At 67.6% G+C, this 91,621-nt stretch carries 90 protein-coding genes and 2 pseudogenes; 45 read left to right on the top strand and 47 right to left on the bottom strand.

All coding sequences use genetic code 11. The features are described 5' to 3' along the window. Positions 1–369: 369 nt before the first annotated feature. The gene (locus WS46_RS23160) at positions 370–579 is read right to left on the bottom strand and encodes a hypothetical protein (protein WP_059464641.1); all 210 of its coding nucleotides are present in this window, start codon (positions 577–579) and stop codon (positions 370–372) included. 532 nt (positions 580–1,111) lie between these two features. Here WS46_RS23160 and WS46_RS23155 point away from each other — a divergent pair. Together WS46_RS23155 and WS46_RS23150 are read left to right on the top strand one after the other, a co-directional pair. Continuing rightward, on the top strand, positions 1,112–1,966 hold the full coding sequence (locus WS46_RS23155) for a helix-turn-helix domain-containing protein (RefSeq protein ID WP_059464640.1): 855 nt from the start codon (positions 1,112–1,114) through the stop codon (positions 1,964–1,966). 120 nt (positions 1,967–2,086) lie between these two features. Continuing rightward, a complete protein-coding gene (locus WS46_RS23150) occupies positions 2,087–3,754 on the top strand; it encodes an ATP-dependent helicase (RefSeq protein WP_059691890.1) in 1,668 nt (555 codons plus the stop codon). Positions 3,755–3,804: 50 nt separating this feature from the next. On the opposite strand, the gene WS46_RS23145 is transcribed toward WS46_RS23150, so the two are convergent. Next, entirely contained in the window at positions 3,805–5,364 is a 1,560-nt protein-coding gene (locus tag WS46_RS23145) for a methyl-accepting chemotaxis protein (protein WP_059533983.1), read from the bottom strand. 228 nt (positions 5,365–5,592) lie between these two features. Here WS46_RS23145 and WS46_RS23140 point away from each other — a divergent pair, with 228 nt between their 5' ends. Further along, a complete protein-coding gene (locus WS46_RS23140; protein ID WP_059691889.1) occupies positions 5,593–7,107 on the top strand; it encodes an MDR family MFS transporter in 1,515 nt (504 codons plus the stop codon). Between the two features lie 75 nt (positions 7,108–7,182). Here WS46_RS23140 and WS46_RS23135 read toward each other — a convergent pair whose 3' ends face one another. Continuing rightward, positions 7,183–8,181: a quinone oxidoreductase gene (locus tag WS46_RS23135; RefSeq protein ID WP_059691894.1), complete on the bottom strand. Its 999-nt coding sequence runs from the start codon at positions 8,179–8,181 to the stop codon at positions 7,183–7,185. Positions 8,182–8,306: 125 nt separating this feature from the next. Here WS46_RS23135 and WS46_RS23130 point away from each other — a divergent pair, with 125 nt between their 5' ends. The 6 genes from WS46_RS23130 to WS46_RS23105 all read left to right on the top strand — a co-directional run bounded on the left by WS46_RS23130 (position 8,307) and on the right by WS46_RS23105 (position 12,889). Continuing rightward, positions 8,307–9,227 (top strand): LysR family transcriptional regulator, encoded by a 921-nt coding sequence (locus WS46_RS23130; protein WP_059691895.1) that lies wholly within the window; start codon positions 8,307–8,309, stop codon positions 9,225–9,227. Positions 9,228–9,322: 95 nt separating this feature from the next. Next, entirely contained in the window at positions 9,323–9,883 is a 561-nt protein-coding gene (locus WS46_RS23125; RefSeq protein WP_059691888.1) for a GNAT family N-acetyltransferase, read from the top strand. A 9-nt stretch (positions 9,884–9,892) separates the two neighbouring features. Continuing rightward, a complete protein-coding gene (locus WS46_RS23120) occupies positions 9,893–10,732 on the top strand; it encodes a MerR family transcriptional regulator (RefSeq protein WP_059533989.1) in 840 nt (279 codons plus the stop codon). 123 nt (positions 10,733–10,855) lie between these two features. Then, on the top strand, positions 10,856–11,836 hold the full coding sequence (locus WS46_RS23115) for a sulfonate ABC transporter substrate-binding protein (RefSeq protein ID WP_059691887.1): 981 nt from the start codon (positions 10,856–10,858) through the stop codon (positions 11,834–11,836). Between the two features lie 353 nt (positions 11,837–12,189). Beyond that, positions 12,190–12,393, top strand: coding sequence for a cold-shock protein (locus tag WS46_RS23110; protein WP_059691886.1), 204 nt, complete (start codon positions 12,190–12,192; stop codon positions 12,391–12,393). A 271-nt stretch (positions 12,394–12,664) separates the two neighbouring features. Beyond that, a complete protein-coding gene (locus tag WS46_RS23105) occupies positions 12,665–12,889 on the top strand; it encodes a hypothetical protein (RefSeq protein ID WP_059533995.1) in 225 nt (74 codons plus the stop codon). Between the two features lie 163 nt (positions 12,890–13,052). On the opposite strand, the gene speB is transcribed toward WS46_RS23105, so the two are convergent. Both speB and WS46_RS36565 read right to left on the bottom strand, forming a co-directional pair. Further along, a complete protein-coding gene (gene speB, locus WS46_RS23100; RefSeq protein WP_059691893.1) occupies positions 13,053–14,015 on the bottom strand; it encodes an agmatinase in 963 nt (320 codons plus the stop codon). 318 nt (positions 14,016–14,333) lie between these two features. Beyond that, positions 14,334–14,456, bottom strand: a complete 123-nt coding sequence (locus WS46_RS36565) for a hypothetical protein (protein ID WP_257130044.1) — start codon at positions 14,454–14,456, stop codon at positions 14,334–14,336. On the opposite strand from WS46_RS36565, the gene WS46_RS23095 reads away from it, so the two are divergent. The 5 genes from WS46_RS23095 to WS46_RS23075 all read left to right on the top strand — a co-directional run bounded on the left by WS46_RS23095 (position 14,446) and on the right by WS46_RS23075 (position 19,719). Beyond that, entirely contained in the window at positions 14,446–15,120 is a 675-nt protein-coding gene (locus tag WS46_RS23095; RefSeq protein ID WP_059691892.1) for a lysoplasmalogenase, read from the top strand. The two genes, WS46_RS36565 and WS46_RS23095, sit on opposite strands and share 11 nt — an antisense overlap. Positions 15,121–15,363: 243 nt before the next feature. Then, entirely contained in the window at positions 15,364–16,941 is a 1,578-nt protein-coding gene (locus tag WS46_RS23090; RefSeq protein WP_059691885.1) for an NAD(P)/FAD-dependent oxidoreductase, read from the top strand. Between the two features lie 21 nt (positions 16,942–16,962). Continuing rightward, on the top strand, positions 16,963–17,901 hold the full coding sequence (locus WS46_RS23085) for an SDR family oxidoreductase (RefSeq protein WP_059691884.1): 939 nt from the start codon (positions 16,963–16,965) through the stop codon (positions 17,899–17,901). Further along, positions 17,898–18,803, top strand: a complete 906-nt coding sequence (locus WS46_RS23080; protein ID WP_059534000.1) for a metal-dependent hydrolase — start codon at positions 17,898–17,900, stop codon at positions 18,801–18,803. Before WS46_RS23085 ends, WS46_RS23080 begins: the two co-directional genes overlap by 4 nt. Before the next feature lie 4 nt (positions 18,804–18,807). Continuing rightward, on the top strand, positions 18,808–19,719 hold the full coding sequence (locus tag WS46_RS23075) for an alpha/beta fold hydrolase (protein WP_059691891.1): 912 nt from the start codon (positions 18,808–18,810) through the stop codon (positions 19,717–19,719). On the opposite strand, the gene WS46_RS23070 is transcribed toward WS46_RS23075, so the two are convergent. Further along, a complete protein-coding gene (locus WS46_RS23070; protein ID WP_059691883.1) occupies positions 19,674–20,234 on the bottom strand; it encodes a putative glycolipid-binding domain-containing protein in 561 nt (186 codons plus the stop codon). The genes WS46_RS23075 and WS46_RS23070 overlap by 46 nt on opposite strands. 275 nt (positions 20,235–20,509) lie before the next feature. Here WS46_RS23070 and WS46_RS23065 point away from each other — a divergent pair, with 275 nt between their 5' ends. The 5 genes from WS46_RS23065 to WS46_RS23045 all read left to right on the top strand — a co-directional run bounded on the left by WS46_RS23065 (position 20,510) and on the right by WS46_RS23045 (position 27,736). Next, complete coding sequence (locus WS46_RS23065; protein WP_059691882.1) at positions 20,510–21,403, top strand: urea transporter; 894 nt, start codon at positions 20,510–20,512, stop codon at positions 21,401–21,403. Next, on the top strand, positions 21,378–22,154 hold the full coding sequence (locus WS46_RS23060; RefSeq protein ID WP_059691881.1) for a class II aldolase/adducin family protein: 777 nt from the start codon (positions 21,378–21,380) through the stop codon (positions 22,152–22,154). Before WS46_RS23065 ends, WS46_RS23060 begins: the two co-directional genes overlap by 26 nt. A gap of 59 nt (positions 22,155–22,213) precedes the next feature. After that, the gene (locus WS46_RS23055; RefSeq protein ID WP_014898956.1) at positions 22,214–22,402 is read left to right on the top strand and encodes a 4-oxalocrotonate tautomerase; all 189 of its coding nucleotides are present in this window, start codon (positions 22,214–22,216) and stop codon (positions 22,400–22,402) included. Positions 22,403–22,518: 116 nt separating this feature from the next. Beyond that, positions 22,519–22,851 (top strand): hypothetical protein, encoded by a 333-nt coding sequence (locus WS46_RS34385; protein ID WP_063892210.1) that lies wholly within the window; start codon positions 22,519–22,521, stop codon positions 22,849–22,851. A gap of 43 nt (positions 22,852–22,894) precedes the next feature. Further along, entirely contained in the window at positions 22,895–27,736 is a 4,842-nt protein-coding gene (locus tag WS46_RS23045; protein ID WP_059691880.1) for an NAD-glutamate dehydrogenase, read from the top strand. Positions 27,737–27,761: 25 nt separating this feature from the next. Here WS46_RS23045 and WS46_RS23040 read toward each other — a convergent pair whose 3' ends face one another. From WS46_RS23040 to WS46_RS23020, 5 genes are all read right to left on the bottom strand, one after another. Continuing rightward, positions 27,762–28,622, bottom strand: a complete 861-nt coding sequence (locus WS46_RS23040; protein WP_059691879.1) for a class I SAM-dependent methyltransferase — start codon at positions 28,620–28,622, stop codon at positions 27,762–27,764. A gap of 107 nt (positions 28,623–28,729) precedes the next feature. After that, positions 28,730–28,906, bottom strand: coding sequence for a ribbon-helix-helix protein, CopG family (locus WS46_RS23035; protein ID WP_059691878.1), 177 nt, complete (start codon positions 28,904–28,906; stop codon positions 28,730–28,732). A 98-nt stretch (positions 28,907–29,004) separates the two neighbouring features. Next, the gene (locus tag WS46_RS23030) at positions 29,005–29,826 is read right to left on the bottom strand and encodes an arylamine N-acetyltransferase (protein WP_059691877.1); all 822 of its coding nucleotides are present in this window, start codon (positions 29,824–29,826) and stop codon (positions 29,005–29,007) included. A 120-nt stretch (positions 29,827–29,946) separates the two neighbouring features. After that, positions 29,947–30,642: a hypothetical protein gene (locus WS46_RS23025; protein ID WP_059526404.1), complete on the bottom strand. Its 696-nt coding sequence runs from the start codon at positions 30,640–30,642 to the stop codon at positions 29,947–29,949. 246 nt (positions 30,643–30,888) lie between these two features. Continuing rightward, positions 30,889–32,373, bottom strand: coding sequence for an amidase (locus tag WS46_RS23020; protein WP_059691876.1), 1,485 nt, complete (start codon positions 32,371–32,373; stop codon positions 30,889–30,891). A gap of 414 nt (positions 32,374–32,787) precedes the next feature. Between WS46_RS23020 and WS46_RS23015 the strand changes: the two genes are divergently transcribed. The 3 genes from WS46_RS23015 to WS46_RS23005 all read left to right on the top strand — a co-directional run bounded on the left by WS46_RS23015 (position 32,788) and on the right by WS46_RS23005 (position 35,457). Continuing rightward, positions 32,788–33,222 carry a universal stress protein gene (locus WS46_RS23015; RefSeq protein WP_059526413.1) on the top strand — a complete coding sequence of 145 codons (435 nt, stop codon included), beginning with the start codon at positions 32,788–32,790 and terminating at the stop codon, positions 33,220–33,222. 469 nt (positions 33,223–33,691) lie between these two features. Further along, positions 33,692–33,940, top strand: coding sequence for a hypothetical protein (locus tag WS46_RS23010; RefSeq protein ID WP_059526416.1), 249 nt, complete (start codon positions 33,692–33,694; stop codon positions 33,938–33,940). Between the two features lie 230 nt (positions 33,941–34,170). Then, positions 34,171–35,457, top strand: coding sequence for an Nramp family divalent metal transporter (locus tag WS46_RS23005; protein ID WP_059691875.1), 1,287 nt, complete (start codon positions 34,171–34,173; stop codon positions 35,455–35,457). Positions 35,458–35,493: 36 nt separating this feature from the next. Here WS46_RS23005 and WS46_RS23000 read toward each other — a convergent pair whose 3' ends face one another. After that, positions 35,494–35,895, bottom strand: a complete 402-nt coding sequence (locus WS46_RS23000; RefSeq protein WP_059691874.1) for a PPC domain-containing DNA-binding protein — start codon at positions 35,893–35,895, stop codon at positions 35,494–35,496. Here WS46_RS23000 and WS46_RS35595 point away from each other — a divergent pair. Next, positions 35,894–36,100, top strand: a complete 207-nt coding sequence (locus WS46_RS35595) for a hypothetical protein (protein ID WP_156443174.1) — start codon at positions 35,894–35,896, stop codon at positions 36,098–36,100. The two genes, WS46_RS23000 and WS46_RS35595, sit on opposite strands and share 2 nt — an antisense overlap. Here WS46_RS35595 and WS46_RS36790 read toward each other — a convergent pair. The 15 genes and pseudogenes from WS46_RS36790 to WS46_RS22930 all read right to left on the bottom strand — a co-directional run. Beyond that, positions 36,016–36,249: pseudogene (locus WS46_RS36790) on the bottom strand (hypothetical protein); the annotation flags it as partial. The gene WS46_RS35595 and the pseudogene WS46_RS36790 sit on opposite strands and share 85 nt — an antisense overlap. A gap of 23 nt (positions 36,250–36,272) precedes the next feature. Continuing rightward, positions 36,273–37,673: an MFS transporter gene (locus WS46_RS22995; RefSeq protein WP_059526426.1), complete on the bottom strand. Its 1,401-nt coding sequence runs from the start codon at positions 37,671–37,673 to the stop codon at positions 36,273–36,275. Between the two features lie 28 nt (positions 37,674–37,701). Then, positions 37,702–38,946: an NAD(P)/FAD-dependent oxidoreductase gene (locus tag WS46_RS22990; RefSeq protein ID WP_059691873.1), complete on the bottom strand. Its 1,245-nt coding sequence runs from the start codon at positions 38,944–38,946 to the stop codon at positions 37,702–37,704. Further along, the gene (locus WS46_RS22985; RefSeq protein WP_059691872.1) at positions 38,943–39,905 is read right to left on the bottom strand and encodes a VOC family protein; all 963 of its coding nucleotides are present in this window, start codon (positions 39,903–39,905) and stop codon (positions 38,943–38,945) included. The genes WS46_RS22990 and WS46_RS22985 overlap by 4 nt, the downstream gene beginning before the upstream one ends. A gap of 18 nt (positions 39,906–39,923) precedes the next feature. Next, positions 39,924–41,414, bottom strand: a complete 1,491-nt coding sequence (locus WS46_RS22980) for an aldehyde dehydrogenase (protein WP_059526435.1) — start codon at positions 41,412–41,414, stop codon at positions 39,924–39,926. Between the two features lie 89 nt (positions 41,415–41,503). Next, positions 41,504–42,331, bottom strand: a complete 828-nt coding sequence (locus WS46_RS22975) for an aspartate dehydrogenase (RefSeq protein WP_059691871.1) — start codon at positions 42,329–42,331, stop codon at positions 41,504–41,506. Continuing rightward, positions 42,324–43,994: a thiamine pyrophosphate-binding protein gene (locus WS46_RS22970; protein WP_059691870.1), complete on the bottom strand. Its 1,671-nt coding sequence runs from the start codon at positions 43,992–43,994 to the stop codon at positions 42,324–42,326. The genes WS46_RS22975 and WS46_RS22970 overlap by 8 nt, the downstream gene beginning before the upstream one ends. Next, entirely contained in the window at positions 43,987–44,784 is a 798-nt protein-coding gene (locus WS46_RS22965; protein ID WP_059691869.1) for an SDR family oxidoreductase, read from the bottom strand. Before WS46_RS22965 ends, WS46_RS22970 begins: the two co-directional genes overlap by 8 nt. After that, positions 44,781–45,638 carry an IclR family transcriptional regulator gene (locus WS46_RS22960; RefSeq protein ID WP_059691868.1) on the bottom strand — a complete coding sequence of 286 codons (858 nt, stop codon included), beginning with the start codon at positions 45,636–45,638 and terminating at the stop codon, positions 44,781–44,783. Before WS46_RS22960 ends, WS46_RS22965 begins: the two co-directional genes overlap by 4 nt. Beyond that, positions 45,635–46,531: an alpha/beta fold hydrolase gene (locus tag WS46_RS22955; RefSeq protein WP_059691867.1), complete on the bottom strand. Its 897-nt coding sequence runs from the start codon at positions 46,529–46,531 to the stop codon at positions 45,635–45,637. Before WS46_RS22955 ends, WS46_RS22960 begins: the two co-directional genes overlap by 4 nt. Positions 46,532–46,549: 18 nt before the next feature. Further along, positions 46,550–47,077, bottom strand: coding sequence for a cupin domain-containing protein (locus tag WS46_RS22950; protein WP_059526452.1), 528 nt, complete (start codon positions 47,075–47,077; stop codon positions 46,550–46,552). A 34-nt stretch (positions 47,078–47,111) separates the two neighbouring features. Continuing rightward, the gene (locus tag WS46_RS22945) at positions 47,112–47,882 is read right to left on the bottom strand and encodes an SDR family oxidoreductase (RefSeq protein WP_059691866.1); all 771 of its coding nucleotides are present in this window, start codon (positions 47,880–47,882) and stop codon (positions 47,112–47,114) included. Beyond that, positions 47,875–48,945 (bottom strand): aromatic ring-hydroxylating dioxygenase subunit alpha, encoded by a 1,071-nt coding sequence (locus WS46_RS22940; protein ID WP_059691865.1) that lies wholly within the window; start codon positions 48,943–48,945, stop codon positions 47,875–47,877. Before WS46_RS22940 ends, WS46_RS22945 begins: the two co-directional genes overlap by 8 nt. Positions 48,946–48,999: 54 nt before the next feature. After that, complete coding sequence (locus tag WS46_RS22935; RefSeq protein ID WP_059526461.1) at positions 49,000–49,311, bottom strand: recombinase-like helix-turn-helix domain-containing protein; 312 nt, start codon at positions 49,309–49,311, stop codon at positions 49,000–49,002. A 1-nt stretch (position 49,312) separates the two neighbouring features. Continuing rightward, entirely contained in the window at positions 49,313–49,630 is a 318-nt protein-coding gene (locus tag WS46_RS22930) for a non-heme iron oxygenase ferredoxin subunit (RefSeq protein WP_006758060.1), read from the bottom strand. 449 nt (positions 49,631–50,079) lie between these two features. Here WS46_RS22930 and WS46_RS22925 point away from each other — a divergent pair, with 449 nt between their 5' ends. Continuing rightward, a complete protein-coding gene (locus WS46_RS22925; RefSeq protein ID WP_059691864.1) occupies positions 50,080–51,159 on the top strand; it encodes a porin in 1,080 nt (359 codons plus the stop codon). Positions 51,160–51,271: 112 nt separating this feature from the next. Here WS46_RS22925 and WS46_RS22920 read toward each other — a convergent pair whose 3' ends face one another. From WS46_RS22920 to WS46_RS22910, 3 genes are all read right to left on the bottom strand, one after another. Next, the gene (locus WS46_RS22920) at positions 51,272–52,216 is read right to left on the bottom strand and encodes an IclR family transcriptional regulator (protein WP_059691863.1); all 945 of its coding nucleotides are present in this window, start codon (positions 52,214–52,216) and stop codon (positions 51,272–51,274) included. A 395-nt stretch (positions 52,217–52,611) separates the two neighbouring features. After that, the gene (locus WS46_RS22915) at positions 52,612–52,818 is read right to left on the bottom strand and encodes a hypothetical protein (RefSeq protein WP_044843168.1); all 207 of its coding nucleotides are present in this window, start codon (positions 52,816–52,818) and stop codon (positions 52,612–52,614) included. A gap of 317 nt (positions 52,819–53,135) precedes the next feature. Further along, positions 53,136–53,741 carry an alpha-ketoglutarate-dependent dioxygenase AlkB gene (locus tag WS46_RS22910; RefSeq protein WP_059691862.1) on the bottom strand — a complete coding sequence of 202 codons (606 nt, stop codon included), beginning with the start codon at positions 53,739–53,741 and terminating at the stop codon, positions 53,136–53,138. 252 nt (positions 53,742–53,993) lie between these two features. Here WS46_RS22910 and WS46_RS22900 point away from each other — a divergent pair, with 252 nt between their 5' ends. Then, positions 53,994–54,578, top strand: coding sequence for a malonic semialdehyde reductase (locus tag WS46_RS22900; protein ID WP_059691861.1), 585 nt, complete (start codon positions 53,994–53,996; stop codon positions 54,576–54,578). 6 nt (positions 54,579–54,584) lie between these two features. On the opposite strand, the gene WS46_RS22895 is transcribed toward WS46_RS22900, so the two are convergent. Next, positions 54,585–55,733, bottom strand: coding sequence for a metallophosphoesterase (locus tag WS46_RS22895; RefSeq protein WP_059691860.1), 1,149 nt, complete (start codon positions 55,731–55,733; stop codon positions 54,585–54,587). A gap of 502 nt (positions 55,734–56,235) precedes the next feature. On the opposite strand from WS46_RS22895, the gene WS46_RS22890 reads away from it, so the two are divergent. The 5 genes from WS46_RS22890 to WS46_RS22870 all read left to right on the top strand — a co-directional run bounded on the left by WS46_RS22890 (position 56,236) and on the right by WS46_RS22870 (position 62,195). After that, positions 56,236–56,526 (top strand): hypothetical protein, encoded by a 291-nt coding sequence (locus WS46_RS22890; RefSeq protein ID WP_059526483.1) that lies wholly within the window; start codon positions 56,236–56,238, stop codon positions 56,524–56,526. After that, a complete protein-coding gene (gene mdtN / locus WS46_RS22885) occupies positions 56,523–57,572 on the top strand; it encodes a multidrug transporter subunit MdtN (RefSeq protein WP_059526486.1) in 1,050 nt (349 codons plus the stop codon). The genes WS46_RS22890 and mdtN overlap by 4 nt, the downstream gene beginning before the upstream one ends. Next, the gene (locus tag WS46_RS22880; RefSeq protein WP_059691859.1) at positions 57,553–59,622 is read left to right on the top strand and encodes an FUSC family protein; all 2,070 of its coding nucleotides are present in this window, start codon (positions 57,553–57,555) and stop codon (positions 59,620–59,622) included. Before mdtN ends, WS46_RS22880 begins: the two co-directional genes overlap by 20 nt. Beyond that, entirely contained in the window at positions 59,609–61,156 is a 1,548-nt protein-coding gene (locus WS46_RS22875) for a TolC family protein (RefSeq protein ID WP_059691858.1), read from the top strand. Before WS46_RS22880 ends, WS46_RS22875 begins: the two co-directional genes overlap by 14 nt. A 331-nt stretch (positions 61,157–61,487) precedes the next feature. After that, positions 61,488–62,195 (top strand): MgtC/SapB family protein, encoded by a 708-nt coding sequence (locus WS46_RS22870; protein ID WP_059526501.1) that lies wholly within the window; start codon positions 61,488–61,490, stop codon positions 62,193–62,195. A gap of 46 nt (positions 62,196–62,241) precedes the next feature. Here the strand turns inward: WS46_RS22870 and WS46_RS22865 are convergent, their stop codons facing one another. Further along, positions 62,242–62,961 carry an autoinducer binding domain-containing protein gene (locus WS46_RS22865; RefSeq protein WP_059526503.1) on the bottom strand — a complete coding sequence of 240 codons (720 nt, stop codon included), beginning with the start codon at positions 62,959–62,961 and terminating at the stop codon, positions 62,242–62,244. Between the two features lie 73 nt (positions 62,962–63,034). On the opposite strand from WS46_RS22865, the gene WS46_RS22860 reads away from it, so the two are divergent. From WS46_RS22860 to WS46_RS35590, 4 genes are all read left to right on the top strand, one after another. After that, a complete protein-coding gene (locus tag WS46_RS22860; protein WP_059691857.1) occupies positions 63,035–63,478 on the top strand; it encodes a DUF4902 domain-containing protein in 444 nt (147 codons plus the stop codon). Positions 63,479–63,687: 209 nt separating this feature from the next. Next, positions 63,688–64,296 carry an acyl-homoserine-lactone synthase gene (locus WS46_RS22855; protein ID WP_059526508.1) on the top strand — a complete coding sequence of 203 codons (609 nt, stop codon included), beginning with the start codon at positions 63,688–63,690 and terminating at the stop codon, positions 64,294–64,296. 52 nt (positions 64,297–64,348) lie between these two features. After that, positions 64,349–65,110: a hypothetical protein gene (locus WS46_RS22850; RefSeq protein WP_179949181.1), complete on the top strand. Its 762-nt coding sequence runs from the start codon at positions 64,349–64,351 to the stop codon at positions 65,108–65,110. Between the two features lie 367 nt (positions 65,111–65,477). After that, the gene (locus tag WS46_RS35590; RefSeq protein ID WP_156443173.1) at positions 65,478–65,690 is read left to right on the top strand and encodes a hypothetical protein; all 213 of its coding nucleotides are present in this window, start codon (positions 65,478–65,480) and stop codon (positions 65,688–65,690) included. A gap of 21 nt (positions 65,691–65,711) precedes the next feature. On the opposite strand, the gene WS46_RS22845 is transcribed toward WS46_RS35590, so the two are convergent. Next, positions 65,712–66,281 carry a GNAT family N-acetyltransferase gene (locus tag WS46_RS22845; RefSeq protein ID WP_257130043.1) on the bottom strand — a complete coding sequence of 190 codons (570 nt, stop codon included), beginning with the start codon at positions 66,279–66,281 and terminating at the stop codon, positions 65,712–65,714. A 263-nt stretch (positions 66,282–66,544) separates the two neighbouring features. Then, positions 66,545–67,195, bottom strand: a complete 651-nt coding sequence (gene ribA / locus WS46_RS22840; RefSeq protein ID WP_059468449.1) for a GTP cyclohydrolase II — start codon at positions 67,193–67,195, stop codon at positions 66,545–66,547. A 177-nt stretch (positions 67,196–67,372) separates the two neighbouring features. On the opposite strand from ribA, the gene WS46_RS22835 reads away from it, so the two are divergent. Continuing rightward, complete coding sequence (locus WS46_RS22835; protein WP_059468448.1) at positions 67,373–67,834, top strand: CBS domain-containing protein; 462 nt, start codon at positions 67,373–67,375, stop codon at positions 67,832–67,834. Between the two features lie 153 nt (positions 67,835–67,987). On the opposite strand, the gene WS46_RS22830 is transcribed toward WS46_RS22835, so the two are convergent. Continuing rightward, positions 67,988–68,317, bottom strand: coding sequence for a DUF4148 domain-containing protein (locus WS46_RS22830; RefSeq protein ID WP_059526514.1), 330 nt, complete (start codon positions 68,315–68,317; stop codon positions 67,988–67,990). A gap of 513 nt (positions 68,318–68,830) precedes the next feature. On the opposite strand from WS46_RS22830, the gene WS46_RS22825 reads away from it, so the two are divergent. Continuing rightward, entirely contained in the window at positions 68,831–69,229 is a 399-nt protein-coding gene (locus tag WS46_RS22825; RefSeq protein WP_059526516.1) for a GreA/GreB family elongation factor, read from the top strand. Between the two features lie 176 nt (positions 69,230–69,405). Here the strand turns inward: WS46_RS22825 and WS46_RS22820 are convergent, their stop codons facing one another. Further along, positions 69,406–70,488 (bottom strand): porin, encoded by a 1,083-nt coding sequence (locus tag WS46_RS22820; RefSeq protein ID WP_059691854.1) that lies wholly within the window; start codon positions 70,486–70,488, stop codon positions 69,406–69,408. 613 nt (positions 70,489–71,101) lie between these two features. Between WS46_RS22820 and WS46_RS34370 the strand changes: the two genes are divergently transcribed. Beyond that, positions 71,102–71,476, top strand: coding sequence for a YXWGXW repeat-containing protein (locus WS46_RS34370; RefSeq protein WP_082725381.1), 375 nt, complete (start codon positions 71,102–71,104; stop codon positions 71,474–71,476). Positions 71,477–71,756: 280 nt separating this feature from the next. Here the strand turns inward: WS46_RS34370 and WS46_RS22815 are convergent, their stop codons facing one another. Beyond that, a complete protein-coding gene (locus WS46_RS22815; protein ID WP_059691853.1) occupies positions 71,757–72,143 on the bottom strand; it encodes a helix-turn-helix domain-containing protein in 387 nt (128 codons plus the stop codon). 253 nt (positions 72,144–72,396) lie between these two features. Here WS46_RS22815 and WS46_RS22810 point away from each other — a divergent pair, with 253 nt between their 5' ends. Continuing rightward, positions 72,397–72,873, top strand: a complete 477-nt coding sequence (locus WS46_RS22810; protein ID WP_059691852.1) for a nuclear transport factor 2 family protein — start codon at positions 72,397–72,399, stop codon at positions 72,871–72,873. A 152-nt stretch (positions 72,874–73,025) separates the two neighbouring features. Here the strand turns inward: WS46_RS22810 and WS46_RS22805 are convergent, their stop codons facing one another. Next, entirely contained in the window at positions 73,026–73,637 is a 612-nt protein-coding gene (locus tag WS46_RS22805) for a cysteine hydrolase family protein (protein ID WP_059691851.1), read from the bottom strand. A 232-nt stretch (positions 73,638–73,869) separates the two neighbouring features. Continuing rightward, positions 73,870–74,031, bottom strand: coding sequence for a hypothetical protein (locus WS46_RS35585; RefSeq protein ID WP_156443172.1), 162 nt, complete (start codon positions 74,029–74,031; stop codon positions 73,870–73,872). A 153-nt stretch (positions 74,032–74,184) separates the two neighbouring features. On the opposite strand from WS46_RS35585, the gene WS46_RS22800 reads away from it, so the two are divergent. Continuing rightward, positions 74,185–74,718, top strand: coding sequence for a VOC family protein (locus WS46_RS22800; protein ID WP_059691850.1), 534 nt, complete (start codon positions 74,185–74,187; stop codon positions 74,716–74,718). A gap of 40 nt (positions 74,719–74,758) precedes the next feature. Next, positions 74,759–75,514: a glucose 1-dehydrogenase gene (locus WS46_RS22795; RefSeq protein ID WP_059691849.1), complete on the top strand. Its 756-nt coding sequence runs from the start codon at positions 74,759–74,761 to the stop codon at positions 75,512–75,514. A gap of 138 nt (positions 75,515–75,652) precedes the next feature. On the opposite strand, the gene WS46_RS22790 is transcribed toward WS46_RS22795, so the two are convergent. The 4 genes from WS46_RS22790 to WS46_RS22775 form a co-directional block, all read right to left on the bottom strand. Continuing rightward, on the bottom strand, positions 75,653–77,170 hold the full coding sequence (locus WS46_RS22790) for a cytosine permease (RefSeq protein ID WP_257130042.1): 1,518 nt from the start codon (positions 77,168–77,170) through the stop codon (positions 75,653–75,655). Positions 77,171–77,491: 321 nt separating this feature from the next. Further along, positions 77,492–78,988 carry an efflux transporter outer membrane subunit gene (locus WS46_RS22785; protein WP_059691847.1) on the bottom strand — a complete coding sequence of 499 codons (1,497 nt, stop codon included), beginning with the start codon at positions 78,986–78,988 and terminating at the stop codon, positions 77,492–77,494. Further along, on the bottom strand, positions 78,985–82,158 hold the full coding sequence (locus WS46_RS22780) for an efflux RND transporter permease subunit (protein ID WP_059691846.1): 3,174 nt from the start codon (positions 82,156–82,158) through the stop codon (positions 78,985–78,987). Before WS46_RS22780 ends, WS46_RS22785 begins: the two co-directional genes overlap by 4 nt. 13 nt (positions 82,159–82,171) lie before the next feature. Continuing rightward, positions 82,172–83,386, bottom strand: a complete 1,215-nt coding sequence (locus WS46_RS22775) for an efflux RND transporter periplasmic adaptor subunit (RefSeq protein WP_059691845.1) — start codon at positions 83,384–83,386, stop codon at positions 82,172–82,174. Between the two features lie 79 nt (positions 83,387–83,465). Between WS46_RS22775 and soxR the strand changes: the two genes are divergently transcribed. Together soxR and WS46_RS36560 are read left to right on the top strand one after the other, a co-directional pair. Then, positions 83,466–83,942 (top strand): redox-sensitive transcriptional activator SoxR, encoded by a 477-nt coding sequence (gene soxR / locus WS46_RS22770; protein ID WP_059526547.1) that lies wholly within the window; start codon positions 83,466–83,468, stop codon positions 83,940–83,942. Continuing rightward, a pseudogene (locus tag WS46_RS36560) lies at positions 83,938–84,066 on the top strand (LysR family transcriptional regulator); the annotation flags it as partial. The gene soxR and the pseudogene WS46_RS36560, both read left to right, overlap by 5 nt. Positions 84,067–84,088: 22 nt before the next feature. On the opposite strand, the gene WS46_RS22765 reads toward WS46_RS36560, so the two are convergent. Further along, positions 84,089–84,742, bottom strand: a complete 654-nt coding sequence (locus WS46_RS22765; protein ID WP_059527170.1) for a TetR/AcrR family transcriptional regulator — start codon at positions 84,740–84,742, stop codon at positions 84,089–84,091. A gap of 148 nt (positions 84,743–84,890) precedes the next feature. Here WS46_RS22765 and WS46_RS22760 point away from each other — a divergent pair, with 148 nt between their 5' ends. Both WS46_RS22760 and WS46_RS22755 read left to right on the top strand, forming a co-directional pair. Continuing rightward, positions 84,891–86,183 (top strand): NAD(P)/FAD-dependent oxidoreductase, encoded by a 1,293-nt coding sequence (locus WS46_RS22760; RefSeq protein WP_059691844.1) that lies wholly within the window; start codon positions 84,891–84,893, stop codon positions 86,181–86,183. A gap of 44 nt (positions 86,184–86,227) precedes the next feature. Continuing rightward, the gene (locus WS46_RS22755) at positions 86,228–86,617 is read left to right on the top strand and encodes a DUF3331 domain-containing protein (RefSeq protein WP_059526553.1); all 390 of its coding nucleotides are present in this window, start codon (positions 86,228–86,230) and stop codon (positions 86,615–86,617) included. On the opposite strand, the gene WS46_RS22750 is transcribed toward WS46_RS22755, so the two are convergent. After that, positions 86,614–87,942: a dicarboxylate/amino acid:cation symporter gene (locus tag WS46_RS22750; RefSeq protein WP_059526554.1), complete on the bottom strand. Its 1,329-nt coding sequence runs from the start codon at positions 87,940–87,942 to the stop codon at positions 86,614–86,616. The two genes, WS46_RS22755 and WS46_RS22750, sit on opposite strands and share 4 nt — an antisense overlap. Before the next feature lie 230 nt (positions 87,943–88,172). Continuing rightward, positions 88,173–89,924: a gamma-glutamyltransferase gene (ggt, locus tag WS46_RS22745; protein ID WP_059691843.1), complete on the bottom strand. Its 1,752-nt coding sequence runs from the start codon at positions 89,922–89,924 to the stop codon at positions 88,173–88,175. 344 nt (positions 89,925–90,268) lie between these two features. Between ggt and WS46_RS22740 the strand changes: the two genes are divergently transcribed. After that, positions 90,269–91,147, top strand: a complete 879-nt coding sequence (locus WS46_RS22740) for a MurR/RpiR family transcriptional regulator (protein ID WP_059691842.1) — start codon at positions 90,269–90,271, stop codon at positions 91,145–91,147. A 27-nt stretch (positions 91,148–91,174) separates the two neighbouring features. On the opposite strand, the gene WS46_RS22735 is transcribed toward WS46_RS22740, so the two are convergent. After that, the coding region (locus tag WS46_RS22735; protein ID WP_179949180.1) for an AAA-associated domain-containing protein at positions 91,175–91,621 on the bottom strand (447 nt) is incomplete at its 5' end.

Raw genomic sequence — 91,621 nt, 5'->3', positions numbered from 1 at the left:
CCATGGCAACGACCTCCCGGGGAAAGTTCTCAGCAGCCTACTCGCTGAGAGGTGGGGGTGACCATCCCATTACAGCTGTTCGCGCTCGATCAACTCAAGCGGCTGCTGTCGGTCGAGCGGGAGGATGGCGAACCGTTCACGTACATGCCGGCGTAGGTCGACTGCATTCGGCCGCCATCGATCGATGGTCGCGCCGGCGCGTGCGCGATCTATCGGTTCGCACTTCTCAACAGATGGAACATGGGGGAGCGCCGTGCAATCGACGATCCTGCGGTGCTTCGCCGATGCCATCCACGCCGGGCATTCGGAACGTCCGTCGTGTTTTTCGCCGTGAATGAGCGTGCCCGCCCTGCACGGGCGAACGACGCGCTACGCGTAGCGGCTCAGCCACTCCTCGGAGAACTTCTTCGCATAGGCGACGGCATCCGCTTCGGTATCGAATTCGCCCAGCTTGCGGAATGCCGCCTCGCGGCTGAAACCCAGCTTCGTGACCTCGACCTGGGCGGCGTACTTGCCGTCCTCCGTCACGCGCGGTTCGCAGTTCATCTCGTACCCGCGCATCACAAATTTCTTCTGCATCGCTTCAACACTATTTTGAGACGGCGAAATCGTAGCATGGGCCCGCGCCGCATTCACCCCCGCTCCCGAAACGGGGCAGCATCGGTTTCATTAGAGTAAACCGTCAAACGATCCGCGTATAAGATGCGCTGCGTCGAGCCCGACGCACGACGTCCTGTAAAAATTCGTCGCGCTCAGGATGGCCCGATGCCGCGATTCCAATCACGAACGTGCCCTGCTCTGGTGCATTTCGTTGGCAGCGCGATGCGATTCCGTACTGCCGGACGAAGAATCCTGTCCCGGCCCCTCGCGATCCGCGCCTGAAGGTTGCGAACGGGCCAGCAGCGCATGGCACACGCCGCCGGATCGCGCGTAACGTCGTGACACACCTTTCACAGAAACGCACCTTTTGCGCCATGGAATGGCAGTCGTTTTGCGGTAAAGTTATCTTTTCCGCGCGTGGCCGGTCGGCTCGCCCCCTGGACGTCGTCAAGACTGTCCGCCGAGACTGCCGCAAGGCGTCGTTCTGAACGTCACGATCCGTTCCCGTAGCATGACCACTGAAGCAATCACCACGGATTCCCTCGCGGTTGCCGAGCGCGTGCGCGAGCTGATGACTCGCAACGGCATCGGCAAGCGCCAGCAAACCACCGAGCTGTGCCGCATCCTCGACCTGAGCTTTTCGCAAGGTCACCGCAAACTGCGCGGCAGCAGCCCCTGGACGCTCGCGCAGATCAAGAAAGTCGCCGAAGCGTACGGCGAGCCCGCCGCTCAACTGTTCGGCGCGCAGACGCTCGACCCCGGCATGGTCGGCGCCTATTCGCAGGAAGCCGTCCTGTACGCCGGTGTCGCCGAAATTCCGTGCACCGCCTGGATCGGCGCGCCGCTCGAAGCCGGCGCGCGCCCCGAGTTCGTCGCGTACGAACAGAACGGCCGCTGGCGCGTGCTGCGCCACACGGGCGTGCTGTACCAGAACGCGTACGACGTGCACAAGATCGAGATCTATCCGCGCCGCGCGGAGAGCGACAAGCTCGTCGTCGCGGTGATCGATCCCGATCGCGTCAGCGCGACCGAGCTGTGCCGCTATCTCGAGCGGCAAGGTTTCGCGACGGCCGCATTCGACGGCCTCGCGCCGTTCGTCGACGCGCTGCAGGGCCAGGCGTTCGATGCGGTCGTCACCGAATGGCTGTTCGACGACAGCACGGCCGCCACCGCGATCAAGGCGGTGCGCACGTCCGACAATCCGGGCGCGCCCATCTTCGTGCTGACGGGCGACCTGCTCACGGGCCGCGCGAGCGAAGCGGACATCAGCGAAGTGATCCGCGCATTCGACGTCGTCTGCTACGAAAAACCCGCACGCATGGCGATCCTCAGCGCCGATCTCGCGAAGCGGCTCGCACGCGGGTAATTCCCGCACGCACGCCCCCTCTTTCGCATGGCCGGCGCCCGCGCGGCGCGGCGGCCGTGAACAGGTTCCTCAGTACAATAGCCGGACCCTGTTCACGACCGGCCTCAGCCGCCCGACCTCATGGCCCGCCTCATTCCCGACGACTGGAAAAGCCTCGCCGCCACCGGTGCGGCCGAACGCGAGCGCGAGACGCTTGCCGCCCTCGAACACGCGCTGCCGGACAGCTACACCGTCTATCACGGCGTGCACTGGACGCGTGCCGACCAGGGCTTCTCGGTGTTCGGCGAAGCGGCGTTCGTCGTCGTGAGCCCGTCCGGCCGCGTGCTGCTGATCGAGCAGAAGGCCGGCTTCCTGCGCGAAACGCCGAAGGGGCTCGTGAAGGTCTACCTGCAGAAGGAGCGCAACGTCCCGATCCAGCTTGCGCGCACGCAGGAGACGCTGCACAGGCGCCTGACCGCCGCGCTCGGCGCGGGCGTCTATGGCGTCGAGGCGCTGCTGTACTGCCCCGACTACTCGATCCGCGAGACGGCGATCGCCGGCGTCGCGGCCGACCGCATCGTCGACGCATCGCGCAAGGCGCAGCTCGCGCAGGCAATCCTGCAGATCCTGCCCGAGCACGACGAACCGTTGCCGAACGCCGCGAAGCTGCATCATTTCCTCGCGGACGAGCTGGCGCTCACGCCCGACACGAGCGCGCTCGTCGGGCAGGCCGGCACGCTCGTCACGCGGCTGTCGGGCGGGCTCGCCGCGTGGGCGCGCCAGCTCGAGTTCACGCCGTTCCGCTTGCGCGTGACGGGCACCGCGGGTTCGGGCAAGACGCAGCTCGCCGTGCAGGCGATGCGCGACGCGGTCGCGGCCGGCAAGCGCATGCTTTACGTATGCTTCAACCGGCCGCTCGCCGACTACATCGCGCGCATCGCGCCGCCCGGCGCGACGATCGCGAACTACCATCAGCTGTGCGACTGGGTGGCCCGCGACGGCGGCTATACGCCCGACTTCGACGCGCCCGGCGCGTTCGAGCGGCTCGAGGCGCGCTTCGCGGAAGCGCCGGTGCCGGAACGCTGGCGCTTCGATGTGCTGATCGTCGACGAGGGACAGGATTTCCACGCGCCGTGGGCGGCGGCGCTGGAGCGCCTGCTGGCGCCGAACGGCGCATGGTGGTGGCTGGAAGACCCGCTTCAGAACCTTTATCTGCGCGAGCCCGTCGCGCTGCCCGGCTGGGTCACGCTGAAGGCGCTGACGAATTACCGCAGCCCGCGCGACCTGCTCGAATTCGTGCGCGACGTGGTCGGCCGCGTCGAGCCGCTCGCGGCCGAACTGCGCTCGGGCAGCCCGTTCGACGGTTCCGATCCGTCGGTGTCGTCATACGGGGAAGACGGCGCGGCGGGCGACGCGCTCGCCGACGCGTGCATCGACGCGACCAAGCGCGCGATCACGCACGCGCTGTCGCTCGGCTTTCGCAAGCAGGACATCGCGGTGCTGTCGTATCGCGGCCGCGAAAGCTCGGTGCTCGCGCGGCTCGACCAGCTCGGCCCGCATCGGGTCAAGCGCTTCACGGGCAAGTACGACCTGTTCGGCAACCCTGAATATCGCGAAGGCGACGTGCTGCTCGATTCGATCTATCGCTTCAAGGGGCAGTCCGCGCCGTGCGTGATCCTCACCGAGATCGACTTCGACACGCTCGATGCGCGCGCGGCCCGCAAGTTGTTCGTCGGCGCGACGCGCGCGACGATGAAGCTGCTGCTCGTCGCGTCGGCGCGCTCGGCCGCGCAGCTCACAAGCAGCTGACACGGCGGGCGGCGGGGGCGCGTGGAACCGACGCCCCGCCCGCCAGCGCGTCACGCGACGCGGAACGCCCCCACCGCCCGGCGCAAGCCGTCGGCCTGCTCCTCGAGCGAAGCGGCGGCGGCCGCCGCCTGCTCGACCAGCGCCGCGTTCTGCTGCGACACCTGATCCATCTGCGACACCGCGCGATTCACCTGCTCGATCCCGTCGCGCTGCTCGTTCGACGCGGCCGCGATCTCGGTCATGATGCCCGTCACGCGGCCGATCGCCTGCTGGATGTCCTGCATCGTCGCGCCGGCCACGCCGACCAGCCGCGACCCCGTCGCGACACGCTCGACCGACTCGCCGATCAGCGTGCGGATCTCCTTCGCGGCCGACGCCGAGCGCTGCGCGAGCGTGCGCACCTCGCCCGCCACCACGGCGAAGCCGCGGCCCTGCTCGCCCGCGCGCGCGGCTTCGACCGCCGCATTCAGCGCAAGGATGTTGGTCTGGAACGCGATGCCCTCGATCGTGCCGATGATGTCGGCCACCTTCTGCGAGCTCTGGTCGATCTCGTTCATCGTGCCGATCACTTCGCCGACGACCGTCGCGCCGCGCGTCGCGATCTCGCTCGCGTTGTCCGCGCACGCCTGCGCCTCGACCGCGTGATCGGCGTTCTGCTTCACGGTCGCCGTCAGCTGTTCCATGCTCGCGGCCGTTTCCTGCAGCGCGGACGCCTGCTCCTCGGTGCGCTGCGACAGGTCGGTGTTGCCGGCCGCGATCTGGTGCGTCGCGGTCGAGATCGCTTCGGAGCCCTGGGTGACCTGACGCACCGTATCGGCGAGGCTGCGCTGCATGCCCGTCACGCCCTTGACCAGCTCGGCCATCTCGTCGCGCGACGACCAGCGCACTTCCGACGTCAGGTCGCCGTCCGACAGGCGGCGGAAATGCGACAGCAGACGGTTCACCGGTTGCGTGATCGCGAAATGCAGGCCGATCGCGCAGCCAAGGCACGCGGCCAGACCGAACGCAATGCCGGCGATCGCGCCCGCGCGCATCCAGCCGTAATAGGTCTGCGCGGTGTCGTAGACGTCCTTGCCGCGCGCGGCCTGGTACGCGTCGAGCGCATCGGTCGCCTGCGTGAGCGCGACCGACAGCGGCGGCGCGACCGTCATCAGCAGCCGGTCGGCATCGTCGCGATGGCCCGCGCGGATCGCGTCGATCATCGGCTTCAACGCCTGTCCGATCAGCGCCTGGCGCGCGGTGTCGAGCCGCGTCGCAAGCGGGCCTTCGTCGCCGTCGTGCGGCATCGTCGCGTAAGTGCGCCACGCGGCGTCGGCCTTCGCGAGATAGTTCTCGGCCTTGCTGACGAGATCGGGCACTTCGGGCGCCTCGGGATGCAGCAGCGCGCGGTCGAGCGTGGTGCGCACGATCGTGAGGTTCAGGTTCGCGGCGGACAGCGCGGTCTTCGCGGCCAGCTCGCGCGTATAGGCTTCATCGAGCGCGCGGTTCGAGCGCTGCATGCCGGTCAGGCCGATCAGGCCCGATACGACGAGCAGCGCGGCGACGAGGCCGAGCGTGGAAAAAATCCGCGTGCGGATCGAGAAGCGGGAAAACAGGGCGTTCAGGTTCATGACGGGACGTGAGCGGTAAAGAGTGCCGCAGCAATCGGTCCGCGGCACTCTGGATTACGGTTTGCCTGCAAAAAACTTGAGCCCTGCCTTTTGTCGGGCTGATCGCGATCAATTTTCCGGTCGGCAATCTTCTGTTACCGATGCAACAAATCAAGGCTCGGCAGAAATTGACCAGGCAATAACTTGCCTCTATATTCCGGTCAATTCCCTGCCACGGCAGATATCTCGATGAGAACCGATACCCTCCTTACCCCACCGGCCGCCGAAGCGGCCCGCCGCGACGCACCGACCGGGCTGATCGTGGCCGCGCTGCTGCTCGTCATGCTGCTGTCCGCGCTCGACCAGACGATCGTGTCGACCGCGCTGCCGACCATCGTTGGCGAGCTCGGCGGCCTCGACCAGTTGTCGTGGGTCGTCACCGCGTACCTGCTGTCGTCGACGGTCGTGCTGCCGCTATACGGCAAGCTCGGCGACCTGTATGGCCGCAAGATCGTGCTGCAGGCCGCAATCGTGTTGTTTCTCGCCGGTTCCGCGCTGTGCGGCATGGCGCAGGACATGACGCAACTGATCGTGCTGCGCGCGCTGCAAGGGCTCGGCGGCGGCGGGCTGATGGTCGTCACGATGGCCGCGATCGGCGACCTCGTGCCGCCCGACCGCCGGGCGCGCTATCAGGGGATGTTCGGCGGCGTGTACGGCCTCGCGACCATCATCGGGCCGCTGCTCGGCGGCTTCCTGGTCGAACATCTGTCGTGGCGCTGGATCTTCACGATCAACCTGCCGCTCGGTTTCGTCGCGCTCGCGGTGATCGGCATCGCGTTCCGGCCGCATACCGCGCACGTGAAGCACCGGATCGACTACATGGGTGCCGCGTTCCTCGCGACAGCCCTCACCTGCGTGATCCTGTTCACGAGCGAAGGCGGTTCGCTGCTGCCGTGGTCGTCGCCGCAGCTGTGGATGACGCTGGTGCTCGGCATCGTCGCGGTCGGCGGCTTCATCTACGAGGAACGGCTCGCGGCCGAGCCGATCATGCCGCTCGAACTGTTCCGCCAGCGCACCTTCGTGCTGATGAGCCTGATCGGCTTCGTCGTCGGCATCGCGCTGTTCGGTTCGGTCACGTTCATTCCGCTCTATCTGCAGGTCGTGAAGGGCTCGACGCCGTCGCAGGCCGGCATGCAGTTGCTGCCGATGATGGGCGGGATGCTCGCGATGTCGGTCGCGAGCGGCCGGCTGATCTCGCGGCTCGGCACGTATCGGCCATTCCCGATCGCAGGGACGCTGATCGGCGGCATCGCGATGGCGCTGTTGTCGACGCTGTCGCTCGACACGTCGCTGCACACGATGTACGCGTACATGGCGCTGCTCGGGATCGGGCTCGGCATGGTGATGCCGGTGCTCACGCTCGCGGTGCAAAACACCGTCGAATTCCGGCACATGGGGGTCGCGACGTCGGGCGCGACGCTGTTCCGCTCGATCGGCGGCTCGCTCGGCGTCGCCGCATTCGGCGCGCTGTTCTCGCACGGGCTGCAGTCGCGGATCACGCAGGCACTGCCGGCCGGCACGGAGCTGCCGCCCGCCCTCGGTCCGGCGGCCGTGCACCAGGTGCCGGACGCGGTGCGCGACGCGTACCTGCACGCGTTCGCCGGGTCGCTGCACGTGGTGTACCTCTCGGCCGCGGGCGTGATTGCGATCGCCTTCGTGCTCGCGTGGTTCGTCGAGAGCGCGCCGCTGCGCAAGCATCACTGACCGGCGGGCACGCAGCGGCACCGTGGCACCGCCGCCTGCCCGTCGGGACGACCGGTCACGACGCGCGGTCCGCCGTCACGGCACCAGCACCACCCCGCCCGTCGTCTGTCGCGATTCCAGCAAGCGATGCGCGTCGGCCGCCTGCTCGAGCGGCAGCCGCGCGCCGATCTCCACGTGCATCCCGCCCGCGAACCGTTCGAGCGTCGCGTGCGCCGCCTCGCGATACCCCGCCACGTCACGCGCGATGAAACCCAGCACGCTCGGCCGCGCCAGCGCGATCGAGCGGGCCGGGCCGAGTTCGTCGAGGTCGACCGTCTGCCGGGTTCCGATCGCGGCGACCTGCCCGATGCTCGCGACCATCCCGAACGGCCGGACCGCGCCAAGCGTACGCGTCAGCACATCGCCGCCGATCCCGTCGATTGCATAGTCGACGCCCGCGCCGCCGCCGAACGCACGGGCCGCCGCGACGAAATCCGCCTCGCGATAGTCGACCACCACTTCCGCCCCACGCGCGCGCACCAGTGCCGCCTTCGCGGCCGAGCCGACCGTGCCGATCACCCGCGCGCCGAGCGCGCGCGCCCACTGCGTCGCCAGCAACCCGACGCCGCCGGCCGCCGCGTGCACGAGGACGGTGTCGCCGGCCGCCACCTGGCGCACGCGGTGCAACAGCATGTAGACCGTGATGCCTTTCAGCAGCCCGGCCGCGACCGCGTCGTCGCTCACGCCGTCGGGCACCGGCACCGCACGCTCGGCAGGCAGCGTGCGCACGCTCGCGTAGCTGCCGGTCGGCAGCCCCGCATACGCGACGCGCTGGCCCGGCACCAGCCCCGTCACGCCGGGCCCGACCGCATCGACCACGCCGGCTGCCTCGACACCGAGCGCGTCCGGCAATGCCGGCAACGGATGCGCGCCGGTCCTGAAATAGATGTCGACGAAATTCACGCCGACGGCGGTCTGGCGAATCCGCACCGCGCCCGCGCCGGGCGGCACCACAGGCGCATCGAAGCGGCGCAGCACGCCGGCGTCGCCGTAGCGGTCGATCCCGATCCGGGTGGCGGTGGCAGTTTGGGTCATGACGTTCCTCACAATCGAATGATGTGACACGATCATCGCATCGTGCATAATCGATCGGAATTCCCGTTTCACGCCCATCTATTGTGCAAAATTCGACCGATCCGACGCCGGCGCCCGCGCTGCCGATGAGCTGGGACGACCTCCGCTATTTCCTGGCGGTGATGCGCGGCGGCAGCCTGTCGGCCGCCGCGCGGGCGCTGCAGGTCCAGCACTCGACGGTCGCCCGGCGCATCGATGCGCTGGAGTCCGCGCTCGGCATCCGGCTGTTCGACCGGCTGCCGCGCGGCTGGCCGCCGACCGACGAAGGCCTGCACCTCGCCGAGCATGCCGCGCGCGTCGAAGCCGACGTGCATGCGTTCGCGCGCGCCGCGCAGGGGGCGGCGGCGCTCGACGGTGTCGTGCGCGTGTCGGCGTCGCCGGTGTTCGCGAGCCACTTCCTCGCGCCGCGGCTCGCCCGCGCGCAGCGCGCATGGCCCGCGCTGCGGATCGACCTGATGGGCGAGATGCACGCGGCCAATCTGTACGCGCGCGAAGCCGACCTCGCGGTGCGCCTGTCGCGGCCGAGCGAGCCGGGGCTGGCCGCGCGCCGGCTCGGCACGATGCGCTTCGCGCTGTGCGCATCGCCCGACTGGGCCGCCGCGCCGCCCGACACCTGGGCATTCCTCGGCTACGACGACGCACTCGCGCAAATGCCGCAGCAGCAATGGCTCGAACGCTTCGCGGCCGGGCGCCGCTTCGCGTTCATCGCCAACGACCTCGCCGCGCTGCATCGTGCGTGCGTGGCCGGCGCGGGCGTCGCGTTGCTGCCGCGCTTTCTCGTCGACACGTCGGCGACGGAGGCGGATGCGGACGCGGGCACGCCGGCTTTGGCCGATCCGTCGCTGTCGACCGCCGCCGCGCTCGTCGAGTTGACGTCCGCGCCCCGTTGCGATGTCGAGCGCGAGATCTGGCTCGTCGTGCACCCGGACGTGCGGCGCTCGCCGCGCGTACAACGCGTCGCGGATGCCATCGCCGACGCGGTTCGTGACGCGGACGGCCATTTGTAGGCTCGGCTTCTCCCGACCGCGCGACGCGACCCATGCCTTTACGGCGCGGCCGCGCGGCGGGCATAGTAACGGTTTCGTCCGCCCGCTCCGCCACCATGCCCGCCGCCCCCGCCTGCGTCGTCCGCGACGCGACCGATGCCGATCTTGCCGCCATTCACGCGATCTATGCACATCATGTGCGCCACAGCGTCGCGTCGTTCGAGGAGACGCCGCCCGACGTCGACGAACTGCGCGCGCGCCGCGACGCGGTGCTGCGTCACGGGCTGCCCTATCTCGTCGCGGAATGCGACGGCCGCATCGCCGGCTACGCGTATGCGACGCCGTATCGCACGCGCAGCGCGTACCGCCATACGATCGAGGATTCGATCTACATCGACGACGCGCAGCGCGGCCGCGGCATCGGCCGCGCGCTGCTCGCGGCGCTGATCGCACGGTGCGAGACCGGCCCGTGGCGGCAGATGATCGCGGTGATCGCCGACGGCGGCAGCGGCGGCTCGACGTCGCTGCACAGCGCATTCGGTTTCGAGCCCGCGGGCGTGCTGAAAGCGGTCGGGTTCAAGCACGGCCGCTGGATCGATACCGCGCTGATGCAGCGCGCGCTCGGCGACGGCGCATGCACACTTCCCGCGTCGCCCGAGCCTGTCGCGTCGCGCTAGAATGGCCGCATGCCAAAACAGACTCAAACCATGCCAGACGAGGCCGCACCGGATTCCCGCAACGAGTACACGGTCGACGAACTCGCGCGCGTGTCCGACACGACCGTGCGCAACGTCCGTGCATACCAGGATCGCGGACTGCTCGCACCGCCCGAGAAGCGCGGGCGCGTCGGCATCTACGACGACACGCACGTCGCCCGCCTGAAGCTGATCAACCACCTGCTCGCGCGCGGCTACACGCTGTCGAACATCCAGGACCTGATCATGGCGATCGACGAAGGTCACGACCTGCGTTCGATCCTCGGCCTGGAAAACGCGATCGGCGGCCGCTGGTCGCACGAACTGCCGAAGACCTATTCGCTCGCGCAACTCGCGCAGATGTTCGGCCCGCAGACGGCGTCGCAACTGTCGCGCGTGACCGAACTCGGGCTGCTCGAACGGCGCGGCCTGTCGTTCGTCGCGAAGAGCCCCGCGCTGCTCGAAGCCGCCGCCGCGATGACGAAGGAAGGCATCCCGCCGCGCGAGCTGCTCGACGTGATCAGCCTCGCGCGGCCGCATTTCGACGCGATCGCGCGGCTGCTCGTCGATCTCGTCGTGAAGCGGCTCGACCGCTACGACGCCGGCACGCTGCCGCCGGTCACCGACGTGCCCGCGCTCGTCGACGCGATCTGGCGCCTGCGCCCGCTCGCAGCCGTGTTCGTCGAAGGCGAGACGAACCGCGCGCTCGAGACCGCGGCAAGCGCCTATCTCGGCGGCCGCGTCGCGACGATCCTCGACAGGAAGCTCAGCGACGAAGCCGCGCGCCAGGCCGGCACGCCGGATCCGCAAGACGGCGGCGACAAAGCATAGGACCGCCGGCGTCATATTCATATCGGCAATGCTTCGTTTGCGGGCCCGACCGCCCATGCGACGATTCTTCCAACCGAGCGGCACGCGCCGCTCCCCGAAGACGTTTCGCATGGAGTCCGTTCGATGATTCGTTTCACCCGCTGGATCACCCGCGCCGCCGCGACGGCGCTCGTCGCCGCTGCAGCCACGTCGGCTTTCGCGCAGGGCGGCGCCGACAAGGTCGTGCGCATCGGTTATCAGAAGGCCGGCCTGCTGTCGGTCATCAAGGCGCAGGGGTCGCTCGAAGCGCGCCTCAAGCCGCTCGGCTACAACGTCCAGTGGTTCGAATTCCCGGCCGGCCCGCAACTGCTCGAGGCACTGAACGCGAACAGCATCGACTTCGGCTATACGGGCGCGCCGCCGCCGGTGTTCGCGCAAGCGGCCGGCGTGCGCTTCGTGTACGTCGGCGCGGAACCGCCGTCACCGCACAACGAAGCCGTGTTCGTGAAAGCCGATTCGCCGGTCCGCTCGCTCGCCGACCTGCGCGGCAAGAAGGTCGCGCTGCAGAAAGGCTCGAGCGCGAACTACCTGCTGCTCGAAGCGCTGAAAAAAGCCGGCGTGCGCTACGACGAAATCCGCCCCGTGTACCTGCCGCCCGCCGACGCGCGCGCCGCGTTCGAGAGCGGCAACGTCGACGCGTGGGCCGTGTGGGACCCGTACTACGCGGCCGCGCAGAATTCGCTGAAGATCCGCACGCTGTCCGACTACACGGGCCTCACGCCCGCGAACAACTTCTACGAGGCGACACGTGATTTCGCGGAGCAACATGCCGACATCGTCGGCGCGATCCTGAAGCAGGCGCGTGAGACGGGGTTGTGGGTCAACGGGCACCCGGCCGAAACCGCCGCGCTGATCGCGCCGAAGGTCGGGCTGCCGCTGCCGCTCGTGGAAACGTGGCTCAAGCGTGTGCCGTTCGGTGCGGTGCCGGTCGACGAGAAGATCGTCGCGGTGCAGCAGGGGGTGGCCGATGCGTTCTACGCCGCGAAGCTGATTCCGCAGAAGCTGAGCGTCGCGGATAACGCGTGGACGGACAAGCGCGTGACAACTGCGCTGGCGGCGAAGTAACACGCGGCGCGCGGCTCATTCGGAACAGGCCGACGGGTGCCATCTACTCCAGGAAACGCTCATCGGAAGGGACGCATTCGGCCACAACCAGGGTCGGAGTGCTTCTCTCCGCGTCGGCTATGCGTCGGGCCAGACTTCCTGGCCTTCAAACGGACTGCCAAGTAACACAGTTACAAGTTATCCATTGACTCCGGAATCGCCGGAAGTTAGTGTGTACGCCGAAGTCCAAGAAGTCCGATTGCTGTTCATCAATTTCTCGCTCCCCCAGCGGTATTCGTTGTCCTCTCCCTCCTTGACGCTTCAAGCGCTCTTCAACAGAGCTGATCTTCGTATTGTTTTCTCAAGGAATTATCATGGATACCGGTATCGTCAAGTGGTTCAACGACAGCAAAGGCTTTGGCTTCATCACGCCGGACAAGGGCGGCGACGACCTTTTCGCTCACTTCTCCGAAATCCGAGCCGACGGCTTCAAGACGCTCGCTGAAAATCAAAAAGTAAGCTTCGAAACGAAGCAAGGCCCGAAGGGTCTGCAAGCGGCCAACATCACGCCGCTGTAAGTTTGAAGGGCCCGGCCTCCCGCGACGGATGCCGGGTCGCAGCGACACCCTCACGGAGCATCGTCTCCTAAAGTTGGCGCGAACGCTCTTGGCTGCATCTGCTTGTTCAGCATGCTTGCCACGCGCCACATGCCTCGTTGCACTTCACTCTCCCCTCCGGCAGCAACGCCTTTTTTGCGCTTTCCGATTGCTTTAGATTCAGCTCGCAATGGCTTTGAATCGGTGCACATTTCGCACGGCACGGGCGCACTCGAACATCATTAAAATTAAAATGCAAACCAAACGAATTCAACAGTACAACGGCTATGCCGTCCAACCCTCGGCGCATCGCTTGCCCGACGGTAGCTTTTCATCCAACCTCCTGCTCGAACGCACGGATAGTTCGCACGGCGAAGGCCGCTACCAGTTCTATTCACTCGATTACTTCCCGAGCGAAAAACAGGCGCTGCAACACTCGGCACGCTGGGCACGCAACTGGGTCGACACGCGGGGTTAATGGCAACACCATGTAAGTCGGGAAGCACCCTCCACGGGACATGCGCCACAAGCATTCCATCCACCGCCATTGATCCGCCGCAGTTGCGCGCAACACATGAAAGAAGGCCGGCGGCCCGCCGGCCTTCTGCATTGCATCGCCGTGCGCACCGGCCTACCCCGCTTCAACGCCCCGCCACCTTCTTCTGCCGCCACAGACACAGCAAATCGCACGCAACATGCGCAGCGGCAATCGCGGTGATGTCCGCGTGATCGTAAGCAGGCGCAACCTCGACGACATCCGCGCCGACCAGATTCACCGCGCCGAGCGCGCGCACGATCGCGAGCGCCTGCGCGGACGACAACCCGCCCGCGACCGGCGTCCCCGTGCCGGGCGCGAACGCCGGATCGAGACAGTCGATATCGAACGTCAGATAAGCGGGCCGCGCGCCGACGATGTCGACGATCCGCTCCACCGCCGCGCGCGGGCCATGCTCGTGCACCCACGCGGCATCGAGCCGCTCGATCCCGAGGAAATCGTCGTTCCACGTGCGGATACCGACCTGCACCGACGTCGCCGGATCGATCAGCCCTTCCTTCACCGCCTTGTAGAACATCGTGCCGTGATTGAGGCTGTCCGGCTCGTCGTCGGCCCACGTATCGCAGTGCGCATCGAAGTGGATCAACGACAACGGCTTGCCGTAGCGCTCCGCGTGCGCGACCAGTAGCGGATACGTGATGTAGTGATCGCCGCCGAGCGTCAGCATCTTCGCGCCCGAGCGCAGGATCGTGCGCGCATGCTCGACGATCGCCGGCTTGATCGACAGCGGGTTGTGCGCATCGAACCAGCAATCGCCGTAATCGACGGCCGCGAGATCGTCGAACGGATTGAAGCCCCACGGATACGGATGGAGCTCCGCGAGCTGCACGCTCGCCGCGCGGATCGCGGCCGGCCCGAGCCGCGCGCCCGAGCGATAGGTCGTCGCGAGGTCGAGCGGCACGCCGGAAATCGCGACGTCGACGCCGTCGAGCACGCGCGAATAGTTGCGGCGCATGAACGACAGTACGCCCGCATAGGTGTTTTCGATCGAGGAGCCGTATGGCGTCGTGCGACGGATCGCGCCGTCGCCGTGGAGCAGTTCGGTCATGTCGAACCTGTTGGTCATGAAGACCGGGCCCAGCCATTGCATCGGTGCGCTGGCGGGACCCGGCACGGATTCATTGAAAACGCGACGGCATGCCCTCGCCGGGCGCGGCCGCCGCGCCGGCCTGCGAACCCTGTAGCGCGGCCGGGCGGGACAACGTCGATACGCGGCGATGATAGCAAGCCGAAATCTCGGCGCTGCCCCGGTTCGACCGGGGCAAACGCATCGGAACAACCGGCGCGGCGGCAGGCGCACCGACGCCGCATGCCCCGAACCGGCACCGCCTCACGGCCGCGCCGTCGCACCATCGCCATGCCGCGCCTAGAAGGATTCGCCGGTTTTTACCCGCCCGTTCTTCCGGATAATGGCCTGCAGCCGCGCCCACGCTGGCGCGCCGTCCACCGCGGACAACAACAATCCGGAGACACCCGCCTTGATCGCCATGCTTCCCGCCACCTATCGCCGGCTCTGGCCGCTCGCGGTCGCCGCCGCGCTGCTGTACGGCCTGTCGCTCGCCGCCGCGCCCTATCCCGGCCAGGCCGTCGCGAAAGCCGCGATGGGCATCCTGCTGCTGGCAGCCGGCAGCACCTGCGCGGCACCGCGCGAACGTGCGTGGCTGTGCGCGGCCCTCGCCACGGCCGTGCTCGGCGACGTGCTGCTCGCGCTGCCCGACTGGCCGCTGTCGTTCGTCCTCGGCCTCGGCGCGTTCCTGCTCACGCATCTGTGTTATTGCGCGATCTTCGTGCGCTGGCGCGCGCGGCCGCACGGCTGGCGCATCCTCGCGCTGATCGGGCTGTGGATCGCCGCGCCGGCGTTCTACGCGGCATTCCTTCCGCACCTGGGCGAGCTGCTCGCGCCGGTCGCCGTCTATATGCTCGTGCTGTGCGCGATGGCGAGCTTCACGCTCGCGGCCCGCACGAACGGCCCGCTGGTCGCCGTCGGCAGCCTGATCTTCGTCGGCTCCGACACGCTGATCGGCGTCGGGCGCTTCCTCGGCGGCTTTCCTGGCATCGACTACCTGATCTGGGGCCTCTATGCGCTCGCGCAGGTCACGATCGTCGCCGGGGTTTTCCATGAGACGGCCGCCCGCTCGATCCGTCCCCGATAGTGTTTCAAACAGGCCGCCATACGTCGGCGGCCTCGTCTCCCGCCTCTCCCGCCCTGCCGACGGCCGTTTCCGCGCATTCCGCAATGCGGAAACCGCTCCGTTCCAAACCCCGCTGAGCCTTTTCCCACGCGGTTTCCGGCCCTTAGAGCGCCGCTTCTAGCCTCTTGCGGTTTCCGGGTTCACCCACTATCGTTACATCAAACAATGTAACATTCGAAAATGAGCCAAATCGGAGACACCCGGATGAATGCTCGCACGTTGCCTTTCGGCCCGCCCGGCCACGACGGCCCGGACGAAACCACCGACATCGCCATCATCGGCACCGGCTTCGCCGGTCTCGGGATGGCCATTCGCCTGCGGCAGATAGGCGTGACCGACTTCGTCGTGCTAGAGAAGGCGGCGTCGGTCGGCGGCACATGGCGCGACAACCATTACCCCGGGTGTGCCTGCGACGTGCAATCGCACGTCTATTCGTTCTCGTTCGCGCCGAACCCGCGCTGGACGCGCATGTTCGCGCCGCAGCCCGAGATCCGCGCCTACCTGGAAGACTGCGTGCAGCGCTTCGGCGTCGGCCCGCACCTGCGCCTGAACCACGAGCTGCAGCGCGCCGAATACGACGAGGCCGCGCAACGCTGGCGCCTCACGTTCGCGAACGGCAAGCGGCTGTCGGCACGCGTGCTGGTGTCGGGGATGGGCGGGCTGTCGCGCGCCGCGCTGCCGGCGATTCCCGGTGTCGAGAACTTCAAGGGGCGCGCGTTCCATTCGCAGCAGTGGGATCACGACTACGCGCTCGAAGGCAAGCGCGTCGCGGTGATCGGCACCGGCGCGAGCGCGATCCAGTTCGTGCCGCAGATCGCACCGCGCGTGAAGGAACTCGCGCTGTTCCAGCGCACGCCGCCGTGGATCATGCCGAAGCCCGACCGCAACCTGACCGGCTTCGAGAAATGGCTGTTCCGCACGCTGCCGTTCACGCAGAAGGCGGTGCGCAGCAGCATCTACTGGATGCTCGAATCGCGCGTGCTCGGCTTCGCGATCCATCCGTCGCTGATGAAGAACGTGCAGAAGCTCGCGCTGCGCCATATCCGCAAGCAGATTCCCGATCCGGAACTGCGCAAGACCGTCACGCCGAACTACACGCTCGGCTGCAAGCGCGTGCTGATCTCGAACGACTACTACCCGGCGCTGTCGCGCAAGAACATCGACGTGATCACGACCGGCATCGACCATATCGAAGCCGACGCGGTCGTGACGACCGACGGCCGCCGCCATGAAGTCGACTGCCTGATCTACGGCACGGGCTTCCAGGTCGCCGATCCGTTTCCGCGCGGCGCGATCGTCGGCCGCGGCGGCCTCGACATCGTCGACGCCTGGCGCGACGGCGCGCACGCGTATCTCGGCACGACGCTGCCGGGCTACCCGAACTTCTTCATGATCGTCGGCCCGAACACCGGCCTCGGCCACAACTCGATGGTGTTCATGATCGAGTCGCAGATCGAATACATCCTCGGCGCGCTGAACGCGATGCACCGCGAACGCGCGGATGCGATCGAGGTGCGCCCGCTCGTCGAGGCGCAGTTCAACAGCGACCTGCAGGGCAAGCTGAAGAAGGCGATCTGGTCGACGGGCGGCTGCAAGAGCTGGTACCTCGATCCGCGCACCGGCAAGAACACGACGCTGTGGCCGGGCTTCACCTGGCGCTTCCGCCAGGCGACCGCGCACTTCTCGATCGCCGATTACCACGCGTATCGCGCCCCGCACCACGACACGAGCACGCGGCCCGCCGTCGCGCCCGCCGCTTCCGCTTCCGCCGAAGCGGCCTGAGTCAGACAAGGAGCCACCGACATGAGAGATTTCGCCAACAAGGTCGCCGCGATCACGGGCGCGGGCTCGGGCATGGGCCGCTCGCTCGCCGTGCAGCTCGCGCAGGCCGGCTGCCACGTGTCGCTCGCCGACAAGAACGGCGTCGGCCTCGCCGAAACCGAACGGATCGTCCGCGCGATCGCGCCGAACGTGCGCGTGTCGACGCACGTGCTCGACGTCGGCGACCGCGACGCGATGTTCGCGTGGGCCGACGACACCGCGCAGGAACACGACAAGGTCAACCTCATCTTCAACAACGCGGGCGTCGCGCTGTCGAGCACGATCGAAGGCATGGAATACGGCGATCTCGAGTGGATCGTGAACATCAATTTCTGGGGCGTCGTGCATGGCACGAAGGCGTTCCTGCCGCACCTGAAGGCATCGGGCGACGGTCACGTGATCAACACGTCGAGCATCTTCGGGATCTTCGCGCAGCCGGGGATGAGCGGCTACAACGCGACCAAGTTCGCGGTGCGCGGCTTCACCGAATCGCTGCGGCAGGAACTCGACATGATGAAGTGCGGCGTGTCGGCCACCTGCGTGCATCCGGGCGGCATCCGCACCAACATCGCGCAATCGAGCCGCGTCGCGAAGAACATGGTCGGCTTCATCGTCGAGAGCGAGCAGCAAGGCAAGGACAGCTTCGAGAAGTTCTTCATCACGACCGCCGACGACGCCGCGCGCACGATCCTCGCCGGCGTGCGCAAGAACAAGCGCCGCGTGCTGATCGGCCGCGATGCGAAGGCGGCGGACTGGATGGCGCGCACCCTGCCGGCCGCGTACCAGGCGCTCGTCGTGCTCGCGACGCGCCGCGAGGCCGCGAAGGCCCGCCGCGCGGCTGCCCGCTACGGCGCACCGGCGGCCGCACCGCTTCACGCCACCTACAACAATGCAGGCAATCAGGGAGGAGAACAATCATGAGGACCCCGAACATGATGCCGGTGCGGCGCGACATCCGTTTCGCGCTGCCGCCCGAACGCGCGAAGGACTGGCACGTCCAGGGCGTGCCCGTCACGCACTTCATGAACGCGCTGTCGCTGCTGTTCCCGGCCGGCGAGCGCTTCTTCATGGATTCGGTGCGCAATTACCGCGACCGCATCGAGGATCCGGAGCTGAAGAAGCAGGTGCTCGGCTTCATCGGCCAGGAAGCGATGCACACGCGCGAGCACATCGAGTACAACGACCTGCTGCAGTCGTCCGGCCTGCCCGCGCACAAGCTCGACAAGCGGCTGTGGACGATCCTCGGCTTCTTCAAGAAGACGCTGCCGCATTCGATGCAGCTCGCGATCACGATCGCGCTCGAGCACTACACGGCGATCCTCGCGAACCAGTTGCTGTCGGGCCACGAACACCGGATCGACGGATCGGTCGAAGGCTATCAGCAGATGTGGATGTGGCACGCGATGGAGGAAACCGAGCACAAGGCGGTGTCGTACGACGTATGGAACGCTGTGATGAAGCCGGGCCTCGGCAGCTACCTGCTGCGCACGGGCACGATGCTGACGACGACGGTATTGTTCTGGGCGATCGTGTTCGACTTCCACGTTCGCCTGATGCGCGCGCACCGTCGCGAACACGGCAGATTCGGCGGCATGTGGCGCCTCGTGAAGTACCTGTACAGCCCGAGGCACGGCGTGTTCCCGAGCATCGCGCGCGAATGGCTCGACTACTTCCGCCCGGGCTTCCATCCATGGGACCACGACAACCATCAGTACCTGCAGGGGCTCGACACGCTGCTCGCGAACATCGACGCGACCAACGCGCGCCATGCCGCGCAGGCCGCCCCGCGCCGCGTGCCGCTGCATCCGGTTCCGCAGGCATGACGTCATGGCGCGCGCACACGAGATGCTGATCGTCCGCTCCGGCGACGTGAAACTCGCCGTCTACGTCAGCGGACCGCGGCGCGCGCCGCCGCTGATCCTCGTGCACGGTTATCCCGATTCGGCGGCCGTGTGGGCATCGGTCCGCGCGCGGCTCGCGAAGCGCTATCGCGTGATCGCGTACGACGTGCGGGGCGCCGGCGCGTCCGATGCGCCGCGCCGCCGCGCGGACTACACACTTGCGCGGCTCGCGGAAGACCTGAAAGCGGTGGCCGACGCGACCTGCGGCGACCGGCCGTTCCATCTGGTCGGTCACGACTGGGGGTCGATCCAGTGCTGGGAGGCCGTGACCGATCCCGCGTTCCGCGGCCGGATCGCGTCGTACACGTCGATCTCCGGCCCGTGCCTCGACCACGTGTTCCGCGCGAAGATGCGGCTCCGGCAAAGCGTGAAGTCGTGGTACATCGCGTTCTTCCACCTGCCGGTCGTGCCGTCGCTGGTGTGGCGCCTCGGCGGCGCCGCGCTGTGGCCGCGCTGGCTGCAGCTGACCGAGCGCGTGCGGCCGGAGCGCGACCCGGCGCAGTTGAAGAACGCGCTGAACGGGTTGCAGCTTTACCGCGCGAACTTCCTCGCGCGGGCGAGAAAGCCGCGCGAGCGGTATGCGCAGGCGCCGGTGCAGATCCTCGTGCCAGTGCGCGACCGCTACGTGACGCCCGAAATGTCGGTCGATCTCGATCGCTGGCTCGGCGAGCACGTGCGCGAGGAAATCGACGGCGCGCACTGGATCGTCATGCGCAATCCGGAGTTGATCGCGGCGCGGATCGACCGGTTCGCGGCGGTGTATGAGAGGCCGGCGGTAACGAACGCCACCATTCAACGCCCCGTCAGCGCCGGCAGGCGCTTGAACAGCGTTTCGTAATCGATCACGAGCCCATCGGCGTCGATGTCCATTTCCGCCGTGAAGTTCCGGAAAATACCTTCGTAGCGGTAGCGCCGGCCAGGCTCGATGCACGCATACGCCTGCTTGACCGGCGTCACCTTCAGGTCCGGCATCGACACGTATGCGACGTCGATCGGCCGCCGCTCGCCGCGCGCAAGACCGAGGCGGCCGATCGGCAGCGAGTTCGTGAACGGCGTCGCCGCGATGTCGATGTCGACGCAGCCGTCCAGTTCCGGCAGCGCACGGCCTGACCCGTCGCGCCAGTGCCCGGCGCCGTCGCCGTGCAGTTCCAGCGTGCCGCCGCCCATCACCTTGAGCACCGCGTACGTCACGCGCCAGTGCGGATCGCACTCGACACGATACGCGAGCCCGTATGCGCGGCCGTACCGCTGGCCGACCACCGCGCTTTCGACGACGATGCCGCCGCCACTCCGGTCGAACGTCAGATGTTCGACTCCGTCGCCCTCGAGCGACGCCCAACGCACCTCGCGCATTCCTTCGCCTCCCGGTTGGTCCGATGCAGGGGATCGTCGCACGAATCCCGATCGAAGACGTGAACCCCGACGCGCACCTGGGCCAAAAAAACCGGCCATTGCCCGAATTCACGTCCGAAACCGCAATTCGCCCGAAAACGCCAATGCGGCAGCCCCCGAGCATCGTCATTCCCCAATTCGGGGCATCCGCCACAAATCCTGACTATCCAGAATTCCCTATTCCGGTGCACGGGATTGTGTCCTATGCTCGCGGCTCGTCCTGCTCCACCGCCGCCATGCCTACCGCCCGCCCTGCCTCGCCGTCGATCGACCTGCGCACCCTGCTGCGCGGCATCGGGCAGATCGTCCTGCAGGCGAATGCAGTCACCGGCGCGCTGCTGCTCGCCGCGCTGGCGCTGACCGACTTGCGGCTTGCGTCCGTGGCGCTGGTCGGCTCGGCCGCCGCCAGCATGACCGCCGTGCTTACGGGCACGGAGCGCCGCGACGTCGAACAGGGGCTTCACGGCTTCAACGGCGCGCTCGCCGCGCTGATCGCCGTGCAGTTCGCCCCGTCATCGCTCGCCGCCATCGCGCTGGTGCCGGCGGTCTCGATCGGCGCGGCGCTCGTGCAGCGCGCGGTGCGCGTACCGCTCGCCCGCTGGCGCCAGTGCCCGTATTCGAGCCCATGCCTCGTCATCACCACGCTGTGGCTACCGTTTGTCGCATCGCAGCATGCGACCGACGCGGCGGCAGGTGCGCCCCTTACACTGCCTTCCATCGCCGACGCGCTGCTTTCGGGCATCGCACAGACCACCTTCGCGCAAGGCCCGTGGGCAGGCATGCTGATCGTCGCGGGCCTCGCCGTCGCGTCGCGCCGCGGGGCCGCCTTCGCGCTCGGCGGCGCGATCGTGTCGACCGTGCTGCTGGTCGCGTCCGGCGCGAACGGCGCGTCGTTCGCCGACGGCCTGCTCGGCTTCAACGGCGCGCTCGCCGCGCTTGCGCTGATGTCGCGCGGCCTGCGCGCGGCTTTCGCGGCCGCCGCACTCGCCGCGCTGCTCCAGTGGCTCGCGACACGCGCGGGCCTCCCCGCGTTCACGGCCCCGTTCGCACTCGCGTCGTGGATCACGGTGCTCGTCACGCGCCGCTTCACCCTCGGAGAACCCGATGTCGTCATTCGCACACCGTCCTGACACCGTGAAGCCCGGCGGCCCGATCTCGGACACCGAGCGCCGGCTGCGCGTCGATCTCGCCGCCGCGTATCGCCTCGTCGCGCTGAACGGCTGGGACGACCTGATCTACACGCATCTGTCCGCGACGGTGCCGGGCGAGCCCGGGCACTTCCTGATCAACCCGTTCGGCCTCACGTTCGACGAGGTCCGCGCATCGAATCTCGTGAAGATCGACCTGGCCGGCAACCGGATCGGCGACGGCGAACACGCCGTCAACGTGACCGGCTTCGCGCTCCACGCGGCCGTGCATGCCGCGCGGCCGGACGCCGTCTGCGTGATGCACCTGCACAATACGGCCGGCATCGCCGTGTCGATCCAGCGCGACGGGCTGCTGCCCGCGTCGCAGCACGCGCTGCGGTTTCACGGCGATCTCGGGTATCACGACTACGAGGCGCTCGCGTTCTCGCCGGCCGAAGGCGCGCGACTGACCGCCAGTCTCGGCGCGAAATCCGCGATGCTGTTGCGCAACCACGGCACGCTGACGGTCGGCCGGACCGTTGCCGAGGCGTATGTGTTGATGGATACGCTGATCAAGGCCTGCGACATCCAGATACGCGCGCAGGCAGGCGGCGGGCCGCTCGTGCTGCCCGAGCCGGCCGTCGCGGACCGCACGGCCGGGCAGTTGCGCGACGGCGGCGCGATCGAGGGCGAACTGGAATGGCCGGCGCTGCTGCGCCGCCTCGACCGGATCGATCCGTCGTATCGCGACTGACGGCGCCATCGCCACTCTCCCGACGAATCGTTCACCCCCAACCATCGGAGCATTCAGTCATGCCGACTTTCAATATCCAGTTGTTCGAAGGCCGCACCGTCGAGCAGAAGCGCGCGTTCGTCGAAGCGATCACGCGCGTCACGTGCGAGACACTCGGTTGCGACCCGGGCTCGGTCGACATCATCCTCGCCGACGTGAAGAAGGAAAACTGGGCGACGGCCGGCAAGCTGTGGAGCGACGAGCGCTGATACCGGCGAGTTCGGCGCCGGTGGAACCTGCCCTGCGACGTGCGTTCGAATTGTGGTGACATCGCGGTGACATCCGGACGCACGCGCCGCACGATGCGGCGCGCTCGGGCTACCGCATGCTCGCCGCGCTGCGTATCGCCGCCGCACTGAACGACATGATCCTTTCGATGGGCGCGCAACCGGATCGATCGCTTCGGCAGATCGACGAGGCCCGCCCGCGACACGAATCCGGCGCCTGCCGCGAATTCGTGTCGCCGCCGCGGACCACGATGCTGCCCGACATCATGAATCCGCTCGCCGCGCGGCACCCCGATCTGAAGCCGCCGGCGCCGGCCCGACCTCCCATGCGACGCCGGCAGCCGGCGTCGCATGCGGCCGCCCTTCCCTGCTCCGCGTTGTGCGCCCGCACATCGCTTCGTCACGCAACCGGCACATCAATCGGCGCATAATGCCGAACACACGCAGCAGCCAATGGCCACCCGGGAGACCGCCATGGAAGCGAAGAACGAGGAAGTCGTCGCACACCTGCTCTCCGATGTCGTCGAATTCGCGCGCGGGCGCCTGCCCGAAGCCACGTTCCGGATCGTCGAACCGTTCCTGCGTCATTACTACGATTTCGTCGACGCCGACGATCTGCAGAATCGCAGCATCGCCGACCTCTACGGCGCCGCGATGGCGCACTGGCAGACCGCCCAGAAATTCGTGCCCGGCAGCGAGCGGCTGCGCGTCTACAACCCGATCCTCGAACAGCACGGCTGGCACTCGGACCACACGGTGATCGAGATCGTCAACGACGACATGCCGTTCCTGGTCGACTCGGTCACGATGGCCGTCAATCGCCTCGGACTCGCGCTGCATTCCGCGCTGCACCCGGTGTTCCGCATCTGGCGCGGCGGCAACGGCGGAATCGAGCGCGTCGACGCCGGTGGCGCGACGCCCGGCGACGGCCAGTCGCAACTCGCGTCGTTCATCCACTTCGAAGTCGACCGCTGCGGCGACGCCGCGCTGCTCGACACGCTGCGCGACGACATCGCGCGCGTGCTCGGCGACGTGCGCGCGTCGGTCGAGGACTGGCCGAAGATCGTCGACATCGCGCGCGCGACGATCAAGGACATGAAGGCCCGCGAATCCACCGCGGAAGACATCGAGGCGCGCGCGTTCCTCGAATGGATGGCCGCCGATCACTTCACATTCCTCGGCCAGCGCGACTACGCGCTCGTGTCGGACGGCACGGGCTTCGGGCTGCGCGGCGTCGAAGGCTCCGGCTTCGGCCTGTTGCGCGAATCGCTGCGCGCACCCGGCGCGCCCGACGTGACGCCGCTGCCGCCGGCCGCCGCCGAGATCATCACCGGCCCCTGGCCCATCTTCCTGACCAAGGCGAACTCGCGCGCGACCGTGCACCGGCCCGGCTATCTCGACTACGTCGGCGTCAAACTCGTCGGCGCCGACGGCAAGGTGAGCGGCGAACGCCGCTTCATCGGGCTGTATACGTCGACGTCCTATTTCGGTTCGTACACCGATATTCCGATCGTGCGCCGCAAATGCGCGAACATCGTGAAGCGTGCGGGCTTCCTGCCGAAGGGACATCTCGGCAAGTCGCTGGTGACGGTGCTCGAAACCTATCCGCGCGACGAACTGTTCCAGGCCGACGAAGACCAGCTCTACGACATCGCGCTCGGCATCCTGCGCCTGCAGGAACACCAGCGCACGCGCCTGTTCGTGCGGCGCGACCGCTTCGACCGCTTCGTGTCGTGCCTCGCGTTCGTGCCGCGCGACAAGTACAACACCGACCTGCGCCGCCGCATCGCGAAGCTGCTCGTCGACGCATACAACGGCGTGAACGTCGAATTCACGCCGCTGCTGTCGGAATCGGCGATCGCGCGAATTCATTTCGTTGTCCATGCCGAACCGGGCACGATGCCCGACGTCGACACGCGCGAACTCGAAACGCGGCTCGTGCAAGTCACGCGCCGCTGGCAGGACGATCTCGCCGACGCGCTGCTCGACGCCTTCGGAGAAGAACAAGGCAACCGCCTGCTGCAGCGCTATGCGGACTCGTTCCCGGCCGGCTATCGCGACGACTACCCGGCGCGCACGGCCGTGCGCGACATCGAACTGATCGAGCGCGTGAAGGAGTCGGGCCAGCTCGCGATGAACCTGTATCGCCCGATCGAGGCCGAGGCCCGCGCGTTCCGCTTCAAGGTGTATCGCGCGGGCGACCCGATCGCGCTGTCGCGCAGCCTGCCGATGCTCGAGCATCTCGGCGTGCGCGTCGACGAGGAGCGGCCGTACCGGATCCAGACGCAGGATGCCGCGCCCGCGTGGGTGCACGACTTCGGCCTTGAACTCGCGGACGATACCGAATTCGACATCGAGCGCGTGAAGGACTTGTTCGAGGACGCGTTCGATCGCATCTGGAGCGGCCGGATCGAGAACGACGACTTCAACCGTCTCGTGTTGCGCGCGCATCTGAGCGCACGCGAGGTCACGATCCTGCGCGCGTATGCGAAATACCTGCGGCAGGTCGGCTCGACCTTCAGCGACGCGTACATCGAGCGTGCGCTGACCGGCAACCCGGCGATCGCACGGCAGCTCGTCGAGCTGTTCCTGCTGCGCTTCGACCCGGCCACCGGCGGCACGCGCGACGTGCAGGTCGAACGCGTGCTGAAGGCGATCGAGACGGCGCTCGACCAGGTCCCCAACCTCGACGAGGATCGGATCCTGCGCCAGTTCCTCGGCGTGATCAACGCGACCGTGCGCACCAACTATTTCCTGCACGACGCGAACGGCGAATCGAAGCCGTATCTGTCGTTCAAGTTCAATCCGGCGAAGGTGCCCGGCCTGCCCGAACCGAAGCCGATGTTCGAGATCTGGGTGTACTCGCCGCGCGTCGAGGGCGTGCACCTGCGCGGCGGGCGCGTCGCGCGCGGCGGGCTGCGCTGGTCCGACCGTCGCGAGGACTTCCGCACCGAGGTGCTCGGGCTGATGAAGGCGCAGATGGTGAAGAACGTCGTGATCGTGCCGGTCGGGTCGAAAGGCGGCTTCGTCGTGAAGAATCCGCCGCCGCCGAGCGATCGCGAAGCGTGGATGCGCGAGGGCGTCGCGTGCTACCAGACGTTCCTGCGCGGCCTGCTCGACCTGACCGACAATCTCGCCGGCAACGCAATCGTGCCGCCGCCCGACGTGGTACGGCACGACCCCGACGATCCGTATCTCGTCGTCGCGGCCGACAAGGGCACGGCCACGTTCTCCGACTACGCGAACGCGATCTCGCACGAATACGGCTTCTGGCTCGACGATGCATTCGCATCCGGCGGCTCGGTCGGCTACGACCACAAGAAGATGGCGATCACCGCGCGCGGCGCCTGGGAATCGGTGAAGCGGCACTTCCGCGAGATGGGCATCGACACGCAGACGACCGACTTCACCGTGGTCGGTGTCGGCGACATGTCGGGCGACGTGTTCGGCAACGGGATGCTGCTGTCGCCGCATATCCGGCTCGTCGCGGCGTTCGATCACCGGCACGTGTTCCTCGACCCGAACCCCGATCCGGCGACGAGCTTCGCGGAGCGCCAGCGGATGTTCGCGCTCGAACGCTCGAGCTGGGCCGACTACGACACGTCCGTGATCTCGGCGGGCGGCGGCGTCTATCCGCGCACCGCGAAGACGATCCCGCTGTCGCCGGCCGTGCAGGCCGCGCTCGGCATCGACGCGCACGCGCTGCCGCCGACCGAGCTGATCCGCGCGATCCTGCAGGCGCCGGTCGACCTGCTGTACAACGGCGGCATCGGCACCTACGTGAAAGCCGCGCGCGAAACCCACCAGCAGGTCGGCGATCGCGCGAACGACGCGGTACGCGTAAACGGCGCGGACCTGCGCTGCAAGGTCGTCGGCGAAGGCGGCAACCTCGGCTGCACGCAGTTCGGCCGCATCGAGTTCGCGCAGCGCGGCGGCCGCATCAACACCGACGCGATCGACAACTCGGCCGGCGTCGATTGTTCGGATCACGAAGTCAACATCAAGATCCTGCTCGGGCTCGTCGTCACCGATGGAGAGATGACCGAGAAGCAGCGCAACGCCCTGCTCGCGGAAATGACCGACGAAGTCGGGCTGCTCGTGCTGCGCGACAACTACTACCAGACGCAGGCGCTGTCGATCGCGGGCCGCTACGGCGTCGAGCTGCTCGACGCCGAGGCGCGCCTGATGCGCTGGCTCGAACGCGCGGGCCGCCTGAACCGCGTGATCGAGTTCCTGCCGACCGACGACGAGATCGCCGAGCGGCAGGCCGCGAAGCAGGGCCTCACGTCGCCGGAGCGCGCGGTGCTCCTCGCCTACAGCAAGATGTGGCTGTACGACGCGCTGCTCGAATCCGACGTGCCCGAGGATCCGCTCGTCGCCGCGATGCTCGTCGACTATTTCCCGAAGCCGCTGCAGCAGCGCTTCAGCGAACCGATGCATCGCCACCCGCTGCGCCGCGAGATCCTCGCGACGCACTTGACCAACGCGCTCGTCAACCGGGTCGGCTGCGCGTTCGTGCACCGGCTGATGGAAGAAACCGACGCGAAGCCGGGCGACATCGTGCGCGCCTGCATCATGGCGCGCGACGTGTTCGATCTCGATGCGGTATGGCGCGACATCGACGCACTCGACAACCGCGTCGCGGACGACGTGCAGGCGCGCATGTTCGTCGACGTCGCGCGGCTGCTGGAGCGCGCGGCGCTGTGGTTCCTGCGGCAGCTGCAGTCGGGCGCGGTGGCCGACGGCGGCGTCGCCGGACTGATCGCGCGCTGCCGCGACGCGGTGCAGCGCATCGCGCCGCAATTGCCGTCGCTGCTGCCGGCCGACGATCTGGAAGCGCTGTCCGAGCGGCAGCGCGTGCTGGTCGATGCCGGCGTCGACAGCGCGCTCGCGGTGCGCGTCGCGAGCGGCGACATCTCCGCCGCGCTGCTCGACATCGCCGAAGTGGCCGCGACCTGCGATCGCAGCCTCGAACTGGTCGCGGGCGTCTACTTCTCGCTCGGCACGCTGCTGAACTACGGGTGGATCGGCGAACGCGCGGCCACGCTGCCGACCCCGACGCACTGGGACATGCTGGCGCGCGCGGCCGCGCTCGCGGAAATCGCACGGCTCAAACGCACGCTCGCCACCAGCGCGCTCGCGGAATCGGCCGATTCGACGGCGCCCGAGACGATCGTCCATGCATGGCGCGAACGCCGCGAAGCCGCGCTGCAGCGCTACGAGCACCTGCTCGCCGACCTGCGCGCGTCGGGCGGCGCAAGCCTCGCGGTGCTGCTGGTGGTCGTGCGCGAGATGGCCGTGCTCGAACGCGCGTGACGGGTGACCCCGGGTCGCGCCGGGATCACACCGTCGCGACGAGCAACTCTTCCGCGTTGTCCGGCGGGCGCAGGCCGTCCGTACGATCGGCGAAGTAGCGACGTGCAAGTTCCGCGGCCGACACGTGCCCGGCCCGCGCGAAGCCGGCCTCCGTCGCGAGCGCGCAGATCTCCGCCGGCAGGAAGAAGCTGATGAACGGCGTGCCGCTCGCGCGGGCGCCTTTCGCGGCCATCTCGAGCCCCGGACGCACGTCCGGATCGGCAAGCTCAAGCGGCAGCAGGAACGTCATCGCGAACGTCGAACCCGGCGCGAGCGACGCGGCTTCGCGCAATGCCGCCGCGTTCGCGTCGCGCGTCAGGTACATGCTGACGCCCGTGGACACGACGACCGCCGGCTTGCCCGGATCGAAGCCCGCGCGCACGAGCGCGTCGCGCCACGACTGCTTCGCCTCGAAATCGACCGGCACGAACCGCAGCCAGTCCGGCACGCCGAAGCCGAGCTCGGTCAGCCGGCGGCGTTTCCACGCCTGCGGCGCGGGCGGATCGACCTCGAAGACGGTCAGGCGCGACGCCATCTCGGGCCGGCGCTGCACGAAGCTGTCGAGGCCCGCGCCGAGGATCACGTACTGGCTCACGCCCCGCGCGGCCTGCTCGACGACGAGATCCTCGATGAAGCGCGCCCGCGCGACGATCGATGCGCGAAACGGCCGCGTGAACCGCGGATCCATGTCGCCGCGCTGCTGCCAGCCGGGCGCCGGCGCGAGCAGGCGCAGGCCGACTTCGTCGGCGAGCACGTGCGGCGGCGCATCGAGTTCGACGTGCAGCGCGCGCCACAGCGCGACGCGTGCGGCGGTGCTGTCGGGGGCGTCATGATGGAGGTCGGTCATCGTCGCGGCCTCACGCGCCCGGCTTGCCCGGCGCCCGGAAGGACTTCGCGGACTTGCCCCGGTTGTGCGTCGTCAGATACACGGCTTCGATTCGCTCGGATGACATGTCATTCCTCCGTGGTGGACAGCCCGGCCCCCGGCTGCGGTGCCGCCAGATCCGCGCGCAATGCGTCGGCCACCAGCGCGGACAGCGACTGCTCCGTTTCGATGGCGCGATGCTTGACCCGCCGGATCAGGCTCAGCGGCAGATACACGTTGAATTGCTTCACTTCGTCGTCGGTCATGCGCGCTAGCATGCCAGCAATCCAGCAAATTTCAATCGGGACACCGGAGCCGGCGGCGCGGCGGACGTCGACGCCGCTCCAACGTGTTTATATCGAGTTCACCGCGCCGCCACCCGCACGAACAGCGCGTCGAGGTCGAAGCCGGTCGTATCGATGCCGATCGTGTCGCGCAGGCACGCGCCCCACGCGGCCGCGTCGTCGAAGGTGACGGTGCGCCCCGCGCCCGCCGCGTCGCGCAAGGTCAGCACGGTGTTGAACAGCGCCGCGCGGCCGTCCGGCAGCACGCGGCAGGCAATCAGGTCGTTCACGAAGATCGATTCGGGATAGGTCGACGTGAACCAGTTCGCGGCGTCGTAATCGATCCACTCGGCCGGTTTCAGCGAGAAGCGGTAAGTCGTCTGCCAGCCGTCGGGGATCTCGAACTGCATGTCGAATTCGCCGTCGACCGGCGCGCCGACGACACGAAACGCGCCGTGCGGCGTCATCTGCCGCTCACCCGGCACGAAGCGCAGCGGCGCGGTCAGCGTCGCGCTGCCGAAGCCGATGTCCGCGAGCCACGCCGCGCCGTCGAGATCGATACGCAGCAGCATGTGCGTCTGCGCGGTGACGATCTCGGGCGGCCGCATCCAGCGCACGCGCGCGATCAGCGGCGTCACGCGAAAACCGATCGTCGTGAGCGCGGTGTAGAAGAGCTTGTTGAGTTCGAAGCAGTAGCCGCCACGGCGGCGCCCGATCACCTTGTCGACGATCGCCGGCAGGTCGAGCGCGACACGCGCGCCGGTCAGCGGATTGAGGTTTTCGAACGGAATCGCCTGCGGGTGCAGCAAATGCAGCCGGCGCAGCACGTCGAGCGTCGGCTCGGCCGGGCCGTCGTAGCCAATGCGGGCGAAGTAGCGCGGGAGGTCGAACGAGTCAGTCATGAACCGGCACCGGGAACGGGGAACACGCAACGATAGCATCGCGCGATATCCCCATGTTGCGCAGGGCCATCCCGAATCCGCGCGCGCCGCCGGCACCGCGACGCGCGGTTCGCGGCAACGTTACGGCAGCAGCTTCAGCGCGGACGACGCGACCGCCGGCACCGAAATGCCCTGGCTCGTCGCGAACTGCACGGCCTGGCTGAGCGTCGACGCGAGCGACTGCAACTGGCCCGGCGCGCTCTGCGCGATATACGACGCCGCCTGCATGTTCTGCGGATTCAGGCCCGACTGCAGCAGCGATGCGGCGCTGGTCGAACCGAGATTGCCGAGCCCCGATTGCAGCTGCGAATACTGCGTGAGGCCCTGGCCGAGCGATGCGAGGCCGTTGCTGAACGCCTGCTTGTCGACCGGGCCGTGCGTCGCGCCGCCGCTCGCGAACGCCTGGCCGAGCGCCTGCGACACCGACTGCTGCGCGCCGCCCATCTGCGACAGCGCGGCCGGCGTCAACGCGTTGCCGCCACCGAGCAGGCTGGCGGCCTGCTGCGCCTGCCCGGCCGCGCCGGTAAGCCCCATCGCCGACGCGAGCGACGACTGGCCGGCCAGCACCTGCTGATTCGCGCCGACGTATGCCTGCATCAGCTGCGCGACGCCGCCCTGCGCGGGCGCGGCCTGTTGCTGCCCCCCGCCGCCGAGCAGCGCCGAGCCGATCGATTGCAGGTCGAGCTGCGCATGCGCGGCGCCGTTGGCGCCCAGCAGGATGCCGAGTGCGATGCCCGCCGATGCCAACTGCTTGCCCGTCACGCGAATATGCTTCATCTGTTTGCCTCGTGCCCGAATGATTGAGGCCGATATTGTCGAAGCGCGTCGCGCGCTGCCGCAACGACTGAAACACATCGAAACGAAATCGCGCGCCGCGGCCGCTTGCAATTCCGCGGCCGTCCGGACTCGCCGCGCGCATTCGTCCGCGTTTGCCGCGCGATGCCGGGCACGCGTCCGGATTCGTTCCTTTTCCGCATCAATCGCGCTTGTTTCGGGAATCCGCGATCGACGCCGCGGCGCGCATCACGCAGCCATCCACGCCGGCAAACGCTGGCCGACCCAGTCGGCCGCCTGCTCGTAGCCGCGCGCAAGCTGCAGCACCGCGAGGTCCGCGCGCGGCCGGCCGATCAGTTGCATCCCCATCGGCAGCCCCGCGTCGTTGAAGCCGACCGGCACGCTGATCACGGGGCAGCGGGCCAGCGTCCACGGCACGACCGTTTCCATCCAGCGGTGGTAGGTATCCATCGCGCGGCCCGCGATTTCCTTCGGCCAGCGCTGCTCGACGTCGAACGGGAACACCTGCGCGGTCGGTGCCGCGATGAAGTCGTAGCGGTCGAAGAAGTTCAGCACCGCCTGGTGCCACGCGGTGCGCTCGATGCTCGCGTCGAACACCTCGGCGCCCTGCATCGCGAGCAGCCCTTCGACCTCGTAGATCGCCTCGGGCTTCAGCAGCGCGCGCCGTGCCGGATCGCGATAGTGCGCGAGCAGCCCGCCACCGGATAGCAGATGCCGATGCGCGAGCCACAGGCGCCAGATGCGCTCGGGCGCGAACGCCGGCAGCGCCGCATCGACGTCGCAGCCGATCTCGCGCAGCGTCGCGAGGCCCTTTTCGCACTGCGCGAGCACGCCCGGCTCGGTCGCGAGATAACCGTTCCAGTCGCCGACCCAAGCGATGCGCTCGCCGCGCGGGTCCTTGTCGAGGGGCTTCGCGAACACGGCCGGATCCTCCGCGAGCGACAGCGGGTCGTTCGGGTCGTAGCCGGCCTGGATCGCGAGCAGCTGCGCGACGTCGCCGACCGTGCGGCCCATCGGCCCTTCGATGCCGAGTTGCTGCATGAACACGTCGACGCCCGGCCAGCGCGGCACGCGGCCCTGCGACGGCCGGAACCCGTAGATGTTGCAGAACGCGGCCGGATTGCGCAGCGAGCCGCCGAAGTCGCTGCCGTCCGCGACCGGCAGCATGCGCGCGGCGAGCGCCGCCGCCGTGCCGCCGCTGCTGCCGCCCGCGCTCTTCGTCAGGTCGTACGGATTGCGTGTCGCGCCGTGGATTTCGTTGAACGTATGCGAGCCGAGGCCGAATTCCGGCGTGTTGGTCTTGCCGATGAAGATCGCGCCCGCCGCACGCATTCGACCGACGCCGACCGAGTCGGCCTGCGGCACGTTATCGCGGAAGATCGGCGAGCCGTAGGTCGTCCGCAGCCCTTTGGTCATCGCGAGATCCTTCGGCGCCTGCGGCATCCCGTGCAGCCAGCCGTGATACTCGCCGCGGGCCAGCGCGGCGTCCTTTTCCGCGGCTTCGGCGAGCAGCACGGCGCGCTCGCGCAGCGAGGCCAGCGCGTTCACCGCGCCGTTCACGCGCTCGATGTGATCGAGATATGCACGCATCGTCTCGACGCACGAAACCGCCTTGCCGCGGATCGCCGACGCGAGCTCGCCGGCCGACAGGCGCACGATCGGGTCGACGGTGATGGAAGCGGGAGCGAGAAGCTGCGGGGCGCCGTGCGGCATGCGAGGTCTCCTGGAATCGGTATGAAATGGCGGGCCGCATGGTGGCGGCGGTCCGTCGCGAACGGCCGGGAAGGCGCCGGGATGTCGCCGGGAAGAAGCAACGGCGGGCCGCGGCGCGGTCGATGCTCTACTCTACGCGACGCCGGATGCTCGACCTCCGATATTTTCCGCCGCGATTCATTGAGGATTCGACTAAATCGGCGGGGTGCGCCGCTCGACCGCCAGCGTCGGGCTGCTGCCCGGCCGATTGGTGTAAACGTTTATGCGCATAAACCTAAATTTCTTATATTTCTAATAGGCGCAACACGAGGCGATGGACGTTGACGACATTTTTACGCGCCCGCCCAATCTATTTAGGTCGCGCGATCCGGCGGCGCACTACGCTGGGAACATCTCGACTACGGAGCATTTTCCATGCTCAAACTGCTGGTTCCGGTCGGACATTCACCCCGCTCGCTGCAGGCGGTCCGCCACGCGACCTTCCTGTATCGCGAACGCTGTGCATCCGAAATCGTGCTGATCAACGTGCAGGCGCCGCTCGAGTCGACGCGGCTCGAGGCGTTTCACCCGCTGTCGCGGCTACAGTCGATCGAGGACAAGTTCGCGTGCGACGATCTGGCGATGGCGGAGCGGGTGTTGCGGGAAGCCGGTGTCCGGTACAGCATCGTGAAGAAGGTCGGGCCGGTGGCCGACACGATCGCGGCCGTCGCGGCCGAGACCGGCTGCGACGAAATCGTCGTCGTCGCGCCGCGGCAGGATCCGTTTCACGCGATGCTGTCGATGTTCCGTCGCAGCGTGATGGACCGGCTCGTGCGGATCTCGAATGTGCCGGTGACGGCAGTGCGATGAACGGTGCGGCGCTTACTTGATGACCTTGCGCCAGAACACGAGGTAGGTCGCGGCGGAAGATGCAATCAGCAGAATGGCCCACAGCGGCGCGAGACTGATCAGGACGGAAGAGACGTTAAGCATTTGGATTCCTCACTATTTCGATAGCGATGTTCGGCACGTACCTGCTGCGTCCGGAGCCGCTGCGTGCATCGCTTGCCGCGCATCGCGTTCCGTTGAAACATGCATTCATGCTATCGCTTTGACTGCCGGCGCGACCGTCTCGCCCTGCCCCCAACCTGACATTCGTCAAACTCGCGTCAATCGCGCGTCGGTGCGGCGGGCCATCGCTCCTTTCCTCGTTCGCGCGGCAAAACGCGGTATGCGAGCGCCCCGGCCTGCAGCCATTTCCGCAGACGTTTACCGGGGGAAGCCCCAAGTGCCTCCCGAAACGTGTCCTTGTTACGCTTGCGTAACAAGGAGACGAATCATGAGACGAGTGGTGCACATCGCCTTTTTCGCGCTGCTGGCCTACCTGATCGGCGATCGGGCACTGCTGCACGCGCAAGGCCGCGACGCCAGCCCGATGGCGTGCTCGCAGGGCGCCGAGCAGGTGAAATACGACGCGCTCAGCCGCGGCTTCGGCAACGCGGCCGCCGACAGCCAGCGCGAGGCGTTCATGTCCGGCTGCCTGGTGACCGGGCGCGCCGATCGGAACGTTGCGATGGCGGCTCGCTGACGCCGACGCGTATCGCCCCGGCTGCGTCGCTCTCGTCGCTGCCCGGCGGCGCTCTTTCACGAGCGCAGTCCGTTTTCTCCCGCATCCCCCGGCTTCCCCAACGTCGGCCAAGCCGGTCTTCTGCCGCGCCGCGTTCGGTATTCGGAACGCATTGACCGACCGGCACCGCCCGCCCCACGGCCCGGGCACGCCGATTGCGACTCGACTGCCCCTCCCCACGGGTCGCCGCCATGAACGACAACGAGTCCCTCGATACCGCGCAGCCTCGTCCGCGCGCGGCAACGTGGCTCCGGCGCCTCGGGCCGGGCCTCGTCACCGGTGCCGCCGACGACGATCCCTCAGGCATCGGAACGTACTCGCAGGCGGGCGCGCAGTTCGGACTCGAACTGCTCTGGTCGCTGCTGCTGACCTATCCGCTGATGACGGCGATCCAGCTGGTCAGCGCGCGCATCGGCCGCGTGACGGGCAAGGGCCTCGCGTCGAACATGCGCGCGCACTACCCGCCATGGCTGCTCTACAGCGCCGTGGCATTGCTGTTGATCGCGAACGTGATCAACATCGCGGCCGACCTGTCGGCGATGGGCGCGGCGGTCAATCTTCTGCTGCATGGCCCTCAGGAACTCTATGTCGTCTGCCTGGGCGGCGTGTCGGTCGTGCTGCAGATTTTCGTGCCGTACGACCGCTATGCGCGTCTGCTCAAATGGATCGCGCTGGTCCTGCTCGCGTATGTCGCGGTGGCGCTCATCGTGCCCGTCCACTGGGGCGAGGTCGGCCGCGCGATCGTGCGGCCGCATGTCCAGTTCACCGCCCCCTATCTGACCACGGTCATCGCCGTGCTCGGCACCACGATCAGCCCGTATCTGTTTTTCTGGCAAGCGTCGCAGGAGGTCGAGGAACTGCATGCGGAGCCGAGCCAGCATGCGTTACGGCGCGCACCGCATCAGGCGCCCGCGCAGTTGCAACGAATCAACTTCGATACCTGGGTCGGCATGGGCGTATCGAACGTCATTGCGTTCTTCATCACGCTGACGGCAGCAGCTACGCTCTACATGCACCACATCGAAGTGAAGACGTCCGCCGACGCCGCGCGCGCCCTCGAGCCCATTGCCGGACACTTCGCGTACACGCTGTTTGCGCTCGGGATCGTCGGCACCGGCCTGCTGGCCTTGCCGGTGCTCGCCGGCTCGGCCGCCTATGCGGCCGCAGGCAGCTTCCGCTGGCGCAACAGCCTCGCGCTGCGGCTCGGCGTCGCGCCCGAATTCTATGCGGTGATCGCCTTGGCGATCGTCGGCGGCGTCGCGATCACGTTCATGCATTTCGACCCGATCCGCGCGCTCTACTGGAGTGCGGTCATCAACGGCGTGACCGCCGTTCCGATCATGGTCGTGATGATGCTGATGGCCGGCAGCCGGCGCATCATGGGCAAGTTCGCCGTGACGGGCGCGCTGGCGTGGGGTGGCTGGGCCGCGACGCTCGCGATGGCGATCGCGGCGATGGGGGTGTTCGTGCCGGGGTAAGCCGCATCGGTCACATGCGCCGGACCGTGCGCACGATCAGCCTGACTCCGGACGAATCACCAGCTCGTCGAACCCGGTCCCTGCATCGGGTTCACGGGAGAAACGATGTGCGGGCAACAGCACGAGCAGGATCTCGGCGGTCGTCCGCACCACGCAGCCGCGCGCGACATGTCCGCCCGATACGCGGCCGTTCGCGTCGGACACCGACATATGAAGGTGCGCGCCGTCCGGCGAGACCGAACCGGCCAGCGTCAGGATTTCGAGGTCGCCGCGCAGTTCGGTCGGCGCGTCGACACCGGCAAAGCGAAGCTGCGCGACATTCAGGCTGCCGATCCCCTGGATCACGAATGCCGCGTGTGCGTCGAGCCGACGCAACGCCTGCTCGATCGATGCGCGCAGATCGTCGCCGGGGGAAAGACGCAAAGGATGGGCTTGCATGGTGGATAACCTGCGGGTGGGCCGGGGTGTCGACAAAGAGTACGTTCGACCCGGCCATTCGGCAAGTCGCCCGCCGGATGATGCGCCGCACCTGCGTCACCGCGACGTGCGGCACGCGCATCACACGGTGAATCGCTCGCTCGCGAATTGCGCGTCCGGCACGCCGGCCGCGACGGCAATTTCCCGCGCGTCGCCCCTCTCCTGATACTTGGCCACGCGCCTCAGCATCGACAAGACCGGCGCGAGCCCCGTGCCGCCCGCGACGAACCAGCGCGGCCGCAAGCTGTCCGCGAACAGGCGCGAACCCGAGCGCCGGAAAACAGAAAGGCCCGGACGATGTCCGGGCCTCCCACGTCAGCCGTTGCGACCGGCCGCGCTTACGCCTCCAGCGCTTCGAGCACTTTCCCCTTCGTCTCGATCCCGACGAAATGAACGGTCACGGCCGCGATCAGCGGCACGATGCCGATCAGGTAGAACGCCGGCGCGAGGTTGCCGCCGATGATCGCGTGCGGCACGATCATCGGCGCCGCGAACGACGCGATCTTCAGCCATGCGCTGCCGAGCCCGCAGCCCGACGCACGGATGCTCGTCGGATACTGCTCCGGCGTATAGACGTATGCGGTGATGAAGCCCGATGCCATCAACCCCAGCGACAGCGAGCAGAACGTCGCGACGACATACACCGACGCCGCGTGATAGAAGCCCGCGAACGCCAGCGACGCCGCGCACAGCACGAACGACCACACGATCACCGGCTTGCGGCCGAGCTTGTCGACCAGCAATGCGGACGCGAGCGAACCGAGCACGCCCATCACCGAGCCGATCACCGCAAGATTCAGCGCGAGCTGCAGCGGCGCGTGATAGAAGTTCTTGTAGATCGTCGGCAGCCACGTGGACAGCCCGTACTGAATGAACCCGCAGGTCGCCCACAGCGTCGCCACCGCGAGCGTGCGCTTGCGATACGCGGCGCTGAACAGGTCGGTCATCCGGCGCTTCGGGTGCTGGCGGACCATCTCGTCGTACGCGGCCACCTGCGTGACCGGCGGCAGTTCGCCGCGCACCGACGATTCGAACACGCCGACCGCGCGCCCGGCTTCCGGGAGGCGCCCGCGCGAGGCAAGCCAGCGCGGCGATTCCGGCACGAGATGCGTGAGCACCAGCGCGAGGATCAACGGCAGCCCGCCGACGAAGTACATGATCTCCCAGCCGAACCGCGGCACGAGCCATGCACCCAGCGCCATCGATACCAGCAGACCGATCGGAAACACGATTTCATACAACAGCACGAAGCGGCCGCGGCCATGCGCACGCGTGATTTCGTTGATGTACGTGGCCGCGACCGGCAATTCGCCGCCGAGACCGAGCCCCTGCAAAATCCGCAGCAGCACGAACACCTCGAACGTCGGCGCGAAACCGCACGCGATGCTCGTGATGCCGATCACGGCGGAACTCCACGCGATCGCCTTCACACGGCCATGCTTCTCGGCGAGCGCGGGAAACAGGAACGCGCCGATCAGCTGGCCGATCGCGCCGGACGCGATCAGCATGCCGATCTGCGTCGGCGACAGCCCCCACTTGTGAATCAGCAGCGGCAACGTCGCCGCGATCGTGATCACGTCGAAGCCGTCGAAAAACGTGGCGGTGCCGATCAGCACGCGCGCGCGAATCTGCATCGCGTTGGCCGGAAGCCGCTCGAGCCGCGCGATGATCGCGCCGGGCGTGGAGGCGGCAGCTTCCATCGTGGCCCTGCCGGCCACGACGTTGTCGAAAGTGCTCATGCGGGGTGTCTCCTGGATCGTTCGCCGGTCAGGCAAGCGCTTTGGTCGTGTCCGCCAGGGCTTCCGTATCCACTGCCCGGCCCTGGTTCATCCACTTGCGTGCGAGCTTGAGCTCGCGTGCGTTGTTGATGGCGATGACACCTCTCACATGCCCATCGCCTACGAAAAACAGCGTCGCGCGTCGCGCGGCGATATCGCCGCGCACGACGAGCTGCGCGTCGGCCGGCAGATCGCCGAGGATCTGCAGGTTCACGTCGTACTGATCGGACCAGAACCACGGAATCTCCGCGTACGGCGCGCGCACGCCGAGCACGGCCTTCGCGGCCGCGATCGCCTGGTTCTGCGCGTTCGCCCACGATTCGAGCCGCACGCGCCGCTTCAGCCAGCCGTTGTGATGGTTCGCAACGTCGCCGCACGCGAAGATCGCCGGATCGCTGGTCGCACCGAATTCGTCGACCACGATGCCGTCGTCGACCGCCAGGCCCGCGTCGCTCGCCAGCGTCGCGTTCAGCGCGAGGCCGATGCCGGCCACCGCGAAATCCGCATCGATCGTCGTGCCGTCGGCCAGCGTCGCGCGCACCTTCGACGCGTCGTCCGGTTGCGCGTCGAGCGACGCGAGCGCCGCGCCGAGGCGCACGTCGACGCCGTTCGCGCGATGCAGGTCGAGCAGGAAGTCCGACACGATCTGCGGCACCGAGCGGCCGCACAGGCGCGGCGCGCCTTCGACGACGACCGCTTCGACGCCGAGCTTGCGCGCGGTCGCCGCGACTTCGAGGCCGATCCAGCCGCCGCCGATCACGAGCACGCGCCGGCTCGCACGCAGCTTCTCGCCGAGCGCGGCCGCTTCGTCGAGCGTGCGCAGGTAGTGCAGATTCGGCGTCCTGACGATTGCGTCGGGCAAGCGACGCGACGTGCCACCGGTCGCGATCACGAGACGGTCGTATTCGATCACGAGGCCGCTTTCGGTCTTCACCACGCGGCGCGCACGGTCGATCGACGCCGCGCGTTCCGGCTGCCACGCCTCGACGTTCAGCGCGTCGAATTCGTCCGGGCGCACGACGCGCACCGTTTCGATGTCGGCATCGCCCGCCAGCACGGCTTTCGACAGCGGCGGGCGCTCGTACGGCAGGTGCGGCTCGTCGGCGATCATCACGAGGCGGCCCGCGAACCCTTCCGCGCGCAGCGTCTTCAGCACCCAGCCGGCGGCCTGGCCGCCGCCGACCACGACGACCGTGCCCGGCACGGCCGGCGCTTGCGTGTGCGCTTCGGTCATGATTTGCGCTCCGTCATGAACTTGCCTTCCGGCGCCTTCGCGTTCTTTTGCCGGCGCGTATTGCCGTCGAGGCCGCCGTCGACGGCCCATTCGGCGAACACGGTCGGGCCCGGCTCGAATTCGCGCGGCTGCCATTCGGGCGTCAGCACGTCCTCGTCCGCGTAGTACTCGATCAACGCGCCGGCCGGATTCTGGAAGTACCAGAAGTACGCGGACGACACCGGATGACGCCCCGGGCCGAGTTGCGTTTCCCAGCCGCAGCGGTCGATGTGCATGCCGCCGCCGAACACTTCGTGGATATCGCGCACGGTGAACGCGACGTGGTTCAGGCCGCGCTTTCCGTTCGGCAACGCGAGCAGGAACAGGTCGTGGTGGCCGCCGTGCGGCGCGCAGCGCATGAACGCGCCGCGGCCCGGATAGCGATCCGACGTCTCGAAGCCGAGCAGCTCGTGATAGAACTTTTCCTGCGCGTCGAGGCAGTTCGTGAAGAACACGACGTGGCCGACCTCGACCGGCTCGGCGCGCGCATAGATCGGGCTCGGCTGGTCGACCCGCGCCGTCCGGCCCCACACGTTCGACGGCGAGCCGGTGATGTCGAGCGCGCGCTTGCGCGTCACCTCGATGCGGATCGCCATGCCGTTCGGGTCGATGCAACCGACCGCATCGTCCTTCGCGTAATAGCCGGGCTGGCCGGCCAGCTTCGCGCGCAGCGCGTCGACTTCCTGCTGCGTCGCGACGCCCCACGTGACTTCGCGCAGCGTCGGACCCGCTTCGAACGCGGGCGGCAGCGACGGATCGTCGGCCTTGACGACCAGCACGGTGCAGCCGTTCAGCGTTTCGAAGCGTGCGCGCGTGTCGTCGTGCGCGACTTCCTTCAGCCCCCAGTCGGCGAAAAAGCGCCGGCACGTCGCGAGGTCGTCGACACCGTACGTGATCTGCTCGATACCCAAGATGCTCATTGCGTCATTCCCCTTCGCTCAGTTCGCCCACGGCAGCGGCGCGTCGTTCAAGCCCCAGTAGAGGCTCTTCTGCTGCATGTACTCGCGGATGCCGAGACGGCCCTTCTCGCGGCCCATCCCGCTCTCCTTCCAGCCCGAGAACGGCGTGGAAATCGAAAACAGCTTGTACGTGTTGATCCAGACGGTGCCCGTCTCGAGCGCGCGCGCGATGCGCCATGCGCGCTTGTAGTCGCGCGTCCAGATGCCGGCGGCGAGGCCGAACACGCTGTCGTTCGCCTGCGCGATCAGCGACGCTTCGTCGTCGAACGGCATCGCGACCAGCACCGGTCCGAAGATTTCCTCCTGGCAGATGCGCGCGCTGTTCGGCAGGCCTTCGAGAATCGTCGGCTGGTAGAAGAAGCCGTCCTCGCGCCCGTCGCCCGACGGACGCTCGCCGCCGCACAGCAGACGGCCGCCTTCCTCCAGCCCGAGCGCGACGTAGCGCTCCACCGATTCGCGATGCTTCGCGGTGATCAGCGGACCCATCTGCGTGTCGGGCCGCGTCGGGTCGCCCACGCGCAGCTTGCGCGCGCCGGCCACCAGCCGCTTCATGAATTCGTCGTACACCGAGCGCTGCACGAACAGCCGCGAACCCGCGATGCACGCCTCGCCCGACGAACTGAAGATGCCGTACAGCACGCCGTTGACCGCGTGATCGAGATCCGCGTCGTCGCACACGATCGTCGGCGACTTGCCGCCGAGCTCCAGCGACACGGGCATCAGCTTTTCCGCCGCGATGCGCGCGATGCCGCGACCCACTTCGGTGCCGCCGGTAAACGACACCTTCTTCACGAGCGGATGGCGCACCAGCACGTCGCCGATCACCGAGCCCTTGCCCGGCAGCACGCTCAGCACGCCCTTCGGCACGCCGGCCTCCTCGCAAATGCGGGCCAGCGCGAGCGACACGAGCGGCGTGACTTCGGCCGGCTTGAGCACCACCGCGTTGCCGCCGGCGAGCGCCGGTGCGAGCTTCTGCGCGTCGGATGCGATCGGCGAGTTCCACGGCGTAATCGCCGCGATCACGCCGATCGGCTCGTGCACGCTCATCGTCAGGTAGTCGCCGCGCGACGGCGTCAGTTCTTCGTCGAGCGTTTCCAGGCACGCCGCGAAATAGCGGAACGTGTTGGCCGCGCTCGCCACCAGCACGCGCGTCTCGCCGATCGGCTTGCCGTTGTCGCGGCGCTGCAGGTTCGCGAGCGCCTCGTGACGCTGCATGATCAGGTCGGCGATCCGGTACAGCACCAGCGCGCGCTGGTGCGGCTTGAGGCCGGACCAGTCCGCGCGGCGCCACGCGGCGTCGGCGGCCACGACGGCGTCGGCCGCGTCTTCCGCGTTCGCCGTCGATACTTCCATGTTCAGCGACTGGTCGGCCGGATAGATGCTCGCATAAGGCGCGCCGCGACCGCGCCGCCACTCGCCGCCGATCAGGATGTCGCCGTTGGGTACGAGGCTCGTATCGAATGGAGTCATGTCACAAGTCCCACAAATCTGTCTCTGCGCAGCCGCCCGCGCCGTGGCGCCGGCGGCCGTTCAATGGCCCGAATGGCTGCGTCGCCCGCTCAGATCACGCAGCGGGCCGCGCGGTTGCGCAGCGCGCGAATCGCGCTGTACGCGGTCAACGCGGACGTCTTCGGGTTGTCGGGCAACGGCTTGCCGCTCATTTCGAGCGACATCTCGCCGAACGCGCCGCGTGCGGTGATGCGGTGCACGTTGCGCGCGACGGCCGGATCGGCGATCAGGCGCACGCGCGTCGCATCGAGACCGAGGCCCGCGAGCGCGACCGTCGCCGCGACGTTCGCGTTCTTCGGATACAGCCGCGCGGCGTCGCGTGCGGTGCCTTCGAAGATGACCTTCTCTTCGGTCATCGCGCGCAAGTCGCACAACGCCTCGGCGGGCGTGCCGAGCCAGCCGAGCGGCGGCTTGCGGCCGACGTACAGCACCTCGTCGAGCCCGCCCTGCTTCGCCGACGCCAGCGCGTCGATTCCGCCGATCGCGCCGGACAGCAGCGTCAGCGTCGCGTCGCCTTCGTCGGCGGCCTGCGACAGCACGTCGAGCAGCGCGAGGTCGGACAGCGCGCCGATCGATGCCACCGCGCAATCGGTGCCGGCCTTCAGCAGCGGCACGACGTGATCGACGAGCGCGCTGTGACCCGCGCATTCGAGCGCGAACTCGGGGCGGCGGGCCAGTGCGTCGACCGACGACACGACCTCCACCGCGTTGCCGAGCTCGCGCTGCACCGCGTCGCGCTGGTGCTCGGGCACGATCACGTGCGCGACGCGCAACGAGGCGTCATGCTCGACCGCGCGATACACGGCCGCACCGATCGCGCCGAAGCCGATCATCGCGATGTCGACGGGCGCATGCCCGCGGGCTTGGCCGTTACGCATACTGCCGCTCCGACGGCGTTTCTTCCTTCTTCACCGGCGGGCCCGCGAATGCCGATGCGAACGAGCCGACCGACAGCATGTCGACCTCGACCATCACCGGCCCTTCCTTCGCGATTCCTTCGCGCACGATCGCTTCGGCCTCGTCGAGCGACGAAATCCGGTAGTGCGTGAGGCCGAAACTTGCGCAGAACTGCGCGAAATCCGGCTGGTGCAACTGCACGAAGCAGCGGCGGCCGCCGTAGTGCGCGTCCTGGATGTTGCGGATCACGCCGTAGCACTGGTCGTTCATCAGCACGATCATCACGTTCGCGTTTTCCTGCACGGCCGTCACGAGCTCGCCGACGTTGACCATCAGGCCGCCGTCGCCGACCAGGCAGACCGTCTTCGCCGCCGCGCCCGCCAGCGCCGCGCCGATGCCCATCTGGATGCCCTGGCCGATGCCGCCGCCGAGCGCATGCACGCCCGCGCGCGGTTCGAAGATCTTCAGCAGGCGGTTGCCCCACGTGCTGTTCGAGATCGTCACGTCGCGCACCCAGTTGTAGTCGCGGCCCACCGCGCCCTGCAACGTATCGACCAGCGTCTTGTAGGGCCCGAGGCCTTCCGACACGCTGGCGACGGCCTGCTCGCGCGCCGCCGCAAGATCGGCCGCGAACCGCGGATCGACGGACAGGCGGCCTTCGAGGCGATCGGCCAGCTCGGCCAGCACGCGCTTCGAATCGCCGTGCACGAACAGCTCGTTGCGATAGCCGCGGTTGTCGGCGAGCGCGTCGGCGTCGATGCGGAACAGCGGCTGCGGCAGCGCGAGCTTGTACTTCAGCGTCTCGTTGCCGCGCAGGCGCGAGCCGACCACGACGAGCGCGTCGCAGGTCTTGTAGAACGCCTCGACGGACGCATGCACGTTGAACGCGCCGAGCGTCGCCGGATGATCTTCCGGCAGCACGCCGCGGCCCTGCACGCTCGTCACGACGCCGAAGCCGAGCTTCACCAGGCGTTCGACTTCCGCACGGGCGTGGCGCGCACCGCCGCCGATCCACAACAGCGGACGGCGCTTGGCCGCCAGCGCGTCGGCGAGTTTCGCGACGCGTGCTGCGTCGTGCTCGCGCACCGCGACGTGCGCGGGTGCGAGGTCTTCCGGCCATTCGATTTCGGCGGCCTGGATGTCGATCGGAATCTCGACCGATACGGGGCCCGTCGGCGCGGTCTGCGCGATGCGCACAGCTTCGCGGATCGTCGGCAGCACCGTCTCGACCGTGCGCACGCGGAACGCGGCCTTCGAGATCGCGTCGAGCATCGTGAGCTGGTCCGGCGCTTCGTGGATGTAGGCCAGGTCCTGATCGAGATACGGCGTCTCGATCTGCCCCGTGATGTGCAGCAGCGCCGTGCCGGCCGTCAGCGCCTCGACCATCGCGCCGGCCGCGTTGCCCGCCGCCGTGCCCGTGCTCGTGAACGCCACGCCGAGGCCGCCCGACACGCGCGCCAGGCCGTCGGCCATGTTCACCGCGCCGGCTTCACCGCGCGCGCCGACATACCGGATGTTGCCGCGCGAGTTGATCGCGTCGAGGATCGGCATGTTGTGGATCGAGATGACACCGAATGCGGTCTTGACGTCGCACTGCTCGAGAAAGGCGGCAATCAGCTCGCCAACCGTGGTTTTTTTAGACATGGCGTGCAAAGCCTCCAGAAACGTCGATATGGCTGCCCGTCGTATAGGACGACAGATGCGTTGCGAGATAAAAAAGTGCCCAGGCGGCCTCGTCAGGCTTGCCGAAGCGGTTCAGCGGAATGTTCTTCTTGCGGGCGAGCGCGCCCGTCCAGTCCTCCCAGCTTTCGCCGGCCTGCGCCTGCGCTTCGTAGCGGCGGCGCCACTGACCCGACTCGACGATGCCGATCAGGATCGAGTTCACGCGGATGCGCTGCGGCGCGAGTTCGGTCGCGAGCGACTTCACGAGGCTCAGCACGCCCGCGCGCGCCGACGACGTCGCGACCATATGCGGCTCCGGCTGCAGCGCGAGCAGCGAGTTCACGCAGGTGATCGTCGGCGCCTGCGCGGCGCGCAGCAGCGGCAGGAACGCGCGCGTCGGGCGGATGATGCTGAAGTACTTCAGTTCGAACTCTTCGCGCCATGCGTCGTCGGTCGTGTCGGCGAAGGTCGACACGCGGCCCTGGCCCGCGTTGTTGACCAGCATGTCGGCGCGGCCGAAGCGGTCGGACACGGCCTGCGCGAACGCGGCCACATCGGCTTCGTCGAGCACGTTGCAGCGCACGGCGAGCAGTTGCGCGCCCGGATATTTCTCGCCGAGCAGCGCTTGCGCGCGCGCGAGGCGTTCGCCGTCGCGGCCGCAAATCGCGACCGACGCGCCGGCCTGCAGGAACCGCTCGGCAGTCGCGAGGCCGATGCCGGACGAACCGCCCGTCACCACCGCCACCTGCCCCGTCAGATCGATCTCAATCATCGGAGTCCTAAAGCCTTCATAAACGTGTGCTCGTCATCCGAGCGGTAATTGAGCCGCCGCGACAGTTCCGCCGCCGCGCGCTGCACCTTGTCGATCAGGCCGTCGGCGATCAGCGTCGCGTCGATCTCCGGCCGGGGCACCGTCACCGTGATGCACGCGACGATCCGCTGCGTATCGTTGCGCACCGGCGCCGTGACCACCGAAATGCCGCGTTCGAACGACGAATTGCTGACGCCGTAGCCGCGCAGCGCATCCTCGCGGATCACTTCGTACAGCGCATCGACCGTCTCCGGCGTCGCGCTCGTCATCCGGTTCAGCGTGCTTTCCGGATACAGCGCGCGCAGCGCCTGAAGCGACAGGTCGCCCATCAGCACGTGACCGTGAGTCGTCGCATGCGCGGGCAGCCGCGTGCCGACGTTCACGCGAATCGAGCTGAACACCGGCGACTGGCTCTGCGCCTTCGCGACGAACACCACGTCGCGGCCGTCGCGGATCACGATGTGCGTCGTGAAGCCGGTCGCGTCGCGCAGGCTCTCGATCACCGGCAGGCCGAGATCGGTCAGCTCGAGCGAGCTCAGGTATTCGAAGCCGAGCCGCAACACGGCGATGCCGAGCTTGTAGTTGCGATCCTTGTCGGCGCGCTCGAGAAAGCCGAGCGATTCGAGCGTCTGCAGCAGACGGAACACCGTCGTGCGCGGGATGCCGAGCCGCTTCGACAGTTCCGGCGCGCCGAGCACCGGCTCGCGCGGCGAGAATTCGGCGAGGATTCGCAAACCGCGTTCGAGGCCCGGCACCACGTAGTTGGCCTCGGACTTCGAGGCGTCCGCATCCTGCTGTTGCAACGGTTCGCTCATTCCAGCCCCCGTTGACGATCGCATTGACGGCAGAACGTGTCGATCAGCGACGAATAAACCGCCGGGGCTTCCACGTAACCCGCGTGACCGGCCTGCGGAATCACCTGCAATCCGACGTGCGCGGCCGCTGCGATGCGCTCGCACGCGGCAGGCGGCGTGATCGCGTCGTTCGCGCCGACCGCCACCGCGGTGCGGCCGCGAAAGCCGGCGAGATCGGACGCGAGATCGGCGTTCGCGAGCAGATGCGTGGCCTGCGCATAGCCGGCCGGCACGATGCGCGCCATGTTCCAGCGCACCCACGCCCGCGCATCCTCGCTCGCGAAACCCGACAGCATGTTGCCGCTGCGCTGCTCGGCGAGCCCGGCCGGGCCGAGTTCCTCGAGCATGGCAAGGCGTGCATCGCGGCGCGTGTCGCGCGTCTCGGCTGGCGCGCTGCCGTAACCGCCCGCGGGCGAGATCAGCAGCAGGCCGGCGATCCGCGCGGGCATCACGCGGGCCAACCCGCCCGCGACGATCGCGCCGAGCGAATGCCCGACCAGCACGCAGCGTTCGATGCCGAGTGCCTCGAGCCACGCGTTCAGCGACGCCGCGTAATCGGCGGCCGTCGGCGACGCGCCGTGCACGGGCGTCGACACGCCGTAGCCGGGCGCATCCCACGCGAGCACGCGCCGCGACGCGCCGAGCGTGTCGAGCTGGCGCACCCACGATGCGGCGCCCGAGCCGATCCCGTGCAGCAGCACGACGGGCAGCGCGTGGCCCGCATGCTGCGCGCCGGCCTCGCGATAACCGATCGTGCCCGCCGGGCCGGCCGCGCAGCGCCGTTCGGGAAACTGCCCGAGCAGCGCGGCGAACGCCGCGGTGCGGTCGCGTTCACGTTTGTCGATGACACTCATTGCTTGCTCCGCCCCGTCTCAGCGCTTGATCTTCGCGAGCGGCGAATCCGGCGGATACGTCGGCGTAATGGGCTTCGGCGAACCGAGCATCACGCACATCAGCGCGTCTTCCTCGCCGATGTTGATTTCCGTGCGATACACGCCCGGCGGCACCGAGATCAGGTCGCGCTCGCCGAGGATCGCTTCCCAGGTCTCGCCGTCGCGCTCGCAGATCACCTTCATCTTGCCGCGCAGCACGAAGAAGATTTCCTCGACGTCGATGTGGATGTGGCTCGGGCCGATGTTGCCGGCCGGAATGACCATCGTCGAAAACGTGAAGTTGCCGGCCGGCACCGTGTTGACGTCCTTCGCGACGCCCGTGCCGCCCGTGCCGACGTAGCGCATCTGCGCACGGCGATACTTCGGGTCGTAGTCGGCCTGGAACTTCAGCGCGTCCCAGTCGTAGCGCCGCGTCGCGTAGCGCGCGACACGCCCTTCCATCCAGTCGCCGAAGCTTGCGCCGTCCGGCTGGTCCCACGACTTGCGTTCGAGATCTGCGTCCGCCATCGTCCTCTCCTTCATTCAGAGTGAAAACTTCAATTCAATTCATTACGAAGCCGCCGTTCACCGGCAGCAGTTGACCCGTCACGAAGCGCGCGCCGTCCGACAGCAGGAACAGCACGGGGCCCGTCACGTCGTCGGGCACCTGCGCGCGCGTCAGCGCGCGGCCCTGCATGTAGAACGCGTGCCGTTCGGCCGGCACGTAGGCCGTCGCCTCGACTTCGGTGAGCCCCGGCGCGATCGCGTTGACCGTCACGCCGTGCGCGCCGAACTCGCGTGCCTGCGCATGCGTCATCGCGATCACGGCGCCCTTGCTGGCGACGTACGCGAGCAGCTTCGGCGCGCCCCAGAGCGCGGTGTCCGATGCGAGGTTCACGATCGCGCCGCGCCCCGACTGCGCGAGGTGCGGCAGCGCCGCATTGCTGACGAGCCACACGCCGCGCACGTTCACGTTCATCACGGCATCCCAGGTCGACACGTCGAGTTCCGTCGACAGCTTGCCGCCCGAGTTCGTGATCGCCGCGTTGTTGATCAGCGCATCGATGCCGCCGAGCACCGCCGCGCCCTGCGCGACGAATGCGTCGACGCTCGCCGGATCGGCCAGGTCGAGCGCGAAGAAATGCGCGGTGTGGCCGGCTTGCGTGAGTTGCGCGGCCAGCGCACGGCCCTCTTCGACGAGCACGTCGCCGAACGCGACCCGTGCGCCCGCGGCGACCAGCGCCTTCACGAATGCCGCGCCCAGACCGCGCGCGCCGCCCGTGACGAGCACGCGGCGCCCCGGCAGCGACACCACCGGTGCGAATTCAGCCATTCGCGGGCTCCGCCGCGGCCTGCGCCGCACGGTGCGCGTCGAGCGCGGACAGGTGCTCCTGCGCGCGCGTGCGCAGCATGCGGCGCACGCGCGTGACGCCGACGTCGTGCTGGTACAGGTATTCGTGATCGCGCGCGTTCGGTGCGAGGCTTTCGAGAACGTAGCGGTCCTGCTCGAGCACGTCCCAGTGCAGGCCCTCGAGGCGGTTGCGGTACATGAAGCGCCACACGTCGCGCTGCCAGCCGCTGACCTTGCGGGTGCGCCAGAAGTAGACCTGGCAGTTGTCGCCGTCGACCGGCGTCGCGAAACCGATGATCCCGAAGTTGCCGCCCGGGCCGAACTTCTGCTTGTACGGAATCGCGAGACGCATCCACAGGCAGCCCGTTTCGCCGAGCTCGACCCAGTCGAAGTTCACGTCGCGCTGGCCGATCTTCTCGAACATCAGGCCCGTTTCCGTCTTGCGCACGCGCATGTCGGCCTGCTTGTCGCCTTCGGCCATCGAGTGCGACGTCGCGTGGAGATACGCGCCGTGCATCGGGTCCATCACGTTGTCGATCGCGTACTGGTAATTGCACTTCCAGTTCGACACGCACAGGAAGTGGCCGTATTCGTCGGCGACCAGTTCTTCCGGCAGGTTCAGCGGCGCCGGCTCGCCGTGCGCTTCGTCGCCGAACCACAGGAAGATCGCCCCGGCCTTCTCCTCAACCGGATACGACTTCACGCACTTCATGCCTTCGAGCGGACAGTTCGCGACCGCCGGCACGCGATTGACGGTGCCGCCGCCGTCGACTTCAATGCCGTGATACCAGCAGGCGATGTTGCCGCCGAGGTTCCAGCCCAGCGACAGGCGCGCGCCGCGGTGCGGGCAGCGATCTTCCAGCGCGTGAACCTTGCCCTCGTGATCGCGCCACAGCACGATCTGCTCGGACAGGCGCGTGAGGCCGACGGGCGCGTTCGACACCTGCCAGCTCGGGGCGACGGGATACCAGTAGTTCTTGATGCCGCGATCGAGATAGTCGCGGACCGGGTCGTGTTGTGTTTCGTGTTGTGCGGGGGACGTCATCAGTGTGCTCCGGATGCGGTTGTCGTCGGGTCGGCGGTCACGCGGCGCGTGCGCTCATTCCGCCAGCGAGGCCATTTCGGCGCGGAAGCGCTCGGGCGTCCACGCCGTGCCGTCCGGCGCGCGGAAGCCGATGCGGTTCAGGCCCGCGACGACATCGTCCAGCTCGGTCGCGCCGCTCTCGAACACGCGTTCGAGCGCATCGCCGAGGTCGTTTTCATATTGGGTCGGCTCGGCCTTGCGGTTCTGCCAGACGCGGTTCTCGACCTGGCCCGGGATCTCGATCTGCCCCTTGCCGGCGACGTTGTTCGGCTGCGGCGCCACCCACGGCTTCAGGAAGGGATTGAAGTTGACGGTCGCTTCTTTCATGTCATTCCACCTTGATCTGGATTTCCTCGCCGGCCAGCCGCACCGCGTACTGCTTCAGCGCGCGCCCGCCCGGGCCCTTCAGGCATTCGCCCGTCTTGATGTCGAACACGGCCTCGTGCAGCGGACATTCGACCGTGCCTTCGTCGACGAACCCCTGCGTCAGCAGCGCGTATGCATGCGGGCACACGTTCTCGAGCGCATACACCTCGTCGCCGACGCGGTAGATCCCGATTTCGACGCCGTCGGTCCGCTTGAACTCGATCGGCGTGTCTTCCGACAGCGCGCCGGCGTGCCCGGCGCAAACCCATTGTTCAGACATCTCACACCCTTCCTTCTGATCGACTCTCGGTTCGCTCCGGATTTGTTCCATATCCGGAACAGCAGTTTATGGATGGTGATTATAGGAGCGACTTTCCACGAGTAAAACAAAAAGCTGCACGTCCTAGGGAAAACACCGACCGCCCGGTCGACGGTCGGCCCCGCCACCCGCGCCAATTGTGATTTTTTGTTTTATTGCGGGGGTTTAAGCCCGATTCTCAGGATTCCCGACCTGCTGTTGCGGATCGTCTTCAAGCGCATCCGGCCCGATAAATTTATTTTTGATACTTTGCGTGACACCTCTATACTCCATTCCATCAGAGGCACATCGTTCCTTATATGGAACACAAAAATGCCCGCCGGTGGTGAAGAAAGCGCGCGACGGCCGGCCGTCCTCGTGCCCGCCGCCACGGCACGTTTCTCATCAGGTTTGGAGAGTCAGGAGATCAAATGGTCAAGCATGCGGTAGCAGCAGCAATCATCGGAATGGGCGCGGTCTCGGGCGCCTGGGCACAGAGCAGCGTGGTGCTGTACGGCAGCATGGATGCCGGCGTCGCCTATGTGAACAACGTCGGCGGCCATGCGAAGTGGGCCATGATCCAGGGCAACACGCAGCCCGACCGGTGGGGCCTGAAAGGCAAGGAAGACCTCGGCGGCGGCCTGTCGGCGATCTTCCAGCTGGAAAACGGCTTCTATACGAACAACGGCCAGTTCGCGACCGCGAACACGATCTGGAACCGCGCGGCGTTCGTCGGTCTCAGCTCCGACCGCTACGGCACGCTGACGCTCGGCCGGCAGACGCCGCTGTCGTTCGACTACCTCGATCCGCTCAGCACCGCGTATCTCGCGATGAGCTGGTATGCGTTCCACCCGGGCAACATCGACGGGCTCGCCGCGACCGGCAACGTGCCGTACAACAACGCGGTCAAGTACCGTTCGCCGAGCTTCGCCGGCTTCTCGGCCGCGGCGACGATGGCGCTCGGCAACACGACGAACTTCTCGACCGGCAAGTCGGTCGGCGTCGCGCTGAACTATGCGAACGGGCCGTTCAAGGCGTCGGCCGTGTATTCGAACGAGCACGACCGCGCGATCCTGATCGGACAGACGGGCATCACGTCGTTCCAGGGGCAGAACACCGCGAACGGCTATATCGCGAACAAGGTCGAGAACATCGGCGCGGGCGCGTCCTACCAGTTCGGCGACTTCCTCGTGCACGGCCTCTACACGCGCACGAAGATGCAGTCGAACGGGTTTTCCGACACGTTCCAGAGCTACGACGCGGGTGTGAACTACCGCAGCAGCGCGTTCAACACGATCGCGGGCGGCGCGGCGACCACGACGCTGGCCGGCCGCCGCTGGACGCAGGTCGAGCTCGGCGATATCTATTCGCTGTCCAAGCGCACGCAGCTGTACGCGAACGTGCTGTACGAGCACGGTTCGGGCGGCGCGAAGGCCGCGTTCTTCACGGCCGGCGCGTCGAGCACCGCGAACCAGGTGATCGTGCTGACCGGCATCCACCATTCGTTCTGAGCGGCGACGGGCGCACGCGCCCGAGGCCGGAAACGAAAAGAGCAGCCCGCGGGCTGCTCTTTTTCATTGGCGATGGATCGATAAGGCCGCACGACGCGGCCCGCACGGCGGATCAGAACATCGCGACCCGGTGGCGCGCATGCGCGAACGTCGGATCGCTTTCGAGCGGCCGGTAGTTCAGGCGCTGCGACAGGTCGACCGCCGCACCGCACACCGCTTCGACGAGCCGTTCCTTCTCGCCGGCCTCGCCGATCTCCGAGCGCGGCACCGTCGCGGTGATCGCCGCGACGATCGCGCCCGAATGGTCGCGCACGGGCGCGGTCACGGCCGAGATGCCGCTCTCGAACGCGGCCTCGCTGACCGCATAGCCGAGCCGCGCGTAGTGACGCACGCGCTCGTACAACTCGTCGACGGTGCCAGGCGTGCGCTCGGTGAACTGTTCGAGCCGTTTTTCCGGATACAGCTGGCGCAACGCGTCGCGCGTGAGGTCGCCCATCAGCACATGGCCGTGCACGGTCGCGTGCGCGGGCAGCCGCGTGCCGACGTGCACCTTCACCGAACCGAACATCGACGTGTTGCTCTGCGCCTTCGCGACGAACACGACATCGCGCTGATCGCGGATCAGCAGGTGCGTCGACAGGCCCGTCGCGTCGCGCAGCCGTTCGAGCACGGGTGTGCCGAGATCGGTCAGTTCCAGCGAATTCAGGTATTCGAAGCCGAGCCGCAGCACGCCGACGCCGAGCCGGAAATAGCGGTCGCCGTTCACGCGCTCGAGAAAGCCGAGCGCCTCGAGCGTCTGCAGCAGGCGGAAGGTGGTCGTGCGCGGGATGCCGATGCGCTTCGACAGCTCGGGCGCGCCGAGCACCGGCTCGCGCGCGGAGAATTCGGCGAGGATCCGCAGCCCGCGTTCGAGGCCCGGGACCAGATACGACGACGCGCCGCCCGACGACTCGTCGTCGCCCGCGCCCTGCTTCGGTGCGTCGTGGTCGACGTCGTCGCCCGCTGTCGCGCGCGGCTCGCTTGCCGGCTTCGCCGGCGGTTTCGATGCGCCGCTCATCGTTGGATTGACCCTCTGCACATGGACGGAATGGAAGCGTTCACGAAAGACCCGCAATGCTTGATTATGGATTTTCGACCGGACCGGATCAACACGATCCGGCTCACGCGGCCGACGGCCCGATGCGCCCGACCGGACCGCCGGGGCGGCATATAGCCTGATGCGATCGAAAGAATAACAGCGATAGACAGGACTGCCCATCGGAACGTCGCCGGGTGCATCCGCGACCGGCGAACGTGGCGGCGGCTTGCGCGACGGGCGCCACGCAGGCACGCCACGCGATGCGTGACGTGCATCGGCGAAGCGAGGGAAACGGGGAAATCGGAAAGAAGGAGGAAAAGCGACCGGCAATGCATGACCGCGCCGATCCGCGAACGGGATCGGCGCGACGGCGTTCAGGCCGTCACTGCTGCGTCATACTCGGCGCGCGCGAGCTGGCCGGCGGCATAGGCGTCGGCTTCGCCGCGGAAGCCGTCCGTGCTGAATGCGACGACTTTCACACCGACGCCGGATGCCCGCTTCACCGTCAGCGCCCATTGCCATCCGCCGTCTTGTTCGAAGACGTGCAGCGAGGGTTCGAGGGATGAGTCCAGTACGGTCAAGGGTTGTGCTCCTGCCCTGCGCGTCGCATCGGCCACGCGTCGGGCATGTCGAAAAGATGCGCCGGTTCGCGGCGCGTTTCAGCCATTCGACAGTCTAGTCAAGGAATGTTGCGACGCACCATCAGGGCTTACACCTGCCTATCAGAACCCGGCGGTCGATGAAATCCACCTGAAATCCTTATGGCACGGGCCTCACGGGCCTATTTCCGCCGCGCGTACGCGACGTGTGCGGCAACGTGCCGCATGGACGGCAGATCAATTGGATCAGTTCAAAAACGGGTCGCGACCCCGGGTAGCAAATCATCCGATCGGCGCGCCTACCGGCCCGCCTCTGTCGTCACCACCCGCCGGAACGTCAGGTTGACCCGCTCGCCCAGCACGGCCGGCGCCTTCGGCACGCGATGCTGCCATTCGGCCTGCGTGCGACCGCGCATCACCAGCAGGCTGCCGTGCGTCATCCGATACGCATGCACGACGCCGGTCGCACGATGACGCAGGTCGAACACGCGCATCGCGCCAAGGCTCACCGACGCGATCACCGGCGCGTCGCCGAGCTCCGGCTCGTTGTCCGCATGCCAGCCGAGACTGTCCTGCCCGTTGCGATAACGATTGAGCAGCACGCTGTTGAAACGCGCGTCGCAGGTCGCCTCGAGCGCACGCTTCAGGTCGAGCACGGCCGGCGTCCACGGCGCGGGCACGTTGCGGATTCCCGAATACACGTAGACGGCGTCGGGCTCGCCCTGCCACGCGGTGAGCCGCGGCAGTGGAATGCGTCCGCGTGGCGTGCGGATCGTGTCCTGCCGCCACGCGACCTCGTCGATCAGCGCGGCCAGCACGCGATCGGCCTCGGCCGGCGCGAGCCAGTCCGGGTACCAGTCCACGTCGGGCGCGGGCGTATCGGCGAAAAGATCGGGCGTCGACATGTCGGAATCAGGCAGGCGTGAACGATGCGGGCGAACCATGTCTGCATGGTAGCCAACGGCGACGCGCGTCGCCATGCGCTGTCATTCCGGCGCGTCACACGCCCAAGCGCTCGAATCGCCGATCGCGAAGCCGGTGCGTTTTCGCGTGCCACGCTATCATCGCGCCGTGTCGCAGCGCGTCCTTATCCAGGACGCTGCGTTCTTCCGCAATGCCGGCCGGCGCGACCCGGCCGATTTCTTCCAGGACCCGCCATGACGCTCTCCGATTCCGCCCTCGACCAGCTGTTCCGCACCGCGCGCACCCACAACGCATGGCAGGACAAACCCGTCGACGATGCGCTGCTGCACCGGCTGATCGACCTGACGAAATTCGGCCCGACGTCGGCGAACTCGAGCCCCGCGCGCTTCGTGTTCGTCAAGTCGGCCGAAGCGAAGGCGCGCCTGAAACCGGCGCTGTCCGAAGGCAATCTCGCGAAGACGATGGCCGCGCCCGTCACCGTGATCGTCGGCATGGACTTCGCGTTCCACGAGCACCTGCCGCGCCTGTTCCCGCACGCCGATGCGCGCAGCTGGTTCGCCGGCAACGACGCGCTGATCGAAGCCACGGCGTTCCGCAACGCGTCGCTGCAGGGCGCGTACCTGATCCTCGCCGCGCGCGCGCTCGGCCTCGACGCGGGCCCGATGTCGGGCTTCGATGCCGCCAGGGTCGATGCCGAATTCTTCGCCGGCACCGCGATCCGCACCAACTTCCTCGTGAACCTCGGCTACGGCGACCCGGCGGGCCTGTTCCCGCGCAGCCCGCGCTTCGATTTCGACGATATCGCGCGCATCGTCTGACGCGCGCTAGCGGCCGCGCGCCAACCGGATCAGCGTGATTTCGGACGGCACGCCGAAACGGTTCGGCGGCCCCCAGTAGCCGGTGCCGCGGCTGGTGTAGAGCCACATCGCGCCGAACCGGTTCAGCCCGCCGATCACCGGCTGCTGCAGGCGCACGAACGGCGGCCACGGCAGGAACTGGCCGCCGTGCGTATGGCCGGACAGTTGCACGGTGAACCCGGCGCGGCTCGCCGCTTCCGCGCTGCGCGGCTGGTGCGCGAGCAGGATCTTCGTGGCGACGTCGTGCGGCGCGCCCGCCAGCGCCTGCTCGGGGTCGCTGCGATGTTCGGGATCGAACCCGCCCGCCGTGAAATCGGTGACGCCCGCGAGCACCGCGCGCGCGCCGTCATGCTCGATCAGCACGTGCTCGTTGAGCAGCACCGTCAAACCGATCCGCCTGAACTCGTCGATCCATGCATGCGCGCCGGCGTAATACTCGTGGTTGCCCGTCACGAGGAAGCTGCCGTGCCGCGACTGCATGCGGCCGAGCGGCGCCGTGTGCTCGCGCAGCCGCTTGACCGAGCCGTCGACCACGTCGCCCGTCACGACGACGAGATCGGCCTCGAGCGCATTGACCGCGCGCACGATCCGCTCGATATAAGGCCGCTTGATCGTCGGCCCGACGTGAATGTCCGACAGTTGCACGATCGTCAGCCCGTCGAGCGCGGCCGGCAGCCCGTCGACCGGAATCGACACGCGCTTGACCGCGGCCGTGCGGCGCGCGCCGACGAATCCGATCGCGCTGATCAGCACCGCGCCCGCCAGCACGCCGAGCGCCGTGTCGGATGCCGCGCCGCTCCAGGCGCCGTCATGCCCCAGATGCCGCCATGCGACGACGCCGAGCAGCACCGGCTCGCGCAGGAACGTCAGCACCAGCAGCGACGAAAAGAAGCCCATCGCGATCGAACCGGCCCAGCCGGCCAGCGTCGCGGGCCAGCCTTCGTCGAAGCGGCGCGAGAACATGCCGACCGGAATCAGCACAACGAAGCTCGCCAGCACCAGCGCCGCGATCGTGCGCGCGAGCGGCGACGCGAAGGCGTCGGGAATGATCCGCAGCCCGACGTACAAGTGGAACAGCACGCCGATCGCAATGAACCGGACAAAGAAACTTCGCATGGAACACTCTTCCTCGTTGCGGTACCGCTTCCGCGCCGCGCATCGGACGGGACCGTGCCGTCAGGCCTCGTCACACGTCACGCGTCGCGCTCTTCGCACGATGGTACACAGATACCGGCCGGCACGACCGGTCACGGCCAAGGCGGACGCACCGCGCGGCCCGAACGCGGATTCATCCGCGACTGCGCGTCAATTCCGCATTCGGCTCGCCGATTCCCGCTTCATCGGCAGACAAACGGCATCGGCCCGGTTTCGTCTGACGATCGTTTACAGTCCGCCAGCAACCCTGCCAGGGCATGCGCTGGCAGAATCGCGAACCGCCATCGATCGCACCGAAGCGCCCACCGGGCAGCCCCGTGCGGGCGGCAGGCACGCCGGGCATCGCTGGCGGACCGCATCGCGCTGATTTATGATCGGCTCCGTATCGCGGAATCGTCGTCGCGGCGACGGACCGCATTGCGCCGCGCCCGGCATTCACCCCCAACGTCGAGCTCGTCACACCATGAGAAAAACAACGCCGCGCGCGCCCCTGCGCGCCGCCGCCCTGGCGCCAGCCCTGCCGCTCGCGGGCTGCACGTCGCGCGGTGCGCCGTCGTACGTCCTGTTCGGCGCGTATTTCCCGCTCTGGCTCGTCAGCGCGATCGTCGGCATCGTCGGCGCGATCGTCGCGCACCGCGTGTTCGTCGCGACCGGCTGGGCCGCCACCGTGCCTTACCAGCTCGCCGTCTGCACCGCGATCGGGCTCGTGGTCGCCGTGATCGTATGGCTCGCCGGCACGGGGCCGTTCGCATGAAGGCCGCCGGCATCGCCCGCCCGTCCACGAAAGGCCGCGTGATCGCACTGGCGATCGTCGCGCTCGGCATCGCGGCGCTCGCGTACGCGTACCACCGCACGACGGCCTACCCGTCCACCGACGACGCATCGATCGACGCGGACGTGGTGCACGTCGCGTCGCCCGTCGGCGGCCGCATCGTGCAGCTCGCGGTACACGAAAACCAGCGCGTCGCGAAAGGCGACCTGCTGTATGCAATCGATCCGGTGCCGTACCGGCTGACGGTCGCGCAGGCGCAGGCCGATCTCGAGCTCGCGCGCGCGTCGCTCGACACGCGCCGCCGGTCGCTGATCGGCGAGCGCTCGAACGCGGCCGTGGCCGCCGAGCAGGTCAAGCGCGCGACGCAGAATCACGATCTCGCGACGCGCGACGTGAACCGGCTCGCGCCGCTCGCCGCGCAGGGCTACGTCAGCGCGCAGCAGTTCGACCAGGCGAAGGTCCGGCAGCGCGACGCGGCCGTGTCGCTCGCGCAGGCGCAGGAACAGCAGCGCTCGTCCGCGCAGACGATCGGCGACGACGCCGACGCGATCGCCACGCTCCATGCGCGCGAAGCCGCGCTCGCCCGCGCGCAGCACGCGCTCGACGATACGGTCGTACGCGCGCCGCACGACGGGCTCGTGACGGGCCTGACCGTGCTCGCCGGCGAAACCCTCGCGCCGAACCAGTCGATCTTCACGCTGATCGATGCGAGCGAATGGTTCGCCGTCGGCAATTTCCGCGAAACGTCGTTGAACCGCATCGCGGTCGGCGACTGCGCGACGGTCTATTCGATGATCGACCGCAGCCGCCCGCTGACGGGCAAGGTCGTCGGCATCGGCGCCGGCATCGCGGACAGCGATCGCATCAACCTGCCGCGCACGCTGCCGATCGTGCAGCGCTCGGTGAACTGGGTGCACGTCGCGCAGCGCTTCCCGGTGCGCGTGAAGCTCGACGAACCCGACGGCAAGCTCGTGCGTGTCGGCGCGAGCGCGATCGTCGAGGTCCGGCATGGCTCAGCCTGCCGCTGAAGTCCGCTCGCCCGGCCCGCGCGAAGTCCTGCGACTGCTCGCGCCGTTTCCGGGGCGCGCCGCGATGGCCGTGCGGGTCGCGCTGATCTGCGCGCTCGTCGTGCTCGTGACGAGCGGCTACGGCACGCCGGAAGCCGCGATCTCCGCCTACGTCGTGTTCTTCCTGAATCGCGGCGACCGTGTGACGAGCGTCGTGCTCGCGGTCGCGATGCTGCTGCTCGTCACGGTCGTGATCGCGCTCGTGATCGGCGTCGCGATCTTCAGCATCGAGTATTCGGTGCTGCGCGTCGCGTGCATGGCCGTGCTGTCGGTCGGGCTGCTGTATCTCACGTCGGCGAGCAAGCTGCGCCCGGTCGGCGCGATCCTCGCGATGATCGTCGGCTTCGGACTCGACGAGCTCGGCCTCGCGCCGGTCGGCGAAGCCGCGACGCGCGCGCTGCTCTACGCATGGCTGATGGTCGCGATTCCGGTCGGCGTCGCGATCGTCGTCAACCTGCTGATCGCGCCGTCGCCGCGCAAGCTCGCGCTCGCGCAGCTCGCGAAACGGCTGCGGCTCGCCGCGCGGCGGCTGCGCGGCGACGAGGACGCACGCACGGCCTTCGACGCGAGCCTGCGTGAAGGCGACAAGCAATTGCTCACGTGGCTCAAGCTGTCGACGCTCGAAGGCTCGACGCGAGCTGCGGATGCACCGGCGCTACGACAGGCCATCGCGTCGAGCACAGCACTGCTCGTCGCGGTCGCGCTCGCCGACCGGGAGCCGGACGCGAAGCTGCCCACCGCATTCGCGGAACCGGCCGCGGCGACGCTCGACGAAATGGCCGGCATCCTCGAACAGGGCGGCTATCCGGTCGACGTGACGCTCGCTCTGCCGCCTGCCGATACGCTGCCGCCGCTCGCGCGCGTCGTCGCAACCGACCTGCACGCGGCCGTCACGCATTTCGCCGAACCGACCGCACCGGCGATACCGGCCGCACCGGCCGCGGCACCGACCGACGCATCCGCTTCGCCGACGAACGCGCCCGCCGCACCGCCCGCGCCACGCGGCGGCTTCTTCCTGCCGGACGCCCGCACCAACCCCGACCACATCCGCTACGCACTGAAGACGACCGTCGCGGCGATGTTCTGCTACCTGCTGTATTCGCAGCTCGACTGGTCGGGCATCCACACCTGCTTCATCACCTGCTACATGGTGTCGCTCGGCTCGACGGCCGAAACGGTCGAGAAACTCACGCTGCGGATCGCCGGCTGCATCGTCGGCGCGCTGATCGGGACCGCGGCGCTCGTGTTCGTCGTGCCGGCGCTGTCGTCGATCGGCGAGCTGATGGCCCTCGTGTTCGTCGGCGCGTGGCTGTCCGCGTGGGTCGCCTTCGGTTCGCCGCGCATCGCGTACGCGGGCTTCCAGGTCGCGTTCGCGTTCTTCCTGTGCGTGATCCAGGGCGCAGGCCCCGGCTTCGACCTCACGCTCGCGCGCGATCGCACGATCGGCATCCTGCTCGGCAACGTCGTCGTGTATCTCGTATTCACACGCATCTGGCCCGTCAGCATCGGCAAGCAGATCGACGTCGCGTTCGCGGCGCTGCTCGACCAGTGGCGCCGTATCGCACAGGTCGTGCAGCCGGCCGAGCGCCGCACGCTCGCCGCTGAAGCCTTCGCGTGCCACGGCGCGATCGCGCAGGAACTCGGGCTGATCCATTGCGAACCGTCGTGGGTGCGCCCCGCCGCCGCGTGGCTCGCGACCCGGCGACGCGCACTTGCGGAACTCGGCGCGCTCGAAGGCCCGCTGTTCCTGCTCGCCGAACGCACGCCGGGCGATGCGGCGATCGGCGCGCGGCTCGCGCGCGTGGTCGAACTGCGCGACGGCGCCCCGGTTGCCGACGCCGTTTCGGCGCCACCGTCGACGACGGCAGACGCAGCAATCGCGCCGGCCGCCACCTCCACCGATCCTGCACGCGACGCGCTGCTCAACCTGATCGACACGCGGCTCGCGCACATCGCCGACGCCGCGCGTCCAGCCACCCCGAAGGAGCCTGCCCCTCATGCGCGTCCCTGAACCGCCGGCCGCGCCGATCGCCGCCACCGTGCTCGCGACCGCCATCGCGCTGACCGGTTGCGCCACGTCGTCGGTCGATCTGGCGCCGGAGGCGCCCGACCGCCCGTGGCAGCCGCAAACGTCGGCTGCCGGCGACATTGTGCCGGCGCCGCCGCTTGCCTCCGCTCAACGCGCGCCGCACGACTACACGCTGCCGGCCTCGCCCGCGCTCGCGTCGGTGTCGCCGCCCGCCGCGCTCGACGCCGCGCATCCGTACACGCTGCCCGAGCTGATCGATCTCGCCGAATCGACGAACCCGCTGACCCGCATCGCATGGAACGACGCGCGCAACGCCGCGCTCGCGGTCGGCATCGCGAAGGCCGCGTACCTGCCGAACCTGTCCGCGACCGCGATGGGCGCGTACCAGACGAGCCACGGCTCGACGTCGACGCTCCTCGGCGACGCGTCGAGCAACACGACCGTGCACGGCACGATCTCGGCGCTGTCGCTGCAATGGCTGCTGTTCGATTTCGGCGGCCGCGCGGCGCGCGTCGAGGCGGCCGAGCAGGCGTCGGTCGCGTCGAACGTCGCGTTCACGGCCGTGCATCAGCAGGTGATTCACGACGTGACCGTCGCGTATTACCGCTACGAAGCCGCCCGCTCGCGCGCGGCCAGCGCGCAGCAGGGCCTGGTGAACGCCGACGCGATCCTCGCGGCGTCGCGCGCGCGGCTCAGGCAAGGCGTCGGCACCGTCGTCGAACTCGCGCAGGCGACGCAGAATCGCGCGCAGGCGAATCTCGCGCTCGTGCAGGCGAACGGCGCGGAAAGCGACGGCTACCTCGCGCTGGTTTCCGCGCTCGGCATCTCGCCGCTGTCGAAGCCGTCGATCGCCGCGCTGCCCAAGCGTCCGCTGCAGCCCGCGCTCGCTTCGTCGGTCGACGCGATCGTGTCGGACGCGATCGCGCGCCGCCCCGACCTGCAGGGCGCGTATGCGCTCGAGCAGGCCAACCGCGCGAAGATCAGGGCCGCACAAGCCGCGTTCATGCCGAAAATTTTCCTGTCGGCCTCGACGTCGTATGCGAGCGGCGGCACGGCGATCACCGCGCTGCCCGCGATCGGCGACCAGGCGCCGACCGTGAACCTGAACGGCAGCCGCTACGGCGGCGGCGTGTTCCTCGGCGTGACGATCCCGCTGTACGACGGCGGCCTGCGCTCGGCGGTGCTGATGCAGGCGCGCAACGATGCGCAAAGCGCGTCCGCACGCCTCACGCGGACCAAGGAGGAAGCCGTCCGCCAGGTCGTCGCCGCGCAGAACGCGGTGCAGACGAGCCTCGCATCGCACGACGCGGCCAAGGCGCTCGTCGATGCCGCGCAGACGAGCTACGACGCGGCGCTGACCGCGTACCGCAACGGCGTCGGCTCGATCACCGATGCGACGATCGCGCAAAGCCAGCTCCTCGCGGCCCGCAATGCGGAGGTCGACAGCTATGCCGGCGCGCTGTCGGCTGCCGCCGCGCTCGCGCTCGCGACGGGGACGATCGGCGCGTCGCAATGACCGTCGCCGTGACGCACCGGCCGTTCGCGGCCGGCCGCCGGACGGGTTGACGCCTGCGCGGGCGGCCCACTAGAATGCCGCCCATCCTTCCTTCAGGAACCATCGTGGACAGTTGCAGCACTCCGTTGCGTGCGCCGCTTGCCGCCTGAACGCCTGTCCGACGCAGTTCTCCTGCCGCGGCTCGCGTTCCGCGACCCCGCACGCCCCCCGTTTCACACTGAATGACGCATTCGCGCGGTACAGTACCGCGCGATGACGGCCTTCGTGCCGCGTTCGGCCTCGCGCCGCCGCGACGCGGGCCGGCATGCGCACTTGGCACGGCAGGACAAACATGACTCTCGATTTCGCACTCCGTCTTTTCACTGCGTTCGCCTGCGGCGTCGCGATCGGCCTCGAACGCCAGATGCGGCAACGCACGGCGGGCCTGCGCACGATCACGCTCGTCGCGAGCGGCGCCTGCCTGTTCGTCACGCTCGGCGTGCTGACCGGCAACGGCGTGGCCGGCGTCACGCAGATCGCCGCTTACGTCGTGTCGGGCGTCGGCTTTCTCGGCGGCGGCGTGATCATGCGCGACAAGGGCTCGATCCAGGGCATCAACACGGCCGCGACGCTGTGGTGCTCGGCCGCCGTCGGCGTGCTGGCCGGCTCCGGTCACTTCGTGCCGGCGCTGGCCGGCACGGGCGTCGTGCTGCTCACCAACACGGTGCTGCGCGGCGTCAGCCAGGCGATCAACGCAACCCCCGTGTCGAACGCCGACCTCGTGCGCGAATACCAGATCACCGTGATCTGCCTGGCCGACGACGAAGTGCACATCCGCACGCTGCTGTCGAACGCGATGTATGCGAAGCCGCTGTCGTTCCAGAGCCTGACGAGCGAGGACGTGCCCGAGCAGCCGGACCGCCTGAAGGTGACCGCGACGCTGAAGCTGCACCCGAAGGATCAGCAGAAGCTCGAGCAGATCGCGAGCCGGATGAGCATGGAGAAGAGCATTTCCAGCGTGAGCTGGACCGCCAAGGAAGCGGAGCCGATGATGGAGTGAGCGGCGGCCGCCGGCGCGGTACGACCGCTCCGCCGCCAGCGCCGGGTCAGGGTGTATCGATGAGTCCGGCCGCGATCGCCTTGACGACCGCCTGGACCTTGTTGGTTGCGCCGAGTTTCTCGAGGATGTTGTTCACGTGGAAGTTGACCGTGCGCTCCGAGATGCAGAGGATCTGGCCGATCTCGCACGCGGTCTTCCCCTCGGCCGTCCAGCACAGCACCTCGCGCTCGCGCGCGGTCAGCGTGACGCTCGACTCGGGCGACAGCTTCGGCACCATGAAGCGGCTCATCAGCGAATGCGACAGGTTCGCGAGCCAGTTGGTCTGCAGCGTCAGCATGTTGATCTCGGCCGGCGTGAGCCGGTCCGCATGACGCGCTATGCTCAACAGCCCGAACGCGCCGCGCGCCGCCCAGCTCGACTGCGCGACGCCCACCGACAGCCCGTAATCGCGCGCGTCCTGCCACAGCGGGCACGGATCGATCCGGTCGACGTCCGGCCAGACGATCATGTTGGTGCTGAGCGCGCCGTCGCGAACCGTCGAATCGATCTCGATGTAGTTCTGCGCCTGATAGTGCGCCATCCAGCCGTCCGGATAAGTATTGAAGATCGCGACGGCCGGCTTCGACACCGGCAGCGGCACGCGAATGCCGTAACAGCAATATTCGAAGCCGAGGCGTTTAGAATAAGCGGCGATCCGCTGGAAGAGCTGCTGCTCGTCTTCCGCGGCGCTGAATTGTTGGTAGGCATCCTGCCAGCGCAGTTCCATTCGTTCTCCGACAACGTTACGCTGTCATACCTGTCAGGTGCCAGCACCGGTTCGGGGCTGATACATTCCGCGCATGACTTCACCTTTGTTGCATCCGGTCCGCGGCCCGTCTCCGGACGGCTACGTGCGCCTGTCCGAAAGCGCACTGGCCGCGCTCGTGCTCGACCACGTCGCAAGCGGCCTCGATGCATCGCTGCTCGCGGAACTGCGCGACAGCGCCATCGACGCGCGCCTGGCCGGCTATACCGAATGGCATCGCCCGGCCAGTGCCGGCGTCGCATACCTGACGGTCGGCTGGGACTGGTATCTCGAGCGCGCGACGGGCGCGTTCGTGATCGCGGGCGGCGACGTTCGCAGCAACATCATGGCCGTCGATGCCACCGGCGCCGACCTCGGCATGTTCCGCACCGCCGCCGTGCTTGCCGCGCGGCTCGTACACGTCGACTGGGCGGCCGCGGTCGCGTCGTCGCTGCTCGGTCGCAACGACGCCTATCATGCCGGTCCCACGCTCCAGTGACAACCGGCCGCGCTTTCCTCTGACATTTCCGCAAGACTGGCGCTCTTTATAAGCAAAAGCCGCCCGTATTTCAATCCCGCCGATCAAGAAACCGATACCACCGGTCGAATGGTATCGGCCTCCCCTCACCCTGTAAGAGTTACCAGTTACCGCCCCCTCGGGACGCGCGATGTAATGCGTGCATACCAAAGTACAGATCCGAGGACACCATGCGGACCTTCGTTCACGAGGAAGGGCGGTTGCCACACGAACTTGCAGCGGATCTCGGGCGCTATCGGCGCCGCGTGTTCGTCGAGCAGCTCGGTTGGGCGCTCCCGTCGGCGAACGAAAGTTTCGAGCGCGACCAGTTCGATCGCGACGATACGGTCTACGTGTTCGCGAGAAACGCCGGCGGCGAAGTGTGCGGATGTGCGCGCCTGTTGCCGACCACGCGCCCGTATCTGCTGAAGTCGCTGTTCGCCGACCTGATCGCCGACGACGTCGCGCTGCCGCAATCGGCAGCCGTCTGGGAGCTGTCGCGGTTCGCGGCGACCGGCGACGAAGGCGGTCCGGGCAATGCCGAGTGGGCCGTCCGCCCGATGCTCGCCGCGGTCGTCGAATGCGCGGCGCAACTGGGCGCGCGGCAGCTGATCGGCGTCACGTTCGCGAGCATGGAAAGGCTGTTCCGCCGGATCGGCGTGCACGCGCACCGGGCAGGCCCCCCGAAACCGGTGGACGGTCGTCTGGTTGTCGCGTGCTGGATCGATATCGATCCGCAAACGTTTGCCGCACTTGGAATCGAGCCGGGACGGGCCACCCGGCAGGCCATCGCCGCCTGAGCCGGAACGCGCGTAGTCCGGCCGGGCGGCATCGTAACGAAGGAGAACCACCGTGGACCAGTCTCAGGTCTTTCGCGCGATGATGCCCGGGTTGACGGGTGCCGGCGGCGCCCGCATCGCAGTCACCTACCCGTCGTTTCCGCGGCCGCTGCCGCTCGTTCGGCTCGATCGCCACGGGCTCGTGTTCCGGGCGGCCGGCGCCGCACCGCTCGTGTGCGGGTTGCCGTGCGCGGCGACGCTGCTGGTTGCGGACGAGCCACTCTGCTCGCTGCGCCTCGTGATCCGCGACGTCGCCGCTGTCGGCGACGGCCGGCACGACCTGACGATGCAGCCGTCCGGGGCCGCCGGCGACGAACTGCTGTGGCACGCGCTGCGCGACCGCGAACCATACCGGCAGATCGGGCAGCCGCTTGCGCCCGTCGATGCTGCCTTGGCGCCGAACGGCGAGCCGCAGGCCGTCGGCGGCGCCGCGCAGCATCCGTCGCGCAGTGCGGCGTTCCGTCTGCGCTGCCACAGCGATGCGCTGTTCTTCGCCGACTGGCTCGAATATCACTTCGACGAGCTGCGCGCGCTGTCGCAACGGCACGGGCCGCAATTGCAGCTCAAGCAGCTGCAGCGGCAAGTCACCGACGATGAGGTGGGCGTGCGCTTCGTCTACGACATCGACGGACACGCGACGCGGCACGCGCTGACCGACTGCGCGCGAGAGGCCTGCGCCTGGATCGAGACGGAAATGCGCGACAAGTACGCGGTGCCGGTCGCGCAGGAGCGGTTCGGCGCGTTTGCCGCGCACGCGCGGGCGGGCGGAATGTGAATGCGCCGGCGGCTTCGCGGTTACGCGAAGGCCGCCGCACCGAGGGACACCGTTTTTTCGGCAGGACACTGCGGGACACCTGCACGGACTGGATGGCGCGCCGCTCCCCCCTTGTCGGGAAGGTCCGGCAGCGCTGCGTTGCACAATTACAACTAGGGCTTGCCAGCCCTCGGGTTTTCCCTTAAAGTCACATCCGTCTCCTCCATGTCTCCAAACATGGATTCAGCCCGCTCCAGTAGCGGGCTTTTTCTTGCCTGCGCGATTTATGAGGGCCGCATCAAAGCGCCCTATCATCCGCGCGCAGCACGCGCGGGCCTGCCCCAGCGGCTTACCATCGGCGAACGGCTTACACACAGCCGATGTCGTCATGCACGCCCACCTGTGTATTGCCCGTCCCGTTGCCGACTTCGCCAGTATCAAACGCAAGTACCGCGACGCGTTCGAGATGCTTGGATGCATGCGCATGCGCCGCCGCGCACGGCTTCATGCGAGTGTCGTCATTCAATCTGTATTGGATGCATCCGGACAGACATTCGAGGACGCAGACGGCTACCGGATCGTGCTGCGCGGAGTGGCGTGACGGGCACGGATGCCCGGGCCGTTACGTGCTGACGTGGCCGTCGAGACGAACGGACGTTGCGTGCTTGACGAACACCACATGCTGCCGCAAGGCATGTCCCCGCGGCAACGCAGGATGATCGAAATCGCGCAAGGGCTGTCGCGCCATCCCGAGCCGCTGCGCCACGTGCCGCGATCGCAGGTTGGCGGCGGCCGTCCACGCGAAGATTTCGCCGAGCCCGATCCGGCCGAATCCGTCGGCCAATACCGCGGCGGCCGCTTCGCCAACATGTCCATGCCCCCACGATGAGCGGGCCTGGCGCCATATGATCTCGACACACGGCGCCATCGGGTGCTCGTCGCGAACTTCGCGCGACAAACCGCAAAGCCCGATCAACGCGCCATCCGCACGACGCTCGATCGCCCACACACCGAAACCGTGCGCATCGAAATGCGCTTCGAAGCGCACGATGGTGGCCTCCGCCTCATCGACGGACATCGGGCCACGCGCGAGCCACGCGGTCACATCGGGATCCGCATGCATTGCAGCCAGCGCACCGGCATCGTCCGGTCGCCAGCGACGCAAAGTCAAACGTTCGGTTTCAATCTGCAATGGCGGGTTCAACCGTGATCGGGACATGCAGAAGGCACGGGATGCGCCGGCCCGTGCGCACGCAATTCTCGCAGCGAACGAACAAGCCCGAAGGCGCAGCTGCGAGATGAGTCAATCGCGAGCGCCACCTGCGCCGGCAAGGAACGTCGACGGCCGCAAGAACCGGCGACAGGAATTGAATGCAGCGCGACGCGTCGTCCCGCCCGTCGTTCGCCGAATGAGCGTTCGACGCCCGCGCTCAGGCGCCAGCGCGTCGAATGCGATTACTCGTTTTCTTCGAAGTAATGCCCAAACTTCGCCTGCTTGGTCCGGATGTAACGCTCGTTTTCCTCACGCACGGGTACCGCGAGCGCCACGCGTTCGCAGACGGGAATGCCGTGCTTCACGAGCGTATCGAATTTCTTCGGGTTGTTGCTCATCAGTCGCACCGACGTCACGCCGAGGATCCGGAGGATCGCTGCGGCCGAGTCGTATTCGCGGGCGTCGTCGGGCAAGCCGAGGTCGAGATTCGCCTCGACGGTGTCGCGCCCCTGCTCCTGCAACGCGTATGCACGGATCTTGTTGCTCAGGCCGATGCCGCGCCCTTCGTGGCCGCGCAGATATAGCAGCACGCCGCGGTCTTCCGCCGCGATGTAACGCAGCGCGAGGTCGAGTTGCTCGCCGCAATCGCAGCGGTAGGAGCCGAACACGTCGCCGGTCAGGCATTCGGAATGAAGCCGCGTCAGCACGGACTGCTCGCCGGTGACGTCACCCATCACGAGCGCGAGATGTTCGGCATCGCTGCCCGATACGCGGAAGGCGTACGACGTGAACGTACCGTAGCGCGTGGGCAGCGACGCCGTGGCGACGAGCGTCACGCACTCGTCGGCCTGGCCATTGCCCTGCGTGGGCGATTGGGGACGCGAAGACATCATGAATTCAATCGAAACGATCAGGAATGTAGGAATTGTGTGGATGGTGCGTGACCGGAGTTTACCGCTAATCTGGAAACGTCACGCGACTGCCGCAACGGGCCCGGCTATACTGGGCCCGTCGGGTGCCGCGCATCACGCCCTGCCTTCCCTGCATCGTCCCGCACACGGAGAAAGCAAATGAGCACGACTGTCGCGCAAATTCTCAAAGCCAAGCCGGATTCCGGCCGCACGATCTACACCGTCACGAAAGCCGATTTTGTCTATGACGCCATCAAGCTGATGGCGGAAAAGGGAATCGGCGCATTGCTGGTCATGGACGGCGACGACATCGCGGGCATCGTCACCGAGCGCGATTACGCGCGCAAGGTCGTGCTGCAGGACCGTTCGTCGAAGGCCACCCGCGTCGAGGAAATCATGACGGCCAAGGTGCGCTACGTGGAGCCGTCGCAATCCACCGACGAGTGCATGGCGCTGATGACCGAACACCGGATGCGCCACCTGCCCGTCCTGCAGGACGGCAAGCTCATCGGCCTGATCTCGATCGGCGACCTCGTGAAGAGTGTGATTGCCGACCAGCAATTCACGATCAGCCAGCTCGAACACTACATCCACGGCACCCCGACGGTCACGTCCGCCTGACCCATCCCAGCAAAAAAGGCCCAAACGCGCGAGCGTCTGGGCGGGAAAGCCGCCGGAATGCGGCGACGGAGGTTCTGCTCTGCTGACGCGGACGCGCGCGAGTGGCGCGCGCCCCGTCGGTCACATGCTGTGCGCGGGCAGACCCGGGGATGTTCAGTTGCCGAAGTAGACGGAGTTCACGGGATTCGGGGCTTCACGCGTCATGCGGCGGCCCGACTGGCCTGCGCCCGTCGCCACCGCACCATAGCCGCTCGTGTCGGCTTGGGCGAGCATCGGCTGATTCGGCTGGCTCCGTTGTTCTGCGGCCTGGATGTTCTGCGGATATTGCGCATCGCTCGCGAGCGGCTTGTAGCCGTTCTGTTCGAGTTGCACGAGTTCGGCCCGGACCTGATCGCGGGTCAAGCCCTGCTCGGACTGCGCGAACGATGCGATCGGGGCGGCAAGGACGGATGCAGCGATCGCTGCGTAGATGATCGACTTCATGATGGACCTCCGAAATATGTTCTCTTTTGGCGTCGCTTCCGGCGGGACTGTCTGAAGCGATGGATCAAGTGTAGTGCTCGCGATACCAAGGGGAAACCCTTGGTTTGAACATACAGCGTTGCATTTTCGGAAAAAATAGACGGCTGTCGTCGCGCAAGATCGCGATTACTTCAATCATTTCCACAACAATGCCTGACGAAAAGCCGACAGCCTGATCACCGACTTGGAAGGTTGTGTTGTAGAATCGAAAGGTTTTATTCGCCTGTCGATACCCCATTCACCATGCACGCGCCCACGCCTCTTTCGCTTTCGCTGTCCGGCCCGTCCGGCGTGCGCGCGCGCGCCGGCCACCCGGCGCACCCCTGCCTTCGACGCACGGCCCAGGCACCGCTCGCCCCTGCCCGGCGCCTGATCTGACAGCACGGCCTCCTCCCGGAGCCAGGTCAGACAGGCTCCGGGCGATCCCCATAGGCACGCCACGCCTGCCCCATGCCGATCATTTGGAGAACTGCCATGAAACAACGCCTTTATCAGTTGACCGAACTCGACGTCGCTCGTCTCGAGAAGCACGCCGAACACAACCCGCGCTTCCAGACGATGCTCGACACGCTGCTCGAGCGCGCGGACATCGTGCAGCCCGACGCCATCAAGTCGAACGTCGTCACGATGAACTCGCAGATCACACTGCTCGACGAAGCGTCCCAGGAACAAGCCACCTGGACGATTGTTTATCCGGATGCCGCCAATCTCGAACTCGGGCGCCTGAACGTGTTCTCGCCGGTCGGCATGGCGCTGCTGGGCACGCAACGCGGTCAGCTGGTGAAAGTGCTGCAGCCGAGCGGCGCTGAAAAGCTGATGAAGGTCGCGGCGATCGTGTTTCAACCGGAAGCCAACGGCGAATACACGCGCTGAGCCATCTGCGGCGGGTATCGCCCCGCAACTGCGCACAACGAGAAAAGCGAGGCACACGCCTCGCTTTTTTTGCATCCGGAGGATGCGAATCGCCGACACCTCGCTCCACAGACGAAAAAAAGGCGCCCGAAGGCGCCTTTTTCGATGCTGCGTAGCTGGTTACCCAGCCGTCACGCTTAGAAGCGGTGACGCAGGCCAACCGTTGCTGCGGTTTGGTTGATCGACGAGCTTGCCGGCGTCGTGTTGTCGCCGTTGTAGATCGACGTGCCGATCGCGTTGCCCTTCGCACCACGCTGGTACACAGCTTGTGCGTACACGTCCGTGCGCTTCGACAGCGAGTAGTCAGCTTGCACGCCGAACTGGTTCCAGTGCGAGCTGCCACCGTCGACCTTCGTGTTCGTGTACGTGTAAGCTGCGCCCAGGCCGAGAGCCGGCGTCAGGTTGTACTTTGCGTTGACTTCGTAGTTGTCCGTGCGGAACGCGCCGGTCAGGCCCGGGACGTTATCGATACGCGATTGCGTCCATGCAGCACCGACTTGTGCCGGGCCGAATGCGTAGCCAGCACCAGCACCGTACGTACGGATACGGCCTTGCGAAGCGATGTTCGTCGCGCCGTTGGCGTTGGTACCGTCACCGAGGTTGGCTTGCGAGTACGCTGCACCCAGCTTCAGGCCTTGGAACTGGTACGACAGACCGCCGCTGTAAGCACGGTTGTTGCCGAAGTTCTGGTTGTTCGAGAACGAGTACGTGCCGCCGAACTGCAGGCCAGCGTAGTTAGCGCTCGTGAACTTGACCGAGTTGTTCAGCGAGACGTCGCCGTTCGTGCTCAGGCGGTCGTTGTTGCCGCGGTGCGCGAAGTACGTGCCGCCCCACGTGCCCGTTGCCGTCAGCGGCGCCAGGTAGTCTTGCGTTGCGTCGTACTGCTTGCCCAGCGTGACCGTGCCGTACTGGCTCGACAGGCCAACGAATGCTTGGCGGTTGAACATGCCGCCGTTGTTGCCCAGCTTGCCGTTACCGATGCCGAAGCCGCTTTCCAACGTGAAGATTGCCTTCAGGCCGCCACCGAGGTCTTCCGAGCCACGCAGGCCGAAACGGCTCTGGTCGATGCCCGAGCCCATCGACCACAGCGACTTGCCGTTGACGTTGCTTTGGTAGGTGATGCCTGCGTCCAGCACGCCGTACAGCGTGACGCTGCTTTGCGCGTGAGCGACGGTAGCGAACGATGCTGCAGCTGCTGCAACGATCAGAGTCTTGTTCATTCGTGGAGCTCCCTTCTAAAAAGAGGCAGGTCTCGCGACCTTGTTCATAAACGGTCTGCAACCGCCCGGGAACGCCATCGGTCCTTCTGGCCGCGCCCGGATAGTTGCCCGTTTGGGAACCGTGAGTTTAGGGGTGTACCCTAGGGCCGCGATCTGCAAATAAAGAAATAAGCTTTTCCAGAACTAGAAATAATGAAAGTGGGCGCACCTTATAAGTATTTGTTTTAACGTCTTTTTTTTACTTATTGACGGATGCTTTTTGGAGGCTTTCATCGCACCATTCTTTCGTGTCATCGTCTTGACGGTTGCATAGAAACAACAAGCGGAATCGATGGAACCACGCAAAACCGGTAATTTTTACCCGAATCAGTCTCAAATACTGGGCCCGCCCGCCTGAAACGCTGCGACCAAACTGTAAACACGCGGCGGTGCAGCCGTTGCCGCCCCTGTTGGACCATCAGCGCCTGCAGAGTGGGATCGGTGACGGGCGCCTCCGGCTGCCCGCAGGTCGTCGTGACATGCGGTAACAGCCTTAACGCCCCGCGTAACCCGGCCCCGCGACCAGCCAGCTAACGTAAGGCAGCCCGATTACATATTAGATAGAGGACTCGCCATGAATCGACGCTCGCTGTTGCGCGCCATCGGACTGACCGCGGCCGTCGCCGCCACCGGCGGTTGGCTGCGCACCGCCTCGGCCCAACCCGCACCGCCCGGGTATCGGCCTCCCGGACCGCCTCCAGGCCCCGGCAGGCCGCCTTATTCCGATCGCCCGGGCTTCGCGCCGCCCGCACTGCGACATGATCGCCGGCCACCGCCGCCGCGGCCGCATGGCTATATCTGGACCGACGGCTACTGGCGCTGGCAGCGCGGCCGCTATATATGGGTGCCCGGACGCTGGGTCGCTCGCCGCCCCGGGCGCAGGTGGGTGCCTGGATACTGGCGTCGCCAGGGGCGAGTGTGGGTCTACGTCGACGGTACCTGGCGATAAGTCGCCCGCGCCGGCCATCGGCCGGCGCGGTGCCGCTGCTTCCACGGCCTTGTCGATCGACACGCCGCGCCGTCCTGCATACGAATCGACCGACCGAGCGGAGGCGGATCGCCGGCCACGACAGTTCATATCCGTCATACGCCGATCGCCGCTCGCGCGTCACACCCTTCGCGACGCCACGTGCGCAAGCAATTCGCTCAAGACATTCGGATAACGAAATCATCCGATGCTGCCGCAACACACGCATACAGTCGCGGATCGCCACACGCCCGCACGCCACTCAACGCCCGTTGCTCTCCAGCTCGCACGCACGGCGACGTGCGGCGCATATCGCACGATGATGTTCGTCGGCCCAGCGGATCATCGCGTCCATCGGCGTCAGGAATGAACGCCCGAGGTCCGTCAGCGCATATTCGACGCGCGGCGGCACCTCGGCATACAACGTGCGACTGACGAAGCCGTCCTGCTCGAGCCGCTTGAGCGTGCGCGACAGCATCTGCTTCGATACGTCGCCGATCGCGCGGGAGAGTTCATTGAAACGCATCGTGCCGCCGGACAGCGCCTCGAGCACGAGCAGGCTCCATTGGTCGCCGATGCGCTCAAGCACATCGCGGATCGGGCACGGCTGATCGAGTTCGACGGATTCGTCGGCGGACGTAAACGGCATGACGGGATTCTCTTTCACGGGCGATGCACGGTCACCGCGGCGTGACCTGCTCACACCGCGGTGACTTCTTGTGACGGGGTCGCGGCAACTGTACCATTCGATCGACTCGATGGCCGCACGGATTTTCAAGTTCTGCGAAGCATGCGGATGCGCACAGTCGGCACTCCTTCGCCCGCCGATGATGACGATCGGCGTCATCCGCGATCGCGCACCGTGCGCCGACCCACGAATCCCCAGACAAGGAACCCGCCACATGTCACCGCTCCGCTCCCCCGTCCGCGCCGTTGCCGCGTTCGTCCTGCTTGCCGCATCGACCGCCGCGCCGGCCGCCGGTCATGTCACGCGCGACCTGACCGCCGAGGAAGCCAACCGCCAGCTCGTGCTGACGTTCTACGACCGCTTCTTCAACAAGCACGAAGCGGTCGAGGCTGCCGCCGTCGTCGCCGACGACTACAAGCAGCACAACCCGCACGTACCCGACGGCAAGAAGCCGTTCGTGTCGTACTTCGTCGACGCGTTCCAGAAGAACCCCGAATCACACGCGCAGATCGTCCGCAGCTCGACCGATGGCGACCTCGTCTATCTGCATGTGCATGCGACCGAGCGGCCGGGCGATCGCGGCGACGCGGTGATCGACATCTTCCGCGTGAAGGACGGCAGGATCGTCGAGCACTGGGACGTGATCCAGTCGGTGCCCGAAAAGGCCGCGAACGCGAACACGATGTTCTGATCGGGCGGGCCGTGCACCGATGCGCGGCCGACTTCGCGACACGGCGCTGCCCGGCACGCACGAACGCCCCTACATCGGGCTTCGCCGTCACGCCCGCCCGACCGCCCAGGGCCGTCGTCCGTCTGCGCACGGCTCGAGCCCGCCCGCGCGCATCAGGCGACGTCGAGCGCGAGCACCTGCCCTGTCGTCAGCACGTCGCCGAACGTGTCCGACAGCGCGGCCAGCGTGGCGCGGTGAAGGTCGCGGTGCGACACCGTGCCGCCGTCCGCGACATCGAGGTCGCGCGTCGCGCACGCATCGTCGACGACGATCACCGCGTAGCCGAGGGGCACGGCATCGCGGGCCGCACCGGCAACGCACGCATGCGTCATCAGCCCGGTGACGATCAGCGTGTCGATGCCGGCCGCCTGCAGGCGCGCGTCGAGGTCCGTCGTCGGAAACACGCTCACCGACGTCTTCTTCACGACCGCGTGATGCGGCGCCGGCTGCAGGTCCGCATGAAAGCGGAAGCCGTCGCTGCCGTCGGCGAAGAGCGGGCCGCCGGCCGCGCCGACGTGCTGGACGTGGAATACCGGGATGCCGGCGCGATCGGCGAACGCGATCACGCGTCGTGCATTGCCCAGCGCGCGCGGCCCTTCCGGAATCGGCAGGCGGCCGCTGAAATATTCGTTCTGGAAATCGATCACCAGCAGCGCGGTGCGGGCGGCGTCGATCGACGTCGGCGCGCTCGCGCCGGCCAGGGTACGGATGGTCGGATGTTGCATGGGTCGCTCTCTACTCAAGGTTGGCACATCGAACGAAACGGCGGCCCGGCAAGGCCCGCGCCACCGCACGCAGCCTTGCGGCAGGTCGCCGCCGTGCGTGGGCTGGCCTGCCGTGACCGCGAGGCGCCAGTGTCGTGCCGTGCGGCCCCGCGCGACAGCGGCCCGCAGGACAACGTCCGACAGGATCGGGCCAACCTGCCGCAGCCGTCTGCGACAACGCGGCCGCGCGCCCTTAGCGCACCATCGTCACGAAGCTGAGCGGAAAGCCCGAGCCGCCGATCCACAACAGCCCGGTCTCGCCGAATACGGGCAGCAGGTTCGTGAGCGGCTCGCCCGAAAACTGCGGGCCGACGGTCAAGGCCCCGAACGCGCGACAACGCGCAGACTCGCCCATTCGCTTCTCCCCCACCGCGCCGCGTCCCCGCGGCTAGTCCGTTTGGATGGCACGAAGCGCCACGTTTATTGCCATCATGGCCGTCATTCGTCGCATCCCGCATGCCGAATCGAACGGCGCCGCGTACGCTCGCGCCCCCGCCACGGAGACACCATGAACGCCCCTGTCCTCGGCCCCGTCGACCAGATCGGCTATGTGGTCGCCGATCTCGACCGCAGCATCGCGCGCTGGCGCGCCCGCCACGACGCGGGCCCGTGGACCGTGTTCCGCGACGTGCGTCTCGACGGCCGCTACCTCGGTGAAACGGTGACGGTCACGATGGATGTCGGGCTCACATATCTCGGCGGCGTGCAGATCGAACTGATCCACGTGACGAACGATGCGCCGTCGCCATACCGCGACGCGCACGGGCAACCGCTCGCGGGCCTGCATCACGTCGCCTGGGTGGTCGACGATCTCGATGCCGCGGTGGCGCGGCTCACGGCGCGCGGCCTGCGCGTCGTGTTCGAAGCGCGCAACCCGGCCACGCGCGTCGCCTACCTCGACGACGCCGACGACCCCGGCGTGCGCGTCGAAGTGATCGAAAGCGCCGGCATGCGCGACATGATCGCGCGCGGCATCGCCGAAGCACGCGCATGGGATGGCGCCGATCCGGTCCGCATCATCGACGCGCCGGCCGCCGCATGAGCGGGCTCGTGCGTCCCCCTTCACTCACAGGAGCAACACGATGAAACGACTCGAAGGCAAGGTGGCGCTGATCACGGGTGGCGCCCGCGGCCAGGGCGAGGCGGAGGCACGCCGGTTCGTCGCCGAAGGCGCACGCGTGGTGATCGCCGACGTGCTGGATGACGCCGGCCAACGCGTCGCGGCCGAACTCGGCGACGCCGCACGCTACCAGCATCTCGACGTGACGAACGAAGACGACTGGCACACCGCCGTTCACGCGACGCTCGCGCACTTCGGCCGGCTGGACGTCCTCGTGAACAACGCGGCGATCCTGAAGCTCGTTCCGATCGAGTCCTGTTCGCTCGACGACTATCGCAGGGTGATCGACGTGAACCAGGTCGGCTGCTGGCTCGGCATGAAATCGGCATTGGCCGCGCTGAAGGACGCGGGTGGCGGCTCGATCGTCAACGTGTCGTCGACGGCCGGGATGGAAGGCGTGGCCGGCGGCAGCGCGTACGTGTCGAGCAAGTTCGCCGTACGCGGGATGACGAAGGCCGCCGCGCTCGAGTTCGGCCGCTATGGAATCCGCGTGAACTCGGTCCATCCGGGCGGCATCGACACCGTGATGGCGCGCCCGCCGGAATACGCCGATTTCGACCCTTCGTCGATCTACAGCGGGCTGCCGATCGCGCGCATCGGCAAACCCGACGAAGTGGCGAGCCTCGTGCTGTTTCTTGCGTCCGACGAATCCGCGTATTGCACGGGCTCTGAATTCATCGTCGACGGCGGAATGCTCGCGGGCAGCACGTTCCACTGATCCGCGACGGGGTCGACGGGCAGGTCCGGCCGCTCATCCGCACCGGCCATCAAGCGTCCGAAAACGACCATGCCGCCGGCGGCTTTCCCGCGCGGCGGCACGATGGTTTCCGAAACGAAGCAGCCAACGATGCGGCGCTCAATACCCCTTCGGCTGGATCGCCGGCGCGCCGACAGCACGCGCCGCCTGCCCGCCGCCGCGCACCAGGAAGCGTCCGTTCGGGCCGTACACGCCGTCCGCTTCCGGATGCATCGTCAGCAGCACGAAATACAGCAATCCACCGACCATCAGCGACACCGGCACGCTGAGATCGAGCCCGCCCGCCAGGGCGCCGAGCGGCCCGACGAACTGGCCCGGCAGATTCACGAACGACAGCCCGATGAACGCCGCCGGCAGCCACGCGCCCATCGCGCGCAGGTTCCAGCCGTGCGTGAACCAGTAGTGGCCGCCGCGCAGCCCGCGATTGAATACCTGCAGGTCGTCGGCGAGATAGAAGCCGCGACGCGTCACGTAGCCGATCACCATGATCGCCATCCACGGGCAGCTGAACGTGTCGATCAGCGTCGAGAACGTCGCGACGCTTTCGACGAGGTTGAACCAGAAACGCCCGACGAAGATGAACGCGATCGCGATCGTGCCGATCAGCAGCGTCGCACGCACACGGTTCAGGACGCGCGGAAACATGCTCGACACGTCGAGGCCCGTGCCGTACAGCGCGGTCGTGCCGGTCGACATCCCGCCGATGATCGCGATCAGGCACATCGGCAGCAGAAACCAGCGCGGCGACACGGCGAGCAGCCCGCCGACGTAGTCGTTCGACGCGATGAACGCGGGCGCCTTCGACGCGATGATCGTCGCGGTCGCGAGGCCGAAGAAGAACGGCACGAAGGTCGCGATCTGCGCGGCAAACACTGCGCCCATCACGCGCCGCTTCGGCGTCTGTTGCGGGATGTAGCGCGCCCAGTCGCCGAGCGTCGACGCGAACGACACCGGGTTGCTCAACGCGACCAGCACCGCGCCGACGAACGCGGCCCAGAAACCCGCACTGCCCTGGCTCAGCGTGCCCGCATAGTTCATGTCGAACATTCCCGCGAACGCGAACAGGCCGGCGACGAACAACAGGCTCGCCGCCCACACGGCGATCTTGTTGACCCACAGCATGAAGCGAAAGCCGTAGATGCAGACGATCAGCACGAGCACCGCGAACACCATGTACGCGGCGCCGAGCGTGAAGCCGTTGACCGGCACGCCGACCATGTTGTGCGCGCCGCCGACGAGCGCATCGCCTGAACTCCACACCGCGAGCGAGAAGAACGCGATCGAGGTGAGCAGCGCGAGGAACGAACCGACGATCCGGCCGTGGATGCCGAAATGCGCGCCGGACGACACGGGGTCGCTCGTACCGTTGCGCGGACCGAACAGGCTCATCGGCGCGAGGATGCAGGTGCCGGCGAGCACGCCGAGCACGATCGCGCACACGCCCGCCTTGAACGACAGCCCGACCAGCACGGGGAAGCTGCCGAGCACCGACGTTGAAAACGTATTGCAGCCGCCGAACAGCAACCGGAACAGATCGATCGGACGTGCATAGCGCGATGCGTCGGGAATCCGCTCGAAACCGAACGATTCAACTTGCGTAATCCTGCCTTCAGCCATTTGTCTCCAACTCCTCTGGTGCATCGGTACGGCCAGCGACTTCGGCCATACGACACATCGTCATCAATTTGCGGCCACTCTAAACCGGATCGGGCAGCGCAAATATCACGCATTCGAGACGTTTACGACGAAGGAGAACAATGTTTCGCGCCCGGGAATCGGTCGCGTGCCGCGCCGCGCATGCGGTGCGGGCGATGCAAGGCAGGTACGACGGCGAAGCGCGGGGCCGCCGCCAGCGGACAGCGGAACCGCAGCCCGGCGTTCCCGCCTGCTGAACGGCGCGCAGACGCACCGCGCCCGCCCGCCGCGTGACCCGGTGTACTACGGCACCGTTCGCGCGAGCGGCCCCGGTGCGGCCTGCGCCGTTCCCGCCGGCCAGCCGCCCGCGAGCGCCTTGTACAGCGCGACCGTCGACGCCGCGCTGCGCATCCGCCCGTCGGCCGCCGCGTCCTGCGCCTGCAGCAGCGTCCGCTGCGCGTCGAGCACTTCGTAATAGTCGATCGCGCCCGCCGAGAAGCGCGTCTGCGCGAGCTGCGCCGCGCGTGCGCTGTCGTCCGCCGCCCGCACGAGGTGTGCGGTCTCGTCCCGCGTGCGGGCGACGCGCAGCAGCGCGTTCTCGGTTTCCTCCAGTGCGCCGAGCACGGTCTGCCGGTACTGCGCGAGCTGGCCGGCCGCCTCCGCGTCGCTCGCCGCGATCCGCGCGCGCACGCGGCCGACGTCGAGGAACGACCAGTCGACGCCGAGCGCGATCAGGTTCGTGTCGCTGCCCGCACGGAAGAACCCATAGCTGCTCGTCGCGCTGCCGAGCAACCCCGACAGCGTGAAGCGCGGAAACAGGTCGGCCGTCGCGACGCCGATCCGCGCGGTCGCTGCATGCAGCCGCGCCTCGGCGGCCGCGACATCGGGGCGCCTGCGCAGCAGGTCGCCCGGCGTGCCGGGATCGATGTCGGCGGCAAGCGCCGGCAGCGGCACCTGCGTGCCTTTCGATGCGTCGGCATTCGGCATGTCGAACCGGCCGATCAGCGCATCCGGCGTCTGTCCGGTCAACACCGCGAGCCGGTGCTCGTCGACGCCGATCGCCGCTTCGTACACGGCGATCCGCGACGTCGTCGATTCGAACTGCGCGCGCGCACGCGCCGCATCGAGCTCGGAACCGCGCCCCGCGCCGACGCGCGTATTGATCAGCGCGAGCGTCTGCTTCTGGTTGTCGGCGTTCTCGCGTGCGATCCGCAGCCGCTCCTGCGAGCCGCGCAGATCCACGTACGTGCTCGCGACCTCGCCCGCGATCGCGACACGCACCGCGCGCACGTCGGCCGCGCTCGCGGCCGTTTCCGCGCGCTGCGACTCGATCGACCGGCGCACGCGGCCGAACAGGTCCAGTTCCCACGCCGCGTTGATCCCGACATTGGAGATCGGCGTATCGCGCTGGCTGCGCGGCGCGCCGAACGCCTGGTCCTTGCTCGTCAACTGGTGGCCGATCCGGCCGCTCGCGGTAATCGTCGGATAGCGGTCGAACGTGGCCTGCGACAGCAGCGCGTTCGATGCGTCGTAGCGCGATACGGCGACCTGCAGGTCCTGGTTCGCCGCGAGCGCCGCGTCGATCAACTGCGTGAGCGCCGGGTCGCCGAAGCCGCGCCAGAACGTGGCATCGGCAGCCGCCGACGCGTTCGGCGACGACGCATCCTGCGTGGCCGGATGCGCGTCGCGAGCGAAGCGCGCGGCAGCCGCGGTGTCGGGCCGTTTGAAATCGGGGCCGACCGCGCACGCGGCGAGCGTCACCGACATCGCGAGCGCGGAAAGACGGAAAGCGGCGCTCATCGGTTTTCTCCTTCGAGGGTGCCATGCTGTTCGTTCCACACGGCCGGCGTGCCGCCCGCGAGCTTGCGGATCGCCACATAGAACACGGGCGTGAGGAACAGCCCGAACAACGTGACGCCGAGCATCCCCGCGAACACGGTGACGCCGGTGGCCGCGCGCACCTCGCTGCCCGCGCCGCTGCCGATCAGCAGCGGCACCGAGCCCGCGATGAACGCGACCGACGTCATCACGATCGGCCGCAACCGCAGCCTGCACGCCTCCAACGCCGCGTCGATCACGCCCTTTCCCTGGATTTCGAGCTCGCGCGCGAACTCGACGATCAGGATCGCGTTCTTGCACGCGAGACCCATCAGCACGACGAGACCGACCTGCACGAACACGTTGTTGTCGCCGCCGGACAGCCATACGCCGAACAGCGCCGCGCACATGCAGACCGGTACGATCAGGATCACCGCGAGCGGCAGCGTCCAGCTTTCGTACAGCGACGCGAGCACCAGGAAAACGAGCATCACCGCGAGCGGAAACACGATGATCGCCGCGTTGCTCTGCGTGACCTGCTGGTAGCTGAGGTCGGTCCATTCGAGCGTGATGCCCGGCGGCAGCACGTCTTTCGCGATCTGCTGCAGCTTCGCGATCGCCTGCGACGACGACATCGCCTTCGGGTCCGCGTCGCCGATCAGGTCCGCGGCCGGATAGCCGTTGTAGCGGACGACCGGATCCGGCCCGTACGCGGGCGCGACCGTCACCATCGAGCCGATCGGCACCATCTCGCCCTTCGCGTTGCGCGTGCGCAGGTTCGCGATGTCGGCGGCCGTCTGCCGGTGACCGGCATCGGCCTGCGCCATCACGCGGTACACGCGGCCGAATGCATTGAAGTCATTCACGTACATCGAGCCCAGATAGACCTGCAGCGTGTTGAACAGATCGGTCAGCGCGACGCCCTGCGCCTTCGCCTTCAGCCGGTCGACCTTCACCTCGAGCTGCGGGATGTTCGCCTGGTACGCGCTGACGGGGTAGCTCATCCTCGGCGTCTTCGCGACCGCGGCCTGGAATGCCGTCAACGCCTTCTGCAATTCGCCGTAGCCGAGCCCGCCGCGATCCTCGAGATACAGCGAGTAGCCCGAACCGTTTCCGAGGCCCTGGATCGGCGGCGGCATCAGCGCATAGGTGATGCCGCCGCCGATTGCCGCGAAGCACGCGTTCAGGTCCGCGTTGATCTGCGCGGCGCTGCGGTGACGCTGGTCGAACGGCTTCAGGATTACGTACGAGTTCGTGATGTTCGGTGTATTCACGCCCTGCAGCGCGTTCAGTCCGGCGAACGCCGGCACCATCTCGACGCCGTCGGTGCCGAGCGCGATCTTCGTCATCTGCTCGGTCACCGCGCTGGTGCGCGCGAGCGACGCGCCTTCCGGCAACTTCGCGCCGGCGAACAGATACAACTTGTCCTGCACGGGAATGAAGCCGCCCGGCACCGCGTTGAACAGCAGCGCGGTCCCCGCGAGCAGCGCCGCATAGACCGCGAACACCGCGCCGCGCCGCTTCAGCGTGCGCGCGACGACGCCGTGATAGCGACCGGAACTGCGCTCGAAGAAGCGGTTGAACGGATGAAACAGCCAGCCGAATGCGCGGTCGAGCGCACGCGTGAGCGCATCCTTCGGCGCGCCGTGCGGGCGCAGCAGCTTCGCGGCAAGCGCGGGCGACAGCGTCAGCGAATTCACCGCGGAAATCACCGTCGAGATCGCGATCGTCACCGCGAACTGCTTGTAGAACTGGCCGGTCACGCCCGACATGAACGCCATCGGCACGAACACCGCGCACAGCACGAGCGCGATCGCGACGATCGGCCCCGACACCTCGCGCATCGCCTGATGCGCGGCGTCGCGCGGGCTCAGCCCCTGTGCGATGTTGCGCTCGACGTTCTCGACCACCACGATCGCATCGTCGACGACGATCCCGATCGCGAGCACGAGCCCGAACAGCGTCAGCGTATTGATCGAATAGCCGAGCAGGTAGAGCCATGCGAACGTGCCGACCACCGACACCGGCACCGCGACGAGCGGAATGATCGACGCGCGCCAGGTCTGCAGGAACAGGATCACGACGAGCACGACCAGCACGACGGCCTCGATCAGCGTGTGCTGCACCGCGCGGATCGATTCGCGCACGAACACGGTCGGATCCCACACCGGGCGATACGCGATGCCCGGCGGGAAGCGCTTCGACAGCTCGTCGAGCTTCGCATACACGGACTTCGCGACGTCGAGCGCGTTCGCGCCCGGCGACAGGAAGATGCCGACCACGGCCGAATGCCGGTCGTTGAAATACGAGCGCAGCGTGTAGTCGCCCGCACCGAGCTCGATGCGCGCGACGTCGGACAGCTTCACGACCTGGCCGTCGTCGCCATTGCGCAGCACGATGTCGCCGAATTCCTGCACCGTGCGCAGCCGGCCGCGCACGTTGATCGACACGAGGAAATCGTTCTTCTTCGGCGTCGGCTCCGCACCCAGCTGGCCGGCCGATACCTGTACGTTCTGCTCGCGCACCGCGGCGATCACGTCGCTCGCGGTCAGCCCGCGCGATGCGAGCCGGTTCGGATCGAGCCAGAGCCGCATCGCGTAGTCGCCGGATCCGTACACGCCGACGTCGCCGATGCCGGTCAGGCGCGACAGCTCGTCCTTCACGTTCAGCGTCAGGTAGTTGCGGAGATACAGCGAATCGCGGCTGTTGTCCGGCGAATAAAGGCTCACGTACATCAGCGGCGTCGGCGACTGCTTCTGCGTGGTCACGCCGTACTGGCGCACGTCGTCGGGCAGACGCGACAGCGCCTGGCTCACGCGGTTCTGCACGCGCACGGCGGCCGTGTCGGGATCGACGCCCTGCAGGAACGTGACGACGACCTGCAGGCTGCCATCCGAGCCCGCGACCGACTTCATGTACATGATCCCTTCGACGCCGTTGATCGCTTCTTCCAGCGGCTCGGCGACCGCTTCGGCGATTTCCTTCGGGTTCGCGCCAGGGTACGTCGCACGCACCACGACGCTCGGCGGTACGACTTCCGGATACTCGCCGGCCGGCAGCATCGGGATCGAGATCAGGCCGATCGCGAAGATGACGATCGACAGCACGACCGCGAAGATCGGCCGGTCGATGAAGAATCGGGAGAAATCCATCGCAGGTCTCCCGTTATTGCGCGGCCGGCGCGCCGGCGTCGGCCACGGCCTGCGTGCCGCTGCCCGGCCCGGCGCCGGTGCCCGCATCCGCGCGTGCGGGCAACGCCTTCGGCTTCACCTGCGCACCCGGATAGTAGATCCGCTGCACGCCGTCGACGACCACGCGATCGCCCGACTGAAGCCCCTTTTCGACGATCCGCTCGCCGTCCAGCACACGACCGATCGTCACGTCGCGACGCAACGCCTTGTCGCCGGCGCCGATCACGTAGACATACTTACGATCCTGGTCGGTGAGCACCGCCTTGTCGTCGACGAGCAGCGCATCCTGGTCGCGGCCGCTGACGAGCTGCACGCGCGCATAGAGGCCCGGCGTGAACGTGTGATCCGCGTTCGGCAGCCGCACGCGCGCGCGGATCGTGCCGGTTTGCGGATCGAGCCGGTTGTCGAGGAAATCGACGGTGCCCGCGTGCGGGAAGCCCGTCTCGTTGGCGAGGCCCACGCGCACCGGATCCGCGCCGATCGCTCGATGCCTCGGGTCGGCGCGCCGCGCGTTGTAGCGCAGGTAGCTCTGCTCGTCGCAGTCGAAATACACGTAGACGGGATCCTGCGACACGACCGTCGTCAGCAGCGTGTCGTCCGCGCGCGCGAGGTTGCCGGCGGTCGCGATCGCACGGCCGACGCGCCCCGCGATCGGCGCACGCACTTCGGTGAAGCCGAGATTGAGCTTCGCGTCGGCGACGGCCGCGTCGGCCGCCTGCAGGTCGGCGCGCGCCTGCTCCGCGGTCGCGCGCGCGTTGTCGAGTTCCTCCTGGGAGGTTGCATGCGCATCGATCAGCGTCCGCACGCGCTTGAGCTGCACATCGGCGAGGCTCGCGGCCGCGCGCGCCCGCTGCTGCTGCGCGTTCGCGCGGTCGAGCGCGATCCGGTACGGGCGTGGATCGATCTCGAACAGCACCGCGCCCTGCGCGACGAGGTCGCCCTCCTTGTACGCGATGCGCTGCAGATAGCCGCTCACGCGTGGCCGCAGCTCGACCGCGTCGACCGCTTCGACGCGTCCGTTGAATTCGTCCGCGAGGCGGACCGTGCGCGGCGCGACGGTCGTCACGCCGACTTCGGGCAGCGGATGGGCCGACGATTCGCCTTTGCCGTCGTGACAGCCCGACAACGCCAGCAGCAATGCGCAGGCCGCGCCCAAAGGCGACGTCCTGCGTAGGGATAAGAGGAGCATGATGCCTCGCGACGGGTTAAACTGCCGCGTAGCATAAAAGTTGAAGTTAACTTCAAGTCAAGCTTTCCCGGAGGGCATCATGGGTATCGACGAAACCCCGCAATGGCCGCTGATGTCGATCCGCGAAGTGGCCGCACGCAGCGGCGTGCCGGCATCGACGTTGCGCTTCTACGAGAAGCGCGGGCTCATCAAGTCGCACCGCAACGGCTCGAGCCATCGTCACTATTCGCGTGCGGTACTGCGGCTGATCGCGTTCATCGTGTTCGCGCAGAAGATCGGCTATTCGCTCGACGAGATCGCCGAACAGCTCGTGAGCCTGCCGGAAGACACCGCGCCGACCAACAAGGACTGGCAGCGGCTGTCGCGCGGCTGGAAGCAGCGCGTCGCGAACCGGATCGAGGAACTGCAGCGGCTCTACATCAACCTCGACGAATGCATCGGATGCGGCTGCCTGTCGCTGAAGCGCTGCAAGCTGACCAACCCCGAGGACCGCGCGGGCCGCAACGGGCCCGGCGCGCGGCGCTGGCTCGGCGACGCGCCGCCCGATCTCGACTGACGCGGGCGGCCCGCTCGCATACGAACTGGCGATCGCCTACCGGACGCCGTCGCAGCGCGTCGACGCGCTGCGCGAGAGCGCGCGGCACGCGATCGATGCATTGGGGCTGGTGGCGGCAACGTGACCGCGCGTCGTGCGCGCGGCGCTCAGACGCGCAGAATGCTGAGCGCGACGTCGAGCACGGCCTGCCGGAACGCATCCTGCCGCGTGGGCAGCGACGTGAACTCCAACATCATGTGGCTGTACGACACCGTCGTGCCGACCGCGCTCGCGATCATGAAGAACAGCACGTTGGGATCGACCGTGCGGATTTCGCCGGCCTCGACCGCGTCGGCCAGCAGCGGAAACATCGCGTCGTGATACGGCCGCACGATCCGCTGCTGCAGGCAGTCGAGCCGTGCGCCCTCTTCGGTCGCCGCCGTCGAGAAGAACATGCCGATGTCCGGCTCCTCGAATTCGTGATCGACGCACAGCTCGATCGCGCGCCGCACGCGCTCGCGATGCGGCAATGACGACGTGCGCAGCGCGCGCAACGCATCGAACAGCGGCTCGGCGAGATCGACGATCTGCTCGACGACGGCCAGCCACAACGTTTCCTTCGCGCCGAAATGGTGGGCGATCAGCGCGGCGTCGATGCCCAGCTCGCGCGCGACCTCGCGCACGCTCGTCGCATCGTAGCCGCGCTTCGCGAACGTGCGACGCGCGGCCCGCAATATCACGTCCGGACCGACGGACGCCTCCGCCAGCGGCCGCCCCCGCGTACGCCGCTTCGACGGCGCGCGCTCAGTGACTTCAGCCACGTTTTCCTGCTCCCGTTGAATGAATCGAATGCCCGCGTTCGGGCCCCGGTTCCACATCGCCAGAACCGGGTCGCCTGCCCCGCTCCGTTGACATGCAAAGCCGGGAAGCGCTAGGATCATACATTATTCATCACGTGATGATTTATCCATGACAACCCCTACCCGCATCGTGATCGTCGGCGGCGGCATCGCCGGATTGCAGCTCGCGACCCGCCTCGGCGAACGTCTCGGCCGCACCGGGCGCGCTCAGGTCACCGTCGTCGACCGCGGCCCGACCCATATCTGGAAGCCGATGCTGCACACGATCGCGGCCGGCACGCGCGACGTGCAGCAACAGCAGGTGATCTTCCTCGCCCATGCGCGCGATCACGGCTACACGTACCAGCCCGGCGAACTGACGGGGCTCGATCGTGCGCGTCGCCGCGTGCAGCTCGCCGAGATCCGCTCGCAGGACGGCGAACGAATGATCGACGCGCGCGAGCTCGAATACGACGTGCTGATCCTCGCGCTCGGCAGCCAGGCCAACGATTTCGGCGTGCCGGGCGTGCGCGAGCACTGCTATTTCATCGACAGCCAGCAGCAGGCCGAGACCTTCAACGAAGCGTTGCGGATGCGCGTGTTTCGCAGCATCGCGCGCGACGAGCCGTTGCGCGTCGCGATCGTCGGTGCGGGCGCGACGGGCGTGGAGCTGGCGGCGGAACTGAGCCGGCTGCTGGAAGTGGCGCAGGCATACGGCGACGAGACGGTGCGCGAACGGCTGCGGCTGACGCTGCTCGAAAGCGGCCCGCGCATCCTCGCCGCGTTTCCGCCGAGGATTTCCGCGTCGGCGCAGCGGCGGCTCGAACAGATCGGCTTTCATGTGCTGACGTCGACGCGCGTGACGGCGGCCGATGCGAACGGCTTCCACTATGGCGACGGTTCGTTTGCCGAAGCAGATCTGATGGTGTGGGCGGCCGGCGTGAAGGCGCCCGATTTCATGCAGGCGCTGGGCGGGCTCGACACGAACCGCGCGAACCAGATCCTGGTCGGGCCCACGTTGCAGGCCACGGCCGACGAGCACGTGTTCGCGATCGGCGATTGCGCGAGCCTGCAGCCCGACGGCCACGAGCGACCGCTGCCGCCCACCGCGCAGGTCGCGGCCCAGCAGGCCGAGCATCTCGCGAAGCACTTGCCGGCGTGGCTCGACGGCAAACCGCTGCCGCCGTTCGCGTTCCACGACTTCGGCGCGCTCGTGTCGATCAGCGACTACGACGCGTTCGGCACACTCGGGCAATTCGGGTTCTTTCGCGGCGGCTTCATCCAGGGGCGTTTCGCGCAATTCAGCCATCTGATGCTGTATCGGCGCCACCAGCAGGCGCTGCACGGATTTTCCAAGGCGACGCTGCTGTGGATCGCCGAACGGATCAACGGCTGCGTGCAGCCGCGCATCCGCCTGTCGTGATGCCGCACGTCGCGGCATCGCGTAACGTTTCGAGGGAAACAAAGATGAGCAACAGTGCAGTAGCCTGGCTCAAGACGGTCGCCGCGATCGGCAGCTTCGACATGCCGTCCGTCTCATGGGCCGCACCGCGACGGCGCAGCATCACGCGCGATCGCCTGCCGTCGTGGGACGCGACGAGCCAGCCGACGATCAGCGTGCTCGAACGTCCCACGGCCGACACCGTGATGATTTCGTGGCGCGACGCGTGCACCGGCCACTACGGCTATCAGAAGTGGCGGCTGTTCACGACGCGCAAGCGCGGCGTCTGTGCGCTGTCGGGGCAGCCGATCGCGCCCGGCGACAGCGTGTATGCGCCGCAACTGCTCGGCTCGGCGCCGGGCAACGCCGCCGCGATGGTGCTGGCGGCGTTCATCGACGAGGCGTGTGCCGCTTAAACGGACGTCGCCTGACCGGCACCATAGGCCGGTTCGCTGTTCTGCCGTTCCAGTTCCGCATCGAGATGCGCGGCATGCGCCAGTGCTTCGGACTCCGACATCAGCTCGCCTTCCCACTTCGCGACCACCGCGCTGGCGATCGAATTGCCGACCGCATTGGTGGCCGAGCGGCCCATGTCGAGGAACGTGTCGACGCCGAGGATCAGCAGCAGCCCGGCTTCCGGGATATCGAACTGATGCAGCGTCGCCGCGATCACGACGAGCGATGCGCGCGGCACGCCGGCCATCCCCTTCGACGTCAGCATCAGGACCAGCAGCATCGTGATCTGCGTGCCGAGCGACAGATGAATGTTGTACGCCTGCGCGATGAACAGCGACGCGAACGTGCAGTACATCATCGAGCCGTCGAGGTTGAACGAATAGCCCATCGGCATCACGAAGCTCGAGATCTTGCGTCGCACGCCGAACCGGTCGAGCGCGTCGAGGATCTTCGGATACGCGGCTTCGGAGCTCGCGGTCGCGAACGACAGCATGAACGCTTCCTTGATCAGCACCAGCAGCTTGAATACGCGGCGGCCGAGGAACAGCAGGCCGGCGATCACGAGCGTGCTCCACAGCAGGAACAGGCTGACGTAGAAGTCGCCCATGAACACCGCGAACTTCAGCAACACCGACAGCCCGTTGACCGCGACGGTCGCGGCCATCGCCGCCAGCACCGCGAGCGGCGCGAGCTTCATCACGTAGCCGGTGATCTTCAGCATCACGTGCGCCAGCTGGTCGATCGCGGCCACGAGGATCTTGCCGCGCTCGCCAAGCGCCGACAGCGCGACGCCGAAGAACATCGAGAACACGACGATCTGCAGGATTTCGTTGTTCGCCATCGCCTCGGCGATCGACTTCGGCACCATGTGGCTGACGAAATCCTTCAGCGTGAACTTGGACGTCGCGAGATGCGCGGATGCGCCGATGTCCGGCAGCGGCAGGCCGAGGTTCTCACCGGGGCGCAGCAGGTTCGCCATCAACAGCCCGAGCAGCAGCGAGATCAGCGACGCGGTGACGAACCAGCCGAACGCCTTCACGAACACGCGCCCCACCGACGATGCGTCGCCCATGTGCGCGATGCCAACGACGAGCGTGGAGAAGACGAGCGGCCCGATCACCATCTTGATCAGCCGCAGGAACACGTCGGACACGAGCGAGATGTAGCCGGCGATTTCGGTCGCCGCCTGCTTGTCGGGAAACTGCGTGTAGATCATGTAGCCGATGAAGATGCCGGCCGCCATCGCGAGCAGGATCCAGACTGCCGCAGACATTCGTTTGTTCATAACGGAACTCGACGCACGGTGCAGGAGTGAAAGAAAAAATACGCGCGCCGATGCCGTGCCACGGCGCACGTTGCGAGCAAGGCGGGCCCGGGACTCCTGGCACCCGCCACGCTCGATACTGCGAACGTCCGCGAACGGACGCGCTGTCGCTGCCGCGGCGCTCGCGCGAGGGCGAACGCCGGGGCAACCGTTCAGCTTGATGCAATCAAATCGAATCTCATCCGCTCAGGTCAGTAGCCGATCGCCGAACCGGCCGGCCGGCGCGGATCGTTGACGCCGTAGATGTAGCCGACGCGCACGTTGCCGGACACCGACGAGTCGTTACCGGAACTCTGACGGCTCGCCGCCTCGGTGCCGGGCAGGCCGACCAAGATCAGCTCCGCTGCGCCCCACGGCGTCTGCTCGACCATCTTGTAGCCCATGTTGCGCAGGATCGCGAGCGTGTCGGGCGACAGGCCGCGGGTTTCGTAATAAACCTGATCCGGCAGCCATTGATGATGGATGCGCGGCGCCCCGACCGCATCCTGCGGCGTCATTCCGTAGTCGATCACGTTCAGCACGGTCTGCAGCGTGATCGTGATGATGCGCGAGCCGCCCGGCGACCCGACCACCATGAACACCTTGCCGTCCTTCTTCACGATCGTCGGCGCCATCGACGACAGCGGACGCTTGCCCGGGGCGATCGAGTTGCGCGTGCCCTGCACGAGGCCGAACAGGTTCTGCGCGCCGACCTTGACCGTGAAGTCGTCCATCTCGTCGTTCAGGAAGAAGCCCGTGCCCGGCGCGATCACCACGGCGCCGAAGCGGCCGTTGACCGTGTAAGTGGTCGACACCGCGTTACCGTCGCGGTCGATGATCGAATAGTGGGTCGTCTCCGGCTTTTCGTGCACGCCGACACCCGGCTGCACTTCGACCGACGCCGTCGCCGTGTCGCCGCTGATCTGCTTGCGGATCTCGGCCGCATACGCCTTGCTCGTCAGCTTCGCGACCGGATTGTCGATGAAGTTCGGGTCGCCCAGCAGCGTGTTGCGATCCTCGTACGCGTGGCGCATCGCCTCGGTCATGTAGTGAACCACCGAAGCCGACTGGTAGCCGAACTTGCGCAGGTCATACCCTTCGAGGACGTTCAGCGTCTCGCACATCGTCACGCCGCCCGAGCTCGGCGGCGGCGCCGACACGAACTCGTAGCCGCGATACGTGCAGGTCAGCGGCGCCATGTCCTGCGCACGATACGACGCGAAGTCGGCCGCCGTGATCAGCCCGCCGCCGCGCTTCGCGGCCGCTTCGACGATCTTCGGAATCTCGCCGTGATAGAACGCGTCGGGGCCCTGCTCCGCGATGCGCTCGAGCGTGCGCGCCAGGTCCTTCTGCACCAGGCGGTCGCCCGGCTGCAGCGGCGTGCCGTCCGGGCGCAGGAAGATGCGCGCGGCTTCCGGGTCCTTCTTGAAACGATCGATCGTCGTGTCGAGGATGTCCGTATCGCCGCGCGTCAGCACGAAGCCGTCGCGCGCGAGCCGGATCGCCGGCGCCATCACCTGCCGGCGCGTCAGCTTGCCGTACTTGCGCTGCGCGAGGTCGAGACCCGCGACCGTTCCCGGCACACCGACCGCGCGATAGCCGTACAGGCTGTCGTCCGGAATGACGTTGCCGTTCGCATCGAGATACATGTTCGCGGACGCCGCGGCCGGCGCGGTCTCGCGGAAGTTGATGAAGCGGTCGCGGCCGTCCGCCAGGTGCAGGGTCATGAACCCGCCGCCGCCGATGTTGCCGCAGCACGGGTTGGTCACCGCTTGCGCATAACCGACCGCCACGGCGGCGTCCACCGCGTTGCCGCCTTCCTTCAGGATGTCGACGCCGATCTGCGACGCGAAGTGCTGCGACGACACGACCATGCCGTTCTTCGCTTCCACCGCGGGTTCCGAAGCGGCGAGCGCGCCTGCGCTTAGGGCCGACAACAGGGTGAGTACGACGAGCCGCCTCATGACGGAATCCTCCAGACGAATGACCGGGGCCTTGCCGGCCGACGTTGCTGATCCGGCATGTAATGAACGATACATTCCGGCGAGGCCGCGATCATACATCGGCATTTTGATCTCAAAACCTAGGGTTATCACTCAGCTTATGCGCGAGATTGCGCGCCGATCGACCGCGTGAGATGTTCGTTTTATTACACATATGAATGTTTGATGCCCGGAGTGATACGTCCCTCTAATCTGCGGCCTCACGCGATTGGCGGCCTGTCGATGGGCTAACATGCATGGAGTCGCCGGCAGACGCATGTCTGCCGTTTGTCGTTCATTCAGATAAGAGCAAGCCGGAGTGCCCGATGGGGACAAGCATCAGGGCGTTGCTGCTATCCCAGATGGATAGCTTCACGCCGTCGGAACAGAAGGTCGCGCACGCGCTGCTGGATCGCTATCCGAGCCTCGGGCTCGGGCCGATCGCGAGCTTCGCGAAGCAAGCCGAAGTCAGCGACCCGACCGTGTTTCGCTTCGTCGTGCGGATCGGCTTTCCGAACTACCCGTCGTTTCAGCAGGCGCTGCACGACGAGATCGACACCGCGATGAATTCGCCGCTCGCGCGGATGGACGCCTTCCACTCGGAATCGGGAATGCGCGACAGCCATGCGGCGATCTTCCAGCGGCTTTCGCAATCGCTCGCCACCACGATCGAAGGACTCGATGCGGCGGCGTTCGACGAAGCGGTGACGCTGCTGGCCGATCCGGATATCCGCGTGTTCTGCGGCGGCGGACGTTATACCGCCCCGCTCGCGTCGCTGTTTTCGTTCACGCTCGCGTATGCGCGCCCGCATGTGCAGTACGTCGAGCCGAACGTGAATCTCGCGTCGGTCTCGCTGACGGACATGGGGCCCGGCGACGTGCTCGTCATTTTCGATTTTCGCCGCTATCAGAAGGACAGCATCCGGTTCGCGCAGGCCGCGCATCGGCTCGGCGCGCGGGTGCTGCTGATCACCGACGAATGGCGCTCGCCGATCAGCGCGTTCGCCGAGATCGTGCTGCGGATCCAGGGGCGCCCGTTCGCGATGCTGCAGACCAATGTGCCGGCGCTCGCGCTCGCCGAAGCGCTGGTGATCGGCGTGACGAACCGGCTTCCCGAACTGGCGCGGCAGCGGATGGAAAAGATCGAGCGGCTGAGTACGGGCGGGATCGAGCAGGATGCGAATCAGTGGGATTTGCCCGAATGACGGTCGGCCATCATTCGGGCGCGGGCGTCAGCTCTCGACATCTTCGAGACTGAACACTTCCGTCTTGTCGTTGTACGAGAAGACTTCGCCGTAACGCCCCCAGTCGATCACCGCGTCGAGCGTTTCCTCAGCCGCCTCGTCCGACAGGAAATCCTCCAGCTCCTGCTCGAAACGCACACGCGGCGCGCGATGGCCGGGGCGCTCGTTCAGCACCTTCCTGATTCGCGCGGCGAGCGGCACGTGCTTCAGCAGGTGATCCGCGAACATCAGCTTGCGCTCCTGCGTGCCGAACTCCGCGAACACGCGCGCGGGCGGCGTGAGGAACACGTCACCTTCGCGCACGTCGGCGAAGCCGAGGTATTGCAGCACTTCGGCGATCGGGAACAGTTCGTCCACTTCCAGATGCAGCGTGCGCGCGATTTCCGGCATGTCGGCGCGGCCGTGGTACGGCGCCATCGCGAGCGTCTCGATCAG

It is taken from the genome of Burkholderia sp. RF4-BP95 (assembly GCF_001521985.1).
Classification (GTDB): Bacteria; Pseudomonadota; Gammaproteobacteria; order Burkholderiales; family Burkholderiaceae; genus Burkholderia; species Burkholderia diffusa.
This window is presented reverse-complemented; position numbering and strand designations above follow the sequence as displayed.

Bases quoted from the DNA above. Each gene is read 5' to 3' on its own strand.
- WS46_RS23060 (WP_059691881.1), top strand. From the start codon at position 21,378: ATGTCGTCATTCGCACACCGTCCTGACACCGTGAAGCCCGGCGGCCCG.
- WS46_RS22760 (WP_059691844.1), top strand. From the start codon at position 84,891: ATGACAACCCCTACCCGCATCGTGATCGTCGGCGGCGGCATCGCCGGA.
- ggt (WP_059691843.1), bottom strand. From the start codon at position 89,924: ATGAGGCGGCTCGTCGTACTCACCCTGTTGTCGGCCCTAAGCGCAGGC.
- WS46_RS23090 (WP_059691885.1), top strand. From the start codon at position 15,364: ATGAATGCTCGCACGTTGCCTTTCGGCCCGCCCGGCCACGACGGCCCG.
- WS46_RS22945 (WP_059691866.1), bottom strand. From the start codon at position 47,882: ATGGCTGAATTCGCACCGGTGGTGTCGCTGCCGGGGCGCCGCGTGCTC.
- WS46_RS23040 (WP_059691879.1), bottom strand. From the start codon at position 28,622: ATGACCGACCTCCATCATGACGCCCCCGACAGCACCGCCGCACGCGTC.
- WS46_RS22895 (WP_059691860.1), bottom strand. From the start codon at position 55,733: ATGCGAAGTTTCTTTGTCCGGTTCATTGCGATCGGCGTGCTGTTCCAC.
- WS46_RS22835 (WP_059468448.1), top strand. From the start codon at position 67,373: ATGAGCACGACTGTCGCGCAAATTCTCAAAGCCAAGCCGGATTCCGGC.
- WS46_RS22955 (WP_059691867.1), bottom strand. From the start codon at position 46,531: ATGAGTGTCATCGACAAACGTGAACGCGACCGCACCGCGGCGTTCGCC.
- WS46_RS22900 (WP_059691861.1), top strand. From the start codon at position 53,994: ATGACGCTCTCCGATTCCGCCCTCGACCAGCTGTTCCGCACCGCGCGC.
- WS46_RS22910 (WP_059691862.1), bottom strand. From the start codon at position 53,741: ATGTCGACGCCCGATCTTTTCGCCGATACGCCCGCGCCCGACGTGGAC.
- WS46_RS23115 (WP_059691887.1), top strand. From the start codon at position 10,856: ATGATTCGTTTCACCCGCTGGATCACCCGCGCCGCCGCGACGGCGCTC.
- WS46_RS22995 (WP_059526426.1), bottom strand. From the start codon at position 37,673: ATGAGCACTTTCGACAACGTCGTGGCCGGCAGGGCCACGATGGAAGCT.
- WS46_RS22820 (WP_059691854.1), bottom strand. From the start codon at position 70,488: ATGAACAAGACTCTGATCGTTGCAGCAGCTGCAGCATCGTTCGCTACC.
- WS46_RS23045 (WP_059691880.1), top strand. From the start codon at position 22,895: ATGGAAGCGAAGAACGAGGAAGTCGTCGCACACCTGCTCTCCGATGTC.
- WS46_RS22940 (WP_059691865.1), bottom strand. From the start codon at position 48,945: ATGACGTCCCCCGCACAACACGAAACACAACACGACCCGGTCCGCGAC.
- WS46_RS22980 (WP_059526435.1), bottom strand. From the start codon at position 41,414: ATGACTCCATTCGATACGAGCCTCGTACCCAACGGCGACATCCTGATC.
- WS46_RS35595 (WP_156443174.1), top strand. From the start codon at position 35,894: ATGGTGGATAACCTGCGGGTGGGCCGGGGTGTCGACAAAGAGTACGTT.
- WS46_RS23120 (WP_059533989.1), top strand. From the start codon at position 9,893: ATGCCAAAACAGACTCAAACCATGCCAGACGAGGCCGCACCGGATTCC.
- WS46_RS22855 (WP_059526508.1), top strand. From the start codon at position 63,688: ATGCGGACCTTCGTTCACGAGGAAGGGCGGTTGCCACACGAACTTGCA.
- WS46_RS23000 (WP_059691874.1), bottom strand. From the start codon at position 35,895: ATGCAAGCCCATCCTTTGCGTCTTTCCCCCGGCGACGATCTGCGCGCA.
- mdtN (WP_059526486.1), top strand. From the start codon at position 56,523: ATGAAGGCCGCCGGCATCGCCCGCCCGTCCACGAAAGGCCGCGTGATC.
- WS46_RS23085 (WP_059691884.1), top strand. From the start codon at position 16,963: ATGAGAGATTTCGCCAACAAGGTCGCCGCGATCACGGGCGCGGGCTCG.
- WS46_RS22865 (WP_059526503.1), bottom strand. From the start codon at position 62,961: ATGGAACTGCGCTGGCAGGATGCCTACCAACAATTCAGCGCCGCGGAA.
- WS46_RS23030 (WP_059691877.1), bottom strand. From the start codon at position 29,826: ATGACTGACTCGTTCGACCTCCCGCGCTACTTCGCCCGCATTGGCTAC.
- WS46_RS23125 (WP_059691888.1), top strand. From the start codon at position 9,323: ATGCCCGCCGCCCCCGCCTGCGTCGTCCGCGACGCGACCGATGCCGAT.
- WS46_RS22805 (WP_059691851.1), bottom strand. From the start codon at position 73,637: ATGCAACATCCGACCATCCGTACCCTGGCCGGCGCGAGCGCGCCGACG.
- WS46_RS23075 (WP_059691891.1), top strand. From the start codon at position 18,808: ATGGCGCGCGCACACGAGATGCTGATCGTCCGCTCCGGCGACGTGAAA.
- WS46_RS22825 (WP_059526516.1), top strand. From the start codon at position 68,831: ATGAAACAACGCCTTTATCAGTTGACCGAACTCGACGTCGCTCGTCTC.
- speB (WP_059691893.1), bottom strand. From the start codon at position 14,015: ATGACCGAACTGCTCCACGGCGACGGCGCGATCCGTCGCACGACGCCA.
- WS46_RS22950 (WP_059526452.1), bottom strand. From the start codon at position 47,077: ATGGCGGACGCAGATCTCGAACGCAAGTCGTGGGACCAGCCGGACGGC.
- WS46_RS23135 (WP_059691894.1), bottom strand. From the start codon at position 8,181: ATGACCCAAACTGCCACCGCCACCCGGATCGGGATCGACCGCTACGGC.
- WS46_RS23070 (WP_059691883.1), bottom strand. From the start codon at position 20,234: ATGCGCGAGGTGCGTTGGGCGTCGCTCGAGGGCGACGGAGTCGAACAT.
- WS46_RS35585 (WP_156443172.1), bottom strand. From the start codon at position 74,031: ATGGGCGAGTCTGCGCGTTGTCGCGCGTTCGGGGCCTTGACCGTCGGC.
- WS46_RS22880 (WP_059691859.1), top strand. From the start codon at position 57,553: ATGGCTCAGCCTGCCGCTGAAGTCCGCTCGCCCGGCCCGCGCGAAGTC.
- WS46_RS34385 (WP_063892210.1), top strand. From the start codon at position 22,519: ATGCTCGCCGCGCTGCGTATCGCCGCCGCACTGAACGACATGATCCTT.
- WS46_RS22755 (WP_059526553.1), top strand. From the start codon at position 86,228: ATGAGCAACAGTGCAGTAGCCTGGCTCAAGACGGTCGCCGCGATCGGC.
- WS46_RS23065 (WP_059691882.1), top strand. From the start codon at position 20,510: ATGCCTACCGCCCGCCCTGCCTCGCCGTCGATCGACCTGCGCACCCTG.
- WS46_RS22815 (WP_059691853.1), bottom strand. From the start codon at position 72,143: ATGCCGTTTACGTCCGCCGACGAATCCGTCGAACTCGATCAGCCGTGC.
- WS46_RS22790 (WP_257130042.1), bottom strand. From the start codon at position 77,170: ATGGCTGAAGGCAGGATTACGCAAGTTGAATCGTTCGGTTTCGAGCGG.
- WS46_RS23035 (WP_059691878.1), bottom strand. From the start codon at position 28,906: ATGACCGACGACGAAGTGAAGCAATTCAACGTGTATCTGCCGCTGAGC.
- WS46_RS22775 (WP_059691845.1), bottom strand. From the start codon at position 83,386: ATGCTCCTCTTATCCCTACGCAGGACGTCGCCTTTGGGCGCGGCCTGC.
- WS46_RS23130 (WP_059691895.1), top strand. From the start codon at position 8,307: ATGAGCTGGGACGACCTCCGCTATTTCCTGGCGGTGATGCGCGGCGGC.
- WS46_RS22930 (WP_006758060.1), bottom strand. From the start codon at position 49,630: ATGTCTGAACAATGGGTTTGCGCCGGGCACGCCGGCGCGCTGTCGGAA.
- WS46_RS22935 (WP_059526461.1), bottom strand. From the start codon at position 49,311: ATGAAAGAAGCGACCGTCAACTTCAATCCCTTCCTGAAGCCGTGGGTG.
- WS46_RS36565 (WP_257130044.1), bottom strand. From the start codon at position 14,456: ATGGCGATCAAGGCGGGTGTCTCCGGATTGTTGTTGTCCGCGGTGGAC.
- WS46_RS23155 (WP_059464640.1), top strand. From the start codon at position 1,112: ATGACCACTGAAGCAATCACCACGGATTCCCTCGCGGTTGCCGAGCGC.
- WS46_RS22860 (WP_059691857.1), top strand. From the start codon at position 63,035: ATGACTTCACCTTTGTTGCATCCGGTCCGCGGCCCGTCTCCGGACGGC.
- WS46_RS34370 (WP_082725381.1), top strand. From the start codon at position 71,102: ATGAATCGACGCTCGCTGTTGCGCGCCATCGGACTGACCGCGGCCGTC.
- WS46_RS23105 (WP_059533995.1), top strand. From the start codon at position 12,665: ATGCAAACCAAACGAATTCAACAGTACAACGGCTATGCCGTCCAACCC.
- WS46_RS23015 (WP_059526413.1), top strand. From the start codon at position 32,788: ATGCTCAAACTGCTGGTTCCGGTCGGACATTCACCCCGCTCGCTGCAG.
- WS46_RS23010 (WP_059526416.1), top strand. From the start codon at position 33,692: ATGAGACGAGTGGTGCACATCGCCTTTTTCGCGCTGCTGGCCTACCTG.
- WS46_RS22970 (WP_059691870.1), bottom strand. From the start codon at position 43,994: ATGTCTAAAAAAACCACGGTTGGCGAGCTGATTGCCGCCTTTCTCGAG.
- soxR (WP_059526547.1), top strand. From the start codon at position 83,466: ATGGGTATCGACGAAACCCCGCAATGGCCGCTGATGTCGATCCGCGAA.
- WS46_RS22795 (WP_059691849.1), top strand. From the start codon at position 74,759: ATGAAACGACTCGAAGGCAAGGTGGCGCTGATCACGGGTGGCGCCCGC.
- WS46_RS22985 (WP_059691872.1), bottom strand. From the start codon at position 39,905: ATGAGCATCTTGGGTATCGAGCAGATCACGTACGGTGTCGACGACCTC.
- WS46_RS22870 (WP_059526501.1), top strand. From the start codon at position 61,488: ATGACTCTCGATTTCGCACTCCGTCTTTTCACTGCGTTCGCCTGCGGC.
- WS46_RS23020 (WP_059691876.1), bottom strand. From the start codon at position 32,373: ATGCCGCACGGCGCCCCGCAGCTTCTCGCTCCCGCTTCCATCACCGTC.
- WS46_RS22990 (WP_059691873.1), bottom strand. From the start codon at position 38,946: ATGACCGAAGCGCACACGCAAGCGCCGGCCGTGCCGGGCACGGTCGTC.
- WS46_RS22920 (WP_059691863.1), bottom strand. From the start codon at position 52,216: ATGAGCGGCGCATCGAAACCGCCGGCGAAGCCGGCAAGCGAGCCGCGC.
- WS46_RS23025 (WP_059526404.1), bottom strand. From the start codon at position 30,642: ATGAAGCATATTCGCGTGACGGGCAAGCAGTTGGCATCGGCGGGCATC.
- WS46_RS23150 (WP_059691890.1), top strand. From the start codon at position 2,087: ATGGCCCGCCTCATTCCCGACGACTGGAAAAGCCTCGCCGCCACCGGT.
- WS46_RS22785 (WP_059691847.1), bottom strand. From the start codon at position 78,988: ATGAGCGCCGCTTTCCGTCTTTCCGCGCTCGCGATGTCGGTGACGCTC.
- WS46_RS23140 (WP_059691889.1), top strand. From the start codon at position 5,593: ATGAGAACCGATACCCTCCTTACCCCACCGGCCGCCGAAGCGGCCCGC.
- WS46_RS22830 (WP_059526514.1), bottom strand. From the start codon at position 68,317: ATGAAGTCGATCATCTACGCAGCGATCGCTGCATCCGTCCTTGCCGCC.
- WS46_RS22875 (WP_059691858.1), top strand. From the start codon at position 59,609: ATGCGCGTCCCTGAACCGCCGGCCGCGCCGATCGCCGCCACCGTGCTC.
- WS46_RS22780 (WP_059691846.1), bottom strand. From the start codon at position 82,158: ATGGATTTCTCCCGATTCTTCATCGACCGGCCGATCTTCGCGGTCGTG.
- WS46_RS22960 (WP_059691868.1), bottom strand. From the start codon at position 45,638: ATGAGCGAACCGTTGCAACAGCAGGATGCGGACGCCTCGAAGTCCGAG.
- WS46_RS22750 (WP_059526554.1), bottom strand. From the start codon at position 87,942: ATGAACAAACGAATGTCTGCGGCAGTCTGGATCCTGCTCGCGATGGCG.
- WS46_RS23110 (WP_059691886.1), top strand. From the start codon at position 12,190: ATGGATACCGGTATCGTCAAGTGGTTCAACGACAGCAAAGGCTTTGGC.
- WS46_RS23080 (WP_059534000.1), top strand. From the start codon at position 17,898: ATGAGGACCCCGAACATGATGCCGGTGCGGCGCGACATCCGTTTCGCG.
- WS46_RS23005 (WP_059691875.1), top strand. From the start codon at position 34,171: ATGAACGACAACGAGTCCCTCGATACCGCGCAGCCTCGTCCGCGCGCG.
- WS46_RS35590 (WP_156443173.1), top strand. From the start codon at position 65,478: ATGCACGCCCACCTGTGTATTGCCCGTCCCGTTGCCGACTTCGCCAGT.
- WS46_RS22800 (WP_059691850.1), top strand. From the start codon at position 74,185: ATGAACGCCCCTGTCCTCGGCCCCGTCGACCAGATCGGCTATGTGGTC.
- WS46_RS23055 (WP_014898956.1), top strand. From the start codon at position 22,214: ATGCCGACTTTCAATATCCAGTTGTTCGAAGGCCGCACCGTCGAGCAG.
- WS46_RS22975 (WP_059691871.1), bottom strand. From the start codon at position 42,331: ATGCGTAACGGCCAAGCCCGCGGGCATGCGCCCGTCGACATCGCGATG.
- WS46_RS22965 (WP_059691869.1), bottom strand. From the start codon at position 44,784: ATGATTGAGATCGATCTGACGGGGCAGGTGGCGGTGGTGACGGGCGGT.
- WS46_RS23160 (WP_059464641.1), bottom strand. From the start codon at position 579: ATGCAGAAGAAATTTGTGATGCGCGGGTACGAGATGAACTGCGAACCG.
- WS46_RS22925 (WP_059691864.1), top strand. From the start codon at position 50,080: ATGGTCAAGCATGCGGTAGCAGCAGCAATCATCGGAATGGGCGCGGTC.
- WS46_RS23145 (WP_059533983.1), bottom strand. From the start codon at position 5,364: ATGAACCTGAACGCCCTGTTTTCCCGCTTCTCGATCCGCACGCGGATT.
- WS46_RS22890 (WP_059526483.1), top strand. From the start codon at position 56,236: ATGAGAAAAACAACGCCGCGCGCGCCCCTGCGCGCCGCCGCCCTGGCG.
- WS46_RS22740 (WP_059691842.1), top strand. From the start codon at position 90,269: ATGGGGACAAGCATCAGGGCGTTGCTGCTATCCCAGATGGATAGCTTC.
- WS46_RS22810 (WP_059691852.1), top strand. From the start codon at position 72,397: ATGTCACCGCTCCGCTCCCCCGTCCGCGCCGTTGCCGCGTTCGTCCTG.
- ribA (WP_059468449.1), bottom strand. From the start codon at position 67,195: ATGATGTCTTCGCGTCCCCAATCGCCCACGCAGGGCAATGGCCAGGCC.